The sequence below is a fragment of the Mesorhizobium sp. BR1-1-2 genome (assembly GCF_020165435.1).
In the GTDB taxonomy this organism is placed as follows: Bacteria; Pseudomonadota; Alphaproteobacteria; order Rhizobiales; family Rhizobiaceae; genus Mesorhizobium.
Map to the genome: position 1 here is coordinate 57,672 of NZ_JAIUID010000010.1, position 113,407 is coordinate 171,078.

General features: G+C 63.7%; 106 protein-coding genes and 1 pseudogene (2 of these 107 only partly in view). 54 read left to right on the forward strand and 53 right to left on the reverse strand.

The features are described 5' to 3' along the window. From LB551_RS21410 to pqqE, 7 genes are all read left to right on the forward strand, one after another. Positions 1–388, forward strand: partial view of a c-type cytochrome, methanol metabolism-related gene (locus tag LB551_RS21410; RefSeq protein ID WP_140515133.1) — the 3' portion only. The gene continues 137 nt to the left of window position 1, outside the view; the window shows 388 of its 525 coding nt (coding positions 138–525); the start codon falls outside the window, past its left edge; its stop codon occupies positions 386–388. Continuing rightward, a complete protein-coding gene (locus LB551_RS21415) occupies positions 360–1,253 on the forward strand; it encodes a substrate-binding domain-containing protein (protein WP_140552458.1) in 894 nt (297 codons plus the stop codon). The genes LB551_RS21410 and LB551_RS21415 overlap by 29 nt, the downstream gene beginning before the upstream one ends. Then, positions 1,250–1,810, forward strand: coding sequence for a PQQ-dependent catabolism-associated CXXCW motif protein (locus LB551_RS21420; protein WP_224660367.1), 561 nt, complete (start codon positions 1,250–1,252; stop codon positions 1,808–1,810). Before LB551_RS21415 ends, LB551_RS21420 begins: the two co-directional genes overlap by 4 nt. 413 nt (positions 1,811–2,223) lie before the next feature. Beyond that, the gene (gene pqqB / locus LB551_RS21425; protein ID WP_224660368.1) at positions 2,224–3,162 is read left to right on the forward strand and encodes a pyrroloquinoline quinone biosynthesis protein PqqB; all 939 of its coding nucleotides are present in this window, start codon (positions 2,224–2,226) and stop codon (positions 3,160–3,162) included. Next, entirely contained in the window at positions 3,159–3,917 is a 759-nt protein-coding gene (pqqC, locus tag LB551_RS21430) for a pyrroloquinoline-quinone synthase PqqC (protein ID WP_140498254.1), read from the forward strand. The genes pqqB and pqqC overlap by 4 nt, the downstream gene beginning before the upstream one ends. Continuing rightward, positions 3,914–4,210: a pyrroloquinoline quinone biosynthesis peptide chaperone PqqD gene (gene pqqD / locus LB551_RS21435; protein ID WP_140552455.1), complete on the forward strand. Its 297-nt coding sequence runs from the start codon at positions 3,914–3,916 to the stop codon at positions 4,208–4,210. The genes pqqC and pqqD overlap by 4 nt, the downstream gene beginning before the upstream one ends. Then, positions 4,207–5,328, forward strand: coding sequence for a pyrroloquinoline quinone biosynthesis protein PqqE (gene pqqE, locus LB551_RS21440; RefSeq protein ID WP_224660369.1), 1,122 nt, complete (start codon positions 4,207–4,209; stop codon positions 5,326–5,328). The genes pqqD and pqqE overlap by 4 nt, the downstream gene beginning before the upstream one ends. 9 nt (positions 5,329–5,337) lie before the next feature. On the opposite strand, the gene folP is transcribed toward pqqE, so the two are convergent. Next, complete coding sequence (folP, locus tag LB551_RS21445) at positions 5,338–6,114, reverse strand: dihydropteroate synthase (protein WP_263495968.1); 777 nt, start codon at positions 6,112–6,114, stop codon at positions 5,338–5,340. A 560-nt stretch (positions 6,115–6,674) separates the two neighbouring features. Between folP and LB551_RS21450 the strand changes: the two genes are divergently transcribed. Continuing rightward, complete coding sequence (locus LB551_RS21450) at positions 6,675–7,508, forward strand: hypothetical protein (protein WP_224628502.1); 834 nt, start codon at positions 6,675–6,677, stop codon at positions 7,506–7,508. Positions 7,509–7,658: 150 nt separating this feature from the next. Here the strand turns inward: LB551_RS21450 and LB551_RS21455 are convergent, their stop codons facing one another. Together LB551_RS21455 and LB551_RS21460 are read right to left on the reverse strand one after the other, a co-directional pair. Beyond that, positions 7,659–8,234, reverse strand: coding sequence for a GNAT family N-acetyltransferase (locus tag LB551_RS21455; RefSeq protein ID WP_224660371.1), 576 nt, complete (start codon positions 8,232–8,234; stop codon positions 7,659–7,661). A 117-nt stretch (positions 8,235–8,351) separates the two neighbouring features. Then, positions 8,352–9,248: a LysR family transcriptional regulator gene (locus tag LB551_RS21460; RefSeq protein ID WP_224660372.1), complete on the reverse strand. Its 897-nt coding sequence runs from the start codon at positions 9,246–9,248 to the stop codon at positions 8,352–8,354. Between the two features lie 267 nt (positions 9,249–9,515). Here LB551_RS21460 and LB551_RS21465 point away from each other — a divergent pair, with 267 nt between their 5' ends. Beyond that, entirely contained in the window at positions 9,516–10,250 is a 735-nt protein-coding gene (locus tag LB551_RS21465) for an SDR family NAD(P)-dependent oxidoreductase (RefSeq protein ID WP_224628497.1), read from the forward strand. An 83-nt stretch (positions 10,251–10,333) separates the two neighbouring features. Next, positions 10,334–10,936, forward strand: a complete 603-nt coding sequence (locus LB551_RS21470; RefSeq protein ID WP_224660373.1) for an NADPH-dependent F420 reductase — start codon at positions 10,334–10,336, stop codon at positions 10,934–10,936. 336 nt (positions 10,937–11,272) lie between these two features. Here LB551_RS21470 and LB551_RS21475 read toward each other — a convergent pair whose 3' ends face one another. The 3 genes from LB551_RS21475 to LB551_RS21485 form a co-directional block, all read right to left on the reverse strand. Beyond that, the gene (locus LB551_RS21475; RefSeq protein WP_140552447.1) at positions 11,273–11,893 is read right to left on the reverse strand and encodes an NADPH-dependent F420 reductase; all 621 of its coding nucleotides are present in this window, start codon (positions 11,891–11,893) and stop codon (positions 11,273–11,275) included. Positions 11,894–11,965: 72 nt separating this feature from the next. After that, complete coding sequence (locus LB551_RS21480; protein ID WP_224660374.1) at positions 11,966–12,919, reverse strand: SDR family oxidoreductase; 954 nt, start codon at positions 12,917–12,919, stop codon at positions 11,966–11,968. Between the two features lie 46 nt (positions 12,920–12,965). Further along, positions 12,966–13,601 (reverse strand): NADPH-dependent F420 reductase, encoded by a 636-nt coding sequence (locus LB551_RS21485; RefSeq protein ID WP_224660375.1) that lies wholly within the window; start codon positions 13,599–13,601, stop codon positions 12,966–12,968. A gap of 115 nt (positions 13,602–13,716) precedes the next feature. Between LB551_RS21485 and LB551_RS21490 the strand changes: the two genes are divergently transcribed. Beyond that, complete coding sequence (locus LB551_RS21490) at positions 13,717–14,295, forward strand: TetR/AcrR family transcriptional regulator (RefSeq protein WP_224660376.1); 579 nt, start codon at positions 13,717–13,719, stop codon at positions 14,293–14,295. Between the two features lie 267 nt (positions 14,296–14,562). Here the strand turns inward: LB551_RS21490 and LB551_RS21495 are convergent. Then, a pseudogene (locus LB551_RS21495) lies at positions 14,563–14,952 on the reverse strand (LysR substrate-binding domain-containing protein); the annotation flags it as partial. Positions 14,953–14,998: 46 nt separating this feature from the next. Continuing rightward, a complete protein-coding gene (locus LB551_RS21500) occupies positions 14,999–15,892 on the reverse strand; it encodes an NAD(P)/FAD-dependent oxidoreductase (RefSeq protein WP_224660457.1) in 894 nt (297 codons plus the stop codon). Positions 15,893–16,171: 279 nt separating this feature from the next. Here LB551_RS21500 and LB551_RS21505 point away from each other — a divergent pair, with 279 nt between their 5' ends. Then, positions 16,172–16,819 carry a TetR/AcrR family transcriptional regulator gene (locus LB551_RS21505; protein ID WP_224660377.1) on the forward strand — a complete coding sequence of 216 codons (648 nt, stop codon included), beginning with the start codon at positions 16,172–16,174 and terminating at the stop codon, positions 16,817–16,819. A gap of 73 nt (positions 16,820–16,892) precedes the next feature. Here the strand turns inward: LB551_RS21505 and guaA are convergent, their stop codons facing one another. The 4 genes from guaA to LB551_RS21525 form a co-directional block, all read right to left on the reverse strand. Then, positions 16,893–18,455: a glutamine-hydrolyzing GMP synthase gene (gene guaA, locus LB551_RS21510; RefSeq protein ID WP_224660378.1), complete on the reverse strand. Its 1,563-nt coding sequence runs from the start codon at positions 18,453–18,455 to the stop codon at positions 16,893–16,895. Positions 18,456–18,510: 55 nt separating this feature from the next. Then, on the reverse strand, positions 18,511–19,179 hold the full coding sequence (locus LB551_RS21515; protein ID WP_224660379.1) for a 5'-methylthioadenosine/S-adenosylhomocysteine nucleosidase: 669 nt from the start codon (positions 19,177–19,179) through the stop codon (positions 18,511–18,513). A gap of 132 nt (positions 19,180–19,311) precedes the next feature. Beyond that, positions 19,312–19,770 (reverse strand): PaaI family thioesterase, encoded by a 459-nt coding sequence (locus LB551_RS21520; protein WP_027146613.1) that lies wholly within the window; start codon positions 19,768–19,770, stop codon positions 19,312–19,314. Between the two features lie 128 nt (positions 19,771–19,898). Beyond that, positions 19,899–21,188, reverse strand: coding sequence for an RsmB/NOP family class I SAM-dependent RNA methyltransferase (locus tag LB551_RS21525; protein ID WP_224660380.1), 1,290 nt, complete (start codon positions 21,186–21,188; stop codon positions 19,899–19,901). Between the two features lie 318 nt (positions 21,189–21,506). Here LB551_RS21525 and LB551_RS21530 point away from each other — a divergent pair, with 318 nt between their 5' ends. After that, complete coding sequence (locus LB551_RS21530) at positions 21,507–22,184, forward strand: MIP family channel protein (protein WP_140498338.1); 678 nt, start codon at positions 21,507–21,509, stop codon at positions 22,182–22,184. A gap of 76 nt (positions 22,185–22,260) precedes the next feature. On the opposite strand, the gene katG is transcribed toward LB551_RS21530, so the two are convergent. Beyond that, positions 22,261–24,459, reverse strand: coding sequence for a catalase/peroxidase HPI (gene katG / locus LB551_RS21535; RefSeq protein ID WP_224660381.1), 2,199 nt, complete (start codon positions 24,457–24,459; stop codon positions 22,261–22,263). A 128-nt stretch (positions 24,460–24,587) separates the two neighbouring features. Between katG and LB551_RS21540 the strand changes: the two genes are divergently transcribed. Beyond that, complete coding sequence (locus LB551_RS21540) at positions 24,588–25,496, forward strand: hydrogen peroxide-inducible genes activator (protein WP_224660382.1); 909 nt, start codon at positions 24,588–24,590, stop codon at positions 25,494–25,496. Between the two features lie 224 nt (positions 25,497–25,720). On the opposite strand, the gene LB551_RS21545 is transcribed toward LB551_RS21540, so the two are convergent. The 5 genes from LB551_RS21545 to LB551_RS21565 form a co-directional block, all read right to left on the reverse strand. Continuing rightward, positions 25,721–26,404: an SGNH/GDSL hydrolase family protein gene (locus tag LB551_RS21545; RefSeq protein ID WP_224660383.1), complete on the reverse strand. Its 684-nt coding sequence runs from the start codon at positions 26,402–26,404 to the stop codon at positions 25,721–25,723. A 92-nt stretch (positions 26,405–26,496) separates the two neighbouring features. Next, positions 26,497–27,450, reverse strand: coding sequence for an ABC transporter permease (locus tag LB551_RS21550; RefSeq protein ID WP_224660384.1), 954 nt, complete (start codon positions 27,448–27,450; stop codon positions 26,497–26,499). A 3-nt stretch (positions 27,451–27,453) separates the two neighbouring features. Next, positions 27,454–28,416: an ABC transporter permease gene (locus LB551_RS21555; protein WP_140552433.1), complete on the reverse strand. Its 963-nt coding sequence runs from the start codon at positions 28,414–28,416 to the stop codon at positions 27,454–27,456. Positions 28,417–28,425: 9 nt separating this feature from the next. Next, positions 28,426–29,937, reverse strand: coding sequence for a sugar ABC transporter ATP-binding protein (locus LB551_RS21560; RefSeq protein WP_224660385.1), 1,512 nt, complete (start codon positions 29,935–29,937; stop codon positions 28,426–28,428). A 68-nt stretch (positions 29,938–30,005) separates the two neighbouring features. Then, a complete protein-coding gene (locus LB551_RS21565) occupies positions 30,006–31,052 on the reverse strand; it encodes a substrate-binding domain-containing protein (RefSeq protein ID WP_411910515.1) in 1,047 nt (348 codons plus the stop codon). A 353-nt stretch (positions 31,053–31,405) separates the two neighbouring features. Here LB551_RS21565 and LB551_RS21570 point away from each other — a divergent pair, with 353 nt between their 5' ends. Further along, the gene (locus tag LB551_RS21570; RefSeq protein ID WP_140552430.1) at positions 31,406–32,056 is read left to right on the forward strand and encodes an SGNH/GDSL hydrolase family protein; all 651 of its coding nucleotides are present in this window, start codon (positions 31,406–31,408) and stop codon (positions 32,054–32,056) included. A gap of 57 nt (positions 32,057–32,113) precedes the next feature. Then, positions 32,114–33,208, forward strand: coding sequence for an ROK family transcriptional regulator (locus tag LB551_RS21575; protein ID WP_224660386.1), 1,095 nt, complete (start codon positions 32,114–32,116; stop codon positions 33,206–33,208). A gap of 71 nt (positions 33,209–33,279) precedes the next feature. Here the strand turns inward: LB551_RS21575 and LB551_RS21580 are convergent, their stop codons facing one another. Then, a complete protein-coding gene (locus LB551_RS21580; protein WP_263495969.1) occupies positions 33,280–33,972 on the reverse strand; it encodes a class I SAM-dependent methyltransferase in 693 nt (230 codons plus the stop codon). A gap of 318 nt (positions 33,973–34,290) precedes the next feature. Here LB551_RS21580 and LB551_RS21585 point away from each other — a divergent pair, with 318 nt between their 5' ends. Next, positions 34,291–35,835 carry an alpha/beta hydrolase gene (locus LB551_RS21585; RefSeq protein WP_224660387.1) on the forward strand — a complete coding sequence of 515 codons (1,545 nt, stop codon included), beginning with the start codon at positions 34,291–34,293 and terminating at the stop codon, positions 35,833–35,835. Positions 35,836–35,993: 158 nt separating this feature from the next. Here LB551_RS21585 and LB551_RS21590 read toward each other — a convergent pair whose 3' ends face one another. Together LB551_RS21590 and LB551_RS21595 are read right to left on the reverse strand one after the other, a co-directional pair. Next, positions 35,994–36,521: a c-type cytochrome gene (locus tag LB551_RS21590; RefSeq protein ID WP_140899163.1), complete on the reverse strand. Its 528-nt coding sequence runs from the start codon at positions 36,519–36,521 to the stop codon at positions 35,994–35,996. 121 nt (positions 36,522–36,642) lie between these two features. After that, positions 36,643–37,767: an acetylserotonin O-methyltransferase gene (locus LB551_RS21595; protein ID WP_224660388.1), complete on the reverse strand. Its 1,125-nt coding sequence runs from the start codon at positions 37,765–37,767 to the stop codon at positions 36,643–36,645. A 755-nt stretch (positions 37,768–38,522) separates the two neighbouring features. Between LB551_RS21595 and LB551_RS21600 the strand changes: the two genes are divergently transcribed. After that, positions 38,523–39,959: a PLP-dependent aminotransferase family protein gene (locus LB551_RS21600; RefSeq protein WP_224660389.1), complete on the forward strand. Its 1,437-nt coding sequence runs from the start codon at positions 38,523–38,525 to the stop codon at positions 39,957–39,959. A 12-nt stretch (positions 39,960–39,971) separates the two neighbouring features. Here LB551_RS21600 and LB551_RS21605 read toward each other — a convergent pair whose 3' ends face one another. Continuing rightward, positions 39,972–40,931, reverse strand: a complete 960-nt coding sequence (locus tag LB551_RS21605; RefSeq protein ID WP_224660390.1) for a DMT family transporter — start codon at positions 40,929–40,931, stop codon at positions 39,972–39,974. A gap of 260 nt (positions 40,932–41,191) precedes the next feature. On the opposite strand from LB551_RS21605, the gene LB551_RS21610 reads away from it, so the two are divergent. From LB551_RS21610 to LB551_RS21620, 3 genes are all read left to right on the forward strand, one after another. Beyond that, on the forward strand, positions 41,192–42,148 hold the full coding sequence (locus LB551_RS21610) for an AraC family transcriptional regulator (protein WP_224660391.1): 957 nt from the start codon (positions 41,192–41,194) through the stop codon (positions 42,146–42,148). A 129-nt stretch (positions 42,149–42,277) separates the two neighbouring features. Beyond that, the gene (locus LB551_RS21615) at positions 42,278–42,979 is read left to right on the forward strand and encodes a nitroreductase family protein (protein WP_224660392.1); all 702 of its coding nucleotides are present in this window, start codon (positions 42,278–42,280) and stop codon (positions 42,977–42,979) included. Between the two features lie 119 nt (positions 42,980–43,098). Continuing rightward, positions 43,099–44,016 carry an NADP-dependent oxidoreductase gene (locus LB551_RS21620; protein ID WP_224660393.1) on the forward strand — a complete coding sequence of 306 codons (918 nt, stop codon included), beginning with the start codon at positions 43,099–43,101 and terminating at the stop codon, positions 44,014–44,016. 193 nt (positions 44,017–44,209) lie between these two features. On the opposite strand, the gene LB551_RS21625 is transcribed toward LB551_RS21620, so the two are convergent. Then, the gene (locus tag LB551_RS21625; protein ID WP_224660394.1) at positions 44,210–45,115 is read right to left on the reverse strand and encodes a LysR family transcriptional regulator; all 906 of its coding nucleotides are present in this window, start codon (positions 45,113–45,115) and stop codon (positions 44,210–44,212) included. A 118-nt stretch (positions 45,116–45,233) separates the two neighbouring features. Here LB551_RS21625 and LB551_RS21630 point away from each other — a divergent pair, with 118 nt between their 5' ends. Together LB551_RS21630 and LB551_RS21635 are read left to right on the forward strand one after the other, a co-directional pair. Beyond that, positions 45,234–45,656 (forward strand): DoxX family protein, encoded by a 423-nt coding sequence (locus LB551_RS21630; RefSeq protein ID WP_224660395.1) that lies wholly within the window; start codon positions 45,234–45,236, stop codon positions 45,654–45,656. Between the two features lie 99 nt (positions 45,657–45,755). Next, positions 45,756–46,574 (forward strand): NmrA family NAD(P)-binding protein, encoded by an 819-nt coding sequence (locus LB551_RS21635; RefSeq protein WP_263495970.1) that lies wholly within the window; start codon positions 45,756–45,758, stop codon positions 46,572–46,574. A gap of 264 nt (positions 46,575–46,838) precedes the next feature. Here LB551_RS21635 and LB551_RS21640 read toward each other — a convergent pair whose 3' ends face one another. From LB551_RS21640 to hisS, 7 genes are all read right to left on the reverse strand, one after another. After that, positions 46,839–47,660, reverse strand: a complete 822-nt coding sequence (locus tag LB551_RS21640; RefSeq protein WP_224660397.1) for a transporter substrate-binding domain-containing protein — start codon at positions 47,658–47,660, stop codon at positions 46,839–46,841. Between the two features lie 56 nt (positions 47,661–47,716). Beyond that, positions 47,717–48,367 (reverse strand): amino acid ABC transporter permease, encoded by a 651-nt coding sequence (locus LB551_RS21645; RefSeq protein WP_224660398.1) that lies wholly within the window; start codon positions 48,365–48,367, stop codon positions 47,717–47,719. A 9-nt stretch (positions 48,368–48,376) separates the two neighbouring features. Next, entirely contained in the window at positions 48,377–49,048 is a 672-nt protein-coding gene (locus LB551_RS21650) for an amino acid ABC transporter permease (RefSeq protein WP_140552418.1), read from the reverse strand. Between the two features lie 400 nt (positions 49,049–49,448). Then, positions 49,449–51,221, reverse strand: coding sequence for an AMP-binding protein (locus tag LB551_RS21655; protein WP_224660399.1), 1,773 nt, complete (start codon positions 51,219–51,221; stop codon positions 49,449–49,451). Between the two features lie 260 nt (positions 51,222–51,481). After that, positions 51,482–52,180, reverse strand: coding sequence for an ATP phosphoribosyltransferase (gene hisG / locus LB551_RS21660; protein WP_224628426.1), 699 nt, complete (start codon positions 52,178–52,180; stop codon positions 51,482–51,484). Next, positions 52,177–53,298 (reverse strand): ATP phosphoribosyltransferase regulatory subunit, encoded by a 1,122-nt coding sequence (locus tag LB551_RS21665; RefSeq protein ID WP_224660400.1) that lies wholly within the window; start codon positions 53,296–53,298, stop codon positions 52,177–52,179. The genes hisG and LB551_RS21665 overlap by 4 nt, the downstream gene beginning before the upstream one ends. 175 nt (positions 53,299–53,473) lie before the next feature. Beyond that, on the reverse strand, positions 53,474–54,979 hold the full coding sequence (hisS, locus tag LB551_RS21670; protein ID WP_224628422.1) for a histidine--tRNA ligase: 1,506 nt from the start codon (positions 54,977–54,979) through the stop codon (positions 53,474–53,476). A gap of 317 nt (positions 54,980–55,296) precedes the next feature. On the opposite strand from hisS, the gene LB551_RS21675 reads away from it, so the two are divergent. Further along, a complete protein-coding gene (locus tag LB551_RS21675; RefSeq protein ID WP_224660460.1) occupies positions 55,297–55,503 on the forward strand; it encodes a hypothetical protein in 207 nt (68 codons plus the stop codon). A 2-nt stretch (positions 55,504–55,505) separates the two neighbouring features. On the opposite strand, the gene LB551_RS21680 is transcribed toward LB551_RS21675, so the two are convergent. Then, positions 55,506–56,144, reverse strand: coding sequence for a DNA-3-methyladenine glycosylase I (locus LB551_RS21680; protein WP_140552411.1), 639 nt, complete (start codon positions 56,142–56,144; stop codon positions 55,506–55,508). Positions 56,145–56,357: 213 nt separating this feature from the next. On the opposite strand from LB551_RS21680, the gene LB551_RS21685 reads away from it, so the two are divergent. Continuing rightward, positions 56,358–57,101 (forward strand): L,D-transpeptidase, encoded by a 744-nt coding sequence (locus tag LB551_RS21685; protein ID WP_224660401.1) that lies wholly within the window; start codon positions 56,358–56,360, stop codon positions 57,099–57,101. A gap of 252 nt (positions 57,102–57,353) precedes the next feature. Further along, positions 57,354–58,274, forward strand: a complete 921-nt coding sequence (locus LB551_RS21690; protein WP_224660402.1) for a bifunctional 5,10-methylenetetrahydrofolate dehydrogenase/5,10-methenyltetrahydrofolate cyclohydrolase — start codon at positions 57,354–57,356, stop codon at positions 58,272–58,274. A 151-nt stretch (positions 58,275–58,425) separates the two neighbouring features. On the opposite strand, the gene glcF is transcribed toward LB551_RS21690, so the two are convergent. The 5 genes from glcF to LB551_RS21715 all read right to left on the reverse strand — a co-directional run bounded on the left by glcF (position 58,426) and on the right by LB551_RS21715 (position 64,542). Further along, positions 58,426–59,754, reverse strand: a complete 1,329-nt coding sequence (gene glcF / locus LB551_RS21695; protein ID WP_224660403.1) for a glycolate oxidase subunit GlcF — start codon at positions 59,752–59,754, stop codon at positions 58,426–58,428. A gap of 12 nt (positions 59,755–59,766) precedes the next feature. Further along, a complete protein-coding gene (gene glcE, locus LB551_RS21700; RefSeq protein ID WP_224660404.1) occupies positions 59,767–60,972 on the reverse strand; it encodes a glycolate oxidase subunit GlcE in 1,206 nt (401 codons plus the stop codon). A 76-nt stretch (positions 60,973–61,048) separates the two neighbouring features. Then, positions 61,049–61,471: an endonuclease domain-containing protein gene (locus LB551_RS21705; protein WP_224660405.1), complete on the reverse strand. Its 423-nt coding sequence runs from the start codon at positions 61,469–61,471 to the stop codon at positions 61,049–61,051. 92 nt (positions 61,472–61,563) lie between these two features. Beyond that, complete coding sequence (locus LB551_RS21710; RefSeq protein WP_224660406.1) at positions 61,564–63,060, reverse strand: FAD-linked oxidase C-terminal domain-containing protein; 1,497 nt, start codon at positions 63,058–63,060, stop codon at positions 61,564–61,566. A 159-nt stretch (positions 63,061–63,219) separates the two neighbouring features. Beyond that, positions 63,220–64,542, reverse strand: coding sequence for a DUF3422 family protein (locus LB551_RS21715; RefSeq protein ID WP_224660407.1), 1,323 nt, complete (start codon positions 64,540–64,542; stop codon positions 63,220–63,222). A gap of 210 nt (positions 64,543–64,752) precedes the next feature. Between LB551_RS21715 and LB551_RS21720 the strand changes: the two genes are divergently transcribed. From LB551_RS21720 to LB551_RS21730, 3 genes are read left to right on the forward strand one after another with little or no spacing between them, the layout of a single operon-like run. Beyond that, a complete protein-coding gene (locus LB551_RS21720; RefSeq protein ID WP_224660408.1) occupies positions 64,753–65,556 on the forward strand; it encodes a FadR/GntR family transcriptional regulator in 804 nt (267 codons plus the stop codon). 25 nt (positions 65,557–65,581) lie between these two features. Beyond that, the gene (locus LB551_RS21725; RefSeq protein WP_224628402.1) at positions 65,582–66,718 is read left to right on the forward strand and encodes an alpha-hydroxy acid oxidase; all 1,137 of its coding nucleotides are present in this window, start codon (positions 65,582–65,584) and stop codon (positions 66,716–66,718) included. 39 nt (positions 66,719–66,757) lie between these two features. Next, positions 66,758–67,528: a metallophosphoesterase family protein gene (locus LB551_RS21730; RefSeq protein WP_224660409.1), complete on the forward strand. Its 771-nt coding sequence runs from the start codon at positions 66,758–66,760 to the stop codon at positions 67,526–67,528. A gap of 41 nt (positions 67,529–67,569) precedes the next feature. On the opposite strand, the gene LB551_RS21735 is transcribed toward LB551_RS21730, so the two are convergent. Further along, entirely contained in the window at positions 67,570–67,710 is a 141-nt protein-coding gene (locus LB551_RS21735; RefSeq protein WP_181165325.1) for a hypothetical protein, read from the reverse strand. A gap of 281 nt (positions 67,711–67,991) precedes the next feature. Continuing rightward, positions 67,992–68,690, reverse strand: coding sequence for a type 1 glutamine amidotransferase (locus LB551_RS21740; protein ID WP_224660410.1), 699 nt, complete (start codon positions 68,688–68,690; stop codon positions 67,992–67,994). Between the two features lie 89 nt (positions 68,691–68,779). Between LB551_RS21740 and LB551_RS21745 the strand changes: the two genes are divergently transcribed. The 4 genes from LB551_RS21745 to LB551_RS21760 all read left to right on the forward strand — a co-directional run bounded on the left by LB551_RS21745 (position 68,780) and on the right by LB551_RS21760 (position 72,917). After that, complete coding sequence (locus LB551_RS21745; protein ID WP_224660411.1) at positions 68,780–69,427, forward strand: hypothetical protein; 648 nt, start codon at positions 68,780–68,782, stop codon at positions 69,425–69,427. Positions 69,428–69,458: 31 nt separating this feature from the next. After that, the gene (locus tag LB551_RS21750) at positions 69,459–70,193 is read left to right on the forward strand and encodes a 16S rRNA (uracil(1498)-N(3))-methyltransferase (protein WP_224660412.1); all 735 of its coding nucleotides are present in this window, start codon (positions 69,459–69,461) and stop codon (positions 70,191–70,193) included. 238 nt (positions 70,194–70,431) lie between these two features. Next, on the forward strand, positions 70,432–71,805 hold the full coding sequence (locus tag LB551_RS21755; RefSeq protein WP_224628395.1) for a glutamate--cysteine ligase: 1,374 nt from the start codon (positions 70,432–70,434) through the stop codon (positions 71,803–71,805). A 98-nt stretch (positions 71,806–71,903) separates the two neighbouring features. Then, complete coding sequence (locus tag LB551_RS21760) at positions 71,904–72,917, forward strand: DUF937 domain-containing protein (protein ID WP_224660413.1); 1,014 nt, start codon at positions 71,904–71,906, stop codon at positions 72,915–72,917. 168 nt (positions 72,918–73,085) lie between these two features. On the opposite strand, the gene LB551_RS21765 is transcribed toward LB551_RS21760, so the two are convergent. After that, positions 73,086–73,376: a DUF1127 domain-containing protein gene (locus LB551_RS21765; protein WP_140552396.1), complete on the reverse strand. Its 291-nt coding sequence runs from the start codon at positions 73,374–73,376 to the stop codon at positions 73,086–73,088. Positions 73,377–73,610: 234 nt separating this feature from the next. On the opposite strand from LB551_RS21765, the gene LB551_RS21770 reads away from it, so the two are divergent. The 3 genes from LB551_RS21770 to LB551_RS21780 all read left to right on the forward strand — a co-directional run bounded on the left by LB551_RS21770 (position 73,611) and on the right by LB551_RS21780 (position 77,403). Then, on the forward strand, positions 73,611–74,567 hold the full coding sequence (locus LB551_RS21770; RefSeq protein WP_224628389.1) for a LysR substrate-binding domain-containing protein: 957 nt from the start codon (positions 73,611–73,613) through the stop codon (positions 74,565–74,567). Between the two features lie 76 nt (positions 74,568–74,643). After that, complete coding sequence (gene xseA / locus LB551_RS21775; protein ID WP_224660414.1) at positions 74,644–76,275, forward strand: exodeoxyribonuclease VII large subunit; 1,632 nt, start codon at positions 74,644–74,646, stop codon at positions 76,273–76,275. Between the two features lie 9 nt (positions 76,276–76,284). Beyond that, a complete protein-coding gene (locus LB551_RS21780) occupies positions 76,285–77,403 on the forward strand; it encodes a P1 family peptidase (RefSeq protein ID WP_224660415.1) in 1,119 nt (372 codons plus the stop codon). A gap of 52 nt (positions 77,404–77,455) precedes the next feature. Here the strand turns inward: LB551_RS21780 and LB551_RS21785 are convergent, their stop codons facing one another. From LB551_RS21785 to LB551_RS21800, 4 genes are all read right to left on the reverse strand, one after another. Continuing rightward, complete coding sequence (locus tag LB551_RS21785) at positions 77,456–77,707, reverse strand: hypothetical protein (protein ID WP_224660416.1); 252 nt, start codon at positions 77,705–77,707, stop codon at positions 77,456–77,458. Positions 77,708–78,116: 409 nt separating this feature from the next. Next, positions 78,117–78,806, reverse strand: a complete 690-nt coding sequence (locus LB551_RS21790; protein WP_224660417.1) for an SDR family NAD(P)-dependent oxidoreductase — start codon at positions 78,804–78,806, stop codon at positions 78,117–78,119. Positions 78,807–79,131: 325 nt separating this feature from the next. Beyond that, entirely contained in the window at positions 79,132–80,151 is a 1,020-nt protein-coding gene (locus LB551_RS21795) for an isopenicillin N synthase family dioxygenase (protein WP_224660418.1), read from the reverse strand. Further along, positions 80,139–80,372, reverse strand: a complete 234-nt coding sequence (locus tag LB551_RS21800; protein ID WP_224660419.1) for a hypothetical protein — start codon at positions 80,370–80,372, stop codon at positions 80,139–80,141. Before LB551_RS21800 ends, LB551_RS21795 begins: the two co-directional genes overlap by 13 nt. A gap of 152 nt (positions 80,373–80,524) precedes the next feature. On the opposite strand from LB551_RS21800, the gene LB551_RS21805 reads away from it, so the two are divergent. Both LB551_RS21805 and LB551_RS21810 read left to right on the forward strand, forming a co-directional pair. After that, entirely contained in the window at positions 80,525–82,381 is a 1,857-nt protein-coding gene (locus LB551_RS21805; RefSeq protein ID WP_224660420.1) for an ABC transporter ATP-binding protein, read from the forward strand. After that, positions 82,381–84,273: an ABC transporter ATP-binding protein gene (locus tag LB551_RS21810; protein ID WP_224660421.1), complete on the forward strand. Its 1,893-nt coding sequence runs from the start codon at positions 82,381–82,383 to the stop codon at positions 84,271–84,273. The genes LB551_RS21805 and LB551_RS21810 overlap by 1 nt, the downstream gene beginning before the upstream one ends. Positions 84,274–84,474: 201 nt before the next feature. Here the strand turns inward: LB551_RS21810 and LB551_RS21815 are convergent, their stop codons facing one another. The 4 genes from LB551_RS21815 to LB551_RS21830 form a co-directional block, all read right to left on the reverse strand. Next, positions 84,475–86,754, reverse strand: a complete 2,280-nt coding sequence (locus LB551_RS21815) for a xanthine dehydrogenase family protein molybdopterin-binding subunit (protein WP_224660422.1) — start codon at positions 86,752–86,754, stop codon at positions 84,475–84,477. Positions 86,755–86,756: 2 nt separating this feature from the next. Beyond that, on the reverse strand, positions 86,757–87,776 hold the full coding sequence (locus tag LB551_RS21820; protein WP_224660423.1) for an FAD binding domain-containing protein: 1,020 nt from the start codon (positions 87,774–87,776) through the stop codon (positions 86,757–86,759). 1 nt (position 87,777) lies between these two features. Beyond that, positions 87,778–88,398: a (2Fe-2S)-binding protein gene (locus tag LB551_RS21825; RefSeq protein WP_224660424.1), complete on the reverse strand. Its 621-nt coding sequence runs from the start codon at positions 88,396–88,398 to the stop codon at positions 87,778–87,780. Between the two features lie 214 nt (positions 88,399–88,612). Further along, positions 88,613–89,452 (reverse strand): 3-keto-5-aminohexanoate cleavage protein, encoded by an 840-nt coding sequence (locus LB551_RS21830; RefSeq protein ID WP_411970958.1) that lies wholly within the window; start codon positions 89,450–89,452, stop codon positions 88,613–88,615. Between the two features lie 74 nt (positions 89,453–89,526). On the opposite strand from LB551_RS21830, the gene LB551_RS21835 reads away from it, so the two are divergent. Then, a complete protein-coding gene (locus LB551_RS21835; protein ID WP_224660426.1) occupies positions 89,527–90,942 on the forward strand; it encodes an amidase in 1,416 nt (471 codons plus the stop codon). Between the two features lie 9 nt (positions 90,943–90,951). Here the strand turns inward: LB551_RS21835 and LB551_RS21840 are convergent, their stop codons facing one another. From LB551_RS21840 to LB551_RS21860, 5 genes are all read right to left on the reverse strand, one after another. Beyond that, positions 90,952–91,710, reverse strand: a complete 759-nt coding sequence (locus LB551_RS21840; RefSeq protein WP_224660427.1) for an ABC transporter ATP-binding protein — start codon at positions 91,708–91,710, stop codon at positions 90,952–90,954. Then, positions 91,710–92,465 (reverse strand): ABC transporter ATP-binding protein, encoded by a 756-nt coding sequence (locus LB551_RS21845; RefSeq protein WP_224660428.1) that lies wholly within the window; start codon positions 92,463–92,465, stop codon positions 91,710–91,712. Before LB551_RS21845 ends, LB551_RS21840 begins: the two co-directional genes overlap by 1 nt. Continuing rightward, positions 92,455–93,435 (reverse strand): branched-chain amino acid ABC transporter permease, encoded by a 981-nt coding sequence (locus tag LB551_RS21850; RefSeq protein ID WP_224660429.1) that lies wholly within the window; start codon positions 93,433–93,435, stop codon positions 92,455–92,457. Before LB551_RS21850 ends, LB551_RS21845 begins: the two co-directional genes overlap by 11 nt. Before the next feature lie 10 nt (positions 93,436–93,445). Beyond that, a complete protein-coding gene (locus tag LB551_RS21855) occupies positions 93,446–94,345 on the reverse strand; it encodes a branched-chain amino acid ABC transporter permease (protein ID WP_224660430.1) in 900 nt (299 codons plus the stop codon). Positions 94,346–94,422: 77 nt separating this feature from the next. Next, the gene (locus LB551_RS21860) at positions 94,423–95,652 is read right to left on the reverse strand and encodes an ABC transporter substrate-binding protein (RefSeq protein WP_140642466.1); all 1,230 of its coding nucleotides are present in this window, start codon (positions 95,650–95,652) and stop codon (positions 94,423–94,425) included. A gap of 107 nt (positions 95,653–95,759) precedes the next feature. On the opposite strand from LB551_RS21860, the gene LB551_RS21865 reads away from it, so the two are divergent. Then, positions 95,760–96,644 carry a MurR/RpiR family transcriptional regulator gene (locus tag LB551_RS21865; protein WP_224660431.1) on the forward strand — a complete coding sequence of 295 codons (885 nt, stop codon included), beginning with the start codon at positions 95,760–95,762 and terminating at the stop codon, positions 96,642–96,644. Next, positions 96,641–97,972, forward strand: coding sequence for an aspartate aminotransferase family protein (locus LB551_RS21870; RefSeq protein WP_224660432.1), 1,332 nt, complete (start codon positions 96,641–96,643; stop codon positions 97,970–97,972). The genes LB551_RS21865 and LB551_RS21870 overlap by 4 nt, the downstream gene beginning before the upstream one ends. Positions 97,973–97,997: 25 nt before the next feature. Here LB551_RS21870 and LB551_RS21875 read toward each other — a convergent pair whose 3' ends face one another. After that, positions 97,998–99,023 (reverse strand): substrate-binding domain-containing protein, encoded by a 1,026-nt coding sequence (locus LB551_RS21875; protein WP_224660433.1) that lies wholly within the window; start codon positions 99,021–99,023, stop codon positions 97,998–98,000. 200 nt (positions 99,024–99,223) lie between these two features. Here LB551_RS21875 and LB551_RS21880 point away from each other — a divergent pair, with 200 nt between their 5' ends. The 13 genes from LB551_RS21880 to LB551_RS21940 all read left to right on the forward strand — a co-directional run. Beyond that, a complete protein-coding gene (locus LB551_RS21880) occupies positions 99,224–100,060 on the forward strand; it encodes an inositol monophosphatase family protein (RefSeq protein WP_224660434.1) in 837 nt (278 codons plus the stop codon). A gap of 35 nt (positions 100,061–100,095) precedes the next feature. After that, on the forward strand, positions 100,096–101,142 hold the full coding sequence (locus LB551_RS21885) for an ABC transporter substrate-binding protein (RefSeq protein WP_224660435.1): 1,047 nt from the start codon (positions 100,096–100,098) through the stop codon (positions 101,140–101,142). 78 nt (positions 101,143–101,220) lie between these two features. Beyond that, positions 101,221–103,431 (forward strand): ABC transporter permease, encoded by a 2,211-nt coding sequence (locus LB551_RS21890; protein WP_224660436.1) that lies wholly within the window; start codon positions 101,221–101,223, stop codon positions 103,429–103,431. A 13-nt stretch (positions 103,432–103,444) separates the two neighbouring features. Beyond that, complete coding sequence (locus tag LB551_RS21895; RefSeq protein WP_224660437.1) at positions 103,445–104,554, forward strand: ABC transporter ATP-binding protein; 1,110 nt, start codon at positions 103,445–103,447, stop codon at positions 104,552–104,554. Positions 104,555–104,792: 238 nt separating this feature from the next. Further along, positions 104,793–106,001: an ABC transporter substrate-binding protein gene (locus tag LB551_RS21900; RefSeq protein ID WP_140498402.1), complete on the forward strand. Its 1,209-nt coding sequence runs from the start codon at positions 104,793–104,795 to the stop codon at positions 105,999–106,001. Then, positions 105,998–106,798, forward strand: coding sequence for an ABC transporter ATP-binding protein (locus LB551_RS21905; RefSeq protein WP_224660438.1), 801 nt, complete (start codon positions 105,998–106,000; stop codon positions 106,796–106,798). The genes LB551_RS21900 and LB551_RS21905 overlap by 4 nt, the downstream gene beginning before the upstream one ends. Further along, positions 106,791–107,495 (forward strand): ABC transporter ATP-binding protein, encoded by a 705-nt coding sequence (locus LB551_RS21910; protein WP_224660439.1) that lies wholly within the window; start codon positions 106,791–106,793, stop codon positions 107,493–107,495. The genes LB551_RS21905 and LB551_RS21910 overlap by 8 nt, the downstream gene beginning before the upstream one ends. Before the next feature lie 7 nt (positions 107,496–107,502). Continuing rightward, complete coding sequence (locus LB551_RS21915) at positions 107,503–108,390, forward strand: branched-chain amino acid ABC transporter permease (RefSeq protein ID WP_224660440.1); 888 nt, start codon at positions 107,503–107,505, stop codon at positions 108,388–108,390. A gap of 1 nt (position 108,391) precedes the next feature. Beyond that, positions 108,392–109,369 (forward strand): branched-chain amino acid ABC transporter permease, encoded by a 978-nt coding sequence (locus LB551_RS21920; RefSeq protein ID WP_224660441.1) that lies wholly within the window; start codon positions 108,392–108,394, stop codon positions 109,367–109,369. 227 nt (positions 109,370–109,596) lie between these two features. Beyond that, complete coding sequence (locus tag LB551_RS21925) at positions 109,597–110,679, forward strand: ABC transporter ATP-binding protein (protein WP_224660461.1); 1,083 nt, start codon at positions 109,597–109,599, stop codon at positions 110,677–110,679. 38 nt (positions 110,680–110,717) lie between these two features. Then, the gene (locus tag LB551_RS21930) at positions 110,718–112,043 is read left to right on the forward strand and encodes an ABC transporter substrate-binding protein (protein WP_140498408.1); all 1,326 of its coding nucleotides are present in this window, start codon (positions 110,718–110,720) and stop codon (positions 112,041–112,043) included. A gap of 142 nt (positions 112,044–112,185) precedes the next feature. Then, positions 112,186–113,085 (forward strand): carbohydrate ABC transporter permease, encoded by a 900-nt coding sequence (locus LB551_RS21935; RefSeq protein WP_411908888.1) that lies wholly within the window; start codon positions 112,186–112,188, stop codon positions 113,083–113,085. 1 nt (position 113,086) lies between these two features. Beyond that, positions 113,087–113,407: the 5' portion of a carbohydrate ABC transporter permease gene (locus LB551_RS21940; protein ID WP_224660442.1), read on the forward strand. It continues 573 nt past the right edge of the window; the window shows 321 of its 894 coding nt (coding positions 1–321); it begins with the start codon at positions 113,087–113,089; its stop codon lies beyond the right edge, outside the window.

Sequence of the window (113,407 nt, forward strand, 5' to 3'; positions counted from 1 at the left end):
TGGAAATCCGACCTACAAGATCGAGAACGGAACCGTCGACTGGTACACGTTCAGCGGCTACCGCCGGTATCACTCCGATTGCCATGTCTGTCACGGACAGGATGCGACAGGTTCGAGCTATGCGCCGGCCCTAGTCAACAGCTTGAAAACCATGGACTACGCCACGTTCCTCTCGATCGTCGCCGAGGGCCGCAAGAATGTCGGCGGCGGCAAGGAAAACGTCATGCCTGCCTTTGGCGACAACAAGAACGTCTATTGCTACCTGGACGATCTCTATGTCTACCTGCGCGCGCGCGCCGATGGTGCGGCGCCACGCGGCAGGCCGCCCAAGCACGAAGACAAGCCGCAGGCGGCGAAGGATGCCGAAGCATCCTGCATGGGCGGATGACATGAACGGCTGCGGTGCATCGAAACTGCGCGTCGTTCTGCCGATTCTCGGCGCGCTGGCCTTGTTGCCATCGAACGCGCAGGCGCAAGGCGCCGGCCTCGGCGCGGCGGGAGAACTGGTCGATCCCGACATTCTGCGCGTCTGCGCCGATCCTTCGAATATGCCCTTCACCGACAAGAGCGGCGAAGGCTTCGAAAACAAACTTGCCGAACTGGTAGCAGCGAAAACCGGACGGAAGTCCGTCGCCTACACCTGGTTTCCACTTGTCACCGGCTTCGTTCGCAACACGCTGGGGGCCAACCGATGCGACATCATCATGGGCTATGCCCAAGGCGATGAACTGGTGCAGAACACCAACGCTTACTATCGCTCCGCCTATGTGCTGGTCTACCCGAAAGGCAACGATATGGAAGGCGTCGAAACGATCGAGGATCCAAAACTCACGGGCAAGACGATCGGGGTTGTCGAGCGCACGCCGCCAACCGCCAATATGGCCGCCAACAAGCTTCTGCGGACCGCCAAGATCTATCCGCTTGCGGTGGATACGCGTGTCACCCCCTCCATGGGAGAGGTCATGATCAAGGACATGCTGGCCCACAAGATCGACGCGGCGGTCCTGTGGGGACCGATGGCAGGCTACTATGCCAAGCAACTTGGAGCCGATGTGGCGGTTGTTCCGCTGCTAAAGGAAAAAACCGGCTCCCGCATGTCTTACCGCATCACTATGGGCGTACGTCCGTCCGACCAGGAATGGAAGCGGACGCTCAACCGGGTGATCAGGGAAAACCAGGCGGAGATCAACAGGCTCCTGCTGAGTTACAATGTGCCGCTGATCGATGAACACGACAATCCGATCACCCAATGAAGGGAAAGGAGGCTGTTTTTTTGCTGGTCGCTGCGAGCCTTATGGGTCTGGTCGAACCGACGCGCGCTGGCGAGATCGCCGAACCCAGCGGGTACCGGATGGATGACTATCGGGCGCCGGTGCCGCCGACGCTGCGAGGCGCCAGGGTGGTGACGACGGCGGAAGCTGAAGCGCTGTGGCGAGCGAAGAAAGCAGTCTTCTTCGACGTGATGCCGAATACGCCCAAGCCGACCAATTTACCGGCAGGAACGATATGGAGAGACAAGGTTAGAAAGGACATTCCAGGCAGTACATGGCTGGCCAACGTGGGATACGGCGCTATTTCGCAGGAGACCACCAGCTATTTTCGCCAAGGCCTCGAAGCCAAGGCCGGCACGGACAAGTCGCGAGCGATTCTGTTCTATTGCATGACGAATTGCTGGATGTCCTGGAATGCCGCCAAACGGGCGATCGAGTGGGGCTACAGTTCGGTAATCTGGTATCCACTCGGTGCTGATGGATGGGAAGGTGCAAATCTTCCGCTGGAGGTGAAAAAACCGTATGAAACGAACAATTGAAGGAATGTTATGCAAATTATTCCCGGTAGTTTTGCTTTTCGATTTTTCAAAACCTACTTTTTCGTTTGTCCATTTGAGACGTGATGGACGAGCCATTGCTTCGGTGCCCTGCAATGGTTGGCTAACAACAGGGATCGGTCCCTTCGGACTGGTATAAGAGGAGAAATGTCATGAAGAAGAACTGGAAAAAACCGACCATGTGCCAGGTTGCCGCGGGCATGGAAATTTCCCGGTATCTGCCTGCCGAAATTACTCCCAAGAGGTAGGCCGCAGAGGTGCGTGTCCCTGGCAACAGGGGCACGCATCCCCGCATGGGTTTTGGCGAAAGGTTTTGACGCGTGTAGGGCGCGCGCGGCACTTTTCAGGGCTGCAAATTGCCTGCTGGTCAGAGAAGCCGCGGGGCGGGCATTTTCATGCATTTGAGGATTATCGGATCGGCGGCAGGCGGCGGCTTTCCGCAATGGAATTGCAATTATCGTCTCAGTCGCGCGGCCCGCTCCGGGATGGCTGGCGTGCATTCACGAACCCAATCAAGTGTCATCGCCTCGGCGGATGGGGTCGGATGGGTTCTTTTCAATGCCTCTCCCGACATTCGCCAGCAGATCGCGGCAACCCCTGAGTTGCAACCTGCGGGCGACGCGCCGCTGCGCTCGACCCCTATCCGCGCGGTGGTGCTGACCAATGCCGATGTCGATCATATCGCCGGACTGCTCAGCCTGCGCGAGCGGCAGCCTTTCGCCATCTACGCAACGGCGCAGGTTCTGGCGACGCTGGAGGCGAATTCGATTTTCAACGTTCTCGATCCGGCGGTCGTGCCGCGGCGCATCCTGCCGACAGCGAAAGAATTGGTCATCTGCGATGCCGAAGGCAGCGAGACCGGCGTGATGATCGAGAGCTTTCCGGTGCCCGGAAAGATAGCACTCTATCTTGAGGACAAAGACCATCCAGATGCCAATTTCAGCTTCGACGCCGGTGACACGATTGGAGTCCGAATTGCGAGTATCGGCAGCCGCGATTCTGTCTTCTACATTCCAGGCTGCGCACGCATCGATGCGAGGCTGCGCGCCCGTCTTTGCGATGCAGCCTGTCTTCTGTTCGACGGCACGGTCTACACCGACGACGAGATGATCGTCGCCGGCGTCGGTCAGAAAACCGGCGCGCGCATGGGGCATCTGGCGATTTCGGGAGACGCGGGTTCGATCGCCAGCCTGGCCGATGTGAGGCTGGGCCGCCGCGTCTTCGTCCATATCAACAACACCAATCCGATCCTTGACGAGAATTCGGCCGAACACGCGGCGGTCAAGGCAGCAGGCTGGGAGGTCGCAGGCGACGGCATGGAGATGGAATTTTGAACGATTTCCGCGATGCGGCCAAAGGCGGCCTGTCCACGAGCGATCTGGAAGCCGTGCTGAGGCAGGTCGGCGCCGAACGCTACCACAATCATCATCCCTTCCATCACAGGATGACCAGCGGCGCGCTGTCGAAGGCCGAGATGAAGGCCTGGGCGCTGAACCGTTATTGCTACCAGGCTGTCATCCCGCGCAAGGATGCCATGATCCTCGCACATGCCGAGGATCCGGCGTTTCGCGCCGCCTGGCGCAAACGTATCGAAGACCATGACGGGGAGGACGGCTGGAGCGGCGGTATCGCGCGCTGGCTGCATCTGGCAACCTCGCTCGGCCTGGACGCCGAGGCCGTGAAGAGCGAAAGGCTGGCACTGCCGGCGACACGGTTCGCCGTGGGGGCCTACCTCTCCTTTTGCACCAACCGGACGCTGTTCGAGGCGGTCGCGTCGTCGCTGACCGAGATGTTCTCACCGCTTATCATCGGCGAGCGCGTACCAGCGATGCTGGCCAAATACGATTATATCACCGAGGATACGCTGGCCTATTTCAAGCAACGACCCGAACAAGCCTCGCGCGACGCCGACTTCGCCCTCACCTACGTGCTCAGCCATGCCGATACGGCGGAACGCCAGCAGCAGGCAATAGATGCGCTGGTATTCAAATGCGATATACTCTGGGCCATGCTTGATGCGCTTCAACACGCCTATGGCGAGCCAGGAAATATACCGCCCGGCGCCTTCCGCCCCGAGGCAGCCCCATGATGATGCTGCGCGAAAGAGCCTTGGTGTCGCTGCGATCGGTACCCTTCCTGCCGAAACATGTGCGCATACAGTACGATTCCGTGCGGCAGGCATTCGCCGTGCTTTCACCCGAGAGAATATTCTGGCCGAACGATATCAGCCTCGACATATTGCGGCGCTGCGACGGACGGTCCACGGTCGGCGAAATCATCGCCGGCCTTGCCACGGATTATGAGGCCGAGGAGGAGGCCGTGGCGGCCGACGTCATCGCCTTCCTGCAAGAGTGGTCGGACAAGCTGCTGGTGAAGCTATGAGCACGCCCCTCCTCCCTCCTATCGGCATGCTGGCGGAACTGACACATCGCTGCCCGTTGCAATGCCCTTATTGTTCCAATCCGCTCGAATTGCAGAAGGCCAATCGCGAACTCGACACACAGACCTGGCTCAGCCTGTTCTCGGAGGCCGCCGATCTCGGTGTTCTGCAGGTGCATCTGTCCGGCGGTGAGCCGACGCTGCGCCGCGACCTCGAGCAATTGATCGCCGGACTTTCAGCGCGCGGCGTCTACAGCAATCTGATTACCGCTGGCGTCGGCATCGCCGAGGGTCGCATCGAAGCATTTGCCGAAGCCGGGCTCGACCATCTGCAATTGAGCTTTCAGGGCGCACGGCCGGCGACCACCGAACGCATCGGCAACCACAAAGGCAGCCACGACAAGAAGCTGGAGACGGCACGCCGCGCGCGAGCTGCCGGCTTGCCTCTCACCATCAACGCGCCGATCCATCGCCATAACATCGAGGAGGTACCGGATTTTATCGATCTTGCCCTTTCGCTGGACGCGGAGAGGCTCGAGATCGCCAACGTCCAGTACGCTGGCTGGGCTTTGATAAATCGCGATCAGCTGATGCCCGAGCGTGCAGCAGTCGACCGGCAGGCGGAGATCGTCGCGGAAGCACGCGAGCGGCTGGCCGGCATTATCAACATCGATTTCGTGACACCGGACTATTTCGCAATCTACCCCAAACCGTGCATGGGTGGCTGGGCGCGTGACGCGTTCATGGTGGCGCCTGACGGCACCGTGCTGCCGTGCCATGCCGCGCAGACGATCCCGTCGCTCAGTTTCGAGCGTTTCAAACCACACACCCTATCCTCGATCTGGGCCGATTCGCCGGCATTCAATGCCTTCCGCGGCACGGACTGGATGCAGGAACCCTGTCGCAGCTGTGAACGGCGCGAGATCGACTGGGGCGGTTGCCGCTGCCAGGCGATGGCGATCGCCGGCGATGCCGCCGCAACGGATCCGGCTTGCGCGAAGTCGCCGATCCACGCGCGCATGGCGATGCTGATCGACGAAGCCAAGCGCACCGCGACAGTTTCTTCGGAGGACGAACCATTCACCTACCGGCGTATCGGCGTCGTGACAGAGCCCGCCTGACAGGTTCTTTCATTCCGCCGTATTCTCGCGCTCGCGCACTGCGTCGGCGAAAGCCAGGGCATCGCGATTGATCCCGACATTGTGCACACGAAAAATCGAAGCACCCTTCAACCGCAGGATAACGCTGGTTGCCGCTGTGCCAACGTCCCGCCCTTCGTCGCTTTCGCCGACCAGGTGATGGGCAAGGCGCTTGCGCGAGGTGCCGACGAGCCATGGAAAACCAAGAGCACGCAGTTCGCCGAAGCGAGCCATGAGTTCAAGGTTCTCCTCTCCGCCCTTGGCGAAAGCGAAGCCTGGGTCCAGCACGATGCGGTCGTCCGGGATGCCGGCGTTGCGCGCGATCTCCAGCGATCTGTTCAGGAACAGGAACTGGTCGGCGATTACATCCGCCAATTTTTCCCGGTCGCGCCCGGTGTGCATGATGACAAGGCCAGCGCCGGTTTCCGCCGCGACGTGCGCGATGTCGGGTTCGCGCTGCAGGCCATGTACGTCGTTGACGATATGTGCGCCCGCCGCGACCGCGAGACGCGCCGTCTCGGCCCGATAGGTATCAACCGAGACGATGCTGTTGCCGTCGGACGACAGCGCCTCGATGATCGGGAGGATACGCGATTGTTCCTCAAGCGCCGAAACGCTGCCGGCGCCGGGCCTGGTCGACTCGCCCCCGACGTCAATGATCGCCGCGCCCTCGCCGATCATACGCCGGGCCTGTTCGAGTGCCCGCTCCGGCCGATCGAATTCTCCCCCGTCGGAAAAACTGTCCGGCGTAACGTTCAAGATCCCCATCAACAACGATCTCGCACCAAGATCGAGATAGCGTCCATGAGCAAGTTGCCAACGGTTCATCCGGCGAGCGCGGCAAGCATCGACGCCATGCCTCCATGGTGATCGCGCGGACATAGTCTGCCGGGTGCATTCTCGCGAGGGATGCTGACCTCCGTGCCACGCAATACCGCGGTTGGTGTCGTGGTCATCGTCATTGCGGAATTCGTGTCTTATTCGATCTTTCGGCTTGCCTAGGCTTATCATAACCCCGCAGTGCGAAAAGCCAATGTTCGGGCACCGCAGGTGTGCGAAAACGTTCCGAGGGAGGAACCCGCGGGATGGCAATTTCGATTTTCGGCTGGTGTCGTCAGTTCGGGCCAGAGACCACGGAGCCGTCGCCTGGTAGGCGTCTGCCTTCGTGGGTATGGACGGCTTCACTCATGCGCAATATGTATGAGGATGAGGCCTGCCGTGGCGCTCACATTGTCGTCGCGTCGCTAAGGCAGGTAATGTACGTTCAACGAGGCTCCGCAGGCGGGTAACGCCACCCGCATAAGTGTCGATATCGGGGGATCTGGTCAATGACCGACAACAAGCCAGACGTTACCAAGGATTGGCAGGCGACGCAGGGCCAGAAGTCCTCCGCCACGCGTCTTCGCCTTTTCGCAGCACTCTCGTGGATTGTCGCCATTGGCGGCGAGATCTACGGGATTATGCTGCTTCGCCAGAACAAGTTCGACCAGGCACACCTGCCGCTGATCATCGGCCTTCTGGTCGGCATCGCGATTTTCGCAATCGCCGGCAACTTGCTGTGGAAGGCGGCCAACAGGCACGATCCGGCCCGCGCATCCGACACGGCCAGGTTCTTCTTCCAAAACCAGCTCGGCGCAATCATCACGCTGATTGCCTTCCTCCCGCTGGTTTTCCTGATCCTCACCGACAAAAACATGGATCCACGGACCAAGAAGGTTGCCGGCGGCGTCGGTGCTGCGCTGGCCGTGCTCGCGACGGTCATGGGGATCAGTTTCAAACCCCCGTCGGTCGAACAATACACCCAGGATATGAACGCATGCGCAGCCCAGATCAAGTCGGGGCAGCCCACCACCGCCTGTTCGCCCGACGTCGCCGCTCAGGCGCAGGCGATCGCGGCGGACACCGCCGCGGTGGCGGCGGCGACGAAGGACGCGAGCCACCCCGCAGGGCAGGACGTCGTCTACTGGATCGCGCCCGAAAACGGAGCCGCGAAATCCACCGAGCCGCATGTTTTCCACCTCTGCGCAGGCGTGAGTCCGCTGAAGGACAAGACCGTGAATAGTGGCTCCGTGACGGAAGCCTACGCACAGAACGCCGTCCGCATCACGAAGCAGATCGATATGGAGCAGAAGCAGTGCGGGTTCACCGCCAGCACCAACTGATCTTGCACTCGATCGATCGCGTCCAGCCGTTGGTCTTGTCCACGGAAATGGCGGGATCGTTCCGCTGGCCATTATTGTCCAACTGCTAGCTTATCCGTGGCGGGCGATGACCGGGCGTCTTGCGCACGGCGAATTCCGGCCTGCGATGGCTCAAGCCGGGAAGTCCCGCATCGCGTTGCTCGCCAACAGTGACGGCCCGATGTCTCGGTCGAGCGTAAAGCGCTCGCAACGCTCGCCGTCGGACTCATCGATGAAGCTCTCGACATGTTTGAATCCGAGCTTCGCAAATATCCGCACCGAGGCAAAATTGCGCGCCGCCGCTTCGGCCATCACCCGTTCAAGTGCCAGAGTTTCGAAAGCGTAGCGGAGAACTTCGCGCGCCGCCTCGCTGCCCAGTCCGTGCCCCCAATGCGCACGCGCGAGCACGAATCCCAATGCAGCTGCCTTGGCGTCGGTTGCGTCGAAGGAAAGGGTTATTGTCCCGATCGCTTCCGAAACTCCTACTTCATCTATGGACCACTGGATCGCTGTACCGTCAGCGAACCGCTGACGCGAACGTGCGAACCATCGCTCGCCCGCGCTTATGTCGTCGGGAACAGGATCGCCGGCAAGAGAGGCGGATTCGACATCCGTCGCGCGCGCAAACCATGCCGGGATATCCCGTTTTCTCGGCGCCCGAAGCACGAGCCTTGGTGTCGTGAGCCTGGGAAATCGGACAGTTTCCATCGAAGCAATTTTCCACCTGAGACGGCGCCAATGATAGCCGGAAAGCGGCGATCATAAGCAGCCGGCAAGCCCCCCAAGAAAGCCGTCGGCAAAGGCAGGCCGTCAACCCGCCAAGCGTCAGTCGCGCGATAGGGACAGTCCCGCGAGAAGCGGAGCGTACGCCGCGAGCCTGCGGGATAAGAACTCCGTGAAGAGCCGCACGCGCTTCGTCTTGCGTGTCTCCCCCTGCGTGAGAAGCCAGAGCGTTCCGTACATGTGCAGGTCGGTGCCCGGCACCCTCACCAGCAGGGGGTCGGCATCTCCGACGAAGCACGGCAGTGTCGTGATCCCGAGCCCTTGCCTTGCAGCAACGATCTGCGCCTCGGCGTCCGTGGTCCTGAATGGAACCCCGGTGGTGCGAACCTCGCCCTCGCGGGCCCAGTCCGGAATTCCATGAATACTTATGACGATCCACCGGATGGGATCAGGCGCGCCCGCATGCCAAGCGGCCAGTCGATCGCGGGACATATAGACGCCGCCGAACAACTCCGGCCCCTTCAGGCCGTGAAGATTGAGCGGCAGGGTTTTGCGGTCATAGACGACGCGGATCGCCACGTCGGCCTCTCGGTTGGTCAGATTTGCCAGTTCCCCGGACGACAAGACGTCCATCTCGATGTCAGGATGCAGACGCGCGAACTCGGCGAAATCCGGCATGAGCAGGTGTGTCGCGAGGGTCGGAGCCAATGTCACTCGCAGAAGCCCGCGCACGCTCTGGTCGCGCCCGAAGACACGTGTCTCCAACTGATGCGACGACGCTTCCATCTGGTTCGCGAGTTCGAGCACCTCCTCGCCCGCAGCCGTGAGGCGGTAGCCCGAAGGCAGCTTTTCGAACATCTGCGCCCCGAGGCGCTCCTCGAGCTGTGCAACGCGTCGCAGCACGGTCGAGTGGTTCACACCGAGGCGCTCGCCAGCAGCCCGCACCGAGCCTCCGCGCGCCACGGCCAGAAAATAGCGAACATCATCCCAGTCGATCATGGCGCGATCCCGCACCGCGCGGTGCGCTTTCCAAAGCCCGTATTCAACGCAGTCGTACAGCAGTGTGGGCGGTTATCATAGCTTATGTCGACCAGCGCGGCCCAATTCCGAACGACGGACACCGATTGGCGGCTGTCGTCCGACCGGATCGATTTTGCACCACGGATGTGCGCACTTCCGCACTCACAGCCTGACCCCTGCAGACTTATTTCCAGGCTCTCGGGGTTCTTCCCGAACGATCAAAGGCAGAGCCTGGAAGGAAAAGTCATGGGAAAGCTAAACGGTAAGGTTGCAGTCATCACGGGCGGCGCTACCGGCATCGGCCGCGCCGCGGCAAAGCGCTTCATCGAGGAGGGGGCTTTCGTCTTCATCTTCGGCCGCCGGCAGGAAACGCTCGACGCGGCTCTGGCCGAGCTCGGGCCCAATGCCCGCGCGGTGACAGGCTCGGTCTCGGATGAGGCCGACCTCGACCGACTCTACGCGACGGTGAAGGCCGAGCGCGGAACCCTCGACATCGTCTTCGCCAATGCCGGGGCGGGAAGCCAGCTTGCGCTCGGCAAGATCACCGCCGAGCACATTGACGAAACCTTCGACACCAATGTGAAGGGTACGATCTTCACTGTCCAAAAGGCGCTGCCGCTGATGGGCCAGGGCGGTTCGATAATCCTGACCGGATCGAGCGCCGGCACGACGGGCGCCGCGGCAATGAGCGCCTACAGCGCTAGCAAGGCGGCAGTGCGCAACCTCGCGCGGACTTGGGCGGAGGACCTGAAGGGCACCGGCATCCGCGTCAACGTGCTATCGCCCGGGGCGACCGCGACCGAACTCGCGAAGGAAGCGCTGGGCGAGGAGGGCCAGAAGGTCTTCGCCGCGATGACGCCGCTCCAGCGAATGGCCGATCCGGCGGAGATCGGGGCCGTCGCCGCCTTTCTCGCATCGTCGGACAGCAGCTTCATGACCGCCAGCGAGGTCGCCGTCGACGGCGGCCTTGCGCAACTCTGAGGCGCCACGGCCGGTCACTCCATTCAATTGACCAGCGCCGTTGAGGGCCGGGAATCGACATCAACACGGATCGGAGAAGCATTATGAGCTACGCAATTGTAGGATTCGGTAAAATAGGCCAGGCCCTCGCCCACGCCTTCGCCCGTAAGAACATCAAGGTGGCCGTGGCGAGCCGCCGGCCGCCCGAGGCATTGGCGCCGCAGGCTCGGGCGATTGGACCCACGGTCATCGCCAAGTCGCTGCGGGATGCGCTCGAGGCCGACACAATCATCTTGGCGGTCCCGTTCTGGGAGCATCGCGAGGTCGCGAAGGCCCTGCCGAACTGGGAAGGCAAGACGGTCATCGACGCGATGAACACTTTTGGAGTTCTCCCCGAAGAACTGGACGATCTTCCGTCCTCAGCCTTCGTCGCGAAGGCGTTTACCGGCGCCAAGCTCGTCAAAGGGTTCAATCACCTGGCTGCGGCCACCCTGGCTGCCGATCCGATCGTCGAGGGCGGCCACCGGGTCGTCTTCCTGTCTGGTGACGACGAGGACGCGACCGCCCCCGTGGCGGCCCTGGCCAAACAACTCGGGTTTGCCCCCGTCAAGCTGGGAAAGCTCGACGAGGGTGGCGCGCTGGTGCAGGCACGCGGCCGCATTTGGGGCCACCTCATCTTCCAGGATTTGTTCAAGAAGGAGCAGTAATCGATCTACGACCGCGTGATCGACGCCGAGAACTGGTCGCGCGCTAACCTCTTCGAGCAGCGCGCGATCAAATATTTGAAGACCACAAGGTCGCGAAGCTGGGGGCCTAGCGGCGTATAGGCGCCGTTCGAAGAGCGAGGAGCGGTCAAGCGTGCGCCATGCGGCGGCCGCAATTGGTCGTAGAGCTTTGGGCTGCGGACTACCGATTGGGCCGGCAGCGATGTCATGCGGCGGCGCGAAAAGGCACCTGGTTGCTGGGCGACGTCTAAAAGGGCGGAAGTACCGCGGTTAGTCTAATGATCCCTGACCAGCTGCATGAGGGCTGATGTCGGTGATTCAGCCGATATCGACGTTCATGGCGAAGTCCCAGGTGCCGGCGCCATTTTTGGCGAGGCCAATCATCATCAAACCGAGCGCCTCCAGCGTCTGGGCCATGTGCAAGCCGCCCACGTCGAGCGGACGCAGCCCGAGACTTTCGAGGAACGTCGAGACGCGCGCTTTCGCCTCCGCATCGTCGGCTGCGATGAACGCGTCGAGGCGTCCACCCTTCGCAAGCACGTGACCAAAGATCGTGTTGAACGCCTTCACAACATGCGCGCCGGCGGGGAGGCCCTTTGCGCTCTCCTGCGCGCCAGAACTGCCGTGGGGCGTGACGAGGCCCGAGAGGTCGGGGGCAACCGGGTTGGCGATGTCGACGATCACCTTGCCATCGAGCGCTTTCCCAAAGTCGGCCACAGCCGCCGCTGCACCGCTGTACGGCACGGCGAGGATGACGATGTCGCCCGCGGGGGCGGCTCCGTATATCCCAGTGGTCGCTCCGGCTCCAAGTTGGTCGGCGAGCGCCCGCGCCTTGGCGGGGTCGCGGCCGACCACCTCGACAGTGTGTCCGGCCTTGGCGGTACGGCCCGCGATCGCGGCAGCCATAGTTCCAGAGCCAATGATGCTTATAATGCTCATGTGCAGTCTCCTATTGAGTGGGGGTATTGCTGGTAGTTTCTAAAAGGGGATCCCGTTTGTTGGTTTGACGAATTACGGGGTCGCGATATGGCCAGCCTGGAAGTAATGGCCGTTGTCGAGGTCCTCGATCAGGCCCGGCTGAACTGGATGCCAGCCGAGAGTCCGGCGGGTGATGGCGTTGGACGCCGGAAGGTCCAGCGTGACCAAATTCGCGAGAAAGCCGAAGAAGCCCGGCAACATCAGTACGTCCGCAGGGATGGGCACGGCGGGCACGCCCATACGGGTGCCAATGGCCTCAGCGATCTCGCGGAACCGGATGCCGTCGCCCTCAATCCCGTGCCAAGTTTTGCCAGCCGGCCCCTTCTCCAGCGCCAGGCGGAACAGGGAGGCCAGGTCGCGGGCATGCACGGCTGGCCAGAGGTTCGCGCCGTCACCGGGGTAACCGATAACGCCCTTCTCCTTCGCGAGACCGATCAGCAGCTGGAGGAAGCCGGCATCGGTCGTGCTGTGCGCGATGGGAGGAATTCGGACGACCGAAGACCGCACGCCCCGCTCCGCGAGGCCGATCACGGCGAGTTCCACGGCGTTACGAACCCGCAGGGTCCCCTTGTATGCTTCGCCGCCGGGAAGAGCCGGATCTTCCTCGGTGGCTGGCCGGCCCAAGCCTTCCCACCCCGGCGAGCCGATGCTCCCCGAAACGACGAGCGGCTTTCCGGTCCCTGCCAGCGCCTCGCCGTAGGCGAGCATGATCTGGAGCTCCGCGGCGGCCACGGCGTCGATCCCGCCAGAGGGCAGCAGGTCTTGCCGGTGTGCGACGTGGATGACGCCGTCGGACTCCGCCGCCGCGGCCTTGAGCGCGTCGAGGTCGGTGATATCCCCGCGACGTACCTTGGCGCCGAGCGCCGACACCGCAGTCGCGGACGTGTCCGACCGGGCCAGGCCAATGACCTCATGGCCGGACGCGATGAGCTCGGGAATGATGTGCGAACCGATATGGCCGGTCCCGCCAGTAACTAAAACGCGCATACTGCTGCTCCTTGGGTAATGTGATGCGAGGCGTGGTGCCGCGGGCTCAGCCGAGGAGGCTGACGCGGATTGAGAAGTTGGTGTGTTTGATGGAGCGGGTCATGAGGCCCAGCCACAGCATGCAGGCGTGCTCCAGCGTCCGCGCCATGATCAGCCGCCCGGCATCCATCGGGCGCAGTCCGAGGCTGTCGATGAACGCCGAGACGCGCGCCTTAGCCTGAGCATCGTCCCCGGCGATGAACACGTCCAATGGATGGCCCCCGATCGGGCCGGCAGCCAGGACATGGGCGTTCTGGGTGTTGAACGCCTTGACGATAGTGGCATTTGCAGGAGCAACCTTGGCGATCTCCTGCGCGCCGAAACTGTCTTCAGGAGTCAGGAAACCCGTGAAGTCGGAGTTGATGGGGTTGGTGATGTCGACGAGGAGCTTGCCTGCCAGTGCTTTGCCGTACTGCTTCACCACGTCGAGAACGGCCGAATAAGGAACCGCCAGGATGACGATGTCCCCGACCGGGGCGGCGCCAAATGTTCCGGTCGTCGCGCCGGCTCCAACCTGCTCGGCCGGCGCCCGCGCCTTGGCGGCGTCGCGGCTCATCACCTGGACGGCGTGTCCGGCCTTGGCGGCAAGGCCGCCGATCGCTGCGGCCACACCGCCTGACCCGATGATGCTGATAGTGCTCATGTTCGTGTTCCCATGACTTCGCTTTTCGGGTTGCCGGAAAGCGCCTTCGGCTCCATATACTTATGGATCAGTGATCCGTATATCTGGATCACTGATCCGATTGTCAAGGTGAACTATGCGAGCCGACGCCAAAAAAAATTACAGCCACATCCTTGCGGTCGCGCGTGAGGTCGTCACCCAGCACGGCGCCGACGCATCGATGCGCGATATCGCCCGTCGAGCCGAGGTCGGGCTAGCCACGCTGCTTCGTCATTTCCCGACGCGAGAAGCCCTGTTCGAGGCGCTACTGTGTACGAATCTGGACGCATTGACGCAGAAGGCAGATGAACTCGAAACGTCGAACTCACCTGACCAGGCACTCATCTCCTGGTTCCAGGAATGGTTGGTGTTCGCCCAAAGCTACAGGGGCGTCGTCGCCATGATGGCCGCCGCCCACAAGAACCCGGACTCCGCTCTTTATGCTTCATGCGCTGCGGTGCACTCGGCGAGCGCGCGACTGCTGGTCCGCGCACAGGCCGAAGGCGCGGCGCGGCCCGACATGAATGGGGATGACCTGTTCGCCCTGATGACGGCGCTCGGCTGGGTGGTCGACCAACCCTCATTTGCGCTGCGGGCCGATCATCTCTTTCGCATCATTACGGGCGCCATCCTGGCGAACCCGTCGAGCAAGGACGTCAAAAAGGCGACGCGGTGAATTCGATAGCATCGGATAGTCGATCGTCGCCCGGAAGCAGGCGAAAAACCGGCTGAGCGCCATCCGTCCATAAATGGGTCCACCTTGTTCCAGCCGTAGCAGCTGACGCAGACTGGTCCCCGCGCACAGAGGCCGTCAGCGATGGTGAAGTCCGTCGCGTCGGTAGCGTGGCCCTCGCGCCGGTTGCGCGCAACATTCGCGAATTGAACAGCGCTGCTTCAAGCGGACGCAGCTCGGCTTTCGACCGGATTATGGCAAGCGTCGCCGTCAACCCGCCAAGCGTCGGTCGCGCGATATGGACAGTCCCGCGAGAAGCGGAGCGTACGCCGCGAGCCTGCGGGATACGAATTCCGTGAAGAGCCGCACGCGCTTCGTCTTGCGTGTCTCCTCCTGCGTGAGAAGCCAGAGCGTTCCGTACATGTGCAGGTCGGTGTCCGGCACCCTCACCAGCAGGGGGTCGGCATCTCCGACGAAGCACGGCAGTGTCGTGATCCCGAGCCCTTGCCGTACAGCAACGATCTGCGCCTCGGCGTCCGTGGTCCTGAATGGAACCCCCGTGGTGCGAACCTCGCCCTCGCGGGCCCAGTCCGGAATTCCATGAATGCTTATGACGATCCACCGGATAGGATCAGGTGCGCCCGCATGCCAGGCGGCCAGTCAGAATATGATTGTCCGCGGTAACCGGAGAAGGGAATCTGTGCTCTCAAACCAGCATCGACTGTTGGGCGAAGATGCCCGCCATGGTGCCTTGCCATGATGCCGTGGTGACCGAGGGCATTCCGGGGGTGGCGAGGTCGCCGGCGGCGTAGATGCCGGGCATGCTGGTTTCGCGGCGCTCGTCGACCTTGAGGGCGATGCCGCCGGGCGTATCGACCGTGGCGAGGCCCAGTGATTCATGTAGGCTTGCGGAGGGCTTGTTACGCGGATGGGCGAATAGGATGTCGACCGCGACATTGCGGCCGGTATCGAGATTGACGGTGGCGATATGGCCCTCGCGATGGGCGATCCCGATGATCCGGCCATCGACGACAGGTATGTTGCGGCGCGCCAGATCGGCCCGGACATCGGGGGGAATGTCGTGACCATCGGCGAAGAGCGTCAACGTGTCGGTCCAATCGTGGAACAGCCTGACATGATTGGGCGACTGCGGGCCGGACCAGACGAGGCCCCAATGCCGGCCGGCGACTTCAAAGCCGTCGCAATAGGGACAGGACACGATGGACGTGCCCCAGCCTTCGGCAAAGCCTGGAACATCAGGCATCTGGTCGGCGATGCCATAGCTCAGGATCAGGCGGCGCGCCGCAAGGCTTTCGCCCTCGCCAGTGAGGACGGAGAAATCGTCGATGGCACCGGAGACGCTGTCGGCCCGGGCATTGACCAGCCTGATCGTGGGATAACGCGCCAGTTGCTGCCGCGCCTTGGCCAGGATGTCCAGCGGTGGCTTGTGATCGTGGCCGAGCAGGCCATGCGAATGGCCGGCGAAGCGGTTGCGCGGCAGGCCGGTATCGAGAACGGTGACCTTGCGCCGGGCACGGCCGAGCTGCAGGGCGCCGGCGAGACCGGCAAAGCTGCCGCCGATGATGATGACGTCATCCATGGTGATGGGCTCCGTGTTGTGGATGGAGGGGTTGGGGCCGGGCCTGGCGCGAAATATCGTCCAGCGATACGCGCTCGAGACGGGCAGCGAGCAGGGCTTCGGCATCGACGAGAAAGTCGCCCATCATTGTTTTGGCCGGCCGGACAATGCCGCATCGATATCGCCGGGCGGCCCGAGGAAACTTGATTTGGAGGACACCTACCCATTGGCTTGCACATTTCAGATACTACATGGTATCGTAATGCAAGTATTAGGATACTGTCAAGTACTGGAATTCTCGTGACCGAAGACAGCCAGGGCCGGCGCGGCCGGCCCGCCAACGAGGCACTTGGCCAAACGATAGTCGACGCCGCGTGCGAACTCTTTGTGGAATTGGGTTTTCAAGCGACGACATTGGACAAGGTCGCCCGGCGGGCCAAGATTTCCAAGCTCAGCATCTATCGGCACTTCGAGAACAAGGAGGCGCTGTTCAGCGCGGCCATCGCGGCCCGCTGCCATCAGTTTGCACCACGGGCCCTTTTTGAAGGCGTTGACGGTTCGGCCGAAGATCAGCTCATGGCGGCGGGATCATCCCTGCTTCGCACGCTGTTGAGTTCGGACGTCCGCAATGTCGAAGCCATGATCATGGCCGACAAGACGAATCAAAAGTCGTTAAGCAGGCTCCATTACGAAGCCGGCCCCGCCCATGTCATCGCCGAAATCGAGGCCCTGTTGCGTCAGTTGCACGCGAAGGCGGTTCTGAACGTGCCCGATCCTCTCCGGTCCGCCCGCTTGTTTGCCGCGCTTTTCAAAGGATCCGATCTCCTGATTATCGCGCGCTTCGATCAGGCGAGAGCAGAGGACGACAACGAAATCGAATCCTATTGCCGGTCGGCCGTCGCCATGTTCATCGCCGCGCACGGTGGCAACGACCACGCGAACGGATAACCTAGACGAGGCCGCGAAGGAGTACTTGCTGGTGCCGAAGTAGGACCAGAACTCCCGCCTTCGGCGCGCCCCATCACTCCCACTCGATTGTCCCCGGCGGCTTCGAGGTCACATCATAGACCACGCGGTTGATGCCTTTTACTTCGTTGATGATGCGCGTGGCGGCCGCACCCAGGAAGGCCATGTCGTAGTGGTAGAAATCGGCGGTCATGCCGTCGACCGAGGTGACGGCGCGCAGCGCGCAGACGAATTCATAGGTGCGGCCGTCGCCCATGACGCCGACCGTCTGCACCGGCAAGAGCACCGCGAAGGCCTGCCAGATCGCGTCGTACAGCCCCGCCTTGCGGATCTCGTCGAGATAGATGGCGTCGGCCTCGCGCAGGATTTCGAGCTTCTCGCGCGTGATGCCGCCGGGACAGCGTATGGCGAGCCCCGGCCCCGGGAACGGGTGGCGGCCGATGAAACTTTCGGGCAGGCCGAGTTCCTTGCCCAGCGCGCGGACCTCGTCCTTGAACAGTTCGCGCAGCGGCTCGACCAGCTTCATGTTCATGCGCTCGGGCAGGCCGCCGACATTGTGGTGCGACTTGATCGTCACCGACGGGCCGCCGGTGAAGGAGACGCTTTCGATGACGTCGGGATAGAGCGTGCCTTGCGCCAGGAAATCGGCGCCGCCGAGTTTCTTGGCCTCCTCCTCGAACACCTCGATGAACAGCCGGCCAATGGTCTTGCGTTTCTTCTCGGGGTCCGCCTCGCCTTCGAGCGCACCGATGAAACGATCCGACGCGTTCACCAGAATGAGCGGCAAATTGTAGTGTTCGCGAAACATCGCAACGACGCCGGCGGCCTCGTCCTTGCGCATCAGACCATGGTCGACGAGGATGCAAGTGAGTTGATCGCCGACCGCCTCATGAATGAGCAGCGCCGCGACAGAAGAATCGACACCGCCCGAAAGCGCGCAGATGACCTTGCCCTTGCCGACCTGCTTGCGGATCGCCTCGACCGCGTGCTCGCGGTAGGCGCGCATCGTCCAGTCGCCCTCGATGCCCGCGATGTTGTGGACGAAATTCCTGAGCAGCCGGGCGCCGTCGGGCGTATGCACCACTTCCGGATGGAACATGATGCCATACATCCTGCGCTCGACATTGCCGAAGATGGCGAAGGGCGAGCCTTCCGACTTGCCGAACACCTCGAACCCCTTGGGCAAGGAGATGACGCGGTCGCCATGGCTCATCCACACCTGGTGGCGCTGGCCGATCGCCCACAGGCCGTCGAACAGCGGACTTTCCTTCTCGATCTCGACGAAAGCGCGGCCGAATTCGCGATGGTTGGAGCTTTCGGCGACGCCGCCCATCTGCACGCACATGGCCATCTGGCCATAGCAGATGCCGAGCACCGGCACGCCGGCGTCGAAGACGATCTGCGGCGCCCGCGGGCTGCCGATATCCGTGGTCGAGGCCGGACCGCCGGACAGGATCACGGCTTTTGGGTTGATGCGCTTGAATGCCGCCTCGGCCGACTGGAACGGCACGATCTCGGAAAACACGCCGGCTTCGCGGATGCGGCGGGCGATGAGCTGGGTGAACTGGCTGCCGAAATCGACAATCAGGACGGTGTCGGGTTGATTGGCTGTTTTCATGGCGAGCGTTTAGAGAAAGAAACGAGTCGGCGCAATGGGTAGCGAAGCCTGACTTTCAGGCCGGTCCCGCCACATCGCCAGGAGAACCCATCCGAAGCAAGCCCGATCCGATCGCCTGTTCGAGGCGCATGACGGCATCCGCCAGCTTTTCGTCGATGACGTGCAGATATTCGGTCCAGTCGCCGACATGCCTGAGATCAGCCGCACCGTCGGAAATGCCGCGCAGCCCAATCAGGGGCACGTCGAATAGCTGGCAGGCGCGCAGGCAGGCGAAGGTCTCCATGTCGACCATGTCGGCGGCAATTGCATCAAAGGCCGCGCCGGTGACGATCGCACCGCCGGTCGACAGCGTCGCCTCCTTGACGTCAGGGATGCGCAACGGCAGCGGCACCGTAATCGGCAGGTCGAGGAACGGCGTCGCGCCTTTCTCGAAGCCAAGCGGCGAAGCGTCGATGTCACGATAGCTGACCGAGATGGCCTGGTAGATCTCCGTCTGCTCCAAGGTCCGGCTGCCGGCAGAGCCGAGCGATACGACGAGGTCCGGCAGCGCCTCTTGCGACTTCAGCCAGGACAATTCGGCGCCAAGCCGGACGGCTGCCTCGACCGGGCCGACACCGGTCATCAGCGGGGTGAACAGCCGCTGCAAATGCGGCCCGTATTCGGCCTGCGCCGCCATGACGAAGAGGACATCCTTGCCGGACAGGCGCGACAGTTTAGCGGTCATGATGATCTACTCCTCCCTGCCCTGCGGCCCGCCACCTGCTCGCCGGGACCCGCTGCCTCCGGCAGCTCCCGGCGTTCGTGGACTTTCATCGTGCCACTGGCACGATGAATTCGCCTATGGCGAACCGGCCACTCACCCAGCAATCCCATCACGGCCGACCATGGTCATCATGGTGCCGGTCATGGTGGCGATCAGCTTGGCCTCGCCGTCGGCGGCGAAGGCATAGGCCTGGCCGTCGGCGACGATGATGGTGCGGCCGGGCTTGGTCACCGAACCGCGGAACAGGAAGCGCTCGCCCCTGCCCGGCGCCAGCAGATTGACCTTGAACTCGATGGTCAGCACGCCGGAATTCTCCGGCATCAGCGAAAAGGCCGCATAGCCGCAGGCCGAGTCCAGCGCGGTCGAGATGACGCCCGCATGCAGGAAACCGTGCTGCTGGGTAAGTGCGGCCGAATAGGGCATCTCGATTTCGATGATGCCGGGCGTCACCAGCGTCAATTCGGCGCCGATGGTCGCCATCGCCTGCTGGCGCGCGAAGGACGCCCTGACGCGGTCTTCATAATCCGGGGCGGGTACGATCTTTGCTGCCATGGCCGTCGCTGCTTTCACCTTTGCCGAAAAGCTTATTGCAGAGGCGTGACCGGCAAGCAATCATCCGATGCTGCACTGCAGCAATTTGACCCCGAGGGCGCGCAGGACGGCTTCGCTTTCCGCTTCATTCAGGCTGCCCTGCGCAGCGCGCAGACGTAGAAACCGTCGGTGCCGCTCAGCGCCGGCGACAGGCAGATACCGCCCAAAGCGCCAAGCCGCATCGCCGTTTCATGGCCGGGAAAACGGCTGTCCCAGAGCCGGCGATGATCGACCGGGGCAAAACCGCCATTACGCTGGCAAAACGCGGCGACCTGTTCGCCATTCTCCTCGTCGAACACCGAACAGGTGACGTAGACCAGCAGGCCACCCGGCTTGACGAAGCTGCTGGCGGTATCGAGGATCGCCATCTGCTCGCCCTTGCGGGCGTCGAGCTGCCTTTGCGTCAGCCGCCATTTGGCGTCCGGGCGCCGTCGCCAGGTGCCGCTGCCGGTGCAAGGCGCGTCGACCAGGACAAGGTCCATATGGCCGGTGAGCGGCGACAGCTCCGCCGGCCTTGTGACGGTCTGCACGTTGCGGTTTTCCGAGCGGCGGATGCGGTCGAAGATGGGCGCCAGCCGCGCCTTTTCGGCATCATGGGCGAAGACCTGGCCTGTATTGGCCATCGCCGCCGACAGGGCCAGTGTCTTGCCGCCGGCACCAGCGCAGTAATCGAGCACCTGCATTCCAGGCTCGGCGCCGGCAAGGGCGGCGGCGATCTGCGATCCCTCGTCCTGGACCTCGAACCAGCCTTTCTGGAAAGCCGGCTCGGCCTGCACGTTGGGATGCCTGCCGTCGCCGTCGATCGGCGGAATGCGAATGCCTTGTGGGGCGATGTGAGCTGCCTTGGCGCCGGTTTCGGCAAGTTCCGCCAGCACTTTGGCCCGATCGGCCTGCAAGGTGTTGACGCGGATGTCGAGTGGCGGGCGGGTGGCGAGCGCTGCGCCCTCCTCGACCCAAGCCTCGCCAAACGCACGTTGCAAAAGCGGCTCGCACCAATCCGGTATGTCGGCGCGCACCGCGGGCGGCGCGTCGGCAAGCCGCCGCTCGTCGGTTGCCTGGAGCTCCGTGGCCGTCAGCAGCGGCGGCGCGAACCTGTCGCCGTCGAGCGCTTCGTTGAGCGAGCGCGCGGTCTGGCCCCATTCGAGCAGCAGGGCGCCGAAGCCGATGGCGCGCGGCGTGTCGCCGCCCAGCAGCCAGCCTGCCGAGCGCTTGCGGCGCAGCGCATCGTAGACGATGTTGCCGATGGCCGCGCGGTCGCCGCCGCCGGCAAAGCGGTGCGACAGGCCCCAGTCCTTCAGCGCATCGGCCACCGGCCGGTGACGCCGGCCAATGTCTTCCAACACTTCGATGGCCGCAGCCAGCCGTCCGCCTAGTCGCATTCTTCAGTCCACCAAATCGAACGCATCATCTCGGCCTGCTCTTAGAGCCTTTCACGCCGAGATTGAACCCCGCTCCGTTTTGCGACGACAGGCAGCCTGTTGGCGATCGGCGAAAACTGCCCGAGCAATGAATCTGCCGGTGCGGTCAACAACAAACCGTCAATAGATGCAAGCTCTCTAATGTTCGTAACTGGCGGCTGCAAGCACCGCAGGGGCGCGACAGCTCAGCTTTCCAAGTTTTTCGGTTGGGAATACTCTTGCCGCCATGATTCGCGGCGCGGAAAACGTGGACCGGCGGATCGTCACGAGGAGAGGGCAATGAAGACTTATCTGGCGGAAGTTCTAGGCACATTTCTGTTGGTGTTCATCGGTACGGCGTCAGTGGTGACGGGCGGCTTCGGCGGCGCGCTGCCGCTCGGGCAGGAAGGCATCGGACTGGCCTTCGGCATCGGCCTTATCGCGGCCGCTTACGCGATCGGCCCCATTTCGGGCGCACATCTCAACCCGGCTGTGACACTCGGCGTGTTTCTTGCCGGCCGGTTGCCAGCCAAGGACGTCATCCCCTACTGGATCGCACAGATCATCGGCGCCATCCTGGCCTCGCTGGCGCTGTGGATCATCGTCTCCGGCCAGGCCGGCGGACACACTGGCGGCTTCGGCGCCAATGGCTGGGACGAGACGAAATGGGGCGTCTCTTCGGCGTTCCTGTGGGAGCTGATCGGCACCTTCACCTTCGTCACCGTGATCCTCGGCGTCACCGCGGAAAGGCATGCCACGGCCTTCGCCGGACTGGTCATCGGCCTGACGCTGGCGGGCATCCACTTCGCCATGATCCCGGTGACGGGAACCTCGGTCAATCCGGCCCGTTCCATTGGCCCGGCGCTGTTCTCGGGCGGCGCAGCGATCAGCCAGCTCTGGCTGTTCATCGTCGCGCCGCTGATCGGCGGCGCCATTGCCGGCGTCGTCGCCAAGGCGCGCGTCTTCGAAAAGGACTGATTTCGAAAGCCTGGACAGGGAAAAGGCGCGGGGCCGAGCCTCGCGCCTTTTTTATTGGGTGGAAAATCCGCCTGGATCAGGCGGCGATATCGAAGCGGTCGGCGTTCATCACCTTGGTCCACGCCGCGACGAAATCCCTGGCGAATTTCTGCCCGGCATCCGCTGACCCGTACACCTCCGACAGCGCACGCAGTTGCGCGTGCGAGCCGAAGATCAGGTCGGCGCGGGTGCCGGTCCACCTGACCGCCTTGGTCTTGCGGTCGCGCGCTTCGTAGATCTCATCCGAACCCGCGACCGGATCCCAGACCGTGCTCATGCTGAGCAGGTTGACGAAGAAGTCGTTCGTCAGCGTGCCCGGCCTGTCGGTGAACACGCCGTGCCTGGACTTGCCGGTGTTGGCGCCGAGCACTCGCAGGCCGCCGACGAGCACCGTCATCTCCGGCGCGGTCAGCGTCAGCAACTGCGCGCGATCGACCAGCATCGCTTCGACCGACATTGGCTGCGGCCCCCGGACATAGTTGCGGAAGCCGTCGACTTTCGGCTCGAGCGCGGCAAAGGAAGCGACATCGGTCTGCTCCTGCGAGGCATCCATGCGGCCAGGCGTGAACGGCACCTTCACCTCGTTGCCGCCGTCCTTCGCCGCCTTCTCGATCGCGGCGACGCCGCCGAGCACGATCAGATCGGCCAGCGAGATCTTTTTTCCGCCGGTCTGTGCCGTGTTGAACGCCTTCTGGATGGATTCGAGCGTGGCCAGCACCTTGGCCAATTCAGCAGGCTGGTTGACGTCCCAGTCCTTCTGCGGCGCCAACCGGATGCGCGCGCCATTGGCGCCGCCGCGCTTGTCGGAACCCCTGAACGTCGAGGCCGAAGCCCAGGCGGTCGAGACCAGTTCGGAAACGGACAGGCCCGAGGCCAGGATCTTGGCCTTCAGCGATGCGATATCCTGTTCGCTGACCAGTTCATGGTCGAGGGCCGGGATCGGATCTTGCCAGATCAGCTCTTCCTTCGGCACCAACGGGCCAAGGTAGCGCACGACCGGGCCCATATCGCGATGGGTGAGCTTGAACCAGGCGCGGGCGAAGGCGTCGGCGAACTGATCAGGATTCTGGTGGAACCGCCGCGAGATCTTCTCGTAAGCCGGGTCGACCCGCAGCGCGAGATCGGTGGTCAGCATGGCCGGCGCGCGGCGATTGGAGGGATCATGCGCGTCCGGCACCGTGCCGGCACCGGCGCCGCCCTTGGGCGTCCACTGATGGGCGCCGGCCGGGCTTTTCGTCAGTTCCCATTCGTAGTTGAACAGGTTGTCGAAGAAGTTGTTGCTCCACTTGGTCGGCGTCGTGGTCCAGGTGACCTCGAGCCCCGACGTGATGGCATCGCCGGCAATGCCCGACGCGTGCTTGCTCGACCAGCCGAGGCCCTGCGCCTCGATGCCGGCGCCTTCCGGCTCGGCGCCGACCAGCGAGGCATCGCCTGCACCATGGGTTTTGCCGAAGGTGTGGCCGCCGGCGATCAGCGCCACCGTCTCCTCGTCGTTCATCGCCATGCGGCCGAAGGTTTCCCTGATGTCGCGTGCCGAGGCCAGCGGATCGGGCTGGCCGTTCGGGCCCTCCGGATTGACATAGATCAGGCCCATCTGCACGGCACCGAGATGGCCGCGAAGTTCGCGGTCGCCGGAGTAGCGCTCGTCGCCCAGCCATTTGGTTTCCGATCCCCAATCGACGTCCTGCTCGGGTTCCCAGACGTCGGCGCGGCCGCCGGCGAAGCCGAAGGTCTTGAAGCCCATCGATTCCAGGGCGACGTTGCCGGTGAGGATCAACAGGTCGGCCCAGGAGATCTTGCGGCCATATTTCTGCTTGACCGGCCACAGCAGGCGGCGCGCCTTGTCGAGGTTGGCATTGTCAGGCCAGCTGTTGAGCGGTGCGAAACGCTGCTGGCCGGCGCCGGCGCCGCCGCGGCCGTCACCGATGCGGTAGGTGCCGGCGCTGTGCCAGGCCATGCGAATGAACAGCGGCCCGTAATGGCCGAAGTCGGCCGGCCACCAATCCTGCGAATCCGTCATGACATGGTGCAGGTCCTTGATCACAGCGTCGAGATCGAGGCTCGCGAATTCCTTGGCATAGTCGAAGTCCTCGCCCATCGGGTCGGAGAGGCTCGACTGCTGGTGGAGAACGCCGAGGTCCAGCTGGTTGGGCCACCAGTCACGGTTGGTCCTGGCACCGGGTCCATGCGCGACAGGGCATTTGCCCGCGCTGTTGTCGTCGGTTTTCGCGTCCATCTTGCACTCCAATTTTTGCCGAGGGTTCCGGGGCAGCCAGCGGCCGCCATCCTGGAATGATTCCAGACTAGGCCAGGCTGCCGATAAAAACAAATTGCCTTTCCTGTTCATTTCAATAGGATTTCCTTATGATAGGCCTGACCGTCCGGCAGATGCATTATTTCGACGCTCTTGCGCAGACGCTGCATTTCGGGCGTGCGGCAAAACTCGCAGGCGTCAGCCAGCCGGCGCTGTCCTCGCAGATCGCGGAAATGGAGCAGCGGCTGAATTGCCGGCTGTTCGAGCGCGGCGGCAAATCGGTGCGCATGACCGACGAGGCGGCAGCCCTTTTGCCGCGCATCGAACGCATCCTTTCAGACATACGCGAGGTCGAGACGATGGCCCGGCGCGGCCGCCCGGCCATGGGAGGACGCTTCCGGCTGGGCATCATCCCGACCGTCGCGCCCTATCTCCTGCCGCGCGCCTTGCCCGAACTGAAGACGCGTTTCCCGGACTTGCTGCTCGAACTGCGCGAGGCGGTGACCGCCTCGCTCGTCGAGGACATCGCGTCGCAAAAACTCGACGCTTTCATCGCCGCGCTTCCGCTCGACCATCCCGGCCTGGTGACGGAGGCTTTATTCCCGGACCGGTTTTTCCTGGCCGTGCCGTCAGGCGATCCGGCTTTCGCCTCGCCACCGGTGCCGCCTGAAAGCCCGGCGCTGGAAAGGCTGATGCTGCTGGAGGAAGGCCATTGCCTGCGCGAACAGGCGCTGGCTGTCTGCGGCAATGTGCGGCCGGTGGCGATGGCAAGCTACGGCGCCACCAGCCTGACCACGCTCTTGCAGATGGTGGCGCACGGGCTCGGCGTGACGCTGATCCCCGAAATGGCCGCGGGACCTGCCGGCACTATCCCCGACCTCAAGATCGTGCCGTTCCAGGACCCCATGCCGCAGCGCACGATCTGCTTTGCCTGGCGGCGCAACAGCACCTTGCACAATGAGTGCATGGAGCTGGCAAGGATCATTCGGGGGCTGGGGTCGGCGGAGCAGGCGGCGTGAAGGACGACGAGCCCAAGCTTGCTATCGGCCCAGGCAAACCTCGAATGTGCGCTTGTTGGACGGCTCGAGCGGATATAACTCGTCTTCATCCCAAGCAAGTGGATCAAGTGCCACGCTACGCATTAGGCAGAATTACGGACCGAACTCATCGTTGGGTCCGCAATGTGTATCGCAAATGCGACAAGCGACCCGGTCTGTGCGGCAAGCCGGCGGGTGTTGCGGCTTCAGGCGGCGGTGCTGGCGCGGCTTGGCTCAAGAATAGACTTGACCTTGTCCGCGACCGCGCGCCCGAGATCGGCGTTATTGCTAGCGGTGAAATGGATGCCGTCGACACCGTCCGTGGTGACGAAATCGCCGGCATTCAGGAAGTCGATCTTCATGAAATCCGCCATCGCCTTGTACTGCCTCGCCAGATCCCTGGATTTTTCGTGGCCGCCGCCGAACATGCCCTCGAACCAGGGATCGGGCATCGGGGTCAGCGGCGGCGGCGCGATGACCAGCGCCTTCGGAGCTGGATAAGGCGTGCCGATACCGCCGGCGCTCGCCAGGATCTGCCCCACCAGTTTCGCCATTCCGTTGGCGATCTCGTAGGGTGTCCGGCGAAAATAGGACTTCGTGTCATTGGTGCCGAGCATGACGATGACCAGATCCAGCGGCAGATGGCTGGCGATGGCCGAGGGCAGATAGTTGGCGCCATTGAGGCGCGGATCGTTGGGGTCGTCGAGACAGGTCGTGCGCGCACTCAAACCTTCTTCGATGATGTGGTAGCCTGCTCCCAGCGCCGCCGCCATCACACCCGTCCAGCGCTGGTCATAGGGGTAGCGGTAGGTCGGCGACCCTTCCTTGACCGGCACCCAGCCCCAGGTCAGTGAGTCGCCGTAGCACATGATGTTTTTTGGCGGTGACATTCATGTTTCTCCATCTGTTTGCAGTTGTCTGAAGGTGCAGATTTATCGATCCAGGCGAACGCCGGTGCCGGCTTGCCTTTGGCTGTTTCGATTTATGGGGTTCGCACGCGCACTCCATAGAAGATCGCCGCGCCGAGGATGATGGCGCCCTGGGCGATGAGCTTGCCGGGTTCGTCGATGCCGAGCACCGTCATCACGACGAACAAAAGCGCGAAGCACAGCGAGCCGAAGAAAGGTCCCCAGACGCCGCCGTCGCCGCGACCGAAGGCGACGCCGCCAAGGATCGTCGCCGCGACTGCCAGGATCGGCAGGTCGAGACCGACGCGCACGCTGCCGACGGCGATCGAACCGGTCTGTACCAGGGCCGCGATCGCCGCGATCAGGCCGGCGAGCGTATGCGCCAGGATGACCGTGCGCTGGACGGGCACGCCGGAAAAATGGGCGGCTTCGGCATTCTCGCCAACCGAGGCCACGTAGCGGCCAAATACGGTCTGCGACAGAAGCAGCCACACCGCGGCGGTCAGCATGATCCAGAACAGCACCGGCGTCGGAACCGACAGGAACTTCGTGTTGTAGAGGTCGTTGAACAGTTTCGGCACATCGCCGGGTGGATTGCCGCTCGACAGGAACTGCACCAGTCCGACCAGGATGATGCTGACGGCCAGCGTGACGATGACGGCCGACACCCGCCGGATGCCGATCATGAAGCCATTGAACAAGCCGATGACGAGGCCCGTGGCGAGCGCCAGTACGACGAAGAAGGGCAGCGACGCGCCCGGGAAACTGCCCGACGAGATGAAATAGTTGATCAGCAGGATGATGCCGCCGCCGGAGAGGTCGATCGACTTCACGCGCATGACGACGAGCTGCCCCAGCACAAGGATGCCGAGCGGAACGATCTGCCTGATGAAGATGCCCATGATGTTGAGGTTGAGCATGTTCGGCCGTGCGATCCACAGCGTGGCCAGAAGCACGAGGAAGACAAAGTAGGACGGCGGTATGCGAAGCAGACGCCGGGCGATCGGGTTTGCGAGAATGGCAGTCATCGCTCAGAGCCCCATCTTCTTGCGGGATTGCAGCCCGACCACCGCCAAGAGGATGCCGCCCTTGATCGCCGTCTGGACAAAGGGCGAGACGTTGGCGAGGTTCATGCCATTGGCCAGCAGTGCCATCACAAGCGCGCCGATCACCGTGCCGTGCAGGCTGCCGATTCCGCCTGAAAGCTGGGTGCCTCCAAGTGCGACGGCGGTGACCGTGTCGAGTTCGAAAAGCAATCCGACATTTGGATCACCCGACACGATGCGCCCGGCCAGGAAGACACCGGCAACGGCCGCGAAACAGGAGCAGACCACATAGGCGAGGATGATGTTGCGGCGATCGGAGACGCCGAAATTGCGGGCAGCGCTTTCGGCGCCCGACGCGATGCCGCCGCCGATCGCAAACAGATGCAGGCCGTATCGCGATCCGTAGAGCAGCTTCCAGGCCAACAGCATCACGACGATTCCCCAAAAGACCGGATAAGGAATACCGAGGAAACTGCCTGAGACGGCAGCAATGACGATCTCCGGAACGGTGCCGCCGGAGACGGGACGCAAGATGCGCGTGATGCCAAGGACAATGTACTGCGTCGACAGCGTGGCGATGATTGGATGGACGTTGAAACGGGTGATCGCCAGGCCGTTGATCAGCCCGATGAATGCGGCCAGCACGAAGACCGCCGGGATCAGCACGATCGCCGGCTGGTCGAGCGCCAGCACCGCCGTCGTGAAACTGATGACCGAGCCGACCGACAGATCGAGCCCGCCGACGAGCACGACGACGAGTTGTCCGACCGCCGCGATGACCAGCGGCATCGCCTGCGCAACCAGGTTGAACAGGTTTTCGGCCGTTGCGAACTGCGTCGTCTGAACAGACAGCCACAGCGAAATGAGCAAGGCAACCAACAATGGCAGACCCCATTGGCCCTGCCGTGTGTTCCGGCCACCCAGGATATTGGACAGGCTACGATACATGGCAGGCCCCTAATGCCGGCGCGCCGGGCCGCCCGTCAGGGCCGCGTCGAGGATCTTGTGCTCCGTCGCCTGTGCTGCCGGCATTTCGGCCACGATTGTGTCGTGGTGGACGACATAGATGCGGTCGCACAGCCCGATCAGCTCGATCGTCTCGCGCGACAGCACCAGCACCGCGCCACCCTTGCGGGTGAAGTCGCGCAGCAGATGGTAGATCTCGGACTTGGCGCCGATGTCGACACCGCGGGTCGGCTCCTCCACCAGGAGAAGATCGAGATCCGCGGCGAGGTAGCGGCCGAGCAGCACTTTTTGCTGATTGCCGCCCGACAGCGAACCGACCGGAGCGGAGGGCCCTGTCGCCTTAATGTTCATGACCTCCATCATGCGGGCGATGACACTCCGATAGGGCCGCGCCGGTGCAAGTTCGCGGCGCCTCGAATGCAATCCGATGGCGATGTTGTGGGCGATCGGCAAAGCGAGAAAGAGCCCCTCCTCCTTACGGTCCTCGGGGACGAAACCGACCTTCAGCTGCTGCAAATGGCGAACGCCTGATGATGTCGAGAGCGGCATGTCGAGCGTTTTGCCGTTGATGGAAATCGTCCCGGCAAAAGGATGGTAGCGGCCGATGAGCGAGCGCAGGAAGCGCTGCTGGCCCTGTCCCTCAAGCCCGGCGAGGGCGACGATCTCGCCCTTGTGCAACGTCAGAGACAGAGGCTGCGATGTCTCGGTGATCCTGAGATTCTCGACGCGCAGGATTTCGCCGCCCTTCTCGCCCGTGCGATCTGGGAACAGATCCTGGAGTTCGCGCCCGACCATCATGGCGATGAGTTCGTCTGTGGTGATCTCGGACACCGTCCTGGTGCCGACCAGTGCGCCGTCCTTCAGCACCGTTACGGTGTCGCACAGATCGAAGATTTCTTCCATGCGATGCGAGATGTAGACGATTGCCTTTCCCTTGTCGCGCAGGCGGCGGATGTTGCGATTGAGCACATCGACATCGGCCGCGTTGAGAGCCGCCGTCGGCTCGTCGAGAATAAGCACGCCGGCGTCAGCCTGGATGCAATGCGCGATCTCGACGAATTGCCGCTCGGCAATGGTCAGGTTGGAAACGAGGTGCGAGGGGTCTAGCGTGAGGCCGAGTTCGCCGAGTGCCTCGGCGGTTCGGCTGTTCATCGCGGAATAGTCGATCGAGCCGAACCGGTTCGTCGGCTCCCGGCCGAGAAACATGTTCTCGGCGATCGACAGATTGGGCAGCAGCGAGTGTTCCTGGAAAACGGTCGAGATGCCGGCATCGAGCGCGGCGCGCGGTGACTTCAGATCGAGCTTTTCCCCATTCATGAAGATCTCGCCGGAATCGGGCTGATACACGCCCGCCAGGATCTTCATCAAGGTCGATTTGCCGGCGCCGTTCTCGCCCATCAGGGCGTGAACGCTGCCGGCCTTCAGCTCGAGGGAAACGGAGTGAAGCGCCTTGCTCCCTCCGAATGCCTTCGAAATGTTCGACATCTCGATAAGATTGGCCACGAAATCCTCGCTTCACCATATGAAGGGCCTGCGGGGAATCCTTGTCCACTCCCCGCCGGCCACGCGTGTCACTTCTTGCCGTAATATTCCTTGAGCTTGTCTTCGGGGAGTTCGCTCGGCCACCAGACATTGGCCGTCAGGTCGTCGCGATAGTACTTCGCGGCCTTGTCCTTGTCCCAGCCGTCGGGGTTGTAGACATAGCGCTTGTAGAGCTGCTTGCCCTCGAGCAGGGCCACAGCGGCGCGCACGCCGGCAGCACCCTGGGCCGGGCTGTATTCCGGAGAGATCGACTTGAATCCATCCGTGATCCACTGGCCGAAATAGCCATTGTTGCCCTCGCCCGAAATCGGCGGGATCGGCGTGCCGAACTGCTTGAAGACATCGACGCAGGCGCGCGTCATGTCGGCGCCGGACGACCAGATGCCGTCGACCTGCGGATTGTTCAGATAGAGGGTCTCGCACAGCTTCTTGGCCTTGTCGTACTGCCAGTCGCCATGCTCCTCGGCGATGATCTGCACATGCGTGCCCTTGAGCGATTCCAGTAGCCCGTTGTAGCGGTTGGTGTCTTCCGGGTGGCCGGCAAGGCCGCGCAGGACCCAGATCTTGCCGTTGTCGCCAACGGTTTTCACCAGCCAGTCACCCATCACCTTGCCGAAGTGCTCGGCTCCACCCTGGATTTCGGTGGTGTAGGCATCGGAATCGATGCGGCCGGTGTGAAGGATGACGGGGATGCCGGCGGCGACCGCCTTGGCGATGCTGGCGTTGGCCGACGTGCTGGTCACCGGCTGAACGATGATCGCATCGACATGCTGGGCGATCAGATCCTCGATATCGGCTACCTGCTTCTTCTGGTCGAAGCCGGCATCGAGCAGGATGAACTTCGAGATTCGCTTGTCCTTCGCCGCGGCATTTTCCGCCTCATGTGCGACCTGCACGGTCCAGGTGTTGGCGTTGACTCCGAAGTCGCTCATTCCGATGACCCAGGGGGGATCCTTCTTGAATGCGCCGGCCGCGGTCATGCGCGTGTCGTCGGCGCGCGGCGTGACGCCATCCATCAGCTTGACATCTTCCGCATGCGCCAGCGACGTTACGGCAAGCGCTGATACAACGAGCATTCCCAGCCCGACGGTTTTCAGCAATCCTAACATTGAACTCCTCCTTGTGGTTGCTCCGGCCGTACGGACGCGCACGGGCCGCGAGACGCTCTCCCGATGCATGCTTGTCGTCGCGAACCGACCTACGCACGCAATTCTCCCGCCCCCGAACACATGTGTGTCGAGGCCCAATTTCGGCTGGACGATGATGACGGTCGAGAACTCCTCCGGGCACTTTAGAAGCACAGTGGATTTGGCCTGTCAATAGTTAGTCATGTTGAATGACTATTCCTTTGCTTGCGTTTCGCCACTCCGCTATTCATCATGAAGAGCGCTCGCCGAACCGGCGCGCGGTCGGCCCGGCGGGAAAAAACATGCGATCAGTCTTGTGTTACGGCGACTCCAACACACACGGCCAGATCCCCGGCAAGGGGCCGCTCGAGCGCTATGGTCCGGCTGAGCGCTGGCCGGGCATACTGCGCGCTCAGCTAGGCCCCGACTGGTATGTCATCGAGGAAGGATTGAGTGGCCGAACCACCGTCCACGACGATCCGATCGAGGGGGCACACAAGAACGGCAGAACCTATCTTCGCCCCTGTCTGCAGAGCCATGCGACGCTCGACCTCGTCATCATCATGCTCGGCACCAATGACCTCAAGATTCGCTTCAACAAACCGCCGTCGGAAGTGGCTATGGGCATCGGCTGCCTTGTCTACGACATCAAGGAACTGGCGCCCGGTCCGGGCGGCACCACACCCGAAATCATGATCGTCGCGCCGCCGCCGATGCAGGACGACGTCAAGGAGTGGAAGTCCATCTTCGCCGGCGCACCGGAGAAATCGCGCCTGCTGGCGCTCGAGTTCGAGGTGCTGGCGGATTCGCTCGAACTGCACTTTTTCGATGCCGGCTCGGTGGTGTCCTGCAGCGAAGCGGACGGATTTCACATCGATGCCGAAGCGCACAGACTACTTGGCACCGCAATCGCCCGCGCGGTCGATGCGATCGGCTGGAGCCGCTCGACATGAGCAACCAGCCCGCCGCCAGGCAATGCCCTCTTACCGACGGGGCGGCCCTTGCCTGACATGAGATTCGCACCACCCAATCCCTTGCGCATCGCCGATCGTGCGAGCGGGCTGAACGCGTTGAGCGTGCGCAGCTACAACGAGCGTCTGGTGCTCTCGCTGCTGCTTCAGAACGAGGGCATATCGCGGATGGAAATCGGCGAGAAGACCGGTCTGTCGGCGCAGACGGCCTCGGTCATCGTCCGCTCCCTCGAACGGGAAGGCCTGGTCTCGCAGGGCGAGGCGCAGCGCGGCCGTGTCGGGCCCCCCACCATCCCGCTTTCACTCAACCCGGAAGGCGCCTACGCGGTCGGCGTCGGCTTCAGCCGGCGCAGGATCGACATCGCGCTCATCGACTTCATCGGCACCGTGCGCTTCCACACGCAGTTGCCCGCGGATGAAGCCAATCCGTTTCCGCAAAGCAGCGATTTGCTTGCGACGATCAGGCAAGCCATGACGAGCCTGCCGGTCGAGGCGCGCAGCCGGGTCGCGGGTATCGGGCTGGCCGTTCCCGATGAGGTCGACGCCATGGCTGCAACCCGCAACGGATCGAGCACGTCCCTGAAGGCTTTGCAAAGCGAGATCGAAGAGCAGATCAAGCTGCCGGTCTTCGTGCAGAACGACATCACCGCGGCGGCCGGCGGCGAGAGCATGTTCGGCGTCGCAAAGCCGCTGAACGACTATTTGTTCTTCTATCTCGGAGCTAGGCTGCAGAGCAGGCTCATCCTGAACCACCAGATCTACAAGGGAAACTCCAGCGCCAGCTTCGATCATGGCCTCATGCGCTTGGAAAGCGAACTGACCATGCGCGGACGCTCGTCCGAAATCATCTGGAGCAGCAGCCCTGAGTGGCCTGATCTTGGAGAGGCCTACACCGAATGGCTGGGGGAATGCTCAAACCGCCTGAAAGCATCGATCTCGGCGCTGACCCAGTTTGTCGAGTTCAGGACGGTCCTCCTGTCCAGCTATGCGCCGCAGAAAATCGCCAAGACCTTGTGCGCCGATATCGGCCAGGAATTTGCCGCTGTCCAAGCGTTGCCAGCGCGGGTGACCATCAGCCCGAAAGCCGTCGGCGCGGCCAGCCTGCCGTTCAGCTCGCGGTTCATGATCCAATGATCGGAACGCTAACAACAGAAGCGTGCAGAGCCCCATCCGAGACGTTGGATGCACACCCGTTTGAATGTCGGCTACTCCGGTGGAAGAAGCTGTCCCTCACGCCGTCTTCTGTGGCCTCGCGCATCAGCAACGGGATGCCGGCGACCGTCATCGGCAATTCCGTGCGGAAGCGGATGTGCGTGGGACCTTGTAATGCACGATCTGGCCTGCGGCAACGACTCGTCAGCCTGTCGGAGCACCGCGACGCCGGCGTAGTGGCTTCCCAGTTGCCAGAAGGGCAGCGGGAACCGCCCGCGCTCCTCTTCAACGATGCGGAAGCCCGCCGCGCGGATCAAGTGCAGCGGTTGGCGGTTGAGATGACAGCCGCCGGCGAGCCGTCCCCACGGCTTGTTCAGCCGCTCCTGCCATCTGCGGCCGCGCGGCCCCTCGGCCTGGCCGTGCTCGATGAAGATCAACCGGCCCATGGGTTTCAGGATGCGGCGGATCTCGGTCAGCGCCGCGTCAGGGTCGGGAATGGTGCAGAAGGCATAGGTGACGACGACCGTGTCGGCGAGGCCATCGATCAAGGGCAGCCTTTCGCCGCTGGCACGGATGCAGTCGACGTCGAACGGCAGCGAACGGATCTTCGGTTCGGCCAGGCCGAGCATAGTGCCGTCGGGATCGATGCCGACCAGCCGCTCCACCCTGGCGGCGTCGTAATAGGGAAGGTTCAAGCCAGACCCGAAGCCGACTTCGACGACAATGCCCTGCGCCCGCGGGATCATGCGCCTTCGCATGCGCGCGAACACGTTTGCCGAACAGCCGGCGTGGACGAGATAGGGAGCAATGCAGCGTGCATACCAAGAGAGACAGGATTGGCACATGTCTCAGCTTCCTTGCCCTGCGCTCTTGAAGCCGACAGGGGCGCTGCCCCCGGCAACTGGCTCGGACATGCAATGGTGGGATAGAGTATTGACCGGTGACATTTCTCGCTCCAAGGAATCTCCTGATCGGGCCCGATCGGCCCGACGTCGTGGGATGGATAGAAGGCCGGCGTCCCCTGAACGTCCTCTCAATATCCCGAGGCGGCCGCGTACAGGTCGATGGAGCGATTGGAGTTCCGACTTCTGGGTTTTCCGGAGTTCCGTCTGGACGGGCAGCGGGTGGAACTCGCCTTGCGCAAGGCGGCCGCGCTCCTCATTTATCTCGCCGAGGCCGGTGGTCCCGTGGGGCGCGAGGTCGCCGCCACGCTCCTGTGGCCCGAAACCGACGAAGAAGCCGCACGAGCGCGCCTCCGGCGCACATTGCATAAAATCCGCATCGCGTTCGGCACGGAGGTCATCGCCGCCACGGGGGCATCCCTCAGCCTGCACCCGGCGCTTGCCGTCGATCTCGACTCCAAGGTTTTCGAGCATGCCTGCAATGTCGGCCCTCTCGACGAAGCGTCCGACATATATAAGGGCGACTACCTCGACGGCTTCTCACTTCCGGACTGTCCGGAATTCGACGAATGGGTCTTTTTCAGGCGCGAGGCCTTGCGTAGCCGGTTGGTGCAGGCGCTGGAGCGTACCATCGAAGCGAAGATCGCCGGGGGCGAGCCACGCAGCGCGGTCGTGCATGCGACGCGCCTGGCGGCACTCGACCCCTTGAGCGAAAGCGCGCACCGTCACCTGATCCGCGCGCACCTGGCGGCCGGGAACAGGGCGGCAGCCGAGCGCCAGGCCGAAAGCTGCGTCCAGCTGTTACGAGACGAACTCGGCGTAGCGCCGGACCCGGCCACGCTTGCCCTGGTGCGGGAGCCAACTCAAGATGTCACTTTGGACGTGCCCAGGACGCGCTACGTCGAAGTGGACGGCATCCATCTCGCCTATCAGACCGTCGGTAGCGGACCGACGGACATCGTGCTTGTTCCCGGCTTCATTTCGCATGTCGAGCGTATCTGGGAAGACAGTCGCTGCCGCGCCTGGATATCAGCGGTTTCGCGCCGGGGCCGCCTGATCCTGTTCGACCGGCGCGGCATGGGACTTTCCGACCGCGTCGGCGTGCGCTCCACCGTCGAAACGACAGCGCAGGACATCTTGGCGGTCATGAATGCGGCCGGCAGCCGCCGGGCCTTGCTCATCGGCGCGTCGGAGGGCGGGCCGGGTTGTGTCCATTTTGCTATCGATCATCCCGATCGGCTTATCGGCCTTGTCCTGTGGGGTTCGCTCGCGAAAGGCAGCCGCGCGTCGGACTATCCCTTCGCCTTGACCGCCGCGCAATACGATCTGTGGAAGCAGCGGCTGATCGCCGGCTGGGGCGGCCCGGCGGAAATCGAGACGTTCGCCCCGAGCCTCTCCGGAAACCGCCAGGCTCAGACCTGGTGGGCGGGATTGCTCAGGGCAGCCTCCAGCCCCGGCGCGGTCGCAGGCCTGCTCGAAGCGCTGCGTGATACCGATGTCCGTTCCCTGCTCGCAAAGGTCTCGGCCCCGACGATGGTCCTGCACCGGTCCGGCGACCGCGCCGTGCGCGTCGAGGCGGGGCGGCTCCTGGCCGCCGGAATCCCGGGCGCGCGGTTCATCGAGCTGGCCGGTGACGACCACTGGTTTTGGGTCGGCGACCAACAGCCGCTGCTCGACAGCATCGGCGCGCTTGCACGAAGCAGCTGATGCGCGATTGCGGCGTCAGCCGCCGTCAGTTCCGCTGTGGAAATGGCTGTGGGACTGGCCGCGAATGGCGAGGCCGGCGCGGATGCCACTTTGGCCATGCTCCGGGGCGACGCCGGGCGGCGTCGAACATGACGTCCGGTGGAAGGCCGGTTTCCGGCCTATTTCGGTGCAGCGGCAGCGGTTCCGCCCGGCGGTATGATCCGCATCATGGATGTCGACACCGTGTCGCCAGGCTTGAACGGGCCCGGGACCTTGTTGCTTACCGGCTTCACGCTTTGCAGGAACGCCGCGATCGCCATGGCATCGTCCGCTGTGAGATGGGCAAAAGCAGGCCAGGGCATAATCGGCGCCAAGGTCCGGCCGTCCGGCCGCTGGCCGGTCTGGATCGCAGCGACGATCTGCTCCGGGGTCCAGCTGCCGATCCCGGTCTCCTTGTCGGGCGTGATGTTTCGACCGGGAAAGACACCGACGCCAGGTATCTCAAAGCCCACATCCGAGCCGCCAAGAAAGCGCGACATATCGGGTTTGCCGAAGAAGTAGCCGGGCGTGTGGCAGTCGTTGCAGCCGGCGATCGTAACCAGGTACTCGCCACGCGCAACCTGCGCGTCGTCGGCCATCGCGGCGTATGATGGAAGGGCGACGACCGAGGCTGTGAGCAATGCGAGACGAACTGACGCTGGAAACATGATTTCCTCCCTTGGTTTGTTCTTGGCTTCTCCTACGGCCTTGTCGTGCTCCCGTCGGGGGCTGCCGTTACGCAGTTCCCCCAGCCGATTGCGGCGCACCTGATCCGCTCCACGTTGCGCCTTACGGTTTGCGGCCGATCACGGCGCCGTTCGCGGCGGGAGCATCGAACCAGACCGTCTCGACGTGCCTGAATCCGGCTTCCTCGAGCCACTCCGAATACTCGGCCGGGGTGTAGTTTCGTCCTTCCGTCTCGATCAGCATGTTGAGGCTCATCAGCGCGGCCGGCGCCGGTCCGGTCTTTTCATCATTGACGAGAAGCTCGCTGATGACGACCGCGCCGCCGCTTGGCAAAGCCTCGAAGGACCGGCGCAGCAGGGCGCGGTTCTTCGCCTCGTCCCAATCGTGCATGATCATCGACAGGAGATGCACGTCGTGATCCCCGGGAAGCTGTTCAAAGAAATTGCCGCCCGCGGTCTCGATGCGGTCCGTCAAGTCGGCCTCGGCGATCTTGCCCGCGGCGATCGCGGCGACATGCGGCAGGTCAAACACGGTCGCACGCAACGCCTCATACTGTTTGCAAAGCTCGATATCGTACGCGCCCGATCCGCCGCCGATGTCCAGGAGGCGGCGGAAATGACTGAGATCCACGGCTTCGCCGAGCTTGCGCGCGGTCATCGTGGAAAGCGAATGCATTGCCTCCCAGAAGAGCGCCAGCATCGTAGGATCCGCGCCCTCGAACATCGAGGATTGCACTACCGGATCCCATGTGGTTGGCCGGTTCGTGCGCAGCGCCTCTGCAAGCCTTCCCCAGCCCGCGTAGAGCCGCTTGTCGGCCATCTGCACGAAGCCGCCGAAGTAATACGGCTTACCCTTCACGAGATAGGTTTCGCTCAAGGGCGTGTTGCGATAGCGGCCGCCGGTTTTCTCCAGGAGCCCAAGTGCAGCGCAGCCGGTCAACAGCATCTCTGCCGGGCGTTGATGCAGGCCGAGCGCTTCCGCCAGCTCCGCAACCGTGATGCCGGCGCCGCTCGCAAGGCGGCTGAAGAGGTCCAACTCATGCGCGGCGGCCAGAGTCTTGAAGGCCCAGAAACCGGTCGAAAGCGCCATTAGCGGGACAGCGGAAGGAAGCTCTTGCGTGGTGACGATCGGTCGGTCGGCCGCGCGCAGCCCTGTCTCGCCCGGGATCGAACCGGGCTGGTGGGCAAGCGTTGTCATGCGCGTAGCAGCGCGCTGATGGCTGGGCATGGCACTCTCCCAAATGTTGACGGGTGGTTCGAAGCTTTTGAGCCAAGCGGTGACGGCGCGGGTTTCGAAAATGGTGCCGATCGAAGGGTCCACCAGCACGCGACGGCCGCCTTGTGCTCGCAAGGCTGCGCCGATGGCGCGCAATAGGGTCAGCCGTGGCGGCCGGTGTCGGGTCGGCTCCGTGGTCCGACAGGCCGATGGCATGGACCCGATGTCCGCGCTCTTCGGGCGCCGTCACCCTTCCCCAGCACCAGCCGCCGTGCCATCCGCCATGAACGGGCAGGAACCGCATCACGCGTTACCTCATCGACATCAAGTTCGTGACTAAACCTGGCTTGACTTCAACCACTGGCGCGGGGGCCTTACCATGACCGATGTCCCTCAACAGTCCGGGGGGCAAATCCGCGATTGCCCGATGTCCTGAGACGCATAATTGCCAGGTCTTGAGGGCCGCGACTGTGGTTTTCAGCACAGACCAAGGTAGTCGCACCCTCGACGGGTTATGGATTCGAGTTTCCGCTCGAGGCATTTCAGCCTCCCATTGCCGGCCATCCGCTTCTTCCCTTGCCGCCGAAGCAATGGTAAGGAGGCTAGAGGACCGATAGAAGTGCCAATTCAGGGATTCTTGGCCAGTCCAATTCCGGTTGGCATAGTGACACTTGCAAGGTCCTGCCGCTAAGGCGGCGCAGGACGCTGGAGGACTGGCCGCAGGCCGAATTCCGGTGCCTGCGTCAGACCAATTCCGTTGCTGAACAATGACGGCCTTTCACATAAGCCTGGTCGGGCGCAAGAATCTCAGCGGCGAGATTTATCGTCAGATACGGCGCGCCGTTCTGGATCGACGGCTGCGGCCCGGCGATCCTCTGCCGCCTGGCCGCGAACTGGCGCGGACGCTTGCCGTGTCGCGTGCCACCGTGACAGTGGCGTATGAACGGCTCGCCGCCGAAGGGTTCGTGACATCCAGGCAGGGGTCTGGGACGTTCATCGGCGAATTGGTGATGCCGGCCGGGCGAGAAAAGACCGGACGCCGATCTACCGGCGTGCTCCAGCCACGCCAGATCTGGGAGGCGATAGCCCCACCACCCGCATTCGAGCCGGTTCGTTTCGACTTTCACGCCGGGTTTTGCGATGCTTCGCTGTTTCCGCACGGGGCATGGCGTCGGTCGGTGGTTTGGGCGCTGCGTTCGGGCGAAGCGACCGCCGGCACTTACGAACATCCCGCCGGACATCACGATCTCAGGGTCGCAATCGCCAGGCACATAGGCATCTCCCGAGGGATCGGGGCGGCTGCGGACGACATCATTGTCACAAACGGCACCCAGCAGGCACTGGATGTCCTGGCACGCGTCCTGCTGGCACCGGGCGATGCAATTGCCATCGAAGATCCGGGCTACGGCCCTCCGAGGCATTTGTTCAAGGCCTTGGGTATTCGTGTGGTCGGTGTACCGGTGGATCGCCAGGGGCTGGTCGTTGATGCGCTACCGCGCGGAATCCGAGCCGTGTATGTCACGCCGTCTCATCAATTTCCGCTTTCGGTAACGATGACGCTGCCGCGCCGGCAGGCGCTGCTGGCCTGGGCCGAGCGAAATAACGCGGCCATCATCGAAGACGACTACGACAGCGAGTTCCGTTTCGGGGGCCGTCCCCTCGAGCCGTTGCAGACGCTCGACGCAAAAGGCCGGGTCATCTACGTCGGCTCCTTCTCGAAGACAATGCTGCCGACGCTTCGGCTGGGCTTCATATTGACGCCGCCATCGCTGCGAGCGGCCGTGCACAAAGCGAAATTCGTCAGCGACTGGCATTCATCGACCCCGGCGCAAGCAGCGCTCGCGCGTTTCATCGATGAGGGCGCTTTTGCGCGTCACATCCGTCGGGTGAACGCAATCTACCGGGAACGGCACCAGATCATCGCGAAAGCCATCGCCAATGATTTTGCCGAGCATCTCGAGCTCATCCCATCGACAACGGGGCTCCATCTCACCGCCCTTGCCCGGAAAATGTCGGCGGACCGGATCGCCGAGGTCGCCCGCCGCGCAGCCGATCGCGGCGTCGCCGTCCAGATTCTGTCACGGTTCGCCGTGAACGCCATCCCGCGGGCCGGGATCATGCTGGGGTATGGCGCCATTCCGACGCCCCGCATCGAAGAAGGGTTGCATTTGCTGCGCGCCTGTTTCGACAGTGAATCGCCCTGACCTTCAATTTGTCTATGCCACGCGTGGCTCGGCTGGCCTGGGTTTGACCACGGTGGCGAGTACGATGCCGGCGACGATGAAGGCCGCGCCGACCAGATCGTAATCGTGCAAGCCCTCGCCGAGCAGCAGATAGGCAAGCATGGCGACGAACACCGTCTGCAGGTAGAGCAGCATGCTCGCTCGGCTCGCGCCGAGCGTTTCCACGCTTTTGTTGTAGAGATAGTACATCAAGGCGCCGCCCGGACCGGCCAGATAGGCGAGCGCGAGAATGCTGTGGACGTCCATGGCGGAACGTTCGTCGTTGAACAATTCCCAGACATGGAACGGCAAGGCGACCAGCGCGCCGGCGCCGAGCAGCAGCACGACCATCGGCAGGAGTTCGATGCCGAATTTGGCACGCCGCAAAAGTACGGTGTACAGGCCCCAGCAGAACGCGCTGCCGACGATCCAGAGCTCGCCGGCGTTGAACTTGAGTTGCAGCAGCGCCGTCAGGTTCCCGTGGGCAACGATGAAGATCATCCCAGCGAGCGCAACCAGCGCGCCAAGCGACTTCCACAGCCCGAGCGGCTCGCCAAGCACGAAACGGGCGAGCACCATCGTCATCACAGGCGACAGCGCCATGATGATGCCGGCGGTGGTGGCGTCGGTGTCGTTGAGGCCATGATAGATCATGCCCTGGCACAGGGTTAGGCCGATCGCCCCGACGGCGACGACCTCCACGGCGCGCGTTCGCAACAGCCCGATCATCGCGTCGTGATGACGGTGCACGATCGGCAGCAGGATGGCGCAAGCAAGCGTCAGCCGCCAGAAGCACAGGCCCCAGGGCGGCATTTCAGGCGCCACCCATTTGGCCGCGATATAGACACCGGCCGAAAGCAGCCAGCACAGGACGGCGGCCGGATAGCCGGCCAAGGAGGATATGGACCCGAGCTCGGGTTGCGCAGCGTGATGCGCTATCGGCATTGCCTGCATGTCATGCCCTCCCCTTCGATGACGTCGGCCCGATGGGACAATATAGCCTGCGCGGTTGGGTCGTGCATCCGTTTTGAAAGGCGAAAGGCATCTGCGCTCGACCGCGGCGTCTGATACAGGCCCCTGTTCCGACCGTGGGGCGCTCGGTGGCTCGCTCCCGATCCAGACGCGGTTGGAGCCAGGTTGGAAATGTGAGCGACAGATAGAACCAGTGCACAATTGCGATAAGATGCTTCACTATCTCCGGTTCTCGAGGTCCAATGTCTGAAGCGGACTGGCTCAGCCATCTCTTGCAAATCATCACCGTCACCGGCCAGCTCGAGGTCCGCTGCGCCTACGGTGCGCCGTGGCGCGTTGCCTGGAGCAAGGCTGCCGCCAACGAAATTCCCTACCATGTCATAGTCAAGGGCCGAGCCATTTTGGAGGATCCGGACACGACAGCAGCAAGGGAGCTGGTGAGCGGAGATATTGTGCTGCTGCCTCACGGCGCGGCGCATGTACTGCACGACGGTAGCGGGCAAACACCAATCCCTACCCAGCAACGCCGGGGGGCTGCCGGATGGATGCTGAGCGAGAACGATGGCCGGGGCGAGCAACTGGATCTGCTGTGCGGGCGATTTTTTATCGCACCGCCCCATGATCGGCTGGTCCGCAACTACCTGCCTGCGAATTTGGTGGCGCGGTCCATGGACGGCGATGAAGAAAAAGGCATCGGCTCCGCCTCCAGCCAGCTGGCCGGTCTGGTGAGGCTGATGCGAATGGAATCCGCCGGTGACAGAGCCGGAGGACGCGCCATTCTCAACGCGCTTTCTTCGGCCCTGTTCACACTGGTGCTGCGCGCGGCGAGCCAATCCGGGAAAGCCCCCGAAGGCTTGTTGGCCCTGGCCGGCAATCCACGGCTTGCTCCAGCCATTTCCGCGATGTTCGCCGATGCGGCGCGGCCCTGGAAACTGCCCGATCTGGCCGATTTGTGCGGGATGTCGCGCGCTACGTTCATGCGCCAGTTCCAGGACAAGCTGGGTCGCTCCGCCCTCGATTTGTTGACCGATCTGCGCATGAGCCTGGCAGCCAACGAGTTGAAGAAGCCGGGGATCAGCACCGAGGCCGTGGCCGAGACCGTTGGATATCAATCCGTTTCGGCATTCCGGCGCGTCTTCGCCGAAAGGATGGGAATGACGCCGGGGGAGTGGCGGCGGCTGGCGCACAAGGGCGAGTAAGACCGCGGCTTGGAATCGGGAAGGCACAGTTTGATCCTTTCACGCATTAGATTGAGCCAATTCAGTCTCGAAATAATCACTCCTCCTCGTAAATTAGGCTCCTCAATCACTTGATAAGGGAGCCATCCAATGAACTGCCTCGCCACCACCGGACCCGCAACCCGCGTAGCCGCCGAAAGCCTCGGGGAGACCGGAAAGAGCGAAAACGCATTCGCGACGAATGCCGTCATCGAAACGATCCTGAGCCGCAGTGCCGCCAAGTACTACGACCCTGCTGCCACCCTGAGCGACGACCAGATCCGCGACCTGGTGCGTATCGGCACGTCCGCGCCAACCTCCTTCCACCTGCAGAACTGGCGCTTCATTGCCGTACGCTCGGCAGAAGCCAAGGCGCGGCTGCGTCCGATCGCCTGGAACCAGCCCGCGATCACCGAAGCGGCCGTGGCTTTCATCATCATCGGCAGGCTGGCCGATGCCAGCACCGTCCCCGACCGTCTGGCGCCCGTGGTGGAAGCCGGTATCATGCCGGCGCAGCTGGTGCCGGAATGGGAGATCCCCGCTCGCGGTCTGTATGACGATCAGCCGCAGCGCCAGCGCGACGAAGCCGTGCGCTCGGCGACCTTCGGCACCGCGGCGATCATCTACGCGGCCCGTTCGCTGGGCCTGGGTTCGACGCCGATGATCGGTTTCGACGCCGAGGCGGTGCACCGCGAGTTCGGCCTGGCCGAAGACGAAGTGCCGGTCATGCTGCTGACCGTAGGGCCGGAGCGAGCCGGCAACTGGCCGCAGAAGCCGCGCATGCCGGTGGCCGATGTGCTGGACTTTGCATAATCGCCAGCCAAGTCAAGATCTTACGGAGGCTACAAAGGCAAGAACTGCGTGAGAGATCGAAAAGTCCTTCCACGCCGTAAATTACCCCGAACCAAGAAATGTCTGAGGAGACAATTCCCATGAAAGCGATCGTAGTGACGGACCAGGCCGCAGGAACGGCCGGGATGAAGCTGGTGGAGCGGCCCGAGCCGCAGGCAGCGATAAACGATGTCGTCGTACAGGTTCATGCGGCGGGATTCGTCAACACCGAACTGGAGTGGCCCTCGACCTGGGCCGATCGAGCCTTCCGCGACCGGACGCCGTCGATCCTCGGCCATGAGCTGGCCGGTGTGGTCACTGCGCTCGGCTACGGCACCACGGGGCTTTCAATCGGTCAGCGGGTGTTCGGCATCGCGGACTGGCATCGCGACGGCACCCTTGCCGAGTATATAGCCATCGAGGCTCGCAACCTCGCGCCATTGCCGGGCGACGTCGAGTTCACGGTGGGCGCGAGCCTGCCGATCTCGGGCCTGACCGCGTGGCAGGGACTGTTTCAGCATGGCCGCCTTCAGGCGGGGCAGAGCGTCCTTGCGCATGGTGCGGCCGGCGCCGTCGGGTCGATGGTGACGCAGCTCGCACGAGAGGCCGGCGCCTACGTCATCGGTACCGGACGCTCTGCCGACCGTCAGAAGGCGCTCGATTTCGGCGCGAATGAATTCGTCGACCTCGAGAACGACGCCCTGGAAGACGTGCGCGGCATCGATCTGGTGTTCGATGTCATTGGCGGCGACATCCAGAAACGGTCCGCGGCGCTGATCCGAGCCGGAGGTACGCTGGTGACCGTCGTCGGACCGACCGACGCGCGGCCCGTGGATGGCCTGGCGGTCGACTTCATCGTCGAGTCCAATCGTGCTCAGCTCAGCGAGATCGTCCAGCGGGTGCGGGACGGCCGACTGCGGACGAACATCGGCAAAGTCGCAACCCTCGACGAAGCGATCGCCGCCTTCAACTCGACCGAGCGACGCGCTGGGAAAACGGTCATCCGCGTTCGCCCGTGAGGATTTGGGGGAGAGAGGACGGTTCCTCTCTCCCCGATTGCGTCCAGACGGGCGGCCCCAGATAGGTTGCGAGCGGCGAGACCTGATGTCTGGTTCGCCGGCTTAGCTGTCGCATTCTGTTGGGCCGCCGACCGCCGACCGGCAGACACACTCGGAATGGTGATTTCGAGGCCGGACGAAGATGTTCGTCCCGCTATTCCAGATACGGCGTCAGCACATCTTTGATCCATTTCATGAATGCGCGGACTCGGCGCGACAGATTGCTGCGATGTGCGACGACGAAGGACACGGGGATCGCCCGGCGACGCAAATCGGGCATGATCTCCACCAGCGCTCCACTCTTCAAATATTGGCCAATCCCCAGGAGTGGCGCCTGAATCAGGCCAAGGCCGGCGACGGCAGCAGCATCGTAGGTCTGCGCGCTGTTGACGTGTAGCGCGCCTGGCAACTGAAGCGTCGCGTAGCTGTCGCCGTCCGGATATTCCCATCCATGGGGCCTCGCGCCCAGCATCGTCGAAAAATGAACTGTCCGATGTTCCTGGCACCGGAGGTCGTCCAGCGATCGAGGGATGCCATAGCGCGCCAGATAGGCGGGACTGGCGGCGTTGACCATGCGCAACAGGCCCAACGGGCGGGCAATCAGCGTCTCGTCTCGGATGGGACCAAGCCGCAACACGCAGTCAAACCCCTCTTGAACCAGATCGACTTGCCGGTCGCTACTCGACAGCTCCAGCTCCAACTCGGGGTGAGCCGCCATGAAATCCGGCAAGGCCGGGACGATCGTCGTGCGCGCCACTTCGGTCGGAAGATCGACCCGTAAACGCCCGCGAAGCGCCACGCGATCGCCTGCGAACATCGAGTGCAGATCATCGACTTCAGCAAGCAGATCGCGGGCACGGGCATGAAATGCGCGCCCGTCCTCCGTCAACCGCACGCTGCGCGTCGTGCGGTGCAGGAGCCTGACACCGACATCTTCTTCCAGTTTCCGGACCGCCGTCGAGGCCCTCCCCTTCTGGATGCCCAGGCTATCGGCCGCGCGGGTGAAGCTCCCCATTTCCGCTACCGTTATGAAAATGAGGACGGGTTCGAGATTCTGCATCTTCGTGCCTCGTATTGTTTTCTAGAATGAGAACAGTTGGTTCATTTCCTCGGTGTTTATCACACTCAGGAGGCACAGTAAGTTTCGGATATGGGATCTCCCCATCGGAGAACGACAAATGTCCGAAACCATGAACCAGCGCCAGACAGCCGAAACCATGACCTTGCATCGCGCCCCGTGGGCCGGCCGGATCATGAGCGCGTTTGTCGTCATCGTCCTGGTGGCAGACGGCACCATTCAGCTTTTCGCGCCGGCACAGATCGCGAGCATGTTGCAGGAAACCGGGTTCGCGATGGACCTGACCCGTGTCGTGGGTCCGATCATCCTCGCCTGCGCCATCCTTTACGCCATTCCGGCCACCGCCGTACTCGGCGCGATCCTGGTGACGGGCTTTTTGGGCGGTGCCATCTGCGCCCATGTCCGCATCGGTGAGTTGGGGTCGCCGCCGGAGATCATTTCGCTGCTTCTGGGAGCGCTGACATGGGGCGGCCTCTATCTGCGCGATCCCCGAGTCCGGGCCATTCTACCGCTCATCCATTGAACCAACCGGGGTAGCGCCCCGTCCCTCAACATCAGGAGAAAACACATGTTTCTAGTAACGGGAATCACGGGAAAAGTTGGCGGCGCGACGGCAAGGCATTTGCTGGCGCAAGGCAAGAAGGTGCGCGCGCTGGTCCGCGACCGCGAGAAGGCGGTTAACTGGGCGAACCAGGGCGTGGAACTGGTTGACGGCGATTGGAATGATCCGGCAGCCATCGAGCGAGCGCTCAAAGGCGTCGAAGGCGCGTTCGTCATGTTGCCCCCTGTCTGGGCGCCGTCGCCCGATTACAAGGAAGCAAAGGGCGTGATTGCAAACTATGTCGAGGCGCTCACCAAGGCAGCGCCGCCGCGAGTGGTTGCGCTTTCGTCTATGGGTGCGAACCGAACCAGCGGGCACGGGGTGATCGCGGCCTTGTCGCTTCTGGAGCAAGGGTTTCGCGACCTGAAATCGCCAGTCGCATTTGTGCGCGCCGGCGGTTTCTTCGAAAACTTCCTCTACGGCTTGCAGGTTGCGCAGGGCGGAACGCTACCGGTCTACTACAATCCGACAAACCGGAAATCGACCATGGTCGCAACGAACGACATAGGCGCGGCGGTCGCAACCCTTTTGACCGGACCGGCGTGGTCGGGGCGGCGCTTCGTCGAGCTTGGTTCGATGGTCACCGCGGATGAAGTCGCGGGCCAGTTGGGCGAAGTCCTGAATCGCGACGTGAAAGCCTTTGCGATCCCGCGCGCAGGGTGGGCGGAAGCCTTCGAGCAATTCGGCATCCCGAAAGGCCACTCCGGACCTGCCGAAGAAATGTTCGAAGCCGTGAATGCAGGGTGGATGGACCTCGGCGTCGAGGGAACGGAGCACGTAGCGGGTACGACGTCCGCACGCGATGTATTCGTGGCTGCACAGAACGCCGCCAAGGCGTAAGTCCGGGAGAGACGGAGACTTCCCGCTTCTGCGTCGGACGCGTGGCGGGAAGCGCTCAACAGTTCAAAGCAACACGAGGCGCTTCCACTCCCGCCTGACTTTTTCTGTATCCCGGGGAGGATTTCGTTTCTGTTTCCTGCTGCATGCATGCGGTGGTGCGTACGTGACGCGTGTCCCAGTATTCACGGTCCACGCGCCCTTGATGACGATAAGGAGAAGACGCCGCATGCCCGTCCGTGATTCAGATCGTGCCGATCACGTTGACTAGAGTTTGGGCATCGGCGGCAACTCGCCAAGGGGAGCGCCGAACCAGCGTTCGTTGATTTTAGACAGCTCGCCATTCTTTTCGATCTCGGCAATAAATGTGTTCGCGTATTCCTGCAGCGCCGTATTGGACTTGCTGAATGCCATGCCGTTCGCCTGGGACTTCAGCGTAATCTTCGGCTCGATCTCCATTTTCGGATAGTCTTTGGTGAGTTGCGCCAGGATGGTGTTGGAAGCGCCGAGCGCCTGCACTTGTCCGGAAATGAGCGCCTGCAGTGCAGTGGCGTCGTCGTCGAAGCGCTTGATTTCTGTCCCCTGCGGGGCCATCGCCGTAATAGCTGTATCCTGCGTCGATGCGCGCGCGACGCCGATGCTGACGGATTTGAGATCTTCCGGACCTTTAACCTTCAGACTTTTCGGGGCAAGCACATAGATCGTCAGCGCGGAATAGGGATTGGAAAACAACACCTGCTTAGCTCGCTCGGCTGTGATGCCGAAGGTAGCGATCAGCACGTCGATCTTATTGGTCAAAAGATAGGGAATGCGGTTGGGGCCAGTGACGGGAACAAGCTCTAGTTTCACGCCGAGCGATTTCGCCAGAAGCGCTGCGACATCGGCGTCGTAGCCCGCAGGCTGCTGGTTGGCATCGGTGCCGCCAAACGGCGGATAGTCGACTAGAACGCCAACTCGGAGGGTGCCGCTTTGCTTGATTTCGTCGGGAGTTGCGGCGCTGGCTGTGCTAGTGCTCAGAAACGCTGTGGTCATGCCGGCCGCGAAGAGTGTGGCGAAACCGCGTCGCGTGATCGAGTTCAAGATCGTCATACACATTTCTCCCAGGATGTTAGTTTCGACTGCTCTGCGATCCGCGTTTGCCGTTTTCAGCGTCCGGCGACGCCAAGCTTACGCTCCATGCGTCTGCTGTAGGCCGACAGCGGCCAGCAAACGACAAAATAGGCCAGTGCCACAAGCCCGAAAATCGTGAATGGATGAAAGGTTGCATTGTTCACTACCTGCGCAGCGCGCGTCAGTTCGACGAAACCGATGATGGAAGCAAGCGAAGTCCCTTTGATGAGCTGTACCAAAAAGCCGACAGTTGGAGGAATGGCGATCCGTACAGCCTGCGGTGCGATGACCAGCATCATTTTCGGCCAGTAACGCAGCCCCAGAGCCGTCGCGGCTTCAGATTGGCCCCCCGGGACGACCTCGATGGCGCCCCGCCATATTTCGCCTAAGAAGGCGCTGGCGTGGAGCGACAGGCCAAGCGCCGCCGCCGTCCAGGGATCGACGGAGATACCGAAGATGCCGGGCGCGAAGAAGGCGAGGAAAAGCTGCATCAGAAGCGGTGTGCCCTGAAAGACCTTGATGTAGCCAGATACGAGCATTCGCAGCCACGGGAACTCGCCGGTACGCGCGAGTGCGACAAGCACGCCACCGATGGAACCGCCTATAAAAGCGATGATCGACAGAAGCAGCGTCCAGCGGACAGCGCCGATAATATAGAGAATGTCGCCGGAACTAAGTTCGCGCACGGTCGCCTCCTATTGCCGCGCCGGCTTGCGCAGCAGGGCTCTCTCGATTGCGCCAAACACGCCCCAGAAGAACAGGGACATGACGAAGTACATACAGGTGATGACGAAATACACCTCGAACGAGCGGAAAGTCCGCGATTGGATGTCGCCGGCGGCGGCCGTCAATTCGGTAGCGGCAATAGCCGAGCAGACGCTGGAATTCAGTAGGAGCAGGATGAACTGACTGGTGAGCGAAGGATAGATCGCCTGGATCGCGGGTTTGAGTACGATGAGGCGGAAAATCTGGAGCGGCTTCAGGCCGAGCGCCCGGCCTGCCTCGATCTGGCCCTTGCCGATACTTTCAATGCCGGCGCGGATGATCTCGATGCCGTAGGCGCCGACATTGACGACCAGCGCTATCACCGCAGCCGTATTGGAAGATAGGCGAATGCCTAGCGACGGCAGGCCGAAGAAGATCATGAAAATCTGGATGAGGAACGGTGTGTTCCGGATCAACTCGATATAGGCATCTATGACGATACGTAACGGCTTTGGGCCGGAGGTCTTGCCGAGCGCGCCGGCAACCGCAACGACCATGCCTATGGCCATTGCAAGGCCGGACATGACAAGAGTATTGAGCGCGCCTTGTGCTAGCTCGGGCCATGCGGCAAAGACGTCCGCGAAATCAAACTCATAGCTCATCGTATATATCCATGTACAAGCTAATTTCGCAAATTACACATAGTCGTGCTCGACCTTGCGCCAGAGATTCGGCTCCGGCTAATTCCAAGCAGACTTCACGCCCGTCATGAATTCTTGGTATCGACCGGATCACTGATATCTACGTCGAAAATCTCATAAGCTGCCATTGAGGTCCCGATCCATCCATATGGACGTCCATCTCGTCATGGATTTGGGGCATTGTGTCCGTGTAAGTCAAATTGCGTGCCCGCAATGGGTCGCCGGCGGAATGTCAGCTTTCTGGCTCGTGCCATCCTGAAGCCCGACTGACCACTCTCGGCCCCAAACGCGACATTCACAATTGTCTTGGCAACCGCGCCTTCCTGCCCCACGCAGCCCACCCCGGCGCCCGGAAATGTCCTCACGCGGTCTTCTGCGTCACCAGCCCCAGTTCCTCCACCATCGCCTGGCGCATCAGGAATTTCTGCGGCTTGCCGGTCACCGTCATCGGCAATTCCGTGCGGAAGCGGATGTGACGCGGAACCTTGTAATGCGCGATCTGGCCGGCGCAGAAGGCCTTGATCTCCTGCTCGGTGGCGATCTGGCCGGGCTTGAGCACAATCCAGGCGCAGAGCTCCTCGCCATATTTGGCGTCGGGAATGCCGAACGCCTGCACTTCCCTCACCTTGGGATGGCGGTAGAGGAACTCCTCGACCTCGCGCGGATAGACATTCTCGCCGCCGCGGATGACCATGTCCTTGACCCGGCCGACGATGTTGCAATAGCCCTCGGCGTCGATCGTGGCGAGGTCGCCCGTATGCATCCAGCCGTCGGCATCGATCGCCTCGCGGGTCTTGTCGTCGTCGTCCCAATAGCCCTTCATCACGGAATAGCCGCGCGTGCAGAGTTCGCCCGGCGCACCGACCGCGACGGTTGCGCCATCGGCATCGATGGCCTTGACCTCGACATGGGGATGAACGCGCCCGACGGTCGAGACGCGTTTTTCCAGGGGATCGTCGACGCTGCTCTGGAACGAGACCGGGCTGGTCTCGGTCATTCCGTAGGCGATGGTCACTTCGGACATGTGCATCAGCGACACCACCTTCTTCATCACCTCGATCGGGCATGGCGAGCCGGCCATGATGCCGGTGCGCAGGCTGGACAGGTCGAAGGCGGCGAAATCGGGATGGTCGAGCAGGCCGACGAACATGGTCGGCACGCCGTAGAGACCGGTGCAGCGCTCCTGCGCCACGGCGTTCAATGTCGCGCCGGCATCGAAGCCCTCGCCGGGAAAGACCATGGTCGCGCCCTTGGTGACGCAGCCCATCGTGCCCATCGACATGCCGAAGCAATGGTAGAGCGGCACGGGAATGCAAAGCCGGTCGTCCACCGTCAACTTGATCGCCGAGGTGACGAAATTGCCGTTGTTGACGATGTTGTTGTGGGTCAGCGTCGCGCCCTTGGGCGCGCCCGTGGTGCCACTGGTGAACTGGATGTTGATGGCATCGTCCGGCTTCAGCCCTTCGGAGATGCGGTCGAGGCTGTCATGCTCGTCGCGCCCCGCCATGGCCAGCACATCGGCGAAGTTGAACATGCCTGGCGAGTTCTCCTCGCCCATGCGGATGACGATCCTGAGCGCCGGCAGCTTCTGCGCCTTGAGCTCGCCGGGTGTCGCCTTCGCGATCTCCGGCGCCAGCGTCTCGATCATGCCGAGATAATCCGAGCTCTTGAAGCTGGCCGCGGTGACCAGAGCCTTGCAGCCGACCTTGTTCAGCGCATAGTCCAGCTCGGTGAGCCGGTAGGCCGGGTTGATGTTGACCAGGATGAGGCCGATGCGGGCGGTGGCGAATTGCGTCACCAGCCATTCCCAGCGGTTGGGCGACCAGATGCCGACGCGATCGCCCTTTTCGAGGCCCAGCGCCAGGAAGCCGGCGGCCAGCGCATCCACCGTGTCGGACAGCTCGCTCCAGGTGAAGCGCTTGTCCTGGCCGACGAAGACGGCGGCATCGAGCGTGGCGTATTTGACGGCCGTGTCGGAGAACAGCGCGGGGATGGTCTTGTCGAGCAGCGGCACGGCGCGCTCACCGGAGACATGCGCCTTGCCGTCGACGGGCGCGACAAAGACGCTGCCGGCGTACGCGCCGCGTCCGCGCAGATTGGTGGCGTTCTTCAGCTCGTCGAGATTGACCGGCATCGCTCTCTCCTCCCAGAACATCCGAGCCTATCAGCCTGCCGGGACGGTGGAAATCCCGCCGAAGGTAGGGCGGGCTTCGGAAGGCGGGCCGCGCCGCCTTCCAGGGTCGTGAGAATGGCGCAGAAACGAAAAACCCGCCTCGACGGGCGGGTGGCGCAAATCATCACCATACCGATATTTGTAGCATAGTTGCCGGCACAAAGCAAGAACAAAATTTGTCCGCCGCCAGGCACGACGATCGCCGAGGCATGCTGGACGGGCTATGCCTTCACCGAGGCCATGCTCGCCGCTATGTCGCGCAGGATCGCCTCGTCGGCCGTGGAACGCACCTTTCGCGACGCGACAAGGCACGCCTGCGACCGCAGCACGACGCCGTCGGCCAGCACCTTGAGATGGTTGGCGCGCAGGGTCGAGCCCGTGGTGGTGATGTCGACGATGACGTCGGCAAGGCCGGCCGCCGGCGCGCCCTCGGTGGCGCCCAGGCTCTCGACGATGCGATAGACCTGGATGCCGTGCTTTTGCGAGAAGAATTGCTGGGTCAGCCGCCAGTATTTGGTGGCGATCCTGAGCCGCCTTCCGTGACGCTGGCGGAAATCGGCGGCGACATCATCGAGGTCGGCCATGGTCTCGACATCGAGCCAGATGTCGGGCACGGCCACCACGACATCGGCATGGCCGAAGCCGAGACGGGCGACGATTTCGGCGCGCGCCTCCCAGTCGGCGAGGTTCTCGCGCACGAGGTCCTCGCCGGTGATGCCGAGATCGACGGCCCCTTGCCCGATCTCGCCCGATATTTCGGAGGCGGACAGGAAAACGACCTCGACATTGTCCATGCTTTCGACGCGGGCGTGATATTTGCGCTCGTCACCGGGCAGGCTGATGGCGAGGCCGGCTTTTGCCAGCACCTCCAGCGCCTGCTCCTTCAACCGGCCCTTGGACGGGATCGCCAGCGTGATCATCGCGCGTGCTCCCGCAATGCCTCGATGCGGTCGAGCCAGACCGAGAAGCCGACGCCGGGGATCGGCGTCTTCGCGCCGAGCAGCGTCAGCAGCCGGTCGTAGCGGCCGCCGCCGGCCAGCGGCCGGTCGGCATCCTGTGCCGCGATCTCGAAGACCACGCCGGTGTAGTAATCGAGCGGGCGCCCGAAAGCGGCATCGTAGCGGATTCCTTGCGCCGGCAAGCCATGTGCCTCGATTGCGTTGGCGCGCGCCGCGAATTTTTCCAGCGCGGCACCCAGCGATAGGCCCGCGTCGGCGGCAAAGCTCTCCAGCGCCCGTGTCGCCGCGTCGAGCGGCACGTCGATCGCCAGAAAGGTCTTCAACGCCGCGAAGGCTTCGTCGGACAGCCGCACGCTGCGCAGCTCGGCCTTTTCGATCAGCCGCCGCGCGATATCGGCCGGCGCGCGTCCAGCCGAAGCCGACAGGCCGGCCTCTTCCATGCCGCCGGCTATATGCGCGGAGAGACCGTCCAGGTCACCGTCGAGCACGAGTGCCGCGACCGGGCCGGAGAGCTGGCTGTTGCGCGGCGGGTTGGCGAGATCGGCAAGGGCTGCCTCCAGCATCGGCGCCGAGCCGAAGGCGCGGGCGAGCCGCATGCGCCAGCCGCGCGGCAGGCCGAGAGCCGCCAGCACCGCCTCGAAGACGGCCTGGTCGCCGAGCGTGATCGCCAGCTTCTGGTCCGGCAGCGCCAGGGACAGCAGCGCATGCGCATCGGCCACCGAACGGGCATCGGCCGCAGCCGTGTCGCGGTCGCCGAGATCCTCGATGCCGGCCTGGAAGAACTCGTTGCCGCCTTCGCGGCGCTGGCGGAACACCTCGCCCAGATAGGAGTAACGGCGCGGCGTACCGGCCTGGCTGGCGATATGGTCGAGGCAAACGGGAATGGTGAATTCCGGCCGCAGGCAGAGCGTCTGCCCGGTCTCGCTCTCGGTCAGGAAAATGCGGCGGCGCAAATCCTCGCCCGCCATGTCGAGGAAGGGATCGGCCGGCTGCAGCACGGCGACCTCGACGGCGTGCGTGTCGCGGGCGGCGAAGAGGTTGGCGATGTCGGCGGAGATGGCGGGATAGCGGGAGGTCATTGATAGGTTGGGCGCGAGGCCCCCCCCTCTGTCCTGCCGGACATCTCCCCCTCAAGGGGGGAGATCGGCAGCTTGAGGCTTGGCGCCTCTTCAACGCTGGAGATTGGCGAAAGCCCAAACGACGTCCAATCTCCCCCCTTGAGGGGGAGATGGCCGGCAGGCCAGAGGGGGGCGCTCAAGCGCCATCCTTCGCATGATCGGAGGCCTGCGCCGCCAGTATCTTCTTCACCTGCGCAACCAGCTCGCCTTCCGGCACCGTGACCTGCGCCGGGCGGGCGGCGCGCCATTCGGCGTTATCCGTGATCTCGGCCGACAGCCGCGCGCCTTCGATCAGGTCCTTGATCTGCAATTCGCCCTTGGCGCGCTCGTCGCCGCCCTGGATGACCGCCACCGGGCAGCCGCGGCGGTCGGCATATTTGAGCTGCGCCTTCATGCCGGCGCCGCCGAGATACATTTCGGAGCGGATGCCTGCGGCGCGGAGCTCGCCCACCATCTTCTGGTAACGGCCGAGGCTTTCGGTGTCCTTGTCCATGACCAGCACGACGACCGGCGCGATCACGTCGGCGCTGTCGAGCTTGCCGAGGTTCTTCAGCGCCGTCATCAGCCTGGAGACGCCGATCGAAAAGCCGGTCGCCGGCACCGGCTCGCCGCGGAAGCGCGACACCAGCCCGTCATAGCGGCCGCCGCCGCCGACCGAACCGAAGCGCACGATCTGGCCATCCTCGTTGGGGATCTCGGCCAGGAGCTCGGCCTCGAAGACCGGACCGGTGTAGTATTCGAGGCCGCGCACAACGGAGCGGTCCATGGCGACGCGATCTTCGCCGTATCCCGCCGCCCTGACCAGGGCCTCGATGGTCGCGAGCTCGCCAACGCCCTCCTGGTAGACGGCGTTCGCACTGACGCTGGCATCCTGGCCGGCCTGCGCATTGCGTGCGGTCGCCAGAAGAACCGCCTCGGCTTGCGCATCATCCAGCCCGGCGCCCTTGGCGAAGTCGCCCTCGCCTTCCTTGCCGCCGTCCCAGCGCCCCGGGCCAAGCAGTAATCGGACGCCTTCCGGCCCGAGCTTGTCCAGCTTGTCGATGGCGCGCAGCACGGTAAGCCGGCGGCCGGCATTTTCTTCGCCGCCGAGGCCGATCGCCTCGAGCACGCCGTCCAGCACCTTGCGGTTGTTGACGCGGATGACGTAGTCGCCGCGCTTGATGCCGAGCGCTTCCATGACATCGGCCATCATCATCGCCATCTCGGCGTCGGCCGCGACGCCCGGCGTACCGATCGTGTCGGCGTCGAACTGCATGAACTGGCGGAAGCGGCCGGGACCGGGCTTCTCGTTGCGGAACACCCAGCCGGAACGATAGCTGCGATAGGGTTTTGGCAAGCGCTCGAAATTCTCGGCGACGAAGCGCGCCGTCGGCGCGGTCAGATCGTAGCGCAGCGACAGCCACTGGTCGTCGTCGTCCTGGAAGGAGAACACACCCTCGTTCGGCCTGTCCTGGTCGGGCAGGAATTTTCCGAGCGCATCGGTGTATTCGATCAGCGGCTGGTCGGCGGGTTCGAAACCGTAGAGTTCGTAGACCGAGCGGATCGTCGCCATCATCTTCTCGACGGCGCGGATGTCTTCGGCGCTGCGGTCGGCAAAACCGCGCGGCAGCCGCGCTTTCGTCTTTTCCGATTTGTCGGCCATGGGGTTCGCCCGGTGTTTCGTGATGCTTGAAGGTCAACAATGTTGCGATTTTCGCAACGGGCGTGTCCTAACCGAAGCAGCTTTGTGCGGCAAGGGCCGGCGCCTCGGCCTTCGCCCCCCTGCGGGAGAAGTGGAGAGGGGCCGGATCTGAAACAAAAACGCACCGAAAATGAAACAATCCCGCCATCGGCGCGGCATCGTGCCGACATAATCGAGGCCGATACAGCGCACCGCAATGAAGGGGTCGGGACATGATCAGCGCGGTGGAATTTCAGGATAACAGGGTGGAATTTCAGGATAACAGGGATGCGGGCGACATGCCGGCACGCCTGCGCGCGGCAGATGTCCATGCCCCCAGGATGATCGGCCAGCCGGCCGGACCGTTCGAGGTTTCCGCCGATACCGGCAAGGGGCCTTCCATGCGCGATGCATTGGTGACCGGCCTGCTGGTGATCTATCCGACGGTCGCCACCGTGGTCGCGATCGTCGCCGGCCTGTTTCTGGGAAGTGCCAATGGCAGCTGAGGCTATCTCGGCCGTTTAAAAGCCTTCCGCTCCTTTTCGACCTGCTTGCGGCACACACATCCCTCGAGATGATCGTTGACGAGGCCCATCGCCTGCATGAAGGCGTAGACCGTGGTCGGGCCGACGAAGGTCCAGCCGCGCTTTTTCAGGTCCTTGGAAATGCGGATCGAGACCGCCGTGGTCGGATTGGCGCGCAGATGGGCGAGGTCGACGACCTGCGGCCGTTCCTCCTTGCCGGGTTCGAACTTCCAGAACCAGGCAGCCAGCGAGCCAAATTCGTCGACCATTTCGCGGGCGCGTTTGGCGTTGTTGATGGTCGAGACGATCTTGCCGCGATGGCGGATGATGCCGGCATCGCCGAGCAGGCGCTCGACATCCTTCTCGGTGAAGGCGGCGACCTTGTCGAAATCGAAGCCGGCGAAAGCGGCGCGAAAATTCTCCCGCTTGCGCAGGATGGTCAGCCAGGACAGGCCCGACTGGAACCCTTCGAGACAGATCTTCTCGAACAGCCGGCGGTCGTCCGCCACCGGGCGGCCCCATTCATGGTCGTGGTAATGCAGATAGTCGGGCAGATTGCCGTGCCAGAAGCAGCGCGCAACACCGTCGGGGCCGGCGAGAAGGCCGGTTTTTTCATTGTCCATGGCGAGAATCCATTCGTTAACGCGCTGGTTGCGCGGCTTTACCTTGGCTTTACCAGATTCCTGAACGCGGCGGTAACCACACCGAAAGGTTTACCGACAGTTCCGCATTTTACACATTCCGATTCATGTTTCGGTTGCTGTTCCCGCGCCAATGATCGCTGAACCGGGAGGCCGTTTCCACCCGGTTTGTCAGACGATCAAGGTGCTTTCCCGATGAAGAGAGTTTTGTTTCCCGTGCTCGGCGCCGTGGCTGCGTTTGCTGCCGGCGTCACACCTTCCACGGCCGGAGACCGCTATGCCGACAGACCGCCGGTGATGGTGAGCCCCGACCTTTCCGCCCCCTGGGTGCTGCAGCTTGGCCATGCGCCGGGCATCGTGCGGCAGAACCGGCAGGTCACGCAGCAGCCGCGCCCGCGTTATGCGCAGCCGGCGCGGCCCGACCGCGTGCAGACGGCGGCCGTGCAGGCACCGGCCAAGCGCATGGTAATGCGCCCCCACATCAACCCGATCTACCTGCCGCAGGAAGTCGCCTATGACGGCACGCAGAAGCCGGGCACCATCGTCATCGATACCCGCGAGAACTTCCTCTATCTGGTCGAGAAGAACGGCAAGGCGCGGCGCTATGGCGTCGGCACCGGCAAGCCCGGCTTCGAATGGTCGGGTACGCACAAGATCACCAACAAGCGCGAGTGGCCGGACTGGCGCCCGCCGGCCGCGATGATCAAGCGCGAGGCCGCCAAGGGGCGCTACCTGCCGACCTACCTGGCCGGCGGCATGGAGAACCCGCTCGGCGCGCGCGCGCTCTATCTCGGCAATACGGAATATCGCATCCACGGCACCAACCAGCCCTGGACGATCGGCGGCGCCGTGTCGTCGGGCTGCATCCGCATGCGTAACGAGGATGTCGTCGACCTTTACGAACGGGTCAATGTCGGAACCACTGTCGAGGTGATATAATAGTTGCTGCGAATCACCCGATCCGGAAGCGCAGCGCTTCCCCGGATCGGAAGAAATAACGGGGGACGGGCCGTATGGGGATGCGGCCGGTCAGAAGGGGCAGCACGGGAAACCGTGCTGCCCTTTCCGTTTCGGACGAAACACTGCCACGCCCACACGTCGCGCAAGAGGCATGACGGTTCGCATTCGTGCTGCCATTGCCGCTGTTCTTTTGCTATGGCAAGGCAACGCCCAGGTCAGAAGAGTCCGATCATGTCACTGTCCGACGACAGCCGCTATCTCAAGGGCGGCCCGGTTGCCCGGCGCATCATCGCCGCCGTACGCGAGGATGCGGCGATCGCGAGAGCCGAAGGTTTCCCACCCAAGCTGGTGTCGATCACCGTCGGCGATACGGCGGCGGTTGATGTCTACGTACGCAACCAGCGCGCCAAGGCGGAGCTGGCGGGTATCGATTTCGAAGAACGGCGCTTTCCCGCCACGATTACCGCGGGCGAACTGGAAGCGGCGATCCACGGCCTGAACGCCGATCCGCGCGTTACCGGCATCATCATCCAGCGGCCGGTGCCGGCACATATCCCGATCAGGACGTTGCAGGCGGCGGTGCATCCGCTGAAGGACGTCGAAGGCATGCATCCGGCCTCGATCGGCAACATCGTCTACAACCAGCTCGATCTGGCGCCCTGCACGGCGGCCGCCTCGGTCGAACTGCTGAAGGAAACCGGCCTCGACCTCAAGGGCCTGGAGGTGGTGATCGTCGGCCACTCCGAGATCGTCGGCAAGCCGATCGCCTTCCTCTTGATGAGCGAGGGCGCGACGGTCACGGTCTGCCATCACATGACGCGCTCGGTCGCCGCGCACGCGCGCCGCGCCGACGCGCTGTTCGTCGCCGTCGGCAAGCCGCGCCTGATCAAGGCCGACATGGTAAAGCCCGGTGCGGCCGTCATCGATATCGGCATCAATTCCGAGACGCTGCCGGACGGTTCCACCCATATCGTCGGCGACGTCGACACCGACAGCGTGAAGGACGTGGCCTCCTGGATCACGCCGGTGCCGGGCGGCGTCGGCCCGATCACCGTTGCGATCCTGTTGCGCAACACGATGGTGGCGCTCAGCCGCCAGCGCGCGCTCTACGAGGCGACCTACGGGACGGCGGACAAGCTGGCGGCGGAGTAAGGGAGCAGGGGGGCGCCAGGCCCCCTCACCCAGCCTCCGCTTCGCTCGGCTGACCTCTCCCCGAGGGGAGAGGAGATTCCCACGCCTGCGCCAACCGCTTCTCCCCAGCGGGGAGAAGGTGGCCGGATGAGGGGCGGCGCCTACGATCGTCTTATCGCTCCGCGGCAACGAGGCCGGATTCCGCGACACCTTCCGGCCTCGGCCCGCCATAGGCCCAGTCGAGCAGTTTGATCGTGTGCACCACCGGCAGCTTCGCGGCGGATGCGATCTGCGTTATGCAGCCGATATTGCCGGTGGCGACGATCGAGGCGCCGGTAGCCTCGATGTTTTTCACCTTGCGGTCGCGCAGCCTGGCCGAAATATCCGGCTGCAGAATGTTGTAGGTGCCGGCCGAACCGCAGCACAAATGCCCTTCGCGCGGCTCGCGCACGATGAAGCCGGCTTTGGCCAGCAATTCCCGGGGCTGTCGGGTGATCTTCTGGCCGTGCTGCATCGAACAGGCCGAATGATAGGCGACGACCGTGCCCGGCTTGCGCACCGGTTCCGGCAGGCCGATGGCAGCCAGGTATTCGGTAATGTCCTTGGCCAGGGCGGAAACACGTGCAGCCTTTTCGGCGTAGGCCGGATCGAGCCGCAGCATGAAACCGTAATCCTTGATGGTCGTGCCGCAGCCCGACGCGGTGACGATGATGGCATCGATCCCGCCTTGTTCGATGGCGCGGGTCCAGGCATCGACATTTTGCCTTGCCGAAGCAAGGGCGGCTTGCTCGCGGCCCATGTGATGGACGAGCGCGCCGCAACAGCCCTCGCCCGGCGGCACCATGACCTCGACGCCAAGCCGCGTCAGCAGCGAAATGGTCGTGTCGTTGATGGCGGGATCGAGCACCGATTGCGCGCAACCGGTGAGGATGGCGACGCGGCCCCTCTTTGCCCCCTGCCCGGTATGGGTGCCCGGCGAAGTCATCGGCGATGCTCCCGGGATCGATTCCGGCGCGAGCTTGAGCATTGCGCCAAGCGGCCTCAATGCCGGGATCTTCTCGAACAGGCCGATGAACGGCTTGCCCAATTTCGCCAATTTGAGTGCGGCGCGAAAACGCCGGGGATAGGGCAGGATGAAGGCCAGCATGGCGCGGGTCAGGCGATCGAGCAGCGGCCGCCTATAGGTCTGCTGGATATGGGCGCGGGCATGGTCGACCAGATGCATGTAGTTGACGCCGGACGGGCAGGTGGTCATGCAGGCGAGGCAGGACAGGCAGCGATCGATATGGGTGACGATCTCCTTGTCGGCCGGACGGCCGTTTTCCAGCATGTCCTTGATCAGGTAGATGCGCCCGCGCGGTGAATCGAGCTCGTTGCCCAGCGTCACATAGGTCGGGCAGGTGGCGGTGCAGAAGCCGCAATGCACGCATTTGCGCAGGATCTTTTCCGACTCGGCAACATGCGGGTCGGCAAGCTGTGCGGGCGAGAAATTGGTCTGCATCGCGCTCTAGTCCTAGGCCATGCGGCCGGGATTGAGGATGTTCTTGGGGTCGAATTCCTGCTTCAGCCGCTGGCTGAGCGCAGCAAGTGCCGCCGCCTGCGGCTCGAACACCGGCAAGGCGGCGCGGTGCGAAGGCGCGGCGCGCACCAGCGTCGCATGGCCGCCGCCATGCTTTCTCAGGAGTCCGCGCAGCAGCGCCGCTTCCGGGTCACCCTCCTCCATGCGCAGCCATACCAGTCCGCCCTGCCAGTCGTAGAAGGCGCTGACGGCCGCCTGCATGCGCAGCGTCAGAACCATCTGGTGCGCCTGCGCCGGCGCCATCGACACGCGCCAGACCGGTTTGTCGCTGTTGTCCGCGAAAGGCCTGCAATCGCGCACGTCACGCCACAGGGCGGCCGACGCTTCGCTGGAAATCTCCTCCAGTGGACCGGCATCTCCGAGCAACGCCTTCAGCGCGGCGATGCGATAGGCGACGGAGGGGCCAAAACCCTCCACCCGCAGCAGCGTGGCCGCATCATTGCCGAGCACGCCCGCGGCAACCCGTGCGGCAATCCGCTCCGGCAGGTGCGCGGCGCTCGATACTTCCGCACTGGAGCCGAGCGCCAGGGCCATGGCCGCGGCGGCCGCATCGTCGAGCAGGCCGCGGACGGCGAGCGTAACCTCGGTCTCGGCCGACGGCAGCACCTTGAAGGTGACGTCGGTGAACACGGCCAGCGTGCCCCAGCTGTTGGCCATCAGCTTGGACAAATCGTAACCGGTGACGTTCTTCACCACGCGGCCCCCGGATTTGAAGGCCTCGCCGCGCCCGGAAACCACGTGGATGCCCAGGATATGGTCGCGCGCCGCCCCCGCCTTCAGCCGGCGCGGACCGGAGAGGTTCGCTGCAAGCGCACCACCAAGCGTGCCCTTGCCCGGCTCGCCGCCGAGCAGCGGGCCGTAATCCATCGGCTCGAAAGCGAGTTGCTGGCCGTTTTGAGCCAGCAGCGTCTCGATTTCGGCCAGCGGCGTGCCGGCCTTTGCCGACAGCACCAGTTCGGCCGGTTCATAGAGCGTCACCCCGGCGAGCTTCGACAGGTCGAGCGTGTGCTCGGTCTGCAGCGGACGGCCGATGCCGCGCTTGGAACCATGGCCGAGGATTTCGAGCGGCGAGCCTTCCGCCGCCGCCCAGGCGACGGTGGAGAGGACTTCGGCAGGGGTGGTGGGAGTGAAGGTGGTCATGTTCGCGCCCAGTTCCTCGCCCCCGCAAAGCGGGGGAGAGGTGGCTCGGGCGAAGCCCGAGACGGAGAGGGGGCCATCATAGAGCGCTGTCTCCTATGCTCTTGGCAGCGAAAACAAACCTCAGATCTGCTGCAACTACATCTTCAGAAAGCCGTCCTTCCAGCGCTGCAAAGATCGTCTCGCAAACGCTCCTCGTGTCCTTCAACACATCAAGATTCCAGAAGCGCAAAACCGAGAAGCCTGCGTTACGCATAAATTCGTCACGCCGCCTGTCGTAGCTGCTTTCGGCGTGCTGGCTGCCGTCCAACTCGATAATCAATCGTTGTTTTCGACACGCGAAATCCGCGAAGTATGGACCGATGGGCATCTGGTGAACGAATTTGTACCCACTCAGCTTTTTGGCTTTCAGCTCATTCCAGAGGGTTGCCTCCGCCTGGTTGTCACCGTGGCGAAGCGCTTGTGCGCGAGCAATCTTTTCCGGCGAGCGGCGGCTCGGCACGTCGGGCGTCCCCCTCTCCGTCTCGGGCTTCGCCCGAGCCACCTCTCCCCCGCTTTGCGGGGGCGAGGAACCCAAGTTCTGAGACGCTGCCATCAAAACCTCGGAATATCCGGAAACGCCATCTGTCCGCGATGCACATGCATGCGCCCCAGCTCCGCGCAGCGGCGCAGCTGCGGGAACACCTTGCCCGGGTTGAGCAGATGGTTGGGATCGAAGGCGCATTTGACCCGCATCTGCTGGTCGAGGTCGATCTCGTTGAACATTTCCGGCATCAGGTCGCGTTTCTCGACGCCCACCCCATGCTCGCCGGTCAAGACGCCGCCGACCTTGACGCACAGCCGCAATATGTCCGCGCCGAAACTTTCGGCCTTATCGAGTTCGCCCGGCACGTTGGCGTCGTAGAGGATCAGCGGATGCAGATTGCCGTCGCCGGCATGGAAGACATTGGCGACGCCAAGCCCGTATTTCTCGGAGAGCTCGCGCATGCCGGCCAGCACGCGCGGCAGTTCCTTGCGCGGGATGGTGCCGTCCATGCAATAATAGTCGGGCGAGATGCGGCCGACCGCGGGGAAGGCCGCCTTGCGCCCTGCCCAGAAGCTCAACCGCTCCTGCTCCGACTGCGAAATGCGGCAGGTGGTCGAACCGTTGCGGATGGCGATCGCCTCGACCGCGGTGATGAGATGATCGACCTCGACGCTGGGCCCATCGAGCTCGACGATCAGCAGCGCCTCCACATCCAGGGGGTATCCGGCATGGACGAAATCCTCCGCCGCATGAATCGCCGGGCGGTCCATCATCTCCATGCCGCCCGGAATGATGCCCGCGCCGATGATGTCGGCGACGCATTGGCCACCCTGCTCGCTGGTCGGGAAGCCGATCAGCAGCGCACGTGCGGTCTCCGGCTTCTTCAGAATACGCACCGTGACTTCGGTGACGACGCCCAGCAGGCCTTCGGAGCCGGTCATGACGCCGAGCAGGTCGTAGCCTTCCGCGTCCAGATGCCTGCCGCCGAGCCGCACCACCTCGCCGTTCATCAGCACCATCTCGATGCCGAGCACATTGTTGGCGGTCAGGCCGTATTTGAGGCAGTGCACGCCGCCGGAATTCTCCGCGACATTGCCGCCGATCGAGCAGGCGATCTGGGAGGATGGATCGGGGGCGTAGTAAAAACCCTCCTGCTCGACGGCGGTGGTGATGCCGAGATTGGTGACGCCCGGCTGGGCGACGAGGATGCGATTGGGGAAATCGATCTCGATAACGCGGTTGAAGCGGCTCATGACCAGGAGCACCGCGTCCTCCAGCGGCAGCGCGCCGCCCGACAGCGAGGTGCCGGAGCCGCGCGGCACGACGCGGATGTTGCGGTCGTTGCAGTATTTCAGCACGCGCGAAACCTGCGCCACCGTTTCGGGCAGCACCACGACCAACGGCAATTGCCGATAGGCGGTCAGGCCATCGCTCTCGAAGGCGCGCATTTCGTTGGCCGCGTCGACCACGCCCTCGCCCGGCACGATGATGCGCATGTCGGCGACGATCTCGCCGCGCCGGCGCATCGTGGCGTCGTCTGGCTTGGGCATGGCAAGGCCGGACATCGGCAGCCTCATCTCGCTTGACTGGTCAAAATCTTTTACCAGTGAAGCGCGTCGGTTGCAAACCCCGCTTTGACCGAGAGCGGACACGGACGCAACGGACGCCTTCCGCAGCGGCAATCTGCCGCTGGCAGGCCTTATCCTGTGGGAAGTAAGGCGCGCCTACTCGCCCGGATGTTTCGCCGGCTCGGAATGCATGCGCCGCACCCGCCGCACGCCCCACCAGACCAGCAGGATGGCGAGCGGCACGCACGCCGCCGTGACCACTTCGGGCGCGAAGGCATGGCCGAAGATCGAAGCGCCCTTGGCGACATAGCCGACGAGGCCGACGACATAGTAGGAAACGGCTGCGACCGACAGGCCTTCGACGGTCTGCTGCAGGCGCAGTTGCAACCGGGCGCGATTGTTCATCGAGGCGAGCAGGTCGCGGTTCTGCTTCTCGACCTCGACATCGACCCAGGTGCGCAGCAGCGTGGTGGCGCGCGTCAGCTTGCGCGACAGATTGGCCTGACGCTCCTCGACCGAACGGCAGGTGCGCATGGCAGGCGCCATGCGCCGCCGCAGGAACCCCGCCCAGGTGTCATATCCCTGTACGGCCTCTTCCTCGAGCGCTTCCAGCCTTTCGCCGACGATGCCGTCATAGGCACGGCTGGCGCCGAAGCGGTAGAGGCTCGACGCCGCGTCGGCCTCCAACTCAGCCGCGAGTTCGGTCAGGTCGGCAAGCAATTTCTGGCTGTCGCGGGTCTCGGCGAGCTTCATCTCCAGCGTGATCTGGGCCAGCCTGTCCTCGATACGACGGGCGCGGCCGGACAAGGCCAGCGCCAGCGGCAGGCCGAGCATGGCCAGCGTGCGGTAGGTCTCGATGTCGATCAGCCGCTGCGACAAGGCGCCGGTGCTGGCGGGCGTCAGGGCGCGGTCAAGGATCAGCATACGGGTCAGGCCGTCGCCATCCTGGCGGAAATCGGTGACGATCGCAGCATTGCCGCGTTCGACCAGCGAATAGCAGAGGCTGGTCGGATCAAAGCCGGCGATCGACCGCTCGCCCGCCTGCGTCCATTTGCGGATCTCGAGCCGGATGCCTGAAATAACGGTTCCGGGTGGAGAAAATCCGTTGCCGAACGGCGAATCCTCCTGGCCCTTGCCGCCTTCGACTAGCGGCCCTTCCCACAGGTAGGTGGAGAATTCGGTATGCCGCTCCCAGCGCAGCGAGCCCTGGCCCCATCTCATGGCGTGATGGCGGGCCTGACGGTCGGGCGCGGCTATGCCGAGCCGGCGCGACAGCTCGGAAAGCACCGAATGATCGACGCCGGCGCCACCCTCGGTCATGAAGGCGAGCTGGATCAGCACACGCGGCTTCTCGATCAGCGGGTGCGGACGGGCATGGACTTCGCCCAGCGCACCAGGCCGTCCCTCATGCGCCGGAAAGCCGAGCACGCTGCCCTTGGCGCGCGGTTGAAATTCGAGATTGGACGGGTCCTGCGACACGGCTTGTTCCCCGGGTTTCTTTGAACCCTCTTGCAGTTGCGTCCTCTAGAGCCAATAGGCCGGTGACGCAAACAGCAAAGTTTACCCGAAGACGATATGGGCGCGAGCGCGGAAGCCGACACGCTTCGACCAATTGGATAAATAATTTGACCAGTTGGCGACGCTGGCTTTATCTTGCGCGACACCGGTTCAACACTCCCAGGCATGCAGTTGAGCGACATTTTTTCCAGGATCGAGCACTCGCGAACCGCCGACGAGGTGGTGCAGCAGATCGAAAGCCTCGTCTTGGAAGGCGTGCTGCGCACCGGCGACCGGCTGCCTGGCGAGCGCGAGCTGGCGCGCCAGTTCGATGTGTCCCGGCCGATCCTGCGCGACGCGCTGAAGGCGCTCGAGGGACGCGGCCTTTTGACGACGCGGCCGGGCGGCGGCACATATGTCGCCGACATCATCGGCCAGCTGTTCACCAAGCCGGTGGCGGACCTGATCTCGACGCATCGCAAGGCGGTAGCCGATTACCTGGAGTATCGCCGGGAGGTGGAGGGGATCGCCGCCGAATATGCGGCGCGGCGCGCCACGCCGGAGGACCTGGCCCTGCTCGACCGCATCATGGCACGCATGGACGAAGCGCACCGCACTGGGGATTTCGACGACGAAGCCGAGATCGACGTCGAGTTCCATCATGCGATCTGCGAATGCGCACACAACATCCTGCTCCTGCATACGCTGCGCTCCTGCTATAGGCTGCTGTCGGAAGGCGTGTTCCAGAACCGGTTGCTGGTGTTCACCGTGCCCGGCGCGCGCGATGCGCTGCTGGCCCAGCACCGGGCGATCCACATCGCGGTCAAGGCCGGCGACCCGGTCGGCGCGCGGCAGGCGGCGATGGACCACATGATCTATGTCGAGCGGTCGATGGCGCAAGCCGAGCGCAGCGGCGACTGGCAGCGCGTATCGCGGCTCAGGCTCAGGCAACGCTCTGAAGCCGGCGATGCCGAGCCGGCGCGCAAACGCTCCTGAACGATATCGATCAAGCGGGGACACGATGAGCGACATTCTCACCATTGCCGACCTCAAGGACCTGGCGCGACGGCGCGTGCCCAGGATGTTCTTCGAGTATGCCGATTCCGGGGCATGGACCGAGAGCACCTACCGGGCCAACGAGGACGACTTCCAGAAGATCAAGTTCCGCCAGCGCGTGCTGGTCGACATGAGCAACCGCTCGCTGGAATCGACCATGATCGGCGAGAAGGTGGCCATGCCGGTGGCGCTGGCCCCAACCGGCATGACCGGCATGCAGCATGCCGACGGCGAGATGCTGGCGGCGCAGGCGGCCGAGGAATTCGGCGTGCCGTTCACCCTGTCGACGATGAGTATCTGCTCGATCGAGGATGTCGCGTCGGTGACGAAGAAGCCGTTCTGGTTTCAGCTTTACGTGCTGCGCGACAAGGACTTCGTGCTCGATCTGATCGACCGGGCAAAGGCGGCGAAATGCTCGGCGCTGGTGCTGACGCTCGACCTGCAGATCCTCGGCCAACGGCATAAGGATGTCCGTAACGGACTTTCGGCGCCACCCAAGATGACGCTGGCCAACATCGCCAACATCGCGGTCCGTCCGCGCTGGTGGATGGGTATGGCCGGCACGAAGCGCCGCACGTTCCGCAACATCGTCGGCCACGCCAAGGGCGTCGGCGACGTGGCTTCGCTGGCGTCATGGACGACGGAGCAGTTCGACCCGCATCTGTCGTGGAAGGATATCGCCTGGATCAAGGAACGCTGGGGCGGCAAGCTGATCCTGAAAGGCATTCTCGACAAGGAAGACGCGTTGATGGCCGCTGAAACGGGCGCCGACGCGATCGTGGTTTCCAACCATGGCGGGCGTCAGTTGGACGGCGCATCCTCGTCGATCATGGCGCTGGAGGAAATCGCGGACGCGGTCGGCGACAGGATCGAGGTGCACATGGATGGCGGCATCCGCTCCGGCCAGGACGTGCTGAAGGCGCTGTGCCTCGGCGCCAGGGGCACCTATATCGGCCGGCCGTTTCTCTACGGCCTGGGCGCGCTCGGCAAGGAAGGCGTTACCAAGGCGCTGGAAATCATCCGTAAGGAGATGGACATCACGCTGGCGCTGTGCGGAAAGCGTCTGGTGACCGACATGAGCAAGGACCAGATCCGGCGCTAGCCAGGTCGGCGACGGCCTGATCACGGAGACAGCGATACGTTGGCAGAACCCGACATTCATTTCCTGGACGCGCGCGGCCCGGACGGCATGCGGCTCTACGCAATCGGCGATGTCCATGGCCGGCTCGATCTGCTGGCCGCCATGCATCAGCGGATCGAGAGCGAGCTCGAATGGAAGCCGGCTCGCGACTGGCGCGTCATCCACCTCGGCGACTATGTCGACCGCGGGCCGGACTCCAAGGACGTCGTCGATTTCCTGATCGAGGCGCGCAAACGCGATCCGCGAAACGTGATGCTCGCCGGCAATCACGATCTCGGCTTTCTCGATTTTCTCGATACCCCTGACCCGGACGGGCTTTTCATGCGCTATGGCGGGGTCCAGACGGCGCTATCCTACGGTGTTCCGCTCGCTGCCGACGCCGGCTGGTTCGGCAGCAGGATGGAGACGATGAGACGGGGACATCAGGCTCTGCTCGAAGCCGTACCGCAACGCCATATCGACTTCCTGCGTTCGCTGCCCTTCTCAATCAGCTTCGGCGACTTCTTCTTCTGCCATGCCGGCATCAGGCCAGGAATTGCCCTGGAGAACCAGAATCCGCAGGATCTGATCTGGATCCGCGACGTTTTCCACGATCACGCCGGCCTTTTCCCGAAGATCGTGGTGCACGGCCATACGCCCGTTCCCGAGGCGGAAGTCATGGCCAACCGCGTCAATGTCGATACGCTCGCCTGGCAATCAGGCATGCTGAGCGCGCTCGTTGTCGAGGGCGCCGACAAACGCATTCTGACAATGACAATAAGGGAAGCTTGAGTGGCGCGCGCCGCGGATACGACGCGAACGGTCCGGATGTTTCAGCGCAGCGAAGCGGTGACCCCGTAGCCATCGACGGCGTTGTGGTTGTTGGCGGCATCGGCCGCATAGATGCCGAGACCGCAAATCACGATGGCGGACATCATGGCAAAGGACAGAAGCGCTGCTTTCACGGACGTCATCTCTTGTTGAGCTTCCTGCATCTGTGCACGAGGCGGTTACCAATGCGTTGAAACGGAAAATACGTCTCAAAGTTTCGACGATTTCGCGCTTCTAGGCATGTTCTGTATCGGCGGTGTGTCGCACGGGCCACACCAAGGTCCATCGCGGTTGCACCGGTGATGCAGAGCGCGCGCCTTCTAGGATGGCGGGCGTACACAAGCCAAGAACGAAACCGGTTTTCCCCAGGCGGATTCACCGCCGCGTGCCAATTTTGCCACGCCCTGGTCCGCAGAGATGATGCTCAGATCGTCGCCACCCATGCGCGGGCGATGGCCAGGCCGGCAGCATCGGCATCCGGTCCGTTACGGGCCATTTCGCCATCGAGCTTGCCGGCCCAGTCGGGGTGGCGCGCTGCAATGATCGGCGCGAAAGAGGTGCTCCAGTCCTTTACCAGCGGCCGGTCGGCCTCGAAATGGAACTGGAAGCCGTAGACGGCGCGGCCGACACGGAACGCCTGGTTCTCGGCGACATCATTGCCGGCGAGCCGCACGGCGTCTTCGGGCAGCACGAAAGTGTCGTCGTGCCATTGGAAGATCGGGAACTTTTCCGGAAGCTCGGCCAGCACCGGATCGGCCTTGGCGTCCGGCGTCAGCGACACGCCGCGCCAGCCGAATTCATTGGCGCCGCCGATGCGGTTCTCGCCGCCGAAGGCGCGGGCCACCAGCTGGCTGCCGAGGCAGATGCCGAGCACGGCGCGGTCCTTGCCGGCGAAATCGCTGATAAGTTCGAGCAGCGCCGGAAAATAGGGATATTCATCGTCGGCCAGCGCGTTCTGGCCGCCGCCGAGCACCACCATGGCGGCGTGGCCGTTCGCATCGTCCGGCAGCGGATCGCCCTTGTAAGGAAGGCGGATGTCGAGATCGGCACCGGCTTCCGCAAGTGCCGCGCCGACCTGGCCGAGGCCGGTATTGTCGTAGTTCTGGACCACCAGCACCCGCATCGCAAAAACCCTGCTGACATGAAAACGGTGCGGCGAGCGATATCATGGCGCCGGCATTTCAGCCAAGATGCGGGCGCGCGGAGAAAACTATGCCACTGCAAAACCGGGTCGATCCGTTCGGCGCCATCCACGCCGTGCCCGAGCGCGGCCTGTTCACGGGCAATCGCGGCATCATCCACGATCCCGAGACCAGGACGCTGTTGAAAAAACGCTGGGCGCTTCACGCCTGGATCATCTGCGTCTGCGACTTCCGCGGCGTGCGGCGCGAGCCGATGGGCCGCAACCGGCCGGGAGGAAAGGCCGGCTGGACCGAGCTGTTCTTCCTCGACGAGGTGACGGCACTGGCCGCCGGGCATCGCCCCTGCTTCTTTTGCCGGCGCGAACGGGCCAAGGACTTTGTCCAGCGCTTCGGCGAAGCCTTCGCCATTGCCGAGCCGCGCGCGCCGCAGGTCGACAAGCGGCTGCACAAGGAACGGCTGGCTTCGGGCGGCAAGCCTCCGGTGCTGGCGGCCGACGAGCTTGCAGGCCTGCCCGACGGCACGATGATAGACGACGGCGGCGATGCCTACGCCTTGCGTCGCGGCAGGGCGCTGCGCTGGTCGTTCGCAGGATATTGCGGGGCGCGGGATTTCGACGGCCTCGCTGGCCGGACACTGCGGCTGTTGACGCCGCCGACCACCGTGCGCGTGCTGAGGCAAGGCTACGAACCCGTCTGGCATCCTTCCGCCAAGACTTGACGCCAACCGCCGCCTCGCCCATTCCTCGGCGATGCGCGCCAACTACAAGATGCAACGCCTGTTCGTGCCCGACGATCTCGGGCCGGACGCCGAATTCGATGCCGGTCAGCAGCAAAGCCATTATCTCCAGCATGTGCTGCGGCTTGGCGAGGGCGCCGAGATCCTGTTGTTCAACGGCCGCGACGGCGAATGGTCGGCGGCCATCGCGGCCAAATCCAAGAAGGCGGTGAAGCTGAGGGTGCTGGCGCGGCAACGGCCGCAACCGCCGCTGCCCGATCTCGTCTACTGCTTCGCACCGCTGAAGCAAGGCCGGCTCGACTATCTCGTGCAGAAGGCGGTCGAGATGGGCGCCGGAGTGCTGCAGCCGGTCATTACCCAGCACACGCAAGTGGCCAAACCCTCCATCGACCGGTTGCGCGCCAACGTCGTGGAGGCGGCCGAGCAATGCGGCATACTTGCGGTGCCGGAAGTGCGGGAAGCGGAAAGGTTCGAACGCCTGCTGACCGGCTGGGACAAGGAGCGGCGGCTGATCTTCTGCGACGAGGACGCTTCGACCAACAATCCCTTGCCCGCGCTGCAAGCGTTGGGCGAAAGGAAGCTCGGCCTGCTGGTCGGGCCGGAAGGCGGATTTTCCGACGAGGAGCGCAAGGTGCTGCGCGCTTTGCCCTTCGTCACCGCCATTCCGCTCGGCCCGCGCATCCTGCGCGCCGATACGGCCGCCGTCGCCGCACTGGCGGTGATGCAGGCCACGATCGGGGATTGGTAGGGTTCTTCCTTCTCTTTTGTGGAAATGGGAAGAGCCGCATCGTTCAATTCCTGTTGACCTCTGGCTCAGGATTTTTCGCTTGATCGGCTACTGACATTTCGTCCATCTAGCGCCGGCGGTCGTCCGGCCGCCCTGCAGTGCCGCGCGTCGACGCGCAAAGGCTGCTGTAGTACTTTGATTTTGGCGCATATCCCGGAAATCGAGGTCGATTTCGGTCGTGTGCCGCAGGGGCTTGATGATGGCGCGCGACACAACCGATTTCCGGCCGATCGAAGGCATGGACGAACTCGTCGAGCACCTGGCAGAGGGCAACAAACCGCGAGACAAGTGGCGCATCGGCACCGAGCACGAGAAATTCCCGTTCTACGTCGACGGCAACGAGCCCGTGCCCTATGGCGGCGAGCGCGGCATACGCGCCATCCTCGAAGGCATGCAGTCAAAGCTCGGCTGGGATCCCATCATCGATGACGGCCGCATCATCGGCCTGGTCGAGCCGACCGGCCAGGGCGCGATTTCGCTGGAGCCCGGCGGCCAGTTCGAACTCTCCGGCGCGCCGCTGGAGACGATCCACCAGACCTGCCGCGAGGGCAACGCCCACCTGGCCCAGGTGCGCGAGATCGCCGAGCCGATGGGCATCCGCTTCCTCGGCCTTGGCGGCAGCCCGAAATGGTCGCTGGCCGAGACGCCGAAAATGCCGAAGTCGCGCTACGAGATCATGACGCGTTACATGCCCAAGGTCGGCACCAAGGGCCTCGACATGATGTACCGCACCTGCACGATCCAGGTTAACCTCGACTTCGAGAGCGAGATGGACATGCGGCGCAAGATGCAGGTGTCGCTGAAGTTGCAACCGCTGTCGACGGCGCTGTTCGCCAACTCGCCCTTCACGGAGAGCCGGCCGAACGGCCTGCAGAGCTGGCGCGGCGACATCTGGCGCGACACCGACAACCAGCGCTCGGGCCTGCTCGAATTCTGCTTCTCGCCCGATTTCGGCTTCGCCGATTATGTCGAATGGGCGCTCGACGTGCCGATGTATTTCGTCATCCGCGACGGACAGTACCACGACATGACGCACGTGACCTTCCGTCAGTTCATGGCCGGGGCCGCCCGCAATGAAATCCCGGACGGATTGCCGACGATGGGCGACTGGGCGAACCATCTGTCGACGCTCTTCCCCGACGTGCGGCTGAAGCGCTTTCTCGAGATGCGCGGCGCCGACGGCGGGCCGTGGCGACGCATCTGCGCCCTGCCGGCCTTCTGGGTCGGGCTTCTCTATGACGAGGCTGCGCTCGATGCGGCCGAGGCGCTGACCTCGAGCTGGACCTATGAGGAAGTGCTGGCGATGCGCAACGCCGTGCCCGAACAAGGCATTTCGGCGCCGTTCCGCAACACCACGCTTCGCGACATCGCGCGCGACGTGCTCGCCATCTCGCGCATGGGGCTGAAGAACCGCGGCAAGAAGAACCGCGACGGCTATGACGAGACCTCGTTCCTCAACACGCTCGACGAGGTCGTGGCGCGCGGCACCACCAGCGCCGAGGAGTTGCTGTCGGCCTACCACACGCGCTGGGGCGGCTCGATCGAGCCGGTGTTCATGGAATACGCCTATTGACCTTCGGCTTCGAGGCGGCCGGGGTCCTCCAAAAGGCGCTTCAATCGGCAGTGGAAACGAATTAGGCTCCTCCGGCGGGATTTCCGGAGGAGAGACCAATGCCTTCCTTGTTCGACATGCTGGCACAGGCCCAGAACGGCAACGGCATGCAGGCGCTTGCCCAACAATATGGGCTTTCCATGCAGCAGACGCAGGCGGCGGTCGCCGCGCTGCTGCCGGCCTTTTCGCAGGGGCTGCAGCGCAACACCGCAGACCCCTATGGACTCGGTGCCTTCATGACGGCGATGGCAAGCGGCCAGCACGCCAAATATTTCGAGGACGCGACCCGGGCCTTCTCGCCGCAAGGCGTCGATGAAGGCAACGGCATTCTGGGGCATCTGTTCGGCTCCAAGGATCTGTCGCGCGCCGTTGCCAGTCAGGCGGCGCAGGCGAGCGGCGTGAGCCAGCAGGTGCTGCAGCAGATGCTGCCGGCCCTGGCCTCGATGCTGATGGGCGTTCTGTTCAAGCAGACAACGAGTCAGATGCAGGCCGGCGGTTTCGGCGGTGGCGGCAACAATCCTCTGGGCGAGATCATCGAGCAGATGATGCGGCAAGGCGGGGGCGTGCAAGCCCCGGCGCCACAACCGCGCCAGGCACCACAGCCGCAGGCCCCGATGGACAATCCGCTCGGCAAGGTCTTGCAGGACATGTTCGGTGGCGGAACGCCGCAGCCACAAAGCCAGCCTCAGCCGTCCCCCGATCCCTACGGCGACAATCCGCTCGGCAAGGTGCTGCAGGATATGTTCGGTGGCGCGCCGCAGCCGCAAGGCCGGCCCCAGCCGCAGCAGACCCAGAGCCCCTATGGCGACAGTCCACTAGGCAAGATCTTCGAAGAGATGCTGCGCCAGGGCGGCGGCGGTGTATCCGGCGGCGGGCAGCCGGCGCCGCAGCCTCAAGCTCGGCAGCAGCCCCAGGCACCGCAGCCGCAGACCAATCCGAGCGGCAGGCCGAGGAACCCATTCGACGATCTGTTCGGCAAGATGTTCGAGACCGGAGCGCAGCAGCGCGACGACTACCAAAAGGGCATGGAGTCGATTTTCGACCAGTTCAAGCGCGGCATGGATAGGCGATAGCCGTCGCGCAAGTTGGCTTTTACCCAATCCAAAAAGAAAGCCCGGTCCTTGGGAGGACCGGGCAGCGTGCAGGCAGGCCGGCGGGGGACCGGCAGGGAGTGGGAAGCCTGCATGAACCTTGGTCGCGCTGATTGCTGAAAAGGTTCAGCGGGACCGAAACTCAACCGATCAGGCCACCCTGCGGGCGATGTCCTCGATCGTTTCGACGCGATCGCTGGCGATTTCGCGCAACATCGCCGTCGGATCTCGGCCAAACGGCACGTCGATGGCGACGTGCAGGTCGGCGCGCGTGAGGCCGATATCGGCGAGCTCGGCGTCCGACATCTCGCCTAGGCGATAGAAGGCACGGCGGTTTTTCCAGGCGCGGTAAGCGTTGGAGACGGTATTTGCCACGCGCGTCGCAACGGCCGGACGCGTGGTGATGCGCGAGGTCTCGGTGGCGAAATCAAACGTGGCCATGTCGGTCTCCTTCAGACTCGAACGGGCAAAACCAGGCAATCGGCGCTTAGCAAACAGCGACCGTTCCGGTTTCGATTCACTTCAAGAAATGCATGTCTTTGGCCCAGAGCCGGTGTCCACTTTGGGCGACATGCATTGGTTTCATGTGGACAATGCCAATTTGCCACCACGCGATTGATTAATCCAACGAATGTTTCTAATCTTTAGCATCAACATCAATGATGGATTGAACCGATGAAAGCGCCGCTCGATCTCGATCAGTTGCAGACCTTCATCTCGATTGCCGATACCGGCAGTTTTACGCGCGCGGCCGAAGAGGTGCACCGCACCCAGTCGGCGGTGTCGATGCAGATGCGCCGGCTGGAGGAGCGGATCGGCAAGCCGCTGTTCGAAAAGGAAGGGCGCAGCAACCGACTGACGGAGGAAGGCGACAAGCTGCTTTCCTACGCAAGACGGCTGCTCTATCTCAACCGCGAAACGCTGGCCGCCTTCGACGACCGGCGGCTCGAAGGCACCATCCGCATCGGCACGCCGGACGACTACGCCGACCGTTTCCTGCCCGAGATCATGGCGCGCTTCACACGTTCCAATCCACGCGTCGAACTGACCGTCGTCTGCGAGCCGACGCCGGGGCTGGTCGAACACATCAAGCGCGGCAATCTCGACCTGGCGCTGGTTACGCATAACGACGTGCGCGGCCAGTCCGAGGTGGTGCGGCGCGAACCGCTGCTGTGGGTCACATCGGCCAACCATGCCACGCATGAACAGGAAACGCTGCCGATGGCCTTTGGCCGGCCAAACTGTATCTGGCGGCGCGCCGCCGTCGACGTGCTTGACCAGCAGAACCGCGACTATCGCATCCTGTTCACCAGTTTTTCCGCAACCGTCATCACCGCAGCGGTGCTGTCGGGCCTAGCGATCTCCGTGCTGCCGGAATGCGCTTTGCGGCCCGGCATGCGGGTGCTGGGCGAGGCCGATGGCTTCGGCACCCTGCCCGACTGCCGCATCGGCATCATGCGCGGCCAAACCTCGCGGCCGGAGATCGTCGATGCGCTGGCCCGGCACATTTCGGAAAGCCTGGACAACATCTCGGTGCCGCTTGGCGAAGAGACGGGAACGTTCGATTTCGCGGCACTCGCCTTCAGCAAGATGCGGCGAACCAAGCCGAACCAGATCCTGCCGGGCTGGTAGGCGATCAGACGCAATTGAACGCTGACCTGAAAACAGCCAGCTTGACGCCGGCGCGCAACCACCCCCCAATCGGCCGATGAGCGAAGCAGCATCCGAATCACGCAGCAACGCCACCGAATACACGGTGAGCGAAATATCAGGCGCGCTGAAGCGCACGGTCGAGGATGCCTTCGGCAATGTGCGGGTGCGCGGTGAAATCTCGGGTTATCGCGGGCCGCACTCCTCCGGCCATGCCTATTTCACGCTGAAGGACGACCGCGCGCGGCTCGACGCCGTGGTGTGGAAAGGCACGATGGGCCGGCTGAAATTCCGCCCCGAAGAAGGAATGGAGGTGATCGCCACCGGCAGGCTCACCACCTATCCCGGCAAATCCAACTACCAGATCGTCATCGACAATCTGGAACCGGCGGGCGCCGGAGCCTTGATGGCGCTGCTGGAAGAGCGCAAGCGCCGGCTGCAAGCCGAAGGCCTGTTCGATGGGGGCCGCAAGCGGTTGCTGCCCTTCATGCCGCGCGTCATCGGCGTCGTCACCTCGCCGACGGGTGCCGTCATCCGCGACATCATCCACCGGATCAAGGATCGTTTTCCGCTGCATGTGCTCGTCTGGCCGGTGCGGGTGCAAGGCGAAACCGCGGGCGCCGAAGTTACCGCCGCCGTCGCCGGTTTCAATGCGCTGGCATGGGACGGCGTCATCGAGCGCCCGGACCTGCTGATCGTGGCGCGCGGCGGCGGCAGCCTCGAGGATCTCTGGGGCTTCAACGACGAGGCGCTGGCCCGCGCCGTCGCCGCCTCCGCCATTCCGGTGATTTCGGCCGTCGGCCACGAAACCGACTGGACGCTGATCGACCTCGTCGCGGATGTGAGGGCGCCGACGCCAACGGGGGCGGCCGAAATCGCCGTTCCGGTGAAGGCCGACCTCGAAGCGACGCTCGCCAGTCTCGGCGCACGGCTCAAGGCGGCGGTTTCGCGCAATTTCGAGCGCAAGCGCCAGTCGGTCCGCGCGGCGGCGCGTGCGCTGCCCTCGCCCGATCAGTTGCTGGCGCTGCCACGGCGCCGCCTCGACGAGGCGACGAGCCGGCTCGGACGCGGCCTCATGGTTTCGACCGAGCGCAAGCGGGGACGCTTCTTCGCCCTGAAACTGACGCCGGCAATGCTGTCGCAGCGAATTGCCGAGGCACGGCGGACCAACGAGCGCAATCTCCTGCGGGCACAGGGCGCGTTGCGCACGCTGACGAGAGCGCGGCGCGCGGAGCTCAATCGCGCCGCCGATCAGTTGCCGAAATGCGCCCGGGCGTCTCTGCAGCGGCACCGGCAGCAATTGGCGGCGCTGCAGGGCCGCATCACCATAGAGCCCACGGCGCGGCGGCAGCGGACCCAAAGGGATTTCCTGACCGCGCTGACGCGGCGCAGCACGCATGCGGCATCGCTGAGGCTTGAGCGACTGCGCAGCCGCGTCGCCCAGGCCGACCGCTTGTTGGCGACGCTGTCGCACAAGGCCGTGCTGGCACGCGGCTTCGCCCTGGTGAAGGATGCCGACGGCGCCGTCGTCAAGCGTGCGGCGGAATTGTCGGCGGGGATGGCGCTGTCCCTGGAGTTCGCCGACGGCACGGCGGATGCGGTCGCGACCAGCGGCTCGGCGCGGCCAAGACCCGTCGCCAAACCCGCGGCCAAGGCCAAGGAGCCCGGCAGCCAGGGCTCTCTATTCTGAAGCCGTGACATGACAGACAATCCGCATCATCGGAAAACGCCCTCCGGCAAGCCGCGCGCACGAAGCTTCGGTATCGGCTTCGACGGCACGCCTGGCCCGTTCAACGCGATCACCGACGTGGCCGGCGTGTCGGTCGGTTATTCCACGCTGATTTCCGGCGACGGCCCGCTCGTCGTAGGCCAGGGACCGGTGCGCACCGGCGTGACCGCGATCCTGCCCAGGCCGCGCAGCGAGCTCGCCACGCCGGTCTTTGCCGGCATCTTCAGCCAGAACGGCAATGGCGAACTGACCGGCTCGCACATCATCGAGGAGACCGGCGCCTTCAACTTCCCCATCACCGTCACCAACACGCATTCCTGCGGCGTTTCGCGCGACGCCACGCTGCGCTGGATGAGCCAGGTGCTGCCGGCGGCGCTCGACAGCGGCTGGGGACTGCCGGTGGCAGCGGAAACCTATGACGGCTTCCTCAACGACATCAACGGTCACCATGTGACATCAGGGCATGTTGCCGAGGCGCTCGACGGTGCCGCCAGCGGACCGATCGAGGAAGGCAGCGTCGGCGGCGGCACCGGCATGATCGCCTTCGGCTTCAAGGCCGGTTCGGGCACCGCGTCGCGCATCACCGAATGGCAAGGGCGTGCCTATACTGTCGGCGCCTTCGTGCAGGCGAATTTCGGCAAGCGGCGCAATTTCACGCTTCGCGGCCTGCGCGCCGGGCCGGAGCTCGTCGAACCGGCGATCCGCGAAGGCACGCCACGTGCCGAAAAAGGCTCGATCATCGCCGTTATTGCCACCGACGCACCGTTCCTGCCGCATCAGATGAAGCGGCTGGCCCGTCGCGTGCCGCTCGGCGTCGCCATGACCGGCGGCTTCGGCTATCACAGTTCCGGCGACATCTTCCTCGCCTTCTCTACCGCCAATCCCGACGCGGCCCTGGCGCCGCCGGGCCGGATCGCTCGCGCCGAGTTCATCCCAGACACCGACATCGATCCGTTCTTCGATGCCGTGGTCCAGGGCGTCGAGGAAGCGGTCCTCAATGCGATGGTCGCCAACGAGGACATGACCGGGCGCGACGGCAATTTCGTGCCGGCGCTGCCGAAGGCGTGGCTGAAGGAGAAATTCGGCTGAGACAAATACGCGGACCGAATGGTCCGCGTATTCATACAGGATTGCTTCTGAATTATTCCGCGGCCTTGCCCGCGGCCTGCTGGTGCTCGTCGGCCTCGGCCGCTTCCTCGAGCCGGGAGGCAATGAGTTCCTGGATATCGCCGACTTCTTCCTGGATATCCTCCAGCGGTATGCCGACCTCGGCCGCCTTGGCAGCGCATTCCCTGGCCAGTGTTTCGGCCTGCTTCTCGATCCTGGCGTGGGACTGGCAATGGACTTTTTCGCCAATCCATCCCTGCAAGAATTCGATGGCGTGCTCACTCATATTGCTTTTCCCTGGCGGCGAAGCCGGTTGGTAATCATAAACGTCGGCATCCGGTGAAGGATGCATGTCCCCATTCCAGCCGAGTCGCCACCGGACGGCAAGCCGATGTCGTCCAAGGTCCACAGAGCCAAAGGAAATAGAGGATTGAAGAACATTTTCTGTTTCTGGGGGGCGGGTATCGATTGGCGGGAATCCTGTCCCGCCTCGAGAGGCTGCTTCTACTTGCTTCTTACGGTTTTCAGGTCCGTTTGCATCTCAATGGCTGTCACAACAGCTGCCCGATGACGTTGCCGTTTCCAGGCACAAGCCATCGAAGCCGCCGCTATATAGTGACATCGCCATGCAATGTCGACTCTCCCCGCCGCCTTGCATGGAAGCCCCGCGAAAGCCGCATAGGTCACCGTGCCGATCAGAAGGTCTCGACCCAGGGCCTGAGTTCGAGTTCCCAGGTCCAGGCGCTGCGGTTCTGGCGATGGATGCCGAGATAGGCCTCGGCGATCGCGTCCGGCGACAGCCGTCGCTCCTGCGGGTCGGGAGCCTCTCCCGGCCCGGTCGAGGCAATGGCGCCATCGATGACGAAATGCGCGACATGGATGTTCTTGGGGGCCAGTTCGCGAGCCATGGATTGCGCCAGTCCACGCAAGCCGAATTTGGGCATCGCGAAACCGGCCGAGCCGGCGAATCCCTTGACGCTTGCCGTCGCGCCGGTGAAGAAGATCGAGCCCGAACCTTGCGAAAGCAGGCGGTTGGCCGCTTGCTGGCCAACCAGGAAGCCGCCATAGGCCCCCACCAGCAAGGCCTGCCTGACGGCCTCTGGATCGAGTTCGGCGATCGGGCCACGGGCGCGTCCGCTGGCATTGAAGACCACGAGCGACAGCGGCCCGGCCTTGTCAACGACCTCGAACAGGCGCTGCACCGACGCGGCATCGGAGACATCGGTTGCCACGGCTTGGGCGCCGGTCTGCGCCAGCAATGGGTCGAGCTTCTCGACGTTGCGGGCGGCCAGCACGACACGAAAACCTTCCCTTGCGAGAAGGCGCGCAAGCGAGGCGCTCAATCCGGATCCCGCTCCGGCAATGACGGCGACATTGGATGTCATGAGCATCTCTCCTTCGCGTGGTGACTGGGATTGGACAGGGTTGCGCCTTCCCAGGTGGAACGCAAGAGAAAGCACTCCAAGAAAATCGCGTGTCGTCGTGGCGCGCTTCCCAGGCCGCAAAAACTGCTCCCGGCAAAGAAAAATGGCCGGGCGCGAAGGCGGCCCGGCCAGAAAGAAGGTCATAACCTTCAGAGGGGAACACCGTTCGGAGGAATGGGAGGAAACCTCGAACGATAATTTTATCTTGAGCCCATTTTCGTGCGCTGGCGACGAATAGGATCCTAAAATCGTGCTGTCCTACAAAAATTTCTACCTGCCGAATGGCTCAGCCTGCCCGGGTCTCGGGCTCAAGCAAATCGGCATAATGACGCCGCGCGACGTCGGGATGGGAGCGCAGCCTGCTCTTCAGCACATTTGTTCCGACATCGCGAAACAGCGGATTGTCGGGATCGCTGGCCGGCCCGCGCGCCTGCGCCGCCAATTCCTCGGGAAGCTCCAGCAGCGGAATCGTGGCATCGAGCCTGGCGCTGAAGAAGAACGGCACCGAGATGCGTTCGACGCCGGCGGGCGGCGTCACGACGCGATGCACGGTGGCTCTCAAATAGCCGTTCGAGGCGAGTTCCAGCAGCTCGCCGATGTTGACGACGAGCGTTCCGGGAATCGGTTCCACGTCCACCCAGCTTCCGTCATAGTCGACCTGCAGGCCCTTGTTGTCGTCCTGGAGCAGCAGCGTCAGGAAGCCGCCATCCTTATGCGCGCCGACGCCCTGGTCGCCGCCGGTCGCTTCGCGGCCGGGGTAGCGCACGATCTTCATGCGATGATTGGGTTCGCCGCGATAGATCGGATCGAAAGCGTCCTCGGCCTGGTCGAGCGACAGCGCGAAGGCCTTGAGCAGACGAATGGCCACGGCCGTCGCCTTGGCCTGCCAGGCCAGCAGCGCCGGCTTCAGCTCCGGCAACGCCGACGGCCACTGGTTCGGGCCCTGCAGCCGCGTCCAGGCAGGAATTCCCGGACCTTGCGCGATGGGCGGGCGCTCGACGCCGATGTCGAGCTGCTCGCGCCAGTCGGCACTGCCCCTGGTCAGTTCGCCGCCAGCGCGGGTATAGCCGCGGAACTGCGAGGAATTGACCATCTCTATCGACAGCTTGTCGGCTTCCGGCAAGGCAAAGAAACCCCGCGAAGCGGCGAGCGTCTCGCTGATGTCGGCCCATGGGATGCCGTGGCCGGCCAAATAGAAAAAACCGATATCGCGCGAGGCGGAGCGCAGATCCGCCAGAAACGTCCGGCGCTCCGACGCGCCTTGTTCGAGACGGCTCAGATCGAGCACGGGCACTATTCTGGGCATGTCAGCTCCTTTCCGGGTTCTTTCCGGGCGCTGCTTGAAAACGTCGCCCGGAAAGCCGGGCCCGTGGATGTGCTGCTCCTTTTCCAGCGGCCGAAGCCACCATCGATGCCCCAAATCTCACGGAGTTCAGTGCGCCGGGAAAGGAACGATCGGCTTTTCGATGCCGCCGGGACGAACAATTTTTCTATTTGGGCGGGCAGGCTGACGATGAGCGCGATCATTGCGCGAAACACCGGTGCGTCATTTCAGGCACAGTGCGAAGCCGTCATTGGCCCTTGAACGGCCGCGCGGGAGGCGCGTAACATCACGCCACTTGAATTTGAGTCTGTTTCATTCGTCCGGGCTAAAGTCCGGATCGGTTTGGATAATTTCCTTGAACACGCAAGCAATCGGCAGCGCGGCGGGGCGCGGCAAATCGTTTGCCCATGTGGCGCAAGCCTCCTGGGGCAAGGGCCTCGGCACCTTGCTGCGCATCATGCGCATGACGCTGCGCCACCCTTGGCAGGTCGCCATTACCATCGTCTCGACCTTCATCGCCGCGACGCTGCAGCTTTTCATTCCGCGCCTCTTGGGACGCGCCATCGACCAGGCGCAAGGCGTGGTGGCTGCCGGTGCAAATGCCGCGGCCGAGCAGGCGCTGTGGAATACGGCGCTGACGCTGCTCGTCGTCAGCATCCTGCGCGGCCTCTTCACGATGGCACAGAACTATTTTGGCGAGGCGGTCGGCCATCGGACCGGCTATGAGCTGCGCCTGGCCTTCTACGAGAAAATCCAGCGGCTGAGCTTCTCCTTCCACGACAAGGTCCACACCGGCGACCTCATCACGCTCGGCCTGCTCGACCTCGACGGCGTGCGCATGTTCTTTTCCACCGGCATACTGCGCGTGGTGCTGCTTGGCGTGCTGATCGGCGTCGGCGCCTATCTGTTGATCAGCACCGATCTCCTGCTCGGGCTCTTGAGCCTGAGCTTCGTGCCGTTCGTCGCCTGGCGGTCTTCGGTTACCCAGCTCAGGCTGCGCAGCACCTGGTTGATGCTGCAGGAGCGGCTGTCGGTGCTGAGCCGGGTGATGGACGAGAACCTCGGCGGCATCCGTGTCGTGCGCGCTTTCGCGGCGCAGAAGCATGAGATGGAAAAGTTCGATCGGGCCAAGCAGAACGCGCTGGACCTCGCCAATGAGCGCGTCGATATCCGCGTCAGCAACACCAGCGCCATGAATTTCTCGTTCCTGGCCGCCATGGGCCTCGTGCTGTGGTTCGGCGGCCAGAAGGTGATGGCAGGCCAGATCAGCGTCGGCACGCTGGCCCAGTTCCTCACCTTCATGACCATTTTGCAGATGCCGGTTCGCCAGCTCGGCCTGATGGTCAACTCCTTCGCGCGCGCTTCGACTTGCGGCACGCGGCTGTTCGAACTGCTCGACGCCGAACTCGACATCAAGGATGCGCCCGACGCCAAGGACCTCGTCATCAGCGACGGCGTGCTGCGCTTCGAGGATGTCGGCTTCCGCTATGAGGGCGCGGGCGAGCGGCCGACGCTTTCCGGCATTTCCTTCGAGGCCAGGTCCGGCGAGACGATCGGTATCGTCGGCCCGCCAGGCAGCGGCAAGTCGACCATCGCACACCTGATCCCGCGCTTCTATGACGTCACCTCGGGCGCTATTACCATCGACGGCCAGGACATCCGCGGCGTCACGCTGCAATCGCTGCGCAAGGCGGTCGGCGTGGTACAGCAGGACGCGTTCCTGTTCACGACCTCGATCGAGAACAACATCGCCTATGGCAATCCCTGGGCGCGGGAGACCCGCATCGGCCAAGCCGCAGAGTATGCCCAGCTGCACAATTACATCATCGGGCTTCCGGCGGGCTACACCACGGTCGTCGGCGAACGCGGGGCGTCGCTCTCCGGCGGCCAACGCCAGCGCCTGACCATCGCGCGCAGCCTGATGCTGCGACCGTCGGTGCTGGTTTTCGACGATTCGACCGCCGCGATCGATGCCGGCACCGAGCAGCGGATCCGGGCGGCGATGAAGCGCTTCGCCAGGGACCGTGTGACGCTGATCATCTCGCACCGGCTGAGTTCGCTGATGCATGCCGACCAGATCCTGTTCGTCGAGGGCGACCGCATCGTCGAGCGCGGCACGCATGAGGAATTGCTGGCGCTCGGCGGACGCTATCGCGCGCTCCACGACCTGCAGCTGCGGCCGGACGACGACCGGCTCGAGGGAGCCGCGTGATGTCGACGCAGGACGATGACGAGAAGGAAGACAAAAGCGGGCGGCCGACAAAGGCGGTCGTCGGCTCGCACCGCGACGAGGAGGAGGTTTTCGGCAAAGCCTATGATCCGCGCATCGTGCGGCGTATCTGGAGCTTCGTGAGCCCGTATCAGGGGCGAATTTACATCTCGGTCGCGGCGGTGCTGGTGTTCACGCTGACGCAACTGGCGATCCCGCTGGTCATCCGCTACGCGATCGACCATGGCATGGCGCCAGGCAGGCTCGACCGGTCGGTGATGATCTGGGCGACTGGCATCTTCGCCGTGATCATCCTCATCAACTATGCCGCCAGCCATGTGCAGGAAAGCGTCGTCGGCAAGGTAGCCGAGAACGTGCTGTCGGATCTGCGCCGCGCCATGTTCAGTCACCTCCAGCGCGTCTCGCTGAGTTTCATGGACAAGACCGAGGTCGGCCGCCTGATGTCGCGTCTGCAGGGCGACGTCAATTCGATGCAGGAATTCCTCGAAACGTCGGTCATGTCGGTGGGCGATATCGTGCTGCTGTTCGGCATCGTCAGCGTGCTTTTGTGGCTCGATTTCCGGCTCGGGCTGCTGACGCTGTCGACCATGCCGATGCTGTTCATCGTGCGCCTGTTCTGGCTGCCGCGCGCCAAGGTCGCCTTCATGGCGGCGCACGAAACCAATTCCATCGCCAACGGCGCGCTGGCCGAAGGCATTCACGGCGTGCGCACGGTGCAGAGTCTCGAACGCCAGCACGTCAATTTCGACCTCTATGACGAGAAGGTGCTGTCCAATCTCAATGCGCATCTGAGGTCGGCGAAATACGCGCAGGTGATGGTGCCGATCGTCGACACGCTGACCGGCATCGCGATGGCCACGGTCATCGTCGTCGGCGGCTCCATGGTGCTCTCGCACAATCTCGACGTCGGGATCATGGTGGCGTTCCTGTTCTATATCCAGCGCTTCTTCGACCCGATCCGCTCTCTCACCATGCAGTACAGCGTCATGCAGCGCGCCATGGCCTCGGGGCAGCGCATCTCCGAAGTGCTCGACGTGCCGGTGGAGGTCAGCGACAGGCAAGGCGCCATCGCGCTGTCGGGCACCATGGACGGCTCGGTCGAGTTCAGGAACGTCACCTTCGGTTACCGGCAGAACCTGCCGGTGCTGAAGAACATCTCCTTCCGCGTCAATCCGGGCGAGACCGTGGCACTTGTCGGCCCGACCGGTTCGGGCAAGTCGAGCTCGATGGCGCTGGTGCACCGCTTCTACGATGTCTGGTCGGGCCAGGTGCTGGTCGGCGGGCATGACGTGCGCGACCTCACGCAGGACTCGCTCGGCGAGCAGGTGGCGATGGTGCTGCAGGAGCCGTTCCTGTTCTCCGGCACGGTTCTGGAGAACATCCGCTATCACAAGACCGATGCCACCCGTGAAGAGGTGGTGCGCGCCGCGCAAGCCGTTGGCGCGCACGACTTCATCGAGGACCTGCCCGACGGTTACGACACCGAACTCGAGCAGCGCGGCGGCAATCTCTCGCTCGGCCAGCGCCAGTTGATCAGCTTCGCGCGGGCCCTGGTGGCCGATGCCAAGATCCTTGTCTTGGACGAAGCCACGGCCAGCATCGATTCCTACACCGAGATGCTGATCCAGAAGGCGCTGGTAAAACTGCTGGAGGGCCGCACCGGCCTGGTCATCGCCCACCGGCTGGCCACCATCCGCGGGGCCGACCGCATCATCGTGCTGCAGAACGGCGAGATCGTCGAAAGCGGCAACCACGACCAATTGATGCAAAGACAGGGCCTCTACGCCCGCCTCTACAACATGAACTACGCCTCGTTCGACGACATTTCGGAAGGCGAGATGGAAATGGATGGGGCCGTCGGCAAGGCGACGTGATCGCGCATCGACCCAACGCTGAGCGCTCTTACGGTCAGTTCCGTCCGATGGGGCACGAAGGGTTCCGGCTGTTGCGGATCACCCTGGCACGAAACAGTCAGGTCTCCTGACGCATCAGCCATCCCGATCCGCAAGGCAGTGAACTCGGGCGAGGACAAACCCGCGCCTGTTGCGCCGCAGCACTCCTCATCGCCCCGGTCTTCAAACGATCAGATCGTCAATTCTGATCGGCAAGTCGCGGATCCGCTTGCCGGTCGCGTGATAGACGGCGCTGGCGACGGCAGCGGCGGTGCCGACATTGCCGAGTTCGCCCAGGCCCTTCACACCAGCCGGATTGACCTCATGGTCGATCTCCGGAACCAGTATGACCTCGAGATCCCTGATGTCGGCATTCACCGGTACCAGATAATCCTGCAGGTCGCGATTGACGTAGCGGGCATGGCGCGTGTCGATCTCGGTCGCCTCATGCAGGGCCTGGCCAATGCCCCAGATCATGCCGCCCATCAACTGGCTGCGCGCGGTGCGCGTGTTCATGATGCGGCCGGCGGCGAACGCCCCGACAATGCGCGGCACACGGATTTCGCGGGTGTAACTGTTGATGTGCACCTCGACGAATTCGGCCCCGAACGCATATTTAACCGAATCCGCATCGGACTCGCCACCGTGGAATTCCGCCTGGCCGGCATAGAGTTTCTTGAGCGCTTCGGGGGTCGAGCCCTTCGGCGCGAATTCGGCATATTCCTCGATAGCGCCTACCTGCATGGCCTTGAATATATCGGCAGTGCTTGCCGATGCCCCGCCCTTGGTGCGGATCCGTCCCTCGTGGAGGTCCAGCTCTTCATTGTGCGAGCCTGCAAGAGGCCCGCCCTCCGCGACCGCTGCCGCGAACAATTTCGTGCGCACAGCATCACACGCCTTGAGCACTGCGGAACAGACGCTGGCGGTGGAAATCGAACCTCCCGATACCGGTGCCGGCGGCAAGGCGCTGTCGCCCATCTCGACGGCGACCTTGCCGATGTCGACACCGAGGCGTTCCGCCGCCATCTGGCCGGCAACGGTTCGCACACCGGTGCCGATTTCATGCGAGCCGCACTGCACGCGCACGTCTCCTTCGGCCGTCAGGCGCACGCGGGCCGCGCATGGCGCGGCCGCGGTCGGGTAGACTGCCGTCGCGCATCCCATGCCGACAAGCCAGTCGCCGTCACGCATCGAGCCGACTTTCGCATCCCGTCTCGACCAGCCGAAGGCATCGGCGGCCTGATCGTAGCATTTCATCAGCGACCGGCTGGAGAACGGCTTGCCGCCGATCGGCTCCTTCTGGGGCTCGTTGACCCGGCGAAATTCGACCGGATCCATGCCGAGCGCGACGGCCATTTCGTCCATGGCGCTCTCGAGCGCATAGACGTAGGGCGTCTCGGGCGGCGAGCGCATATAACCGGGCGTGTTGCGATCCGCCTGCACAAGCGAGACATGCGTCAGCACCGAGCCATAGGCATACATGCGACCGGTGGCCGAAGTCCCGCCGACGACATAGGAATCGGGTCTCGAGGTCACCTCCCAGCCTTCATGGCCGAAAGCAGTGATGCGGCCGTCCTTGCCGGCGCCGATGCGGATGCGGTGCCGGGTTTCGGCCCGATAGGTCTGGGCGCCGAACGCCTGCATGCGGCTGACCACACAGCGCACCGGCCGGCCAAGCCGCCTGGCGGCCACAGCCACGATGGCCGTTCGCGCCGTCATCGGCCCCTTCGAGCCGAACGCGCCGCCTACGTTAGGGCAGACGATGCGCACATTCGCGGGGTCGAGCCTCAATTGCCGCGCCAACTCGACCTTCCAGCCGGTCACGTTCTGCGAGGGCTCGTAAACGGTCAGTTGGTCGCCTTGCCAAACAGCGGTGGTCGAGAACAGCTCTATCGGGTTGTGATGCTGGGTCGGCGTCGAATACCGCGCATCGATCTTCAGCGGGGCCGATTCATAAGCGGCCTCGAAGTCGCCGGCCTTGACGTCTTCCTTGAACAACGGGCTTTTGCCGGCGGCGTCGATGGTCTTTGTCCCCGGCATGTCGAAACCGGCAGTCGGTTTTTCCTCGGCATAGTCCGCGCGGATTCTTTGCGCCGCCTCCTCGGCCGCCTCGAAGGTCTCGGCGACCACCAGCGCAATGATCTGACCGTCGTGGAAGATCGCCTTGTCATGCAGCGGCCCGATAGAACTCGCGCCGGTGTTGCCGAATTTCGGCGTCTCGACCTTGTCGAGGTCGCCATAGGTGACGATGTCGAGCACGCCGGGCACCGAGCGCGCGTCATCCAGGTAAAGCCTGGCGACCTTGCCCCTGGCGATGCTGCTCGTCGCGAGCACGGCGTGCGCAATGTTGGCGGCCGGGAGATCCGCCGCATATTCGGCCTGCCCGGTCACTTTCAGCCGCGCATCGATACGCGGCAGCGGCTGTCCCATATTTTCCTTCGGCTGTGGAGCGGCGACGTTCATGATCACACCTTCATGTCACGGGTTTCGAGCAGCCCCCTGATCAAGGTTCGCTTGCCGAGTTCTATCTTGAATGCGTTGTGCCGACGCGGCTGGGCTTCGGCGAACGCGGCTTCGGCCGCCTCGGCCGCCGCTGCCTCGTCGAGCACCTTGCCGCGCAGGGTCTCCTCCGCCGCTCTCGCCCGCCAGGGCACGGTCGCGACGCCGCCAAGCGCGATGCGCGCCTCGTTCACGGTCTCGCCGTCGAGGTCGAGGGCGACCGCGGCCGATGCAAGGGCAAAGGCGTAGGATTGCCTATCGCGGATCTTGAGATAGCGCGAACGCCTGGTCCATGCGCCGGCGGGCACCTCTATGGCGGTTACGATCTCGTCGGGCGCCAGGTCGGTCTCTATGTGAGGGCTGTCTCCTGGCAGGCGATGCAGACTGGCAAATGGGATCTTTCGCCGCCCGCCATGCCCCTGTACATGAACCGTGGCGTCAAGCGCGATCAGGGCCTGGGCAAAATCACCGTGATAGGTGGCGATGCAGTTCTCACTGGTCCCCAGCACGGCATGCTGGCGGTTGAACCCTTCCATCGCCGCGCAGCCCGAGCCGGGCTCGCGCTTGTTGCATGGCCATGAGGTTTCGCGGAAATATTCGCAGCGGGTCCGCTGCAGGATGTTGCCGGCAAGGCTTGCCATGTTGCGCAACTGGCCGCTTGCCGCCAGTTGCAGGCTTTCCGCGATCACCGGATACCGACGCTTGATCTCGGCATTCTCGGCCGCGTCGCCCATCCGCACAAGAGCGCCAAGGCGCAGACCCTCACCACCGGTCTCGATCCGCCGCAGTGCCGGTTCGGAGAGACCATTCAGATCGAGCAGGCGTTCCGGCCGGGCGACGCCGAGTTTCATATAATCGGCGAGATTGGTGCCGCCGGCGATGAACTGTGCGGGGGCTTGCGTCGGCGGATGCCTGGTGGCCGAGCGCGAGGCGACGGCGACCGCCGCGGAGAGGCTGGCGGGCCTCTCATAGACGAAAGGATGCATCTCAGGCTCTCCTGATCTGGTCGCGGGCCTGGACGATTGCCGCGACGATGTTCGGGTATGCCGCGCATCGGCAAAGATTGCCGCTCATATATTCGCGAATGTCGTCCTCTGAACCGGCATGTCCTTCGTCGACGCAGCCGATCGCGGACATGATCTGGCCGGGCGTGCAATAGCCGCACTGGAACGCATCGTGATCGATGAAGGCCTGCTGCATCGGATGCAGGCTGCCATCCGTCGACGCCAAGCCTTCGACGGTGGTTACCGCCTTGCCCTCGTTCATCACCGCGAAGCTGAGGCAGGAGAGCACGCGATGGCCGTCGACCAGCACCGTACAGGCGCCGCATTGGCCATGGTCGCAGCCTTTCTTCGTGCCCGTCAGGCCGACATGGTCGCGCAAGGCGTCGAGCAGGCTGGTTCGGCTGTCGAGCGCCAGATTGTATGGCTGCTTGTTGATGGTCAGTGTTGTCATGACAGGCTCGTATGGCTTGGCGGCAGCAGCCGGGGGCTCCTCGGACCTGGCTGTCGAGGCCAAAAACGGAGTCACCGCAGCCGCGGAAACGGTCGCGGTCATGAAGTTTCGTCTGCTGAGACCGGAGGAGGTTGGGGGAACATGCTTGGACATCGCTGGCTCCGTCGCTGGCTACGTCGCGACCAAACCCCTCATTGGGGCCATTGTTCCGGGCCATCCGCGATAAAACGCAAAAGGAAGACGGCTCGCAGGGCAAGCCGCCCGATTTGGATGCAGGATCGGAGCGCTCCGTTCGAGACCGTGCCCGTCCTAGTGAATTTGCAGAACTCTCGGCGTGCGGCCGATCCCTAACAAGGTGCGAGGGCCCTCACTGCTGGCGGGCAATTCCGAGAATATCAAACGCCTGCGCGGCAGAAGCGATCGAGCGTCCCGTGCGACCGGCGGCCTCGACGATTGCGGCGACCCGTTCGGCATTGTCGCGGGCGAGGCTGCCATCGGCGTGCCAGAGAGAGTTTTCGAAGCCGACCCGCACGTGCCCTCCCGCCGCGATCGCCGCCGTCAGCGCCAAGGTTTCGCCCCGTCCGAAGGCGCAGACCGACCATACGGCGCCTTCAAGACCATGCGCGTCGAGCCCTTCAAGGAAGACATCGAGGTCTTCGGGCCGACTTTCCTGATCGGCGGCATAGCGCCCGAGGACGAACAGCAGCCGTGGGGTTGTGGGCTCCGTCAGAATGCCTCGCCGCCGCAGATCGATGAAACGGTCGAGATCGGCCCGGTCATAGAGAATGTGCTGGACCGCGATGCCTTCCCGGCCGGCCCATGCGAAGAAGCGGGCCGGCTCCGCCTCGCCATCGCTGATTATCTCACGCAAGCCGATCGAGACGGAGACCGGATGAAGCGCCCGAACAAGGTCCATCTGTTCGCGTGGCGAATAGAGCCCGACAGCTTCGGTCGTGATCTGGATCGCCATAACGCCCTGCGTCCGCTCCCGGATCGCCGCGATGGCATCCCGGTAAAGCGCGGCGTCAAGCGTGTGCCGGCCTGAAGCATCGCGGACATGCACATGGATGGCGGCGGCGCCGGCGGCGAGACACTGCCTCGCTGTTTCGGCAAGTTCGTCGGCGGTCATCGGCAGAGCCGGATGATCGGCCTTCGTTCTGCGCGCTCCGTTCGGCGCAACCATGATCAGCAACGGCTTCAATTTCATCTCCGGGCCCAATTGGCTCTCCCGCAAGCTGGTTTTCCATGCTTCATTTCACCGACTCGCATAGGTAGGACAGCATGAACGCCACCGCCCAAGGGATTTCCGCCTTCGCCACCGCCGCCGAACTCGGCCGCGCGCTCGCCGATGGCAACACATCTTCGACCGAGATCGTCCGGCGCGCGCTGGATCGTGTCGGCGTTCATGACAATTCGCTGCATGCGTTCGTCCGGCTGTTTCCCGAAGCTGCGCTCCAAGCCGCCGGTGAAGCCGACGAGCGTCGCCGTCGAGGCGCCTCGAAAGGGCCGCTGGACGGTATTCCTTTCGCGGCCAAGGACCTGCTTGACGTCGAAGGCTATCCGACCCTGGCAGGTTCGAAAGCGCTTGCCGGCGAACCCGCAACCGCCACGGCAACGGCAATCGAACGCCTTGTCGCGGCCGGGATGATCCTGCTGGGCAAGGTCCACACCGTGGAATTTGCTTTCGGCAGTTGGGGGACCAACCCGGTCGCCGGTACGCCCCTGAACCCGCGTGACAGCGCCACCCCGCGCGCGCCGGGCGGATCGTCGAGCGGTTCGGGCGTAGCCGTCGCCGCCGGACTGGTGCCGGTTGCGCTCGGCACCGACACTACGGGCTCCATCCGCAATCCGTCCGCCATGTGCGGAATCGTGGGCCTGAAGACGTCCTTCGGCCTTGTCGGGCGCGGCGGGTTGCTGCCGCTTGCCATGTCCTTCGACAGCATCGGTCCCATGACCCGGTCGGTGCAGGATGCAGCCCTTCTGCTGGCCGCGCTCGAGGGTCTCGATCCCGGCGATCCGGCAACCTATGGGGTGGCGCCGACCTTGCCGCTCGAAGGACTCGAGCGGAGCATATCGGGCGTTCGCCTGCGCATCCCCTCGGCCGCGGACCTTGCCGGTGTAGACCCCGGCATACTGGACCGCTTCGACTCCACGGTCGCCGAACTGGAGGCGCTCGGCGCCAAGGTCGATCGGATGCCGATGCCGCAATCTTGCGACACCTACAAGGCCCTGGCCGGCGACATCATGGCCGCCGAAGCCTGGCATCATCTCGGCCGCTACGTCGAACCGACGGACAGCGTCGTCGGCACGGCGATCCGCATGCGGATTCTCAAGGGCAGGGAAATCGGCCTTGCGGCTTATCACGAGTTGATCGCAAGGCGCCGGGCCGCGCAGATCGAGTTTCATCGCGATTTCGAGGGCGCCGATGCGTTCCTGACGCCGACGGCGCCGATTACGGCGCCGCCATTGGCCGACATCGATGAGACAACGACGCCGCTCGGGACGTTTACCCGCATGGTGAACCTCCTCGACCTGGCAGCGCTCAGCGTCCCCATCGGTCTCGTCAATGGTCTGCCCGCAGGATTGCAGATCGCGGTTCGCCGCTTCCAGGATCCGCTGGCGCTGAGGATCGGGCGGGCGCTCGAGATCCGGCGCGGCGGCCTGTTCGAACAGCCGCCGGGCTACGCCACGCCGTAAGCTGCCCGTTCATTCACCGCTCGCATACAGCCAACGTGCGACGAGAGCGTCGGTGTCGGCACCGAAATCCGCGCGCGCGCCTTCGGAAAAAACCGTGCCGTTCTTGACCACATAGACGTAGTCGGTGATGGCAAGCGCTGCGCGAATATCCTGGTCGACCAGCAGCACGGCCTTGCCGAGTTCGCGGGCAAGATCGCGGACGACGTCGTAGATCGTCTCGCTGGTCTGGGGATCGACGCCCGCGGTCGGTTCGTCGATCAGGTAGACCGACGGATCGGCCATCAGGCTGCGTGCGATCTCGACCTGCCGCTGCTGGCCTCCCGAGAGCTGGCCGGCAGGCTGCGCGCGTTTCTCGCGAACGACGGGAAACCGCTCATAGACATGTTCCAGTTTCTCGGTCAGAACCGTCTTCTTCGGCCTTGCATGCCAGAGACCGAGTTTCAGGTTCGATTCGACCGAGAGATGAGGGAAAAGGCTCGGCCGCTGCGGCAGGTAGGCCAGGCCAAGGCCAAGCATCCGGAAGGGCGGGTTTCCGGTGATGTCCACGTCTCGCAGAAGCACCCGGCCGGCACTCGGTTTCAGAAAGCCGAACAACGCCTTGAGAAGCGTCGACTTGCCCGTGCCGTTCGGCCCGACGACACAGGAAATGTGGCCAGGCCAGGCCCTGACCGAAACGTCGCGCAATATGTCGATGTCGCGCGTATAACCCGCGACAAGGTTCTCGCAGGCGACCAGCGGCGGAGTCGATGCCAGGGAAGCTGATTCCATCATGGTGCTTCCCGATGCGTTCCGCGGGATCCCGTATAGGCGTGCACGACCTCGGGATTGCGCAGTACCTCGGCGACCGCGCCGTCGGCGATCTTGCGCCCCCGCGCCATCACCATGACGCGCGTTACGACCGACTGGATGGCCTCGAGGTTGTGATCGACAACGACGATGGTGTGACCGTCGCGATTGAGGCTCCTTATGTGCTCGATGATCTCCTCCAGCAGGCGCGGGTGGACGCCGGCGAAGGGCTCGTCCAGAAGCAGTAATCTCGGTTTCAGCATCAGCGCCCGGCCGAGTTCCAGCAGCTTCTGCTGGCCCCCCGAAAGCGCTCTTGCATAACTGTCGGCGAGATGATCGAGCCTCAGGAAAGCAAGAACGTCACGGGCGCGCTCCTCTGCCGCGGCGCGCCGTTCAGCCGGGTCGGAAAGCGCCGGCACGATCAGGTTTTCCAGCACGGTCATGCGGCGGAACAGGCGGGGAACCTGAAAGGTACGGGCAACACCGCGGCGCGCGAAAAGATTAGCCGGCGAGCGCGCCATGTCGGTGCCTTCGACGAGGATGGCACCGCCGTCGGGTTTGAGCGCGCCCGTCACCATGTTGATGGTGGTCGTCTTTCCCGAGCCGTTGGGACCGATCAACCCGACAATTTCGCCGCGGGCCAAGGCAAAGGATAGGCCTTCAACGGCATGGATGCCGCCGAAATGCTTGGCAAGCCCGCTGACCGAGAAAAAACTGGTGTCCCTCTCAACCGGCATGGGGTTCCTCGGTGGTAGCGGCAGGAACAGGCGCTTGTTCCCGCGGCCGTGCGCGGAAACGCGCCCAGTTTTCAACCATCGGATACAGGCCGTTCTGCGCGAAGCGTTGCACCAGGATAAGCGCCAGCCCCATCAACACGAAACGCCATTCGCCGTAGGACCGCAGCGTCTCGGAAAGCAGGAAGACGACGACTGCGCCGACCACGGCGCCGGGCAGGCTTTCGATGCCGCCGATCACCGCCATCGCTATGACCAGACCCATTTCCGGCAGGATAGCCATGTTGGGCGTCAGGATGCCGATGAAATGGCCGTAATAAATGCCGGCTATCGCCGCGATCACGCTGGTTACCACGAAGACGAGGATCTTGTAGCGCGTGGTATCGACTCCGCTGGCGCGCGCGGCGCCCTCGTCTTCCCGGATGGCACGCAGAAAAAGACCGACGCGGGTCGCCAACAAGACGTTCATTCCCAATACCGCCAGGACGACGAGCGCAAGGCCGAGATAGTAATAGGGCAGGTCCGATCGACCGGAAAAGAGGCCGGGTACCGGCAAGCCCAGCATGCCGCGTGTGATGTCTTCCTCCGCGACCAGCACGAGGCGGAAGATTTCCGAAATGGCAAGCGTGAACAGGGCGAGATAAGGTCCGGAAAGCCTCAGCACGAGCGCGCCGATCAGGGCGCCGGCCATGACGGCAAGAGCGATGGCGGCAAGAATGGCAAGCGGCAGCGGCATGCCCACCTGGCCAACGAACAAGGCCGAGGCATATCCGCCCAGCGCGGCAAAAGCGACATGGGCGAAGGAGAACTGACCGGCGAAACCGGCAAGCAGCGCCCAGCTCGCGGCAAGCAGCGCATAGTACCAGGCGATGGCGCCGACGTGGGTCCAGTACGGCCCAACGCCGAACGGCACCAACAACGCCACCACGAACAGCATCGCCTGGGCCGATTGCGAGAATGTTGGACGGATCATTGCCGTGATCCTATTCCAGCCGCAGATGCGAGCGGCCGAACAGGCCGGTTGGCCGGAAGAGCAACGCAATGACGAGCAGCAGCGCTCCGAACGCCTGCGTATAGGCAAGCGCGCGATTGGGGTCCGGCAGATAGCCGACACCCAGTCCTTGCACCAGGCCAAGCAGGATGCCGCCGGTGATGCTTCCGCCGACGGAACCCATGCCGCCGAGCACGATGATGATGAAGGCCTGCACGGCAGGCAACTCACCCATCGACGGCGACAGGGCGAAGATCGGCGCGATCAACGCCCCTGCCCCGCCCGCCAGCGCCGAGCCGATGCCGAAGGCGATGGTATACATGCGGCGTGGATCGATACCGATGACCGCGGCGGACTCGCGGCTCTGGCTGACCGCATCGAGTGCCTGGCCGAGCGAGGTGCGCTTCAGGAAAAACGTCAGACCAACAAGCAGGACGACCGCCGCGACCGCCGCGATCAGCCGGTCGTAAGGCAGGATCAACGGACCGAAGATCAGCGCTCCCGTCATGAAGGACGGCGGCGCCTTGGCGAAGGGACCGAAGACGACAAGACCGAGATTGGTGATCAGAATGGTGAGGCCGAAGGTGACGATAATGGCATATTCGTCCTTGCGCTCGACCTTGTCGGTATACATCGGCGCTATGACGAGCCTCTCGAAGAGCACGCCGAAGATGAACAGGGCCACCATCGCGCCGGCGACACCGACAAGCGGCGGCGCGTGGAACCACGCAATGATGTAGTAGGACGCGTAGCCGCCCAGCATATAGAGCGATCCGTGGCCGAAATTGACGACCTTCAGCACCGAGAAGACCAAAGTGAGCCCCGCCGCCGTCAGCGCGAAAATGAGGCCGATGACAAGGCCGTTGACGGCCAGGAGGAGGAAATAGCTCATGGGTTCACATCACCTTGTTGTCGGCCGCCTGTCCAGCGAAGCGGCCGCCGGCGGCCATGGAGCCGCCGGCGTGCCGTTCATTTGCCGGGCATGACCTTGTCGGTGGTGGCCCACTTCTTCGGATAGACGATCGCCGCGTCCTCCGGCGCCTGGTTCACGGCCGTGTATTGAATGATCGTGAACGGCACGTCGACGAACTGATGGAAAGCCCAGTCGGGAGATTTGGTGGTCGGGAAGGTGTAGGTGGCATTCACCCCTTCATATTTGATCTCTTCCAGTGCCTTCACGATCGCCGCGCGGTCGGCCGAGCCTGCCTTCTTGATCGCTTCGACGACGACACCGAACGTGTCATAGGCCTCCATGGCCACGCCGGTCGGCGCCCTGTTGTAGCGTTCGGTGAAGGCCTTCACGAATGCCTTGGCCTTGTCGTTCCATTGCGACTTGGGCTGTGCGACGTTGACGATGAGAAGATTGTTGGCGCATTCGCCGTCGACTTCCCACACTTCCTTTTGCAGCAGACCCGAGGAGCCGATGAGGGCCGTGTCGGCAGTCGGTGCGAGGCCGAGCTGGCAGGCCTGCTTGACGAGCTGATACTGTGCCTGTCCGGCGATCACCATCTGGATCGCATCAGGCCTCGGGCTCTGGTTCATCAGGCGCAGCAGCGCGGGCGTGAAATCCTGCTGGTTGAGGTCGATCGTCGCCAGCGTATAGGGGACGTTCTTGGCCTTCAGCTCATCGGCGATGACCTTGGCCCCGCCCTGGCCGAAATCCGTGTTTTCGGCGATAATGGCGATGTTCTTGAAACCTTGCTCGACCGTCCAGTCGGCTGCCTTGACGTAAACGAGCGAGTTGGCCGGAGCGAGACGATAGACTTCCGGATACTGCTTGGCCGTGATGGCATCGGCCCATACGTCGGTGCCGACCCAGGCGACGCCGTATTTGTGCGCCTCCTCGATTTCGGCGAGGGCGACCGAGGAATGGAATTCGCCGAAGATCGCGGCGACGTTGTCCTTGGTGATGAGCCGAACCGCCGCCGCGCTGCCGTCGGCCGGCTGCCCTTTGGTGTCCTCGTAGCTCACTTTCAGCTGACGGCCGAGAACGCCGCCGGCCTTGTTGACCTCGTCAACGCCGAGCTGCACCGCCCATTGCATCTCCTGGCCGCCGGAATAGTTGCCGGGCGGCGACAGCGGCCCCACCCAGCCCAGCGCGATTGGATCCTCGGCCAGAGCAGGTGCGGCTGCGAACGGCAAGGAAGCCAGCGCGAGTGCCGCCAGCGCTCCCAAATGACTGGATATGGTCTGTTTCATGCGAATTTCCCCTGTTCTTGTTTTCTGATTGAATGAAACACTACGCTCGTTTTTGGCAGATTGAAATATTCATTGCAGCCCGTCAACGGCCGGCGTAAATTCGCCCCATGTTGGAACCCGCATTCCGCTCGCGCCTGCTCGAGAGTTTCGAGACGATGCCGCGCCAGCTTCGCGCGGCGGCGCAATGGGTGCTCGACAATCCGCGTGACGTTGCCCTCCTGTCCATGCGCGTCCAGGCGCAGCGCGCCGGGGTGACCCCAGCATCGATGACGCGGCTTGCCCAGCGCATGGGGTTCGACGGCTACGATGGCCTGCGCGACCTCTACGCCGAGCAACTCCGCCGCGGCGAGAAGGAGTTTTTGGGCAAGGCCGAAGCATTGATGGCGCGGCGCAAGCGCGGAGGAGACGGCGCTCTGGCCTTCGAGCTGGCCGAAACGCTCGAGCGCCATATGGCGAAGCTTTGCGATGCGGCGACGCTGGAGACGGTGACCCGGGCGGCCTCGGTACTGGCAGGCGCCAAGCGCATTTATGCGCTGGGCTATCGGTCGAGCTACCCCGTCGCGTGCCATTTCGCCTACATCTATGGTCTCGCCGGCGGCGCGGTGCGTCTGCTTGACGGGGTCGGCGGAACCGGACCTGATCCTTTGTGGGAAGCGGGAGCGGGCGACGTCCTTTTGGCGATCAGCGTAAAGCCCTATACGCGCGCGGCCGTCGAACTTGTTGACTATGCACGCAGCCGTGGGCTCGAAATCGTGGCGATTACCGACAGCGTCGTCTCGCCGCTCGTCAACCGGGCAGGCGCCGTCATCATCGTGCCGACCGAGAGCCCGTCCTTTTTTCACACCATGGCACCGGCCTTTGCCATCGCCGAAACGCTGGCCGCGATCCTGGCGGCCGCCGCCGGCGATCGCGCGCTGGCCGCCATGCGCGACGTCGAACGTCAGTTCGACACCCTTTCCACGCATATCTACGAAACCAGGCAGCGGTCATGACGCACATTCTCCATCGCCAGATCCACCACGATTATCCCGTTGCCGTCGGCGGCGATGGCGTCACCGTCATCGACAGCGAGGGACGCCGCTATATCGACGCCTCCGGCGGCGCGGCCGTCTCATGCCTTGGCCATCAGCATCCGGCCGTTCTTGCCGCGATGCATACCGAACTCGACCGGCTCGCCTATGCGCATAGCAGCTTCTTCACCACCCGGCCGGCGGAGGAACTGGCGGACGAACTTGCCGCTCACGCGCCGGGCGATCTTCATCACGTCTATTTCGTCTCCGGCGGCTCGGAAGGCATCGAGACCGCCCTGAAGATGGCGCGGCAATATTTCGTCGAGCGCGGCGAGCCGCAGCGCCGCCGCTTCGTGGCCCGTCAGCAGAGCTATCACGGCAATACGCTGGGCGCGCTTTCGGTGGGAGGCAACGCCTGGCGCAAAGCGCCGTTCGAACCCATGCTGATCGAAAACCATCATATCGAACCATGCTACGCCTATCGGCATCAGCGGCCGGATGAAGGCAGCGAGGCCTACGGCCTGCGCGCCGCCGATGCGCTTGAGACGAAGCTGCAGGAACTCGGGCCGGAAACGGTCATTGCTTTTGTCGCAGAGACCGTGGTCGGGGCTACTCTCGGGGCCGTGCCACCCGCACCCGGTTATTTCAGGCGCATCCGCGAGATTTGCGATCGCCACGGCGTGCTGCTCATCTTCGACGAAGTCATGTGCGGCATGGGTCGCACCGGAACACTGCATGCCTGCGAGCAGGAAGGCGTCGCACCCGACATCATGGTGGTCGCCAAAGGGCTCGGCGGGGGCTACGCCCCGCTCGGCGCGGTGCTGGCGTCCGAGCGCATATTCGATGCCTTTTCGCAAGGCAGCGACTTCCAGCACGGTCACACCTATATCGGTCATCCACTCGCTTGCGCGGCCGGCCTCGCCGTCCAGCGGGTCATCGAGCGTGATGGTCTGCTTGCCAACGTCGCGGCGCGAGGCACCACGCTCGAACGGCGGCTGCGCGAGCGCTTCGGCAACCATCACCATGTCGGAGACATTCGCGGGCGCGGCCTCTTCCAGGGCATCGAGCTTGTCGCGGATCGCTCGGCCAAGGCCCCGTTCGATCCGCGCCTGAAGGTCCATGCCCGGATAAAATCGGAAGCGATGCAGCGGGGGTTGATGGTTTATCCCATGGGCGGCACCGTCGATGGGCGGGCTGGCGATCACGTCCTGCTTGCGCCGCCATTCATCGTCGACGACAGCACAGTCGACATCATCGTCGACCGTTTGGGCGACGCCGTCGATGCCGCGATCGGCAGCATTGCTATCTAGCGCACGAGACGCTCACCGACCGGCATCAGCCCCGACCCGGCCTCACAGTGCCGCGCCAGACCATTGGCGCGTGGCAGGTCAGGCGGCTGCCGGCACCGGCTTCCTCGCGCGAACCGGTGGCCAGTCGCACGGCGTGCGTGGCAATCTCCTCAATCGGCGGCGCAAAGGTCGTCAGCCGGTAGGAAGCCCAGTCAGCCTGCTCGATGTCGTCGAAGCCGGCGACGCAGAGATCGCGCGGGACGTCGAGGCCGAACTCGTGGCGCGCCGCGTCCAGAAAACCGCAGGCGATCAGGTCGGTCACACAGAATGCCGCGTCCGGTCGCTGCCGGCCCGACAGCAGGCGCCTTGCGCCTTCTGCCCCGGTCGCATAACCCGTGCGGCCCTCACGCCACTGGATCACCTCCAGCCCTTCCTTGCGCGCCGCGGCAAGAAACGCCGTCTCGCGCGCCACCAGACTGGGCGTGCCGGCTGCCGACGTCACCAGGGCAGGCCTGGTGCAACCGGCACGAAGAAAGGCGTGAAGTGCCGCCTCGGCGGCGGCGGCGTTGTCGACGCCGATGTTATGCGGCCCGTCGAACCGGTCGTCGCGATTGATCAGGATCAGGCGCTGCCCGTTCTCGAGGCAGGTTCGGATCAGCTCCTGCGGCGGCGTGCCGGACAGAACGATCGTCGCATCGGCACGATAGTTCAGCGTGTTGCGCAACGCCTGGTCGACATGGTGGCTGGGGCCAGACGTGTTGAATACCATGGCCACTTTGCCGGCATCCCTCAAATGCTGTGTCAGCGCCCGCAGGATACGGGCCTGATAGGGCGTGTCGCCATCGGCGACGACAAGGCAGACGATGCCCGTCGATGCCCGCATCAGGCCGCGCGCCAGATGGTTGACGTGATAGCCGAGCTGCTCGGCCGCCAGCAGCACCCGCTCGCGGGTTTCTTCCGAAACGCTGGCGCCGGGCGTGAAGGTGCGTGACACGGCCGAACGCGAAACGCCGGCAAGGTCCGCGACCTGCTGGGCACTGGAAAAGCCAATACGGCCTCTTGGCGTCGTCATGCACACTCCCACTGGCGTTCGCCGATTCCTTGCACGCACGTGCAGCATAGCGCAAGCCAGTCGCAGGTGTCACCGCCACCCTTGACACGCATGCGTAAATGAAACAGCTTTGCACAGCCGTGCATGAAACCGGTGCCGGAGGCTACCTTGCCCATTTCTTCGCAGACCGCATCGGAGCTGCCATTGCCTGGACGAACAGCATGAACAGCGTAGCGGTGCAGCCGAAAGCGAGCCGGATGTCCGAAGCCGAACTCGACAGGCGCGCCGATGTTTGCCGGCAACTGCTCCTGTCGTCGGGAAACATGGCGATGCAGGGCTACAGCCAAATCGACGCCGCGCAGCCTGTGGAGATGAAGGGGCCGCAGGATTTCCTGACCGAGACCGACGGCAAGGTCGAGCACCACATCCGCACGACGTTGGCCGCGGTCTTTCCCGAGGACGGGTTCTTGGGCGAAGAAACCGGCGGCAGCGGCGGCTCTGATCGAATGTGGGTCGTCGACCCGATCGACGGTACGGCGAATTTCATGCGCGGCATTCCGCATTTCTGCGTTTCGATCGCCTTCGTCCAGGACGGCCGCAGCGAGATCGGCGGGATTGCCAATCCGGCCATCGGGGAGGTCTATTTTGCCCGCCGCGGGCACGGTGCAACGCGCAACGGCGCGGCGATCCGTGTTTCGCGCACGCAGGCCTTCGACCGCGCCTCCGTGGAGTTCGGCTGGTCGCCGCGGATTCCCAACCGGGACTACCTGGACAAGGTGGCCCTGGTCTGGTCGCTGGGCGCCAATGTACGCCGCTCCGGTTCGGGGGCGCTGGGCCTTGCCTATGTGGCCGATGGCCGCTCGGACGCCTATGCCGAGCTTCATATCAATGCATGGGACTGTCTGGCTGGCTTGCTGCTGGTCGAGGAAGCCGGCGGGCGCGTGAACCGCTTTCTCGACGGCGGCGGCATGGCGAAGGGCAATCCGGTGCTTGCTGCGGCGCCGGGTGTGGCGGCGAGATTGTCCCAGGTGATCGGAGTGCCGTTGGACGACGAATAATCAATTCCAAAGAGCATAAAAGGGAGGAATTATCGATGAAAGGTCCATTTGATCGTAGACAAGGCAGGACATGGCTTGGCCTTGCGGTGCTGGCCATTTTCGGGCTGGCCGGCGGCGCCCATGCGGCGGATCGCAGCCTCGTGATGTATTGCGGCGTCGACGAGGCCTGGTGCCGGGCCATGGCCACGACCTACCAGAAGGAAACCGGCGTCAGCGTCGACATGACCCGCATGAGCGCCGGCGAGATCTACGCGCGCCTGCGGGCCGAGAAGGACAATCCGCAAGCCGATATCTGGTGGGGTGGTACCGGCGACCCGCATCTTCAGGCGGCGGAAGAAGGTCTCACCCAGGAATACAAGTCGCCGCAGTTGGCGAACCTGCGCGACTGGGCGCTGAGGCAGGCCGAACGGGCCAAGAACCGCACCGTCGGCATCTATCTCGGCGCGCTTGGCTACGGCTACAACGAGGAAGACCTGAAACAGCGCGGCCTGACGGCGCCGGCCTGCTGGGCAGATTTGGTCAAGCCCGATTTCCAGGGCGAGATCGAGATGGCCGACCCCAATTCCTCGGGCACTGCCTGGACGATGCTGGCGACAATCGTGCAGCTGATGGGCGAGGACAAGGCTTTCGACTATCTCAAGCAGCTCAACAAGAACATCGCTGAATACACCAAGGCGGGCGCCGCGCCCGCGCTCGCCGTGGGCAAGGGCGAGACGCTGGTCGGCATTTCCTTCCAGCACGACGTCATCAACGCCGCCAAGCAGAATCCGGCTGTCAAGGTGGTCTCGCCCTGTGAAGGCACCGGCTTCGAGATCGGGTCGATGAGCATTGTTGCCGGGGCCAAGCATATCGACGAGGCGCAGAAATTCTACGACTGGGCGCTGACGCCAGACGCGCAGAAACTGGCGGCTCCGAACGGCAGCTACCAGATCCCGTCGAACACCGGCACCCCGGTGCCGCCCGAGGCGCCGGACCTCAGCAAGATCAAGCTGATCGACTACGACTTCGCCAAATACGGATCGTCAGCGGAGCGCAAGCGGCTGTTGAAGAAATTCACCGATGAGGTCCGCAACGGCGGCTGATCTGGTCCGTACGGCCGATCCGCCGGCTGCCTGCGAGGCAGCCGGTGCAACCCCGACCATACCGAAGGAAGATGTCGAATGGCGCGGGCTTCGCCCTATCCCATGGCCAATGATCTCCCCGGGCGCAGTGCCGCCGGATGGCTGGCGTTGGCATGGGCGAGCTTCATTGTGCTGCCATGGTACAAAGTCGAAGGCGGCTTCCTTTCCTTTGACTGGCTGGCGCGTCCGGCGGAGGCGGCACCAGCCATCCTGCTGTCGCTGAACGGCCGACTCTGGCTGCTTCCCTTGATCCTGCCACTTCTCCTGGCAAGCTGGCTCGTCGCGCGCCGGGACCTCCCCGGCCTGGCAGTGGCGGGCGCAGCCGGCCTCGGCTGGCTGGCGATCGAGGGTTTTTCCATCATCCATTCGGGTTGGGGATTTGTCTGGCTCGGGCATCTTGCCAGTACGCCGGGGCCGGTGCAGCCGGGGCTCGGCTGGGGCGCCGTGCTGTACGCGGTGGCGATGCTGATGTTCATCGCCGAGGCGCTAGCGGCGCGTGGCTGGTGCAAGGGCGACCGGTTTGTCGTCGGCTCGCTGTTGATCGTGATCGCTTCGCTGATCCTGTTCGTGGCTTATCCGCTGTTGTCGATCCTCGCCTCCGCCATCGAGGACAATGACGGCAATATCGTGCCGGCCCTGTTTGCCGAAAAGCTGTTCAGTGCCAACATCTGGAGCCTGCGCTGCCTCTACGGCGACGGTTCCTGCGGCGTGGCGTGGAATACAGTGGCGATCGCGGTGCTGGTCGGATTCTTCTGCACAGCGCTGGGCCTGGCGCTGGCGCTGATTGCGCTGCGCACCAGGCTGCCGGCGAAATGGCTGCTGCGCGGCCTCTCCATCCTGCCGATCATCACGCCGCCTTTCGTCATCGGCCTGGCGCTGATCCTGTTGTTCGGTCGGGCCGGCATCGTCACCAACCTTTTGTCCGAACATCTCGGTATTCCGCGCAGCCGCTGGATCTACGGCATGGCCGGCATCACCATCGCGCAAGTGCTGGCCTTCACGCCGATCGCCTTCCTGGTCCTGGCCGGCGTGCTGCAGGGCGTCAGCCCGAGCATGGAAGAGGCCTCGCAGACCTTGCGCGCCAGCCGTTGGCGCACTTTCAGCACAATCACCTGGCCGCTGATCCGCCCGGGGCTGGCCAGCGCCTTCCTGATCTCGTTCATCGAGAGCATGGCCGACTTTGCCAACCCGCTGGTGCTGGGCGGCAACTTCAACGTGCTGTCGACGGACATCTTTTTTGCGGTCGTGGGCGCTGCGCATGATCAAGGCCGTGCGGCGGTGTTGGCGATCGTGCTTCTGGGATTCACACTCGCCGCTTTCGTCATCCAGCGCCGCTGGATCGGCAGCCGCAGCTACGTCACCGTCGCGGGCAAGGGCGATGGCGGTGTTCCGGCCACGCTGCCCAAGGGCTTGCGCATCGGCTGCTACGCCGCCGTCATTCCCTGGCTGCTTCTGACCGTCGTGGTCTATGGTATCATCCTGGGCGGCGGCTTCGTGCAATCGATCGGCCGCGACAACACGCCGACGCTCGAATATTTCCTCACCGCTTTCTCCGTCGAGAAAGGCGTCAATGGCTGGTTCCTGAGCGGGTCGGCCTGGCCGTCGCTGCTGATGACCATCGGCCTTGCGCTGGTGGCGATGCCGTTCACCGCCGCGCTCGGCATCCTGACCGCCTATCTGCTCGACCGGCAGCATTTCGCCGGGCGCACGATGTTCGAATTCCTCGCCATGATGAGCTTTGCCATTCCCGGCACGGTCGTCGGCGTCAGCTATATCCTCGCCTTCAACGTGCCGCCGGTGCAGTTGACCGGCACCGGACTGATCATCGTCATCTCGTTCATCTTCCGCAACATGCCGGTGGCGATCCGTGCAGGCCTCGCCAATCTTGGCCAGATCGACAAGAGCCTGGACGAGGCATCGCTGACACTGGGGGCGCGTTCCTTCGCCACCTTGCGGCGGGTGATCCTGCCGATCCTGAAGCCGGCTATCGTGACAGCGATGATCTACAGTTTCGTGCGTGCGGTGACCGCGGTCAGCGCCGTCATCTTCCTGGCGACCGGCCGCTTCAATCTCGCCACCGTCTACATTGTCGGGCGAGCCGATGTCGGCGAATACGGCATCGCCATCGTCTATTCGGCGGTGCTGATCGTCGTCATGATGATCATTCTGATCGGCATCCAGCTGCTGGTCGGGGAACGCCGGCTTGGCCGGCGCCGGGCCGAAGCGCAAGCCGTCGTGGCACCAATCTGATCGGGAGAAGCGTATGGATCAAACGGCGAAGAACGCTGCCCCCGGCGTGATGGACAGACCGGCAGTGCGTTTCGAGGGCGTCACCAAGAAATACGGCGCCGTCACTGCCGTCGACAATGTCAGCTTCGACATCGCACCGGCCAGCCTGGTGACGCTGCTCGGCCCCTCCGGCTGCGGCAAGACGACGACGCTCAGGCTGATTGCCGGGCTGGAGCACGCAAGCCACGGGCGCATCATCATCGACGGCAAGGACGTCACGTTACTGTCAGCCGCCGAACGCGACGTCAGCATGGTCTTCCAGTCCTATGCGCTGTTCCCGCACATGAACGTCATGGAAAATGTCAGCTACGGCCTGCGGGCGACGGGGCTCGGCAAGGGCGAGGCCGCAGGGCGCGCCGCCGAGAAGCTGGCACAGGTCGGCCTGTCCGGCTACGAGAAGCGCCAGCCGAGCGAACTTTCGGGCGGCCAGCAGCAGCGCGTGGCCGTGGCGCGCGCCATCGTGCTGGAGCCGAAGGTGCTTTTGTTCGACGAGCCGCTGTCCAATCTCGATGCCAAGCTGCGCCGGCGCGTGCGCGATGAAATCCGCGGTCTGCAGCAGGATCTCGCGCTGACCGTGGTCTATGTGACGCATGACCAGGAGGAGGCGCTCGCCGTGTCCGATCGCATCATCGTCATGAACGCGGCCCGCGTCGCCCAGGACGGGACCCCGCGCGACCTCTACAACGAACCCACGAGCCCTTTCATCGCCGACTTCATGGGCGACGCCAACCTGCTCGATGTCGAGGTTCTCGCCAACAACGGGACCAATGCCGAGGTAAAGGTCGGGCCGCTGCGGCTCGACATGCCGCATCGCGGAATCGCGCCGGGGCCGGCGGTGCTGGCCGTCCGGCCGAATGCCGTACGCCTCGTCGCCGGCCAGCCGGCAGCCGGCGGTATGAGAGGGCGCGTGGTCAAGAGTTCTTATCTCGGCGACCACATGGAATACCGCGTCGCGATAAACGATCCGGCGGTGGAGCTGTTTGCGACGTCGCCGATCGTCACACCCGCCCTGCCGGAAGGCAGCGTCGTCGCGGTCGATTTCGATCCGGCAAAGATCGTGCTCATAGCGCGCGACAAGTCCTAGCCAGCAGCGCACACCGGCACCGGTGCGCCTGATACGAAAATAGTGGTTCTCGACGTTCCATGTCGATGTTACCAATCTCTGTGCATTCCGAATGTGCGCTTGTGACCATGTGTTCTGGCACTTTGGAACTGTGGCGAGCACAGGACGTATTCTTCACGCGGGACCAGACGGTGCACTCGAAGCCGTCACAGGGCCGCAATGGGCGTTTTCGACAGTGGCCACAAGGGAGGAAATACCAGTGAAAGCATCCTATCTCATCTCAGCCGCGCTGCTTGTGGGGACCGCGATGCCAGCGGCAGCAGCCGAAATTTCCGACGGCAAGGTCAAGATCGGCATCCTCAACGACCAGTCGGGTGTCTATGCCGATTTCGGCGGCAAATGGTCGGTCGAGGCGGCCAAGATGGCTGTCGAGGATTTCGGCGGCAAGGTCCAGAATGCGCCTATCGAGGTCATCAGCGCCGACCACCAGAACAAGCCGGACATCGCCTCCAACATCGCGCGCCAGTGGTACGACACCGAGCAGGTCGACGCCATAATGGAACTGACCACCTCCTCGGTGGCGCTCGCCGTGCAGGGACTTTCCAAGGAAAAAAAGAAGATCGACATCGTCACCGGCGCGGCCGCGACCGACCTGACCGGCAAGCAGTGCTCGCCCTACGGTTTCCATTGGGCCTACGACACCCATTCCCAGGCCGTCGGCACAGGCGGTGCCCTGGTGCAGCAAGGCGGCGACAGCTGGTATTTCATCACAGTCGACTACGCCTTCGGCTATTCGCTCGAGGAGCAGACCGCCAAGCTCGTCAAGGATCGCGGCGGCAAGGTGCTTGGTGAAGTGCGCTATCCGCTCGGCTCGACCGACTACTCATCCTTCCTGCTGCAGGCGCAATCCTCCGGCGCCAAGATCGTCGGCCTTGCCAATGCCGGTCTCGACACTTCCAACTCGATCAAGCAGGCGGCCGAATTCGGCATCGTCGCCGGCGGCCAGCGGCTCGCGGCCCTTCTGTTCACGCTGGCCGAAGTGCATGGCCTCGGCCTGCAGGCGGCCCAGGGCGTCGTGCTGACCGAAGGCTATTACTGGGATCGCGACGACAAGAGCCGCGAGTTCGCCAACCGCTTCTTCAAACGCACCGGCAGGATGCCGAACATGATCCAGGCCGGCACCTATTCGGCGGTGTCGCAGTATCTCAAGGCCATCGACAAGGCCGGCACAGACGAAACCGAAGCGGTGGCCAAGGAATTGCATTCGATGCCGGTCAACGACGTCTTCACCGCCAATGGCAAGGTGCAGGCCGACGGCTCCATGGTGCACGACATGTACCTCTATCAGGTCAAGAAGCCCGAGGAGAGCAAGAAGGATTGGGACTACTACACCTATCTTGCGACCATTCCGGGCGACCAGGCGTTCATGAAGGCCACCGATAGCGGCTGTCCGCTCGTCAGCAAGTGACGACCGCAGCCGCCGCGGCCGTCAGGCCTGACGGCGATGGAAACGTGCCGCGGGTGGTGCTTTCCGCCCGCGGCCTCAGGCGCGATTTCGCCGGGTTCGTCGCGGTAAAGGATGTCGATCTCGACGTTCACCACGGCAGGATTCACGCCTTGATCGGACCCAACGGCGCGGGCAAGACGACGATCTTCAACCTTTTGACCAAGTTCCTGCAGCCGACCAGCGGCACGATCGAACTGCTCGGCACCGACATTACCCGGACACCGCCGGCCAAGGTGGCGCGGATGGGCCTCGTGCGCTCGTTCCAGATATCGGCGATCTTTCCGCATCTGAGCGTGCTCGACAATGTGCGTGTCGCGCTGCAGCGGCCAGGCGGGCTGGGCTTCCAGTTCTGGCGTCCGCTTTCGGCGCTCGACCAGCTGACGCCGCGGGCGCGCGAGCTTCTCTGCACGGTCGGCCTCGACGACGCGGCGCACCGGCTCGCCGGCGATCTCTCCTATGGCCGCAAGCGCGTGCTCGAGATCGCCACCACGCTGGCGCTCGATCCAAAGGTGCTGCTGCTCGACGAGCCGATGGCCGGCATGGGGCACGAGGATGTCAGCATGATCTCCGGGATCATCCGCGCCTTGGCCCGCGATCGGGCCGTGCTCATGGTGGAGCACAATCTGACCGTCGTTGCCGATCTTTGCGACTGGATCACCGTGATGCAGCGCGGCAAGGTGCTCGCCGCCGGCGACTATCCGACGGTCAGCCAGGATGAACGCGTCCGGATAGCCTATATGGGAACCGAGCATGAGTGAGCCGCTGCTTGCCGTGCGCGATCTCCATGCCTGGTACGGCGAGGGCCACGCGCTGCACGGCGTCGACCTCGATGTGTTCCGCGGCGAAACCGTGACGCTGCTTGGCCGCAACGGCGTCGGCAAGACCACGACGCTGCGCGCCATCATGGGGCTGATCCGCAAGCGCACCGGCAGTGTCGTCTTCAACGGCAACGATTTGATCGGCCTGCCCTTGCACCGTGTCGCCCACCAAGGCATCGGTTTCGTTCCCGAGGAGCGCGGCATCTTCGCCACGCTGACAGTCGACGAGAACCTGATCCTGCCGCCGGTGGTGGCCAAGGGCGGCATGAGCGTCGAAGAGATCTTCGACCTCTTCCCCAACCTGAAGGAGCGCCGCAACAGCCCGGGCACCAGGCTGTCCGGCGGCGAGCAGCAGATGCTGGCGATCGCCCGCATCCTGAGGACGGGCGTCCGGATGCTGCTCCTCGACGAGCCTACCGAGGGCCTGGCGCCGGTCATCGTGCAGCGCATCGGCGAATTGCTTGCGACGTTAAAGAAGCGCGGCATGACGATCCTGCTCGTGGAGCAGAATTTCCGTTTCGCCGCCCGCATTGCCGACCGCTTCTACCTGATGGAGCACGGCAAGGTGCTGAGCGGGTTTCCTGTCGGCGAACTGGCCGCCCACGACGCTCAACTGCACGAGGTGCTCGGAGTATGATGGCGCCATGACGATGATCTTCGGCATCCCCATCCAGGCCTTTCTGGGGCAGTTGCTGGTCGGGCTGATCAACGGTTCCTTCTACGCGATGCTGAGCCTTGGCCTCGCCGTCATCTTCGGCCTCCTGCGCATCATCAATTTTGCCCACGGCGCGCTCTACATGCTGGGCGCCTTCATCGGCTATCTGCTGCTTGTCCATCTCGGCATCGGCTATTGGCCGGCGCTGATCCTGGTGCCACTCGCCGTCGGGCTGTTCGGCATTGTGGTCGAGCGTGCAGCGCTCTCGCGGCTCTACCAACTCGACCCTCTCTACGGCCTGCTCTTCACCTTCGGCCTGGCCTTGGTCATCGAGGGCGTCTTCCGCTATTATTACGGCGTCTCGGGAAATCCCTATGCCGTGCCGGCGCTGCTTGCGGGCGGCACCAATCTCGGCTTCATGTTCCTGCCCAACTATCGCGGCTGGGTGGTGCTGGCATCGCTTCTCGTCTGCCTGGGCACATGGCTTTTGATCGAGAAGACCAGGCTTGGTTCCTATCTGCGCGCCGCGACCGAAAATCCAGAACTGGTCCAGGCTTTCGGCGTCAACGTGCCACTGCTTTTGACACTCACCTACGGACTGGGCGCCGCACTTGCCGGGCTTGCCGGAATCCTGGCTGCTCCCGTCTACCAGGTCAGTCCGCTGATGGGATCGGATCTGATCATCGTCGTCTTCGCCGTCGTCGTGGTCGGCGGCATGGGCTCGATCCTGGGCGCCATCGTCACCGGCTACATGCTCGGCCTCGCCGAGGGCCTGACCAAGGTGTTCTATCCCGAGGCGTCGAACCTTGTCGTCTTCGTCATCATGGCGATCGTGCTTCTGCTGCGGCCGGCCGGCCTGTTCGGAAGGGACGTCTGAGATGAGCGAATTGACGGTTCTCGAAAAGCGCGCCGCGGCCTCCGTGCGGCTGGAACGGGCCCTGGTGGCGCTGGCGGTATTGGCGCTCATCGCAGCGCCGTTCTTCGTCTACCCGTTCTTCCTCATGAAGATGCTGTGCTTTGCGCTGTTTGCCTGCGCCTTCAACCTGTTACTCGGCTACACCGGCCTGCTGTCCTTCGGCCACGCGACCTTCTTCGGCGGCGCAGCCTATTTCTGCGCGCATGCCGTCAAGGTCTGGGGCTGGCCGCCGGAGGCAGGCATTCTGCTGGGTACCGCCGGCGCGGCGCTGCTCGGTCTGGTTATGGGCTTCTTTGCCATCCGCCGGCAAGGCATCTATTTCGCCATGATCACGCTGGCGCTGGCGCAGATGTTCTTCTTCTTCTGCGTGCAGGCACCGTTCACGCAAGGCGAGGATGGCATCCAGGGCGTTCCGCGCGGCAACCTCTTCGGCATCATCGATTTGAACGCCACGGTCAACATGTACTATGTCGTGCTGGCCATCTTCCTGATCGGCGTCTTAGCGATTTGGCGGATCGTCAACTCGCCCTTCGGCATGATCCTGCGCTCGATCCGCGAGAACGAGAACCGCGCCATCTCGCTCGGCTATTCCGTCGCCCGGTATAAACTCGCCGCTTTCGTCATGTCGGCCGCGCTAGCCGGGCTTGCCGGCGCGGTCAAGGCAATCGTGTTCCAGTTCGCGACGCTGACCGACGTGACATGGCAGATGTCGGGCGAGGTGATCCTGATGTCGCTGCTTGGCGGCATCGGTACCATGGTCGGGCCGGTCGTCGGCGCCGGCTTCGTCGTCGGCCTTGAAAACACACTCGCCACCTCAGGCTTTCCGGTGACCATCGCCACCGGCCTGATATTCATGGTCTGCGTGCTTGTCTTCCGGCGCGGCATCGTCGGCGAATTCCATGCGCGGCTGCCCAGGCCGGCGGACGGTGCAAGTGGTTGATCTTCATCCCGTGGCCGATCTCCCTGCTGTCTCCAGCCATGTGGTGGGCAGTCCAGTGAGCAACCGGGAATGCAGCCTGGATGTTTATCGAAGCGCCTGCTTTACAGGCAGGTTTGGTAGCGCTACCGTCGCCGTGTCGCGTGACCACATGGAGGTTGGAGGCCGTCGCCGGAAGAGGTCAGCGGTTCCTTCGAAGACGTCGCGGGAATCGTTCGGGAGGAGGATCGATGGCGTCTGTCGCGATTAGCGAGGTTTACAAATCATTCGGGACCACCGAGGTTCTGCACGGCGTCAGCGTGAACATCGACGACGGCGAATTCGTCACGCTGGTCGGGCCGTCGGGTTGCGGGAAATCAACCCTGCTCAGGATGATCGCGGGCCTGGAAAAGATTTCGCGGGGCCAGATCGCGATTGGCGAGCGTGTCGTCAACAACGTTGCGCCGAAGGAACGCGACGTCGCCATGGTTTTCCAGAACTATGCGCTGTACCCGCATATGACCGTCGCCGAGAATATGGCGTTCTCGCTCATGCTCAAGGGCGTTTCGAAGGCTGAGAGCGGCGCCGGCGTTCAGCGCGCTGCGGAGATTCTGGGGCTCGTGCCGCTGCTGGCGCGCTATCCCCGCCAGCTGTCCGGCGGACAACGCCAGCGGGTTGCCATGGGGCGGGCGATCGTGCGCGATCCGGCGGTTTTCCTGTTCGACGAGCCGCTGTCCAATCTTGACGCCAAGCTCAGGGTGCAGATGCGCGCCGAGATCAAGGAACTGCACCAGCGCCTGAAAACCACGACGGTCTACGTTACCCACGACCAGATCGAAGCCATGACCATGGCAGACAAGATTGTGGTCATGCATGACGGCATCGTCGAGCAGATCGGGCCGCCGCTGGAACTCTATGACAGGCCGGACAATCTCTTCGTCGCCAGTTTCATCGGCTCGCCCGCCATGAACTTGCTGCGGGGCGAAATCGCGACGGACGGGTCGCCGTCCTTTCGGGGCGCCGGCGGAATTTCCGTGCCGTTGGACGCAGCATCGTCCGTCAAAGGCGGCGAGCCGGTGGTGCTGGGTATACGCCCCGAGCATTTGCGGCTGTCCGATCAGGGCATTGCGGTCACCATCGCGGTCATCGAGCCGACCGGGTCGGAGGTACAGCTCATCGGCCGGACAGCCGGAGGTGAAGAGATCGTGGCCAACTTCCGGGAACGTCATTCCTTCACGCCGGGCGAAACCATCCGGCTCACCGCCGAACCCGGGCTCATTCATCTCTTCCACGGCGAAACCGGGCAGCGGCTTCAAACGCGCAGCAAGCTGTAGAGGCCAAAGGGCAAGAGAAACAAACAGGAGGAACGAGCATGAAATTCACCAGACGTGATGTGATCCGCACGACGGCCGGCGCCGCTGCTGGCGTTTTGGGAAGCCGGTTCGCCGGCTCCCCGGCATTCGCCCAGGAAGGCCTGAAGTACAAGCCGGAGGACGGTGCGAAGCTCAGGCTTCTGCGCTGGTCGCCTTTCGTGCAGGGCGACGAGGACCAGTGGCTGAAAAACACCAAGCGGTTCACCGAAGCGACGGGCGTGGAGGTGCGTGTCGACAAGGAAAGCTGGGAAGACATTCGCCCCAAGGCAGCGGTCGCCGCCAATGTCGGTTCAGGTCCGGATCTGATGTTCGTCTGGTTCGACGACCCGCATCAGTATCCCGACAAGCTGCATGACGTGACGGAACTGGGCGAGTATCTGGGGTCGAAATACGGCGGCTGGCACGACGGACCAAAGCAATATGCAACGCGGGAAGGTAAATTCATCGGCCTGCCGCTGGCCACCATCGGAAATGCCATCGTCTATCGGGAAAGCTGGGTAAAAGAGGCCGGCTTTTCGGAGTTCCCCAAGGACACGAAAGGCTTCCTCGAACTTTGCAAGGCCCTGCAGGCGAAGGGGCATCCGGCCGGCTTCACGCACGGCCATGGTGTCGGCGACGGCAACAACTATGCGCACTGGCTGCTGTGGAGCCATGGCGGCCAGATGGTCGACGAGAGCGGCAAGGTGACGATCAACAGCCCCGAGACCCTCAAGGCGATCGAATACGCGCAGGAACTCTACAAGACTTTTATTCCAGGCACCGAAAGCTGGCTCGACGTCAACAACAATCGCGCCTTCCTGGCTGGCGAACTCAGTGTGATCGCCAATGGCATTTCCGCCTACAACACGGCCAAGATCAACAAGGACAATGATCCGAAGCTGGCGGAAATGGCCAAGGACATACGCACCACCAACCTGCCGATCGGCCCTGTCGGCAAATCCGTCGAACTGTTCCAGGTGACCACGGCCGTCATCTTCGACTACACGCCCTACCCCAACGCGGCCAAAGCCTATCTGCAATTCATGTTCGAGGACCCGCAAATGCCGGACTGGATCACCTCCTCGGCGGGTTACTGCTGCCAGACGCTCAAGGCGTTCGACAACAATCCCGTGTGGACAGCCGATCCGAACAATGCCGCTTATGCCAAGGCTTCGGCGACGCTGCGGCCCAATGGCTATGCCGGGCCGCTCGGCTATGCCTCCGCGGCGACCATGGCCGACTATGTCCTGGTCGACATGTTCGCCAAGGCCGTCACGGGACAGGCCACGCCCCAAGAGGCAATGGAAGAGGCGGAGAAGCGCGCAAACCGGTATTACCGCGTTTGATCCATGCCAGCTGAGCCTGGCGGCTCTGCCCCGCGCTATCGGACCCTCCGGAAGCGCGGGGGGCCGCCAGACCGATCAACGAGACCTTGCAGGGAGCCCGCCCATGGCCGTGCCGTCCGTCGCCGCTCAGCCGCGTTCCTCGATGCTGTCGCGCCTGGCCGAGAGCAGGAACGCGCTTGGCTTCGGCTTCATGCTGCCGGCGGCGGCATTGCTGCTTGTCTTCCTGACCTATCCGCTCGGGCTTGGCGTCTGGCTCGGCTTCACCGATGCCCGCATCGGCCGTCCCGGCATCTTCATCGGCATCGAGAACTATGAATATCTGTGGAGCGACGCCGTCTTCTGGCTCGCCGTCTTCAATACCCTGCTCTACACCGTCAGCGCCTCGATCCTGAAATTCGCGCTCGGCCTCTGGCTGGCGCTCATCCTCAACCAGAACCTTCCCTTCAAATCGTTCTTCCGCGCGATTGTCCTGCTGCCGTGGGTGGTGCCGACGGTGCTCTCGGCAATCGCCTTCTGGTGGATTTACGATTCGCAGTTCTCGATCCTGTCCTGGGCGCTCCAGCAGATGGGCCTGATCGACCACCGCATCAATTTCCTCGGTGATCCGCAGAACGCACGCGCTTCGGTGATCGCGGCCAATGTCTGGCGCGGCATCCCTTTCGTGGCCATCACGCTGCTTGCCGGCTTGCAGACGATCCCCCAGTCGCTTTACGAGGCCGCCACGCTCGATGGCGCCAACCGCTGGCAATTGTTTCGCCATGTGACACTGCCGCTGCTCACCCCCATCATCGCCATCACCATGACGTTCTCGGTGCTGTTCACCTTCACGGATTTCCAGCTGATCTATGTGCTGACCCGCGGCGGACCGGTAAATGCCACCCATCTGATGGCGACGCTGTCGTTCCAGCGCGGCATTTCGGGCGGCCAGCTCGGCGAGGGCGCCGCGATCGCGGTCGCGATGATCCCATTCCTCCTTGCCGCGATCCTGTTCAGTTATTTCGGCTTGCAGCGCCGCAAATGGCAACAGGGGGGCGGAGACTGACATGGCTGCGACCAAGAAGACAAAACAGCCGCAGCTCGACGAAGGCGGCATGGGCTATTTGCAGAGCGTGCCGCGTCGTGTGGTGACGGTCTATCTCCCCCTGCTCGTGTTCGTCATCGTGCTCTTGTTCCCGTTCTACTGGATGACGATCACAGCGGTTAAGCCCAATGTCGAAATGACCGACTATGCCAATTTCAACCCGCTTTGGGTCGTGCATCCGACGTTGGAGCACATCCGCTATCTTCTCTTCGAGACGTCCTATCCGGGCTGGCTACTCAACACGATCATCATCTCGACCGCCGCCACTTTCCTGTCGCTGGTG

What these genes read in the sequence shown, in the direction of transcription:
- glcE (WP_224660404.1), bottom strand. Translation starts at nt 60,972, where the DNA reads ATGACCACCTTCACTCCCACCACCCCTGCCGAAGTCCTCTCCACCGTC.
- LB551_RS21855 (WP_224660430.1), bottom strand. Translation starts at nt 94,345, where the DNA reads ATGAGCTATTTCCTCCTCCTGGCCGTCAACGGCCTTGTCATCGGCCTC.
- LB551_RS21835 (WP_224660426.1), top strand. Translation starts at nt 89,527, where the DNA reads ATGAACGCCACCGCCCAAGGGATTTCCGCCTTCGCCACCGCCGCCGAA.
- guaA (WP_224660378.1), bottom strand. Translation starts at nt 18,455, where the DNA reads ATGAAAACAGCCAATCAACCCGACACCGTCCTGATTGTCGATTTCGGC.
- LB551_RS21860 (WP_140642466.1), bottom strand. Translation starts at nt 95,652, where the DNA reads ATGAAACAGACCATATCCAGTCATTTGGGAGCGCTGGCGGCACTCGCG.
- LB551_RS21460 (WP_224660372.1), bottom strand. Translation starts at nt 9,248, where the DNA reads ATGATCGACTGGGATGATGTTCGCTATTTTCTGGCCGTGGCGCGCGGA.
- pqqD (WP_140552455.1), top strand. Translation starts at nt 3,914, where the DNA reads ATGATGATGCTGCGCGAAAGAGCCTTGGTGTCGCTGCGATCGGTACCC.
- LB551_RS21615 (WP_224660392.1), top strand. Translation starts at nt 42,278, where the DNA reads ATGAACTGCCTCGCCACCACCGGACCCGCAACCCGCGTAGCCGCCGAA.
- LB551_RS21770 (WP_224628389.1), top strand. Translation starts at nt 73,611, where the DNA reads ATGAAAGCGCCGCTCGATCTCGATCAGTTGCAGACCTTCATCTCGATT.
- LB551_RS21780 (WP_224660415.1), top strand. Translation starts at nt 76,285, where the DNA reads ATGACAGACAATCCGCATCATCGGAAAACGCCCTCCGGCAAGCCGCGC.
- LB551_RS21455 (WP_224660371.1), bottom strand. Translation starts at nt 8,234, where the DNA reads ATGGAAACTGTCCGATTTCCCAGGCTCACGACACCAAGGCTCGTGCTT.
- LB551_RS21920 (WP_224660441.1), top strand. Translation starts at nt 108,392, where the DNA reads ATGAGCGAATTGACGGTTCTCGAAAAGCGCGCCGCGGCCTCCGTGCGG.
- LB551_RS21600 (WP_224660389.1), top strand. Translation starts at nt 38,523, where the DNA reads ATGACGGCCTTTCACATAAGCCTGGTCGGGCGCAAGAATCTCAGCGGC.
- pqqB (WP_224660368.1), top strand. Translation starts at nt 2,224, where the DNA reads ATGCATTTGAGGATTATCGGATCGGCGGCAGGCGGCGGCTTTCCGCAA.
- LB551_RS21785 (WP_224660416.1), bottom strand. Translation starts at nt 77,707, where the DNA reads ATGAGTGAGCACGCCATCGAATTCTTGCAGGGATGGATTGGCGAAAAA.
- LB551_RS21825 (WP_224660424.1), bottom strand. Translation starts at nt 88,398, where the DNA reads ATGTCCAAGCATGTTCCCCCAACCTCCTCCGGTCTCAGCAGACGAAAC.
- LB551_RS21475 (WP_140552447.1), bottom strand. Translation starts at nt 11,893, where the DNA reads ATGAGCATTATAAGCATCATTGGCTCTGGAACTATGGCTGCCGCGATC.
- LB551_RS21480 (WP_224660374.1), bottom strand. Translation starts at nt 12,919, where the DNA reads ATGCGCGTTTTAGTTACTGGCGGGACCGGCCATATCGGTTCGCACATC.
- pqqE (WP_224660369.1), top strand. Translation starts at nt 4,207, where the DNA reads ATGAGCACGCCCCTCCTCCCTCCTATCGGCATGCTGGCGGAACTGACA.
- LB551_RS21485 (WP_224660375.1), bottom strand. Translation starts at nt 13,601, where the DNA reads ATGAGCACTATCAGCATCATCGGGTCAGGCGGTGTGGCCGCAGCGATC.
- LB551_RS21575 (WP_224660386.1), top strand. Translation starts at nt 32,114, where the DNA reads ATGAGATTCGCACCACCCAATCCCTTGCGCATCGCCGATCGTGCGAGC.
- LB551_RS21490 (WP_224660376.1), top strand. Translation starts at nt 13,717, where the DNA reads ATGCGAGCCGACGCCAAAAAAAATTACAGCCACATCCTTGCGGTCGCG.
- LB551_RS21820 (WP_224660423.1), bottom strand. Translation starts at nt 87,776, where the DNA reads ATGCATCCTTTCGTCTATGAGAGGCCCGCCAGCCTCTCCGCGGCGGTC.
- LB551_RS21840 (WP_224660427.1), bottom strand. Translation starts at nt 91,710, where the DNA reads ATGGAATCAGCTTCCCTGGCATCGACTCCGCCGCTGGTCGCCTGCGAG.
- LB551_RS21515 (WP_224660379.1), bottom strand. Translation starts at nt 19,179, where the DNA reads ATGACCGCTAAACTGTCGCGCCTGTCCGGCAAGGATGTCCTCTTCGTC.
- LB551_RS21540 (WP_224660382.1), top strand. Translation starts at nt 24,588, where the DNA reads ATGATAGGCCTGACCGTCCGGCAGATGCATTATTTCGACGCTCTTGCG.
- LB551_RS21875 (WP_224660433.1), bottom strand. Translation starts at nt 99,023, where the DNA reads ATGACGACGCCAAGAGGCCGTATTGGCTTTTCCAGTGCCCAGCAGGTC.
- LB551_RS21680 (WP_140552411.1), bottom strand. Translation starts at nt 56,144, where the DNA reads ATGGACAATGAAAAAACCGGCCTTCTCGCCGGCCCCGACGGTGTTGCG.
- LB551_RS21750 (WP_224660412.1), top strand. Translation starts at nt 69,459, where the DNA reads ATGCGCGCCAACTACAAGATGCAACGCCTGTTCGTGCCCGACGATCTC.
- LB551_RS21610 (WP_224660391.1), top strand. Translation starts at nt 41,192, where the DNA reads ATGTCTGAAGCGGACTGGCTCAGCCATCTCTTGCAAATCATCACCGTC.
- LB551_RS21585 (WP_224660387.1), top strand. Translation starts at nt 34,291, where the DNA reads ATGGAGCGATTGGAGTTCCGACTTCTGGGTTTTCCGGAGTTCCGTCTG.
- LB551_RS21470 (WP_224660373.1), top strand. Translation starts at nt 10,334, where the DNA reads ATGAGCTACGCAATTGTAGGATTCGGTAAAATAGGCCAGGCCCTCGCC.
- LB551_RS21655 (WP_224660399.1), bottom strand. Translation starts at nt 51,221, where the DNA reads ATGCCGGTCAATCTCGACGAGCTGAAGAACGCCACCAATCTGCGCGGA.
- katG (WP_224660381.1), bottom strand. Translation starts at nt 24,459, where the DNA reads ATGGACGCGAAAACCGACGACAACAGCGCGGGCAAATGCCCTGTCGCG.
- LB551_RS21690 (WP_224660402.1), top strand. Translation starts at nt 57,354, where the DNA reads ATGTCACTGTCCGACGACAGCCGCTATCTCAAGGGCGGCCCGGTTGCC.
- LB551_RS21590 (WP_140899163.1), bottom strand. Translation starts at nt 36,521, where the DNA reads ATGTTTCCAGCGTCAGTTCGTCTCGCATTGCTCACAGCCTCGGTCGTC.
- LB551_RS21930 (WP_140498408.1), top strand. Translation starts at nt 110,718, where the DNA reads ATGAAATTCACCAGACGTGATGTGATCCGCACGACGGCCGGCGCCGCT.
- LB551_RS21845 (WP_224660428.1), bottom strand. Translation starts at nt 92,465, where the DNA reads ATGCCGGTTGAGAGGGACACCAGTTTTTTCTCGGTCAGCGGGCTTGCC.
- LB551_RS21815 (WP_224660422.1), bottom strand. Translation starts at nt 86,754, where the DNA reads ATGAACGTCGCCGCTCCACAGCCGAAGGAAAATATGGGACAGCCGCTG.
- LB551_RS21650 (WP_140552418.1), bottom strand. Translation starts at nt 49,048, where the DNA reads ATGAGCTATGAGTTTGATTTCGCGGACGTCTTTGCCGCATGGCCCGAG.
- LB551_RS21765 (WP_140552396.1), bottom strand. Translation starts at nt 73,376, where the DNA reads ATGGCCACGTTTGATTTCGCCACCGAGACCTCGCGCATCACCACGCGT.
- LB551_RS21910 (WP_224660439.1), top strand. Translation starts at nt 106,791, where the DNA reads ATGAGTGAGCCGCTGCTTGCCGTGCGCGATCTCCATGCCTGGTACGGC.
- LB551_RS21530 (WP_140498338.1), top strand. Translation starts at nt 21,507, where the DNA reads ATGAAGACTTATCTGGCGGAAGTTCTAGGCACATTTCTGTTGGTGTTC.
- xseA (WP_224660414.1), top strand. Translation starts at nt 74,644, where the DNA reads ATGAGCGAAGCAGCATCCGAATCACGCAGCAACGCCACCGAATACACG.
- LB551_RS21665 (WP_224660400.1), bottom strand. Translation starts at nt 53,298, where the DNA reads ATGACCTCCCGCTATCCCGCCATCTCCGCCGACATCGCCAACCTCTTC.
- LB551_RS21755 (WP_224628395.1), top strand. Translation starts at nt 70,432, where the DNA reads ATGGCGCGCGACACAACCGATTTCCGGCCGATCGAAGGCATGGACGAA.
- LB551_RS21625 (WP_224660394.1), bottom strand. Translation starts at nt 45,115, where the DNA reads ATGCAGAATCTCGAACCCGTCCTCATTTTCATAACGGTAGCGGAAATG.
- hisS (WP_224628422.1), bottom strand. Translation starts at nt 54,979, where the DNA reads ATGGCCGACAAATCGGAAAAGACGAAAGCGCGGCTGCCGCGCGGTTTT.
- LB551_RS21865 (WP_224660431.1), top strand. Translation starts at nt 95,760, where the DNA reads ATGTTGGAACCCGCATTCCGCTCGCGCCTGCTCGAGAGTTTCGAGACG.
- LB551_RS21745 (WP_224660411.1), top strand. Translation starts at nt 68,780, where the DNA reads ATGCCACTGCAAAACCGGGTCGATCCGTTCGGCGCCATCCACGCCGTG.
- LB551_RS21850 (WP_224660429.1), bottom strand. Translation starts at nt 93,435, where the DNA reads ATGATCCGTCCAACATTCTCGCAATCGGCCCAGGCGATGCTGTTCGTG.
- LB551_RS21800 (WP_224660419.1), bottom strand. Translation starts at nt 80,372, where the DNA reads ATGATCGCGCTCATCGTCAGCCTGCCCGCCCAAATAGAAAAATTGTTC.
- LB551_RS21450 (WP_224628502.1), top strand. Translation starts at nt 6,675, where the DNA reads ATGACCGACAACAAGCCAGACGTTACCAAGGATTGGCAGGCGACGCAG.
- LB551_RS21580 (WP_263495969.1), bottom strand. Translation starts at nt 33,972, where the DNA reads ATGATCCCGCGGGCGCAGGGCATTGTCGTCGAAGTCGGCTTCGGGTCT.
- LB551_RS21795 (WP_224660418.1), bottom strand. Translation starts at nt 80,151, where the DNA reads ATGCCCAGAATAGTGCCCGTGCTCGATCTGAGCCGTCTCGAACAAGGC.
- LB551_RS21925 (WP_224660461.1), top strand. Translation starts at nt 109,597, where the DNA reads ATGGCGTCTGTCGCGATTAGCGAGGTTTACAAATCATTCGGGACCACC.
- LB551_RS21890 (WP_224660436.1), top strand. Translation starts at nt 101,221, where the DNA reads ATGGCGCGGGCTTCGCCCTATCCCATGGCCAATGATCTCCCCGGGCGC.
- LB551_RS21640 (WP_224660397.1), bottom strand. Translation starts at nt 47,660, where the DNA reads ATGACGATCTTGAACTCGATCACGCGACGCGGTTTCGCCACACTCTTC.
- LB551_RS21630 (WP_224660395.1), top strand. Translation starts at nt 45,234, where the DNA reads ATGTCCGAAACCATGAACCAGCGCCAGACAGCCGAAACCATGACCTTG.
- LB551_RS21935 (WP_411908888.1), top strand. Translation starts at nt 112,186, where the DNA reads ATGCTGTCGCGCCTGGCCGAGAGCAGGAACGCGCTTGGCTTCGGCTTC.
- LB551_RS21710 (WP_224660406.1), bottom strand. Translation starts at nt 63,060, where the DNA reads ATGTCCGGCCTTGCCATGCCCAAGCCAGACGACGCCACGATGCGCCGG.
- LB551_RS21605 (WP_224660390.1), bottom strand. Translation starts at nt 40,931, where the DNA reads ATGCAGGCAATGCCGATAGCGCATCACGCTGCGCAACCCGAGCTCGGG.
- LB551_RS21545 (WP_224660383.1), bottom strand. Translation starts at nt 26,404, where the DNA reads ATGTCACCGCCAAAAAACATCATGTGCTACGGCGACTCACTGACCTGG.
- LB551_RS21885 (WP_224660435.1), top strand. Translation starts at nt 100,096, where the DNA reads ATGAAAGGTCCATTTGATCGTAGACAAGGCAGGACATGGCTTGGCCTT.
- LB551_RS21880 (WP_224660434.1), top strand. Translation starts at nt 99,224, where the DNA reads ATGAACAGCGTAGCGGTGCAGCCGAAAGCGAGCCGGATGTCCGAAGCC.
- LB551_RS21595 (WP_224660388.1), bottom strand. Translation starts at nt 37,767, where the DNA reads ATGCCCAGCCATCAGCGCGCTGCTACGCGCATGACAACGCTTGCCCAC.
- LB551_RS21550 (WP_224660384.1), bottom strand. Translation starts at nt 27,450, where the DNA reads ATGACTGCCATTCTCGCAAACCCGATCGCCCGGCGTCTGCTTCGCATA.
- LB551_RS21465 (WP_224628497.1), top strand. Translation starts at nt 9,516, where the DNA reads ATGGGAAAGCTAAACGGTAAGGTTGCAGTCATCACGGGCGGCGCTACC.
- LB551_RS21725 (WP_224628402.1), top strand. Translation starts at nt 65,582, where the DNA reads ATGAGCGACATTCTCACCATTGCCGACCTCAAGGACCTGGCGCGACGG.
- LB551_RS21675 (WP_224660460.1), top strand. Translation starts at nt 55,297, where the DNA reads ATGCCGGCACGCCTGCGCGCGGCAGATGTCCATGCCCCCAGGATGATC.
- LB551_RS21555 (WP_140552433.1), bottom strand. Translation starts at nt 28,416, where the DNA reads ATGTATCGTAGCCTGTCCAATATCCTGGGTGGCCGGAACACACGGCAG.
- LB551_RS21565 (WP_411910515.1), bottom strand. Translation starts at nt 31,052, where the DNA reads ATGCTCGTTGTATCAGCGCTTGCCGTAACGTCGCTGGCGCATGCGGAA.
- hisG (WP_224628426.1), bottom strand. Translation starts at nt 52,180, where the DNA reads ATGATCACGCTGGCGATCCCGTCCAAGGGCCGGTTGAAGGAGCAGGCG.
- LB551_RS21810 (WP_224660421.1), top strand. Translation starts at nt 82,381, where the DNA reads ATGTCGACGCAGGACGATGACGAGAAGGAAGACAAAAGCGGGCGGCCG.
- LB551_RS21740 (WP_224660410.1), bottom strand. Translation starts at nt 68,690, where the DNA reads ATGCGGGTGCTGGTGGTCCAGAACTACGACAATACCGGCCTCGGCCAG.
- LB551_RS21570 (WP_140552430.1), top strand. Translation starts at nt 31,406, where the DNA reads ATGCGATCAGTCTTGTGTTACGGCGACTCCAACACACACGGCCAGATC.
- glcF (WP_224660403.1), bottom strand. Translation starts at nt 59,754, where the DNA reads ATGCAGACCAATTTCTCGCCCGCACAGCTTGCCGACCCGCATGTTGCC.
- folP (WP_263495968.1), bottom strand. Translation starts at nt 6,114, where the DNA reads ATGGGGATCTTGAACGTTACGCCGGACAGTTTTTCCGACGGGGGAGAA.
- LB551_RS21915 (WP_224660440.1), top strand. Translation starts at nt 107,503, where the DNA reads ATGACGATGATCTTCGGCATCCCCATCCAGGCCTTTCTGGGGCAGTTG.
- LB551_RS21520 (WP_027146613.1), bottom strand. Translation starts at nt 19,770, where the DNA reads ATGGCAGCAAAGATCGTACCCGCCCCGGATTATGAAGACCGCGTCAGG.
- LB551_RS21830 (WP_411970958.1), bottom strand. Translation starts at nt 89,452, where the DNA reads ATGAAATTGAAGCCGTTGCTGATCATGGTTGCGCCGAACGGAGCGCGC.
- LB551_RS21760 (WP_224660413.1), top strand. Translation starts at nt 71,904, where the DNA reads ATGCCTTCCTTGTTCGACATGCTGGCACAGGCCCAGAACGGCAACGGC.
- LB551_RS21525 (WP_224660380.1), bottom strand. Translation starts at nt 21,188, where the DNA reads ATGCGACTAGGCGGACGGCTGGCTGCGGCCATCGAAGTGTTGGAAGAC.
- LB551_RS21685 (WP_224660401.1), top strand. Translation starts at nt 56,358, where the DNA reads ATGAAGAGAGTTTTGTTTCCCGTGCTCGGCGCCGTGGCTGCGTTTGCT.
- LB551_RS21415 (WP_140552458.1), top strand. Translation starts at nt 360, where the DNA reads ATGCCGAAGCATCCTGCATGGGCGGATGACATGAACGGCTGCGGTGCA.
- LB551_RS21420 (WP_224660367.1), top strand. Translation starts at nt 1,250, where the DNA reads ATGAAGGGAAAGGAGGCTGTTTTTTTGCTGGTCGCTGCGAGCCTTATG.
- LB551_RS21790 (WP_224660417.1), bottom strand. Translation starts at nt 78,806, where the DNA reads ATGACATCCAATGTCGCCGTCATTGCCGGAGCGGGATCCGGATTGAGC.
- LB551_RS21870 (WP_224660432.1), top strand. Translation starts at nt 96,641, where the DNA reads ATGACGCACATTCTCCATCGCCAGATCCACCACGATTATCCCGTTGCC.
- LB551_RS21620 (WP_224660393.1), top strand. Translation starts at nt 43,099, where the DNA reads ATGAAAGCGATCGTAGTGACGGACCAGGCCGCAGGAACGGCCGGGATG.
- LB551_RS21735 (WP_181165325.1), bottom strand. Translation starts at nt 67,710, where the DNA reads ATGACGTCCGTGAAAGCAGCGCTTCTGTCCTTTGCCATGATGTCCGCC.
- LB551_RS21895 (WP_224660437.1), top strand. Translation starts at nt 103,445, where the DNA reads ATGGATCAAACGGCGAAGAACGCTGCCCCCGGCGTGATGGACAGACCG.
- LB551_RS21500 (WP_224660457.1), bottom strand. Translation starts at nt 15,892, where the DNA reads ATGGATGACGTCATCATCATCGGCGGCAGCTTTGCCGGTCTCGCCGGC.